This window comes from Leclercia sp. G3L, from assembly GCF_021117075.1.
Classification (GTDB): Bacteria; Pseudomonadota; Gammaproteobacteria; order Enterobacterales; family Enterobacteriaceae; genus Enterobacter; species Enterobacter adecarboxylatus_C.
Genome location: NZ_CP088265.1, coordinates 3044154 through 3155221 on the forward strand (window position 1 = coordinate 3044154; position 111068 = coordinate 3155221).

Here is a 111068-nt window from a genome sequence, read left to right on the forward strand (position 1 = left end):
CACCTCTACCGGGGTAGGCGCTTTCCAGGCGTCGATATGGCGGCGGCAGCGTTCAACCATGGCCGGGGAGTTGTCGACGGCGATTATGTTGCAGCCGTCGTGCTTGATGTTACGACGAACCGACAGCGTAGCCGCGCCCAGTGAGCATCCCAGATCGTAGACCTGCGTGTCGGGCTGAACAAAACGTTCCGCCAGCATGCCGATCATGGAGATGATATTGGAGTAGCCGGGGACCGAGCGCTGGATCATATCCGGGAAGACTTCAGCTACCCGTTCATCGAAGGTCCAGTCGCCCAGACTGGCGATAGGCGCAGAAAAAAGCGTGTCGCGATCTGACATAACGTAAAAATCCGGGAAAAATAAAGGGGCGTATTGTGCGCTAATGCAATGAGAAAACCAACTCCCACGGCATATACCACAGGTTAGCCAGCACCATTAGCACAAGCGAACACCAGGTGGCGCTCATGCCGGAGCGGCGCCAGCGGAACAGGCGCTGATGGAGGCCATAGTAATGCATCAGGCGCCCAAGGATCAGCAGCAGGCCGCAGACATGCACCATCCAGGTTTCGGCGCCGTTCATTTCCATAAACAACAGCAGGATCAGCGCCGCCGGGATGTACTCCACCGCATTGCCATGAATGCGGATCGCGGTTTGCAGCTCCGAAAACCCACCGTCGCCATAAGAGACGCGGTACAACATCCGCAGGCGCGCAACATCGAACGAAAACTTAATTAACAGTAACGCACCCAGCACTGCATACAGCGCGCAGACCATACAAACTCCCTGTTTTTTGGCAGATGGCACTTCTATGATAGGGGCTGGGATCAGAAAAGAGAAGATTGCTGCGGAATGGTGGGGGCGTCGCCAATGGACGGAGCCACGGCCTGCAAGGCTTGCCAGAGAGCATCGACCAGTTGCGGGGCCTGGGCGATATCGGGAGTATGTAAAAAAAGGTACGGTGTGGCGGTCTGTTCCCACTTCGCCAGTGTTTGTAGCCAGACGGCAAACAGCGCCTGGTTTTGCGGCATATTGTCGCTGCCGATAAAGCGCACCATCGGATTGCCGGCGGTCATCACCGCATGTACCGGCACCTTCGGCTTTTTGCGCTGGGCGTCGATGATAGCCTCGTTGTGCGGCACGGCAGCATGCACCGGACGGCTGTCGAGGATCGTTCGATTGACGCCGCGCTCGTGCAGACCGCGATTGAGCGCTTTCTCCGCGTCGCCCTTCATGAAGAACTCAGGGTGACGAACCTCCACGCCGTAGGTAAATTCCCGGGGCAGGGCGTCGAGGAACTGCCACAGCGCGGGCAAATCACGCGGGCCAAAGGTGGCGGGGAGCTGAACCCAGTACTGGCCGATGCGGCTGGCCAGCGGTGACATTCGGGTGAAAAACGCTTCGGTGAGATCGTCGCAGTTTCGCAGCGCGGCCTGATGGGAGATGGTGGCCGGGAATTTAAAGCAGAAGCGAAAGTCGTCGCTGGTCTGCTCCCGCCAGCGCGCCACCACCTCGGCCTTCGGCAGGGCGTACAGCGTGGTGTTACCCTCCACACAGTTAACATGTCGGGCATTCGTATTTAACTTACTGATTTCAATAATTCTCTGGTGCTGCTTTGCAGGCTTTGGGGCATCTGTGGGGCAAAACTCGCAAGCCTCTGATTCAGCATTGCGATCTGCTCACTGCTGCTGTCAGCCATCCACGCCCCGTACACATTGAAGACCATCTGGGCGCTCGCATGGCCCATCTGGCTGGCAATGAAGCTGGGGTTGGCGCCAGCTGACAGTGACCAGCACGCATACGTGTGACGCGACTGATAAGCTTTCCTGTGCCTTATCCCTGCTCGCTTCTCCGCTGCATCCCACAAATCACCTATCGAGTCGACTTTGTAGATGAACCCGACATGCTGACATCTTCTGACCAGTTGAGGGTTGAAGACAAATGTACAGTCGTGGCTCTCCGTTCTGCCGTACTCGCGCAGCTGCACATCAATGTGATGCTGCTTTCCAAGCCTGGTCATTTCCGCCTGATTCCTCAGGACGCTGATCGCGGGCTGGATAAGGTGTATGACCCTGTTTGTACTCGCCTCAGTTTTCGGTAGAGTGAATTCGCCCAGTTTTGTATAATTACGCCTGATTGTTATTGTTCCAGCTTCAAGATCGATATCCTCCCAAGCCAGGGAGGTCAGCTCCCCGTGACGTACCCCTGTGTAAACTGCAAGTGACCACAGGTTTTTCGTCTGCTGATGCCGGCATGCATCGATCAGGCGAATAAATTCGTCACGAGTTAGCGGATCTGGCTCTGCCCTGGCTTTTTTAAGAGGCTTGATCCCTTCGAAGGGGTTTGCCTCTACGTAGCCGTGATCTGCGGCAAACTGAAACATTCCGGCAATGGTTGTCATGTAATAATTCACGGTGACAACACTTCTTCCCTTCGCCGGGGCCTTCCCCTTCACTGGCGTCTGGTGACCGGTCAGTAAATCTTTCCTGATATACAGCAGTTCCTCTTTGGTCACCGCCGACACCAGCCGATTACCCCCGATCCTGGGCACCACATTCCTTGCGACTGACTCATAACGGTTGAGTGCGTTCGCGCAGATTTCCATCCTCTTCAGATCCAGCCACTTTTCTGCAAGTTCTAACACTGTAATTTCTTTTTTACCCACCCCAAAAGTCTTGAGGTTAGGGGAATCCGGAAACTGTGCCGCATACTCAAATGTGCCTGTGCGGATGGCAAAACATACCGACGTCCGCAGTTCCCCGGCGATCTTCCTGTTCTTAGCGGTGTCAGGGACACCGAGACTTTCCCTGACACGCTTACCTTTAAAATTAAACCAGATGCGCAATGTGCCACCGTGGTTTTCGACGCCTGTTGGATATGTAACTTTATCCATTGACTCCTCCAGACGCCCAAGAGCGATATGAGATTACCTTTTTCATGGCATCAAATCACCCTGGCTGTTTGTTTTTCATCGAGGCGACCCATGCATCAACCGCTTTCCGGTTATACATGCACTCGCTGGATGGCTTAGGAGTTCCGTCCGGAGAGACGTGAAGATATTCCCGCCCGACCATCCAGCACTCTTTTCTGGCCCGGAGGATGGTTCCGGGCTTTAGCCCGGTAACCGCGATAAGAACATTTTCACAAACCCAGTCATTCGGTACCAAAAGAACAACATCGCTCATACTCACCTCACATCACACTCAGACCACGGCGGTGGCACCAGACCTCAAACATCCGCCTGACTACCTCCCGACAGTAAAACCCTTCAATGTCGCGTGTCAGGTCATAGCGGTTTCCATACCGCTGGCGCATATGCATCTCAAATGCCTTGTTCAATGGCTGCCTCCATTTTTCCGTTTGCCTGACGAACGCAGCGTTCGAAAGAAGAAGGGGTGACTATGTTTTTCAATTCCTGAACGAGGTAATCGTTGCGCTGCTGGTGGAGCTGCAGCGTGCGCTCTTTCTCTTCCTGGCGAAGTATGGCCAGCCGCGCTGTGATAACGCGTCGCTTTGCTTTAACAACCCGCAGCGCGTTTTCAGCCTTTTTACGCCACGCGCTCCAGTCGCTGCTGCTTTTAGAGCTGGCCAGCTGATCCTCAATGCTGAGCTGTACTTCTTCAGCGCCGCGTTCTCCGAAGACAATGCTGAAGCAACAGCACGAGTTCCAAGAAGCTCCAGAACAGCTACTTGGACTGCATAAGCGAAGTTTGCTGAGGGGAAGTTACGTACAACTTCAGCATCACGTTGCATACGAACTGCAACGATCATCAATTCATCCAGCTGTTCGCCGGTCATTAATTTATTGGTTGTCATGATTCACTTCCTGCAGAAGTTTGTGCTGCTTAACGAAGTGGGCCACTGCCTTTGACTGGCTGGTAACGACACCGTTGAGGCTCACGTTCTTGCCGCGATAGATAGGGGCCGACCCGATCTCTTCGCCATCGAGTGAAACGTAAAGGATTTTCCCGCGCACCTCAGCGGAAGGGATTGGCTGAGACAGTCGGTATGTTTCACGCGCTTCAGCAATCGCTTTGTGTTCGTCGATAATGGATAGAGCTTCAGCCAGCGCAGCACCCTGGATGGTGAACACACCTTCGTCACTGATCTCCGCCTGGGCCATCAGTTCCACGAAACGCCGCGCATTCTTGATGCTGAGTTCTGGGGCGATAGCGCTGCGGGTAACCTTCGTTTTCCCTTGGGCAGCCGCAACAGCTTTATCGTGCTGCAGTACCTCGCCAGCTTTTTCGCCGTACTCTTTTACGCGATCAACAGCAACATCAACGGAGACAGCCCCGGATTTAACTTCCTGCTGAACGTCATAATTCGCGGTGCTGAGCGTCAGTAACTTTTCAACCGTACCGACTGACTTATTAACCAGCTTCGCAATCTCGCTGGTAGTCTGGTTAAACGCGTTGTGCAGCTCCTGAATAACCGCAGCCTGCTCAATATCGGAAAGGGGCAACTGGTTATTGCTGGTCATGATCCTCGCCAGGCGCTGCACATCGTTACCGTTAAACGGCATGATGTGAATGCGGTCAACCGGCTTACCAGCTGCACGGCAACGCTCATAGCAGCGGCGACGGCGGTGGCCTTCAACAACCCAAACACCACCCTCATCACGTGCGATAACTTCCAGTGGAGGAACAGAACCGCCGTTCATCAGGTAGGTAAACAGTTCGTCGTCTGCCTGGATAGTGCGTTCATCGTCGTCATGACGCTTGTTGAAACCTGCGCGAACGTGGATATCGTCGAGGCTGATGAACATCCCGGTATCAGTGCGCTTGATAGTCCCGTCGCGGGACATCTGCTTGAATGAGTTAGACATCAATGGTCACCTTCTGAATGAGCGTTAAGCATTTGATCCGTTGCTGTGCAACCCAATGACGAACATTCAGAACCACCACAGCACTTACACACTTGCTTAGGGCCAATTCGCAGGTTATATGCAAAGCTCTCAGCTTCATTTTCAGCCATTGCCAGGGCCTCACGGACTTCGCCATAACCAAAAATTTCTGGTGAAAGTTTGGCTCTATCCTCGCCAAATTTACGCGCCAACTCTTCAACGCCTGCGGCTTTAATTTCGAGTTCTACCTTATCGGTAGCTGGCGTAAGTTCGCGCAGCTCTCGCTGGGCTTCCAGCAGATGCATATTGGTGCGCTTCTTGGTGTGACGCTCGACAATGCGATCACACTCTTTAGCCCAGCAGGTAACATCATCACGAAGAATGGTGTTTTCGATGGCGAGAACTGATCGCTGCTGCATGGACTCACACAGCGCAACGCTGGTTACGTCGAGTCTGGTTGCCAACTCGTTCATCAGCTGAGCTGAAGCAACTGGGAGGTACTTAGCGGCAATGCGAGCGGCGTCTACCAACTGCTCTCTGGTCATGCGTGGTTGTAACTCGGTGACGGTCTGTGCGTTAGTCATGGTTAGTTTCTCCGTTATATAAGCGTCCTGCACGACGCTGAATTTTTGGCCTTACAACTTAAAAGAGGCCGCCTTGGTCTTTTGGGGAGATGCGTTTTCGTTTAGTGATTTCAGCTTTTGTTACCTGTTTGTCTGCCCAGGCTTTCGCATGCCGCATCACATCATCGAAAATTGCTCCTTTCTTGCTGGCTTGCGACATACGCTTATATAAATCAATCGCTTGCCATGCCCCCCCTGAGCCACCGAAGAGGAAAAGCCTTGTTTAATCAGCAGTTCCTTAACGTTTTTCTCAATAAATTCGAGGTGGTTCATCAGTCCTCCAGTGGAAATATCCGCTGAATTTTGGTTGCACGAATCCCGCGCCTTACGGCGAAAAATTATTTGGGTTCGCTTTAATAAGCACCCAGGGTAGGGCGCTTAATGAAGCGGGCGACTGCCATCGCCGGTTAGTTCTCCACACAGCTGGAAGCGCACTCCAACGTTTCACACCTGTCACCCATAACTGATGGATTAAGGAATGCGCTTTCAGCTGTGAAAATGGGCGGTCGGCATTAAGGACATTCACAACTACCGACCGCCAAGACTACACACAGCTTTCGTTACTACGGGTTACCACGCTGGCTACGTGATATTGGCGCAGCATGCAGGATTCGAACCTGCGACCCACGGCTTAGAAGGCCGTTGCTCTATCCAACTGAGCTAACGCCACAACAAAAAGAGCACTACCGCGTTCTGCCGTTCCATCCTGGCTTTTGGTACTGCAACGGCTGCGAGATGTTTTTTGCATGCCAGCGCTCTTTTGGTTATGGCCTCGTCTCTTCCGAGGTGTCACACCTAACCGCCACGCTGGTGAAACGTCTCTGACTGTCGTTCGTGCCTGGCTTGCACATTACGGCTACCCGGCATGGAAAGTAGCTTGAAGGAACCCTGCCGGACCGCTGCGACACATGTGCCATATGCCGCACTGCAAAAGTGCCTGTCTTTTCACCACATCAGGCTCGGTGGTTCTCGTGTACCCCTACAGCGAGAAATCGGTTAAAATCTTCTCACCCCTACAGAGAGTTATGGATTCCGCCGATGGACAACAAATGGTTGCAGGACTTACTGCCCTCGATCCTGCGTGACATAGACATTAGGCGTTTAATGCACATGCTAATTATCTTCGTCATTCTCACTATATTTTTGCCAGACTCTCTAAAGCAGTCTGTAGGCTCTCATAATCCAGAATTTCTTCCGGCGTTCAGTCTTTATTATCTGCTGATCCTATGCGTCAGCTTTTTTATTTCGTCGCTGACCTGCTTCACGACTAAATCGGCTTTTGGTGCACTTCACACGCTGGCTTTGCGTTTTAAAATCAAGATACTCTCAGTACCTGAGAAGCAGTGTTTGCTGGATTTCATAAAAACCGGCAACCATGTTGTGTATGCAAAAAACCATAATCCGGTCGTTGAGCAGTTGGTTCATAAAGGCATTCTTAGGAAGACCTATTCACTTAACTGCGGCCCTGACATGGAAGGTTACGTGATAGAAACCAAGTATCATTTCCACATACTGAGGCACTTATCTGCCAGCCTTTGACCAAAACGCTTAATCCTTAACGACATCTTTTTACCAGCAACATAAATCAGTTTTTCCATTCGCGTTCTATTGCGACGCTCTTTCCTGATCAGCTCATCGAACGTATCCGGTAGAACCGCAAAATCCGCAGGCAACTTTGTAAGGTCACAACCGCATCTAGGACACTCAGAGTAGAGTGGCTCAATCTTCACGCCTCTCGGCAGAGCGACCATCTTTCTGTTTGCGCTTGTGCTCATCACCACTCCAGTTAGGTGCCGTGCTGCATTTTTGTTTCGATGGCTAAAATCTAAAATAACTTAGAATGAAGGTCAAGCAGAAAACCTAAAATAATTTAGATTTTCTGTAAGGGAGGGGGGATCTACTTGCGGCGCATCATTCGGCGATGCTCAACAACCACACCAACGATATGAATTTTTTCCTTTGCAGAATTGCGAATGGCGTAATCGTCGTTCAAAGGAACGAGCTCGAATATCTCTTCGCCATATTCACTGATACCACGAGCGCGGTATTTCTTAAATGTCGCCTCATCACCACCATTTTTGGCGACAACGTAATCACCGGGACCTGGATGTAGCTCTGGATCTACAATGATGACATCACCCTCAACAAATTCAGGCTCCATAGATTTTCCTTTTACCTTCAAGGCAAAAGTTGAATGTGAGTGAAGCTCTGAAGTCAAAATATAGTCCACCGTTCCTTCAAGGTTTCTGGCGTCACATTCAGGTGTCCAGGCACCGGCTTGAACGTAGCTAATTATCGGAACCTGCTGCGCTGCAACTGGCGCAGCGCTCACGTTAGATTCGTCTTCTCTGCCGTACAAAAGGAAACCTTCACTAACCCCCAGGTATCGAGCCAGATTTGTTAGTGACTTCCCGCCAGGAACATTAAAATCTCTTTCCCAATAGCCAATGGTTACATCTGAAACCCCCACAGCCTTTCCTAGCTGGCCTTGAGTTAGCTTCCTCTGCTTCCTTAACTCCTTTAAACGCGTGCCAAGTGTTCCCACAGTTCAGATCCTTAGAAATTATAACCTAAGTAATCTTAGTTTTTATTGACCTAAAAAAGGTTAGGTAATACTATCTAAATATTCTTAGGAGGACATCATGACTACGACTGAACTTGAGCAGTATTTCGGCTCACCAAACAAAGCTGCAGAATTTTTTGGAGTTTCCCCAGAGGCTTTTTACCAGTGGCGCGCTCGCCCTGGTCAGTTAATCCCGAAAGGACGTGCAGCCGAGGCGGCGGCACGAACTAAGGGGAAGCTTAAGTTCGACGCATCGCTTTACCTAAAGCGTAACCAAAAAGCTGCATAGCAGTAACCACAGATAAAAGGGGTAAGCCGTGGGTATAGAACCTAAATGGAAAGTTGAAAAGCAGCCTGCATGGTTAGTTTCAGCGATCAGAAAGACGATCGCCGCATTGCCTGGTGGGTACGCTGAGGCCGCAGATATTCTTGATGAAACTCAGAATTCACTCTTTAACCGGCTTCGCGCTGGTGGGGATCAAATATTCCCAATGGGGTGGGCGATGGTTTTACAGAGCGCTGCTGGTGTGAGTTACATCGCTGACGCGTTTTCACGTGAAACCGATAACGGAATTCATGTTCCTGGTGCCGTGCCAGATGATGAAAACGAAGAGATTGGACTGAAACTGGCTGAGCTTGTGGGTCGACTTGGCGAGTTAGTCAATGCATACCGGCATTACATTGAAGACGGCGTAGTTGATAAAGGCGAATGGCAGAGCCTTAATGATATCGCATATCAATTCAGGGTCACTCTCATGACGTTCCTGAATCTTATTTCCCGTGTTTATTGCCTTCCAGAAATGGGTGAGGCCCGCGAGTGTGCAGCTCCGGGCCCCTTGGCGTGTCGTATCAGTGGAGAAACTAACGCATGAACAGTTTAACGGTAAATCACCGTCTGCCGCAACTACGTGGCGTTCCAGTGCATGGGGCCTCGTCGTTTCGGTATGAGCGCATGGTATCAGGCCGCTGGGTTCCGTGTAACCACAGTCGGGCAGTGGCAATCGTGGGGGTATGGCGTCGCAAAGCGGAGGTCTTATGCCAGAGCTTGATCGCAGGTTCAGGGACCACTACGGCGTCCCGGTTCGGGTTATCCGGTGGGAGCCAGAGAGTCGACGCGTTATATACCTGCGCGACGGGTACGATCATGAGTGCTTCAGCCCTCTTGAGCAATTCCAGCGCAAATTTACAGAGTTAAAGGACTGCCATGAGCCTGTTAATGCCATCCCGGCCAATAGTGATAAACCCTGACCTTGCGTACAGCATTGGCCTCAATGAGGCGATTGCGTTGCAGCAGGTGAACTACTGGCTGAAAGAGACAAACTCCGGCCTGGAGCGCGACGGCGTGCGCTGGATCTATAACACTAACGAGCAGTGGCTGGAGCAGTTCCCGTTCTGGTCAGAGTCCACTCTCAAGCGCACTTTCACCCGCCTGAAGACTCTCGGCGTACTCAAAATTGAGCAGCTGAACAAGTCCCAGCGCGACATGACGAACTACTACACGATCAACTACGAAAGCGAGCTTTTAGATGAGGTCAAAGTGACTAAATCGAAGAGTTCAAAATGCGCTCATCCATCAGGTCAAAATGAACCGATGGAACAGGTCAGTGTGAAACGCTCCATCGGGTCAAAACGAACCGCTGTCATCAGGTCAAAATGCACTGATGTTCTTACAGAGAATACAACAGAGAGTACTACAGAGAATAAAACCCCTTCTTGTCCGGTTGCGTCGCAACCCGACCGTGATGTGTTGATCACCGATCAGGCGAAAGAGGTTTTGGTTCACCTGAACCAGGTCACCAACTCCCGTTATCAGGTTTCAACCACCTCGCTGCAGAACATCCGTGCCCGTATTGGCGAAGGGTTCACCGTGGAAGAACTATCGCTGGTGGTGGACTACTGCAACGCCAAGTGGAGTGACGACCTGAAAATGTCCGACTACCTCCGTCCGCAGACGCTGTTTCAGCCGTCCAAGTTCCCAGGCTACCTGAAGTCAGCGAACAGCTGGGACAACGCTGGACGACCTCAGAGGATTAATGGCGAGTGGGCTCGCGAAGATGGAATCTTCAAGTCCAGCTTCAACAAAACCGACTACAGCCAGATTCCGCACGGCTTCAGGGGGTACAAGTCATGAGCCTGATGAAAACACTCGAAATGTTTATTGCCGATAACCCCGGCTTAACCAGTCGTGAGATTGCAGACGCTTTCGCAGATTACAGCATCGACTCTGTTCAACGCACTGTCTGCCGGCTGCATGATTTCAACTTCACCACCCGCGAACTGGTTGGTTCTCAGTACCGCTACTACGCAGTGAATGCTTCAGCTGGATGTGGTCAGCCAATTCAGCGCGTAGACACTGGGGCATCAGATTTGATGAAGAACGCCAAAGCTCTTCAGGAAAAGGGTCTGTATCGTCGGGCCGCCACTCTCTGGCTTGAGGCATTCCAGTGTTCAGACCTCATCGCCGAGCGCGAACGTTGCTTGAAAGAACGCCAGCGCTGCCTGCGTCAGGCGAAATCAACCTTAAAGCCAGAGGGCCAGTGGTTCCTGGCTGGTCAGTTCAATGGTGGCCACTGATGAAATATTCACTGATTTATGCCGATCCAGCCTGGGAATACGGGAACACCATCAGCAACGGCGCTGCCACGAACCACTACGGGACCATGAAGCTGATCGACATGAAGCGCCTGCCTGTCTGGGAGCTGGCTGCCGAGGATGCTGTTCTGGCTATGTGGTTCACCGGCACCCATACCCGCGAGGCCATCAAACTGGCTGAGGCGTGGGGATTTAAGGTCCGAACCATGAAGGGATTTACCTGGGTGAAGTTCAACCCTCTGGCAGAACAGCACATCAACAAAGCGCTGGCATCCGGCAATGTTGAGGACTTTTACGACTTCCTCGATCTGCTGAATGGTCAGACGAAGATGAACGGCGGCAACTACACCCGAGCCAACACCGAGGACCTGCTTATCGCCACCCGTGGTAAAGGGCTGGAACGGCTGAACGCGAGCGTGAAGCAGGTTATCTATAGCCCTCTGGGTGAGCATAGCGCGAAACCGGAGGAGGCCCGCTTCCGTCTGGAGAAGCTTTACGGTGACGTTCCACGCATTGAGCTGTTCAGCCGTTGCGGCGCACCTGGCTGGCACCACTGGGGAAATCAGGCCGAATCATCTGATGTTGAGCTTTTACCAGGCTGGGTGGCGTCGATCATCAAACCGGAGGAACGCGCAGTATGAAACTTTCAGCCGAGCAGGAGAATGCAGTCCGTGATGTTGCACGACGCCGCATCCGGGAGATAAGGGAAGCGCTGAAACAGAAGCCCAAACCAAGCTGGAACACTGCTGTTCCGCCGATCCTGAAGAAGTATCACGAGCTGGTGAAGCCGATGGGCGTAACCCTGGTGAAGTTTAACAGTGAAATTGGTCGCCTGAATGGGCGCTATGGAGTGGAGTCATGATCGGATTAACCCCACGTCAGAGTGAAGTTCTGGCTGCCATCAACCTCTACAAAGATCGTACAGGGTTCCCGCCAACGATATCAGAGCTTACCGGGCTGATAGGATGCTCATCTGGAAACACCGCTGCAGGCCATGTGAAATCACTTCAGAAGAAAGGCTACATCTCCGTTGCACCTGGCGCGGCGCGGGGAATAACCGTCCTCAAATCTGAATGCGATATGGATGCTGCTTCGATCATCAGGGCGCTTGTTAACGGTGAACAGGGTGCCAGAGAGAACGCCGTCGCCTGGCTGGAAGAACGCGGAGTGAAACCATGAAATTAACTCTGCCGTTCCCGCCGAGTGTGAACACGTACTGGCGCGCGCCGAACAGCGGCCCGCTTAAAGGTCGGCATCTTATCAGCGCAAAGGGCAGGGCATGCCAGAGCGCAGCATGTGCCGCCATCATTGAACAGCTTCGCCGCCTGCCAAAACCGTCAGCGGCAGCTGCAGCGGTAGAGATCGTCCTCTATCCGCCGGATGCTCGTCGCCGTGACATAGACAACTACAACAAGGCGCTGTTCGACGCTCTCACTCATGCTGGCATCTGGGAGGATGACTGTCAGGTAAGACGCATGCTGGTGGAGTGGGGGCCTCAGGTACCAGGTGGAAAGGTAGATATCACGATCACCAAACATGAACCATTGGCGGGTGCAGCCGCCTGATAAGTGGAGATACGTATGAACCAGACAAATGTATTCAACCTTTGCACTACACATCACGCGGCAGCCGCCAGCCAGATGATAACGATGTCCAGCCGGGACATAGCCGCGCTTGTCGGATCACGCCACCCTGATGTGTGCATTACGATTGAGCGACTGATGAACAAAGGAGTCATTGGGGGGTATACGGCATTGCCGTACACCCATCCGCAGAACGGCCAGGAGTATCACCACTACCAGGTGAATAAGCGTGACAGTTATGTGATTGTTGCGCAGCTCTGCCCAGAATTCACTGCCCGCCTGGTTGATCGCTGGCAGGAACTGGAAAGCGGACAACAGATGAGTGTTCCTCAGTCCTTGCCAGAGGCGCTGCGGCTTGCTGCTGATCTTGCCGAGCAGAAAGAGAGGTTGACGCTTGCACTCGCCGAAGCAGCACCAAAAGTCGAATTCGTAGATCGTTACTGTACCGCCAGCGGCTCACTCTCATTCCGCCAAGTGGCGAAACTGCTTAAAGCCAAAGAGACTGAATTTCGCCTTTTCCTGATCGAGAACGAAATCATGTACCGTCTTGGCGGAACGCTGACGCCGCGGCATCAGCACATCGACGCTGGACGATTTGAAGTTAAAACAGGAACATCAGTGGCTTCAAACCACGCATTCAGCCAGGCGCGATTTACCGCGAAGGGTGTGCGCTGGGTAGGTGGCCTCTGGGCGGAGCATATCGCTAAGGGGCAGATGGCGTGAGAGCTTTACTGACACCTGAGATTGCACCTATTGCCGGGGTTGTGCTCTTCCGGCCCGGAAGCGAGTTGATGTGGCTGTTCCGTCAGGGACGCGTTGTGATCGAAACTCCCGGCGAACAGCTGGCAGACATGCCTTCCGGAGCCTTACCACAATCCCATCAGCCGCTGGCTGAGGATGCCAGTTTGCAGCCTGTTTTTGAAAGCCCCAGGGTGATCCAGCGTGCTGGTGGCCTGTCTGTTCTTGATGCATGGCTGATGAAAAAACGTGAATGTCAGTGGCCTCATAACGACTGGCACGCGGACGACTTCACTATCATGCGGCACGAACCTGGCAGCATTCTCCTTTGCTGGGGATGTGATAACCAGTTGCGTGATCAATCCACTGAAAGGCTGGCAGGCATTGCCCGTAAAAACCTGGTATCCTGGCTGTTGAAGACCGTAAGCGGTCAACTTGGCTTCAGTGAGGACCACGTGCTTACACTGCCGGAGTTCTGCTGGTGGCTGGTGAAGAACGGCCTGGCAGATGTTATCCCGGAAAGCATGGCCAATAAGGCTCTGAGGCTACAGCCAGAACCCATGCAATCAGTAATGCGCGAAAGTGACATTACTCCGTCGTTACCAGCGGTGGAACTGCTGCAGGAGAAAGCAAAAAAGATAGTGGCGGTGAAGGTTGATCCAGATACCCCGGAATCCTTCATGCTGAAACCCAAGCGCCGCCGCTGGGAAAATGAGAAGTACACCCGTTGGGTGAAGTCGCAGCAGTGCATGTGCTGTAACAAACCGGCAGACGATCCCCACCACCTGATAGGTCACGGGCAGGGTGGAATGGGTACCAAAGCGCATGACCTGTTTGTGATACCTCTGTGCAGAGAGCATCACGACGAGTTGCACGCTGGCCCTGTGGCATTTGAAGCGAAATACGGCGACCAGTTAACGCTGCTGTTTCGGTTTTTAGATCGTGCGCTGGCTATCGGCGTACTGGCGTAGTGGAGACGCAAAATGATTAACCCTTCTGAAGTTGGCAAGGCGGGCGAAATGGTTCGCCTGCGCACTCTCGAAAGCATCTGGATTCAGGGAAAGCTCCGCATGTGGGGCCGCTGGTCTTATATCGGTGGCGGTTCTGGCGGCAACATGTTCAACCAGCTGCTGGCATCCGGAAAAATCACCAAGACGGCTATCAACGATGCGCTCCGCCGCATCAAGAAATCCGGCATCAGTAAACCTGAGCTTGAAGCGTACCTGCGTGAAATCCTCAAGAGCAAAAATAAAAGTGGCCTGGCGTTCTGCGCGGATGAAGAGGGCCTGTTAGTGGACAAGACCATTGCATCTGTACTTATGAACGATGAATACCGGGGACTATACGGTGTCATTGTTGACCGCCATAGACTACGCAAGAGCAAGTTCCAGATGGCAAATGAACTGCATGCCAAACACCCTGACTGGACCCTTATCACTTGCCGCCGCCGCATTGACACATGGTTAAGTCTTGCAGAATCGATCCTGTACGCTCCAGTTTGTGACGCGTTCGGCACAAATAGCGACAGATTCATGTTGCAGGGTGAGCAAAAAAGTGCTTAAATTGTGGTAGGCTCGGGACGTTAAAGCGAACTGAGCAGTAACACAATCAGAAACCCGCCATCAGTGCGGGTTTTTTCGTCTCCAGGGGCTGCCATATGGCGGCCTTTCTTGTATCTGCGCCTCGCTCGGCGCACATCAACCGCAGAGTCTTTCAGGGTGAGCCTTAGCAGTGGGCAGTGTGACTACATCTGCGGGCTGTTCCACTCTGAGCGTAAGGCTCACCACTAAAGGAAAGTCACTATGTTCGGTATCTTCAAAAAGAAAGCACGTAAAGCGATCGTCGAAGTGAAGAAGATGGAAAACCGCGATGCAGTAGAGGCGACCGTTTGGGGCTGTTACTCAGTCGCATATGCTGACGGCACCTGCGATGCATCAGAGATTGCAACGCTGGAAAAAACCATTCAGGCGAAACCGGCGTTCTCTGCCTTTGCAGGTGAGATCGCCAGCATGAGCAGCAATATCCGCGCCCAGTATGAAGCGTCACCACGTTCTGCCAATGCGCAGGCAATGCGTGAACTCGGTGATGTGGCGGGAACGCCAGATGCGGTGGATGTTCTCTGTCTGTGCCTTGATGTCGCCGACAACGACGGTATTGGTGAAGACGAAGAGAAGCAGCTGAAAAAGATTGCTCAGGCTCTCCAACTCCCTCTGGATCAGTATCTGTGATCGGTAATCTCCGCTGGGTCGCTGCCGGGGTTCTGTTGTTCCTGGTGGTGGCTATCGACTTTACCAGCAAAATGATGTCCATCCTTGCTGATGGTGTGCTGGTGATCGGGGTGATTGCGCTGCTCTGGCCGCTGATTAAATCCAGTAAATAACACTGTGCAAAAGGTCATTCCGATGGCCTTTGACAGAGTGTCTGCTATTGACGATAAGAGTGATTGCGACCTACATTATCGAAGTGGTGAATCTCCCTAAGCGGCGGGGCAATCCAGTTAACTGCTGAGTGCAGATATGCTTGCGGCTCGTATAACTGGTAACGAGTCACCGGGAGGCACCCGGCACCTGTATTTAAGTAGCCTGTATATTTGCGCTTATTTCACTCGCCTGCTTTTTTAGCAGGCTTTTTTTTACCGTTTCGAAATCAGTGCTATCTTTAAATCGTGAACCCAACCATTGTCACTTTCTGGATATCCTGACCGGGAAGTAACGCTGCTCGACACAGACGTTATACGGATGATGGCAAGGTAACACGACTACCTACTTAGATTGTCTACTCAGTTAGGCCTGCTGAATAAGCGGGCCTTTTTTTATTTCAGGCTCCCGGAACCTCCCATCAAGGTTTGTCGTTAATTCGTTCGGAGAGCCTGAACCCTGCCCACCAAGCACCCGCGCACAGCGAGGTGAGAGATATGTCCCGTATGAGCAAACTAGTCACCGGAGTCGCCCTCGGCACCTCAGGAGGAACCATCCTGAACGGCGTCCTCACAAAACTGAGCCCTGACGAATGGAGCGCCATCGGCGTACTGGCTGGTATTGCCGGGATCATCGTTACAGGACTTATCAACTGGTATTTCAAACGTAAGGTCGCCAATGCACAGGTAAAGGCGCTTGAGAAGTATGGCCCAGCAGTCAAAGTCGGAGATGAATAAATGCCAATGACCAGTAGCCTGCGTAACAAACTCATCGCCGCTGCTGGTGGCGGTGCAATGCTGATCGCCTCGCTGTTTCTCGGTGGACAGGATGGTGTAGAAGGGCGGAAGTATGAAGCTTATAAAGACGTCGCCGGGGTGTGGACTGTCTGCGACGGCCATACGGGCCGGGATATCGTGAGAGGGAAGAAGTATACCGATCGCGAATGTGACCAGTTGCTATGGAAAGACCTTCAGCCAGCAAAGCGTACGGTAGACAATCTGGTGAAGGTGCCGCTGGGGGAATATCAGCGCGCCGCACTTTACAGCTTTGTTTTTAACGTTGGTCCTGACGCGTTCTCAAAGTCCACGCTGCTGCGCAAGCTGAATAAAGGCGATCACGACGGAGCGTGCGAAGAGATGCGGCGCTGGGTTTACGCTGGTGGCATGAAGTGGAAAGGCCTCCAGAACCGACGAGAGATGGAGTGTTCGATGTGCCTGGCGGAGAGTAAAAATGACCTCTAAAGCCTGGCTGATAATCGGCATCGAGCTGATTTTATCCTTTCTGATTATTTATCTTCTGCTCGGTCAGGTACTTGATGAGAAGAAGCGTGCTGACGACGCAGAGCGAAACCTGAAACTGGCAAACGCCACCATCAACGATATGCAGGTGCGCCAGCGTGATGTCGCTGCGCTGGATGCCAAATACACCGGAGAACTGCAGGATGCAAAAGCCACTATTGATCAGCTTGAGCGCGATGTTGCTACTGGCAAGCGTCGGCTGCAGCTCAACGCCAGATACACCACGAACGGAGCGACCAGCACCACCAGCCTGGATGATGGCAGCACCCCCAGACTTACTGACTCCGCTGAACGGGATTATTTCACCCTCAGAGAGCGAATAGAAACCGTCACAAAGCAACTGACTGGCCTGCAGGAGTATATTAAAACTCAGTGCACAAATTGAAAGATGCAGATTTCACAGTGCTATCGTTCATCAAGTAATATTGGGTTTCTTTAATTTAAGGAGAGACTTATGGGCTGGAAAAGAAATCCGTGGGCACATCTTTATCAATGGATAAGGTTCTTGGATGAGCAAGGTTATAGTGAACAACAGATACTTGAAACTTTTGGGAAAAACTCAGCAACACGTGCTGTAAACTTCGATGATCCGCAGGATGTGGAGTTCTGCACAACGTTAGTGCGAGATGCCCTTGGGCTGCTGCCTTCAGGTGAAATTGACAAATTTATTGAACCATCAGCCGTGACTGGGTTTACTTTCGTGAAGGTTGCAGATGAAGGGTATCTGTATCTTGCTCATACCCCTGCGGAAGAAGAAGATTTTTTGTTTTTGGTTAACTTTGACGTTTTCCCAGAAGCTAAAGCCCAAGGTGACATCGATAAAATCCTCCTGTCTAAGCACCAAGAGGTCTGTGAGCTTCTACTGCGTAAATATCATACACAAAGACCTTATGGTATGAATGGAATGGATAAATTAGCTTCCGCACGCATTTTCAAAAGAGATCTTTGATAGATATTAAGATATTTGATGAAGCCCCGCTCTGCCGGGGCTTTTTTATAGCCATCACCATGGGCAGACCCATCGTAATGGCTATAGGGGATAAATTATAAATATACCCTATAGGGGATAAAGCACAGCCTCGCTCACGCGGGGTTTTTTTATGCGCCACGTACGCGCTTCAAAGAGAGTCTTTCAGCCGTGAGCTTGGGGACCCGCTTCTCTCGGGCGGCTGTCCCGTACGACAGGCTCACATCTAAAAGGAAACAATCATGGAAAATATAAAGTCGGAGCCTTTGGCGGGCTTATCGTTTGGCTATATCTTGCGTATGCAGGACGCTATCGCTGACCAGCTTGACCACTTCAAAAACACCTGGGAACAAAGTCTTGGTGCATCTTCAGAAGGTAAGTTGCCCGTTATCTTTCTGGGCAGTCGTTATACCGTGATTACTGGCGGGTATACGCCTGAAGAGATTAGAGAAGCAATCCAGCACATTCAGTCCAGTCGCAAAAAGAAAGCGGATAATAAGCTGGTGGGCGAAACTGTTCTCAATGATGCGCATGTTCAGCCTGGTACCATTCAAAGTGAGAGGCTGGGTAACGCAACCACCAGCAGCTGTTACAGCATCCGTGTAAATGACAGCGAGAGCGAGAAGCGACGTGTTGCCGGGATGATCTCAGTTAAGGGCAGTCTATTCCTGGCGCAGGCAGTTGCAACCAGGATTGAGCTCTCAGACGACATGCGTGAAGCGGTGGTGGACGCTGTGCGCAACAGCGATCTGTTTGTATCCCTCAGGACTGAGATGATCGGGCAGGCGGCATCAATCGACAGCATGAAATCGGCTGTTCATGATGCTATCCGCAACGCAACACAGCCCGGTGGCCTGCTCTATGGTAAGCGCTAATGCCCGCCGCAATCCCTCGCGCCTGTCGTAAGCGCGGGTGCTCTGGCACCACCACTGACCGTTCCGGCTACTGCGAAACCCACCGTAATGAAGGATGGCAGCAGCATCAGCGCGGCCTGAGCCGCCACCAGCGTGGCTACGGCAGTAAGTGGGACATTATCCGCGTCCGCATCCTCAAGCGTGATCGACACATCTGCCAGCAGTGCCTGCGCAACAGCAGACCTCGCCCAGCTGAAACGGTCGACCACATTATCCCGAAAGCTCACGGCGGCACAAATGACGACAGCAACCTCGAATCGCTGTGTTGGCCATGCCACAAGCGTAAGACCGCTACGGAGAGAACCCGATGAGCTATACGCGCTGCACCTACTGCGGCTCGACGCTGCACACCGTAGCGAATTGCCCTAAGACATGGGGAGGCTCAGCCCGCCGTGCGAACCTGCGCTGTGGTTACTGCGGTCAGTCAGGCCATAATTCCAGCGCCTGCCCGCACAATGCCAGCAGCGCGCGGCGCCGCAACCTCAGTGATGACTTCCATCTCGACTGATGAAACGCAAAATGATTTCAAATGCAATCATTTTGATGTGAATGATATCGGTTATCACTACCGGGGGAGGGCGGGTCAAAAGTTCAGGCTCCTGCCTGCTAAGGACCGCCGCCTAACCTTTTTTCACACCGCCGCAGGTTAGAAAACTTTTTTATGGGGATCCCCACCATCGATTAATAGGAGTTTTCGATTATGCCAGGACCACCGAAAACCCCGACACATCTGGCTTTGGTGAAGGGGAACCCATCAAAACGAGCTGTCAATAAAGAAGAGCCAAAACCCGCTTCTGGGGTACCCCCAGTTCCGAAGCATTTCGACAAGATGGGGAAGTACTGGTTTAAGCGAATTGGCGAAGAGCTTGATGCTGTCGGGGTGATGACGACCCTGGACGGTAAAGCACTTGAACTGCTGATCGAGGCTTACACAGAGTACCGGAATCACTGCGAGACGTTAGAGCGGGAAGGTTACACCTACGCCGTCTACAGCGAGGATGAGCCGGACGAAGGGAAAGAGCGGGAAATCAGGATGATTAAGCCGCACCCGGCGGCAGTGATGAAAGCCGATGCGTGGAAGCGCATCAGGGCAATGCTCGCTGAATTCGGCATGACCCCGGCCAGCCGGTCCAAGGTTGGCGCTAAAGGCCCGGCTGAGGCCGATCCACTGGATGAATTTCTTAAAAAGCGCAAATGATGAATGGCAACGGTTTCGGAAGGTATTCAGTACGCCGAGCGCGTGCTGTCTGGCGAGATTGTTGCTGGCGAACTGGTGCGCCTGGCGTGCCAGCGATTTCTTAATGATTTAGAGCATGGGCCTGGGCGCGGCATCTACTTCAGTGAGGAACGCGCCCAGCACATCCTCGATTTTTATAATTTCGTCCCACACGTTAAAGGGGCGCTGGCAGGCAAGCCGATCACGCTGATGGCCTGGCACGTTTTTATCCTGATCAACATTTTTGGTTTCGTCGTTCCGCTGATTGATGAGATGACAGGCCTGGCTGTGATCGATGATGACGGTGATACGGTCATGGTGCGCCGCTTCCGTACGGCTTATGACGAGGTGGCGCGTAAAAACGCCAAATCCACACTTTCGTCTGGCATTGGGTTGTACATGACCGGTGCCGACGGCGAGGGAGGCGCTGAGGTTTACTCAGCCGCCACGACCCGCGACCAGGCGCGGATTGTTTTTGATGATGCCAAGAACATGATCAAGAAAGCCCCCCGCACGCTGGGGCGTCTTTTTGGTCACGTAAAGCTCAACATTCACCAGGAGCGTTCGGCCTCTAAGTTTGAACCGCTCTCCAGCGATGCGAATAACCTCGACGGCCTGAATATACATTGCGGCATTGTCGACGAGCTGCACGCTCACCGTACCCGTGATGTCTGGGACGTTCTGGAAACAGCTACCGGTGCGCGCCTTCAGTCCCTGCTATTCGCAATAACGACGGCGGGTACCAATAAAGAGGGCATCTGTTACGAGCAGCGGGATTACGCCATCAAGGTGCTGCGCGGCGTGGTGGAGGATGACACCTATTTTGCCCTGATTTATACCCTCGACGAAGGCGACGATCCCTTTGACGAGTCCAACTGGCCGAAAGCTAACCCCGGCCTCGGTATCTGTAAGCGCTGGGACGACATGCGCCGCCTTGCCAAAAAGGCAAAGGAGCAGGTCGCGGCGCGGCCGAACTTCTTTACCAAGCACCTGAACATCTGGGTAACTGCCGAGAGCGCCTGGATGGACATGGACCGCTGGGCAAAAATGCCGGGTATTGCTTCGGAAGCTGAGCGTAAGGCGTGGCCACTGTGGGTGGGGGTCGACCTCGCCAACAAAATCGATATTTGTGCAGCGGTGAAAGCCTGGCGCGATCCTGCAGGTGAAACTCATATGCAGCCACGTTTCTGGATCCCGGAAGGGCGACTGGAAACAGCGCCAGCCCATATTGCAGAGCTTTACAGGAAGTGGTCCGACGCCGGATATCTTGAGCTGACTGACGGGGACGTTATCGATCACGGCATGATTAAAGCCGACATTGTGGAGTGGGTGAAGGGCGAGAACATCAAGGAGATTGCTTTCGATCCCTGGAGCGCAGTGCAGTTCAGTCTGTCACTTGCGGAGGAAGGCTTGCCGCTGGTGGAAGTCGCACAGACGGTCAAAAACCTTTCTGAGTCCATGAAATCAGTGCAGGCGGAGATTTACGGCAACAAGTTCCACCATGACGACAACCCCGTAATGCGGTGGATGATGTCAAACGTCACGGTTAAGCCCGACAAAAACGACAACATCTTCCCGAACAAGTCCACACCTGAAAACAAAATTGACGGACCGGTTGCACTGTTTACGGCTAAAAGCCGGATGCTGGTCAATGGTGGTAATGATGCTCAGGATCTGAGCGGCTTCTTTGAAAATCCAATCATGGTAGGTTTCTGATGAAGAAAAGTAAGCAGCCGGGCAAGGTAAAAAGTGCCTTGCTCAACTGGCTGGGCGTGCCCATCAGCCTGACTACCGGATCGTTCTGGCAGGAGTGGTACGGCACGAGCAGCAGCGGCAAGGTCGTCACGGCAGATCGGGCGATCCAGCTTTCGGCAGTCTGGGCCTGCGTCCGGCTTCTGAGCGAGTCGGTGTCCACGCTGCCGGTTAAGATTTACAGCCGGCAGGCTGATGGCTCGCGCAAGCTGGCGCAGAACCATCCGGTTTATCAGGTGCTTTGTCGCCGTCCCAATCTGGAAATGACGCCGTCCCGGTTCATGCTCATGGTGGTGGCCAGCATCTGTCTGCGCGGTAATGCATTTGTCGAGAAGCTGTTTATCGGCAATAAGCTGGTGTCGCTGGTGCCACTGCTGCCCCAGAATATGGTGGTGAAGCGGCTGGATACCGGGAGGCTGGAATACACCTACACCGAGGACGGCAAGAAACGCGTTATCTCCGAAAAGAACCTGATGCACATCCGGGGATTTGGCCTTGATGGTGTCTGCGGCATGATGCCAATGATGACGGGTCGTGACGTGATCGGCGCGGCGATGGCCGTCGAAGAGTCAGCTGCAAAGATTTTCGAAAATGGCCTGCAAAGCTCGGGCTTTCTTTCAGCTGACCAGGCGCTTGATAAGGATCAAAGAGAGCGACTTCGGGGCTATATGCAGGCTTTTACCGGGTCTAAAAACGCCGGAAAAATTATGGTTCTTGAGGGCGGGCTGAAATATCAGAACGTCACCATGAACCCGGAAGCGGCGCAGATGCTGGAAAGTCGCTCATTCAGCATTGAGGAAATCTGCCGCTGGTTCCGCGTGCCGCCGTTTATGGTCGGCCACACCTCGAAGCAAAGCAGTTGGGCGTCGAGCCTGGAGGGGATGAATCTTCAGTTCCTGACCCACACGCTGCGCCCGCTGCTGGTGAATATCGAGCAGGAGATCTCCCGCTGTCTGCTGAATGGGGAAGAGGACCTCTTTGCCGAGTTCTCGGTAGAGGGCCTGCTGCGCGCCGACAGTGCTGGCCGGGCGGCGTACTACACCAGCGCGCTGCAGAACGGCTGGATGTCCCGTAACGACGTGCGTCGCCTTGAGAACATGCCACCGATTGAGGGCGGCGATCTTTATACGGTGCAGCTCAACCTGACGCCGCTTGAAGACCTGAAGCAAAACAGCCAGGCAGCACAGGCTTTCGCGCTGCGACAGGTCCATAACCACGTATTCCCCGACATCCCCTTCGAACAGTCCCCGCTGAAACAGGCGGCTTAGGAGTATCCATGACGATTAAAAGCCTTCCGGCTGCGCCGGAGGGGCGACCTTTTGCGCGCGAAAAACCCGATCTGCCAGCTGCGGCAATGGAGCGCTGGAACGGTGGCATCCGTGCTGCCCGGGACGGTGACAACAGCATTTCTATCTTCGACGTGATCGGCGCTGATTTCTGGGGGGAGGGGGTGACAGCTAGCCGCATTGCTGGTGCGCTGCGCTCCCTTAATGGCGCTGACGTAACGGTCAACATCAACAGCCCCGGCGGCGACATGTTCGAGGGCCTTGCGATTTATAACCTGCTGCGCGAGTACGAAGGCAGGGTCACTGTGAAGGTGCTGGGCCTGGCAGCGTCGGCGGCGTCGGTCATCGCGATGGCCGGTGACGACGTGCAGATCGGGCGCGGTGCATTCCTGATGATCCACAACTGCTGGGTCTATGCGATGGGTAACCGTCACGACCTGGCGCAGATCGCCGCTGACATGGAGCCGTTTGATAAAGCGATGAGCGATATCTACCAGGCACGCAGCGGTCTTGATGCCGCCACCGTCGAAAAGATGATGGACGGCGAAACCTATATTGGCGGCAGTGACGCGGTGGCGAAAGGATTTGCTGACAGCCTCCTCTCCGCTGATGAAATTGCTGACGACGACGACAGCCCGGCGGCGGCGCTGCGCAAGCTTGATGCGCTGCTGGCCAAAACCGATACGCCGCGCTCTGAGCGTCGAAAACTTCTTAAAGCCTTATCCGGCAGCAAGCCAGGCGCTGCTGCCATCCCTGAAGGTACGCCGGGCGCTACCGAAGAAATCAACCCTGACAATATCAAACAACTTGAAGACGCCCTGGCGGCGTTCGGCCAATAAGGAAAGACCATGTCTGAAGTTAACGAATTACTGAAAAAAGTTTCTGCGAAGCTGGAAGAAGTTTCCGGCACTTTCAGCCAGAAAGCCGAGGACGCGCTGAAGGAGGCTAAAAGCTCTGGTCAGCTGTCCGCGCAAACCAAAGAGGCAGTGGATAAAATTGCCACTGAACACAATGCGCTGAACGATGCGCTTAAGTCGCTGAAATCTTCAGTAGGTGAAATTGAGCAGCAGGTAGCTCAGATGCCGCTGGCCAGCGCTACAAAAATTATCGAGACCGTCGGCCAGACCGTTATCAGCAGTGAAGCGCTAAAAGCTTTCGCGGCAAGCGTTGAAGGCGGCAAGCGCGTCAGTGTTCCGGTTAATGCTGCGCTGATCTCCACTGACGTGGCAACCGGCGTGGTCGAGCCGCAGCGCCTGCCGGGTATTGATACCGCGCCGAAGCAGCGCCTCTTCATCCGGGATCTGATTGCTCCGGGGCGCACCTCGGCGCCAGCCATCTTCTGGGTGCAGCAGACCGGATTCACCAATGCGGCGAAAGTCGTGCCGGAAGGCACCGCCAAGCCGTACAGCGATATCCAGTTCGCCACGCAGATCACTCCGGTGACCACCATCGCGCATATGTTCAAAGCGTCCAAACAGATCCTGGATGATTTTGCACAGCTGCAGTCCACTATCGACGCTGAAATGCGTTACGGCCTGAAATATGTCGAAGAGCAGGAGATTCTCTTCGGCGATGGTACCGGCGCGCACCTGAAAGGCATCGTCCCACAGGCATCTGCTTATGACGCTGCCTTTACCGTTGAGCAGCAGAACGGCATCGATGATCTCCGCCTCGCAATGCTGCAGGCGCAGCTGGCGCGCTTCCCGGCTTCCGGCCACGTCCTGCACTTCATCGACTGGGCGAAGATTGAGCTCACCAAAGACACGCTGGGTCGCTACATTCTGGCGAACCCGGCGGCGCTGACCGGCCCTACTCTCTGGGGCCTGCCGGTTGTGGCCACTGAGGCCGCAGCATTCCAGGGCAAGTTCCTGACTGGTGCGTTTAACGCCGCGGCGCAGCTGTTCGATCGTGAAGATGCCAACGTGGTTATCTCCACCGAGAACGCCGACGACTTCGAGAAGAACATGATCTCGATTCGTTGCGAAGAGCGCCTGGCGCTGGCGGTGAAACGGCCGGAAGCGTTTATTTACGGAGCCTTCACTGCGCCTGCTACAGGTGGCGGTGCGTAATCCTTAATGGCGGCCTGCGGGCCGCTTTTCTTTTTTCCTTTAAGGAGACAGCCATGAAGCTGATCGCCATCAAGCCCATTTACTTTGAAGGCAGCGTGCTCACTGAAGGCACCGAGTTTGAGACGCTGGAACAGCATGGTCGCGAGCTGGTGGCAAGCGGTTACGCTCAGGTGCCTGGCGAGAAAAAGCCGGAACCTGATAAAGACCTGAAGCCGAAAGGAAATGGCAAGGCAAAATAAGGAGCGGGCATGCTGACCAAAGAGCAGGTTAAAACACACTGCCGGATCGATACCGACAATAATGCGGAAGATGACTGGATTGAAATCAGCATCAAAGGTGCGGCGCGGTACGTTCAGAAGTGGACCCGTCGCCAGCTTTATGAAAAGGATGATGATCCGCGGTATCTGTCTGATCCTGACGCGCTGCTTTATGGCGAAGATATTGAGATCGCCATGCTGATGCTTATTGCGCACTGGTATTCAAACCGTGAAGCAGTAATTACCAGCGGCACCTCATCCACTGTTGATTTGGCTGTTGAATCGCTGCTTCAGCCATACCGTATTTATGGCCTATGAGCTGTTTACGTGCTGGCGAGCTGAATAAACGCATAATTTTAGGTGTTGTTGAAATACAGCGTGGGTTGTTGGGGGAGCCTCTCTCATCTGCTCAGGAAACTATTGCAACTGTCTGGGCGAAAGCTGAGAACGTTTCAAACCGAAAAATCCGCACTATAGACCAGCTGCAGGTGGTTGAAACCTGGCAGTTTACGATCCGATTCCGCCAAGACGTTCAGATCGACTGGAAAGTTTCATTAAATGGCGAAGTGTATACCGTACGTGCTGTTGACCGTAGCCAGTCGGATCGATGCGTCATTACTGCTGAGCGAGACATCCGACATGATAGAAATAGCAATTAAAACCTCGCTGGAGCGTCTGACTGGCATGCCGGTTTACCCACTTTTACTGCCAGACAGCGAACAAAACGGCGTAACTTTCCAGCGTATCTCTGACCCACAGGTCGGGGATGGCCTGGTGCGTACCGGGTTGAGTGATGTCCGCATGCAGATCAGCCTGTACCTAGTGGATGACTACACCCGCGCGCTGCAGCTGGATGCGGCGTTGTGGGCAGAGTGGCAAACGCTCGTTCATGGCCAGCTGGAAGGTCATCCCGTTCAGTACGTTGAACGCGGCGGCATTCAGCAGGATAAGGCAACGATCACCAGTGGTCGTGTGCAGTACCGCATTGTCCGCGATTTCATTTTCACCGTCCCGGAGTAACCCCATGGAGATGGAAATCAAATTCCCCAGCGGGAAGGATTTCGATCGCCTGCTGGAAACGATCGACAAAAAAGTCGGCGTGAAATTGCTGCGTGACGCCGGGCGTGCCGCGCTTGATGTTGTCCAGCAGGACATGTACCGGAACGCGGGTTTTGATGAGGAAAACGTCGGGGCGCACATGCGCGACAGCATCAAAATCCGCAGTACCAACGTCGCCGAAAAATCCCGCTACGCCACAATCGTTACGCTGCGCGTAGGCCCCAGCAAAGCCCATCACATGAAAGCCCTGGCGCAGGAGTTCGGTACCGTTAAACAGGTGGCCCAACCCTTTATCCGCCCGGCGCTGGATTACAACATCCAGAAGGTCCTGCAGGTCCTGGCGACAGAGATCCGCATCGGGCTGGAAGGCCAATAAACAGGAGTAAAAAATGACAGATCCAGTTATCAAATCGCCGTCGGAGTATGCATCCCTCCCGGCAGGTACGCGTGTTTCTTACGGCGCGGTGGGGGCAACGATCGCCACCGCAAAACTTCTGCAGTCTGCAACGGCGATCGGCGCCACCGGCAACAAAGGGACGTTTATTGACGTCACCCGCCTGATCGATACCCAGCCGAAATACATGGCAGATATGGGTGAAGGCGAGGACAAAACGCTGGTCTTTATCGACGACCCGGATGATGCCGAACAAATGGCGCTGCTGACCTCGGCAGACAACAAAGAAACGGTGGTCTTCTTTATGCAGTACCCGAACCGTCGCGTAGCCGAGCTGGAGCTCGTGCTGGCCGGCTGGAGCATGCAGACCGTCGATTCCCCGAAAGGCAAAGTGCTGCAGGTCGAGGTTTACGGCAAACAGAACAAGCTCAAGTGGACCACCGCAGCTGCGCCTGTGACCCCTTAAGAACTCAGCACCATAACGCCCTTTAACCCATTACCAGGATCACCGTCATGAATTACAAATCCCTGCTGAACCCTCTCAACACCACGACTGAGCAAACGCTCCTCGGCCAGAAGGTCTTTATCCGCCGCCTGACCAGCACTGAGCTGGATAACTATACCGAAACCCTCACTGCAGGAAGAGCAGCTGGACTCCCGGATCGTCAGCTGTCGGTCATGGGCGTTAACCTGTTCCTGGATGCGCTGGTTAACGAAGATGGTTCCCGCCCGAAGAAAACAGACCTGCCGACGGCGGACGAACTGCTGGATGCCCATGCCTCGGCGGATCTGCTGGAAGCCGTGACCCGCGTCCAGCGCCATTCGTACGGCACGCTTGAGGAAGCGGAAAAAAACTAACAACCTCGCCCCGGCTCAGGCTGCTGTTCATGCTGGCAGACCGCTGGGGCGAGCCTGACCCGCGTAAAATTGGCGACCTGCCGGCGAATATCCTGACCCACTGGGAGGCGTATTTTAACCTTCTCAAGGCAGATGCCGGCACGCCGCCATCCCCGCAACCTCCGCCTGCTGTTGAACCGTCTGAGGGCGATCAGCAGTTCGCTGATTGTCTGAGGATTTTAGGAAATGGGTGCTGATGTTGCATCGTTAGCCGTTGCGCTCCACCTCAACTCGGCCAGTTTCAAATCCCAGTTCGCGGATGCGATGAAGTCGGCTGAAAGTGGTTCGCAACAGTTCAACCAAAAGGCGCAGGCGGGCGCCAAACAAACCCGCCAGGCTTTCGAAGGCATCAGCGCCGGCATCACCGGGCTGGATGCCGATTTTGCCCGGGTCGGGCGTGCGGTCGATAAGCGGCTGACCGGTCTGGATGAGATGCGCAACCTGCTGGCGAACGTGGCCGCCGGCAGTGGGGCATCCGGTGGTTCAATCGCGACGGCGCTGGTCTCCGCTCTCAGCGAAGGGATGAGCACGGCGCTGGATAACAGCGTAAGTGGCCTGAAGAACCAGCGGCAGGCCCAGATTGAGTTTAACGAAGCGCAGATCAACGCCGCCCAGACCGTCATCGCTAACGCCAGGGGGCTGCGTGAAGAGGCTATCGCCAAGCAGAACATCGCTGTCAAGACGATGGAAGCGGCGAAAGCCGATCGCGAGCGGGCGATCGCGCTCGATGAGCATTTTGCTAAGCAGGCCGAGGTTAACAAGCAGTTTGGGCTGGCGGTCAGCTATCAGGACGAACACGTCAAAAATGCCCGGGCCATTCAGGAAGCGAACCTGGCTGAGGCCAAAGCGAAAGGCAGTCTGGCGGAAGCGACAAAAACCGTTCTGGCCACGGATCTTGCCGAATCCAATGCCAGGCAGCAGCTGACAACCTCGACCCGTAATCTGGCGGTGGCCAGCCGTGAGCTTTCGCTGGGACAACGTGCAGCTGCAGCTGGCGCCGGGCTGTTACGCGGCGCGCTGGCGATGATTGGCGGTCCTGTCGGGCTGGCAGTGATGTCGCTCGCCGGCATCGGCACGCTGGCGTACACCGCCTTTTCGAACAGTAAAGCGGAGGTTGATGGTTTCACGAAAGCGCTGCAGAAGTCCGGGCAGCAATCTCTGATGAATGTGGCGTACCTGCAGAACCTGGTATCCCGCCTCGGTGATACTGACGGTGCAGTGAAATCCGTTACCTCAGCGGTCGGCGCCGGGTTCGGCGGCGATATGCTGGATAAGGTGGCGGGCCTCGGCACGCGAATGGAGGAGATTGGCCAGAGTTCTGATGACCTTGTGGCGATGCTATCCAGTCTCAGCGGCGATCCACTACAGGCGCTGCAAAAGCTCACTGACCAGGGGATCATGCTGAACGGGAGCATGATCGATCAGGTCATCACGCTCACCCGCCAGGGTAAGGAGAGCGAGGCCACGGCGCTGCTGCAGAAGGAGGCAATGGACAGCGTTGCCAAAAAGGTCAAGGAGCAGGAAGAGCAGGTCGGTATGCTGGGTGACGCTTGGGCATCCCTGAAAGGGTTCGTTAACGACTATTTTAAATCCGTTGGCGATGCGCATATCGCTACCGCGAAAGTGATAGCCGCCGAAAAAGGTATCGACCCGACGACCTTCGGTGAGCAGGCTGCGGCTAAAGAGCGGGAAGAGGCTGAAAAGCGCTACCAGCAGCAGAAGAAAGAGCGCGAAGAGCTGGCCAAACGGCTTAAGAACGAAAACACCCTGGCTGGCTTCATGGAGGCGGGCGTATCACGCGAGAAAAAGCGCGCCGAGGCTGTTGCTTTGGTTAACGCCAGTTATGAAAAAGGGACAGCACAGTACGCGCAGGCGATGGCCGGCGTGAACAAGATGTACGCCGAGCAGAAGCAGAAGCGGGACAAAGCGTATTCCGATGATATGGCGACGCGCCGGCTGCAGGAGCTGAAACAGGAAGAAGCTGTCCTGCGCACGCAGAACGACCAGACGGAAGAGCTGACAGCCAGCGAACGTAAGCTGCTGCAGTTCAACCAGGAAGTGGCCGACCTGAAAGAGAAGCGTATTCTTACAGCTGGCCAGCGCAGTCTGCTGGCGCAGGAAACGGAGATTCGCAACCAGCTGCAGATCAACGCCAGCCTGGACCGCGCCAACGAGCAGCGGAAAATCGGCCTGCAGATGCAGGAACAGAACCAGGAGTTGTACCGATCCACACTGCAGCTGCAGGAGGAGTACAGCAACCGGGTTGCGCAGATGAGCATGAGCTCAGAAGCGTATGACCAGATGGTTGCGGAGCAACAGGTACGGCAGCGATTTGCGAAGGAGCGCGAAGAACTTGATACACGGCAAAGAGATAGGACATCGACTATCTACAAAGAACAATCTTCCATTCTGGATGAGGAAGAGAAGAAACAGCTTGAGATCGTCCGTATAGGAGCCCTGAAGAAAAAAGAGGTTGAGGGATCCTGGATTGATGGCATGAAAAATGGCCTGCGAGAATGGCGAGAAGATGCCGAGAACCAGTTCGGTATGACGCGCGATATCGCGATCAATGCGATGGACGGTATGGGCAATGCGCTATGGAACTTCGCCTCCAAAGGTAAAGGTGACTTTAAGTCCTTTGCGGTTTCGGTCATTGATGACATCGGCCAGATGATCACCAAGATGATGTTAATGAACGCCATTAAAACTGGCTCGACAGCCATGGGGATCGAGAGCTGGTTTGGCTGGGCGGACGGTGGCTATACCGGTGACGGTGGAAAGCATGACGTGGCCGGTGTCGTTCACAAAGGGGAATGGGTTGTCCCTCAAAGTGTTGTTCAGAAGCCCGGGATGCTGAGCTTCCTCAACCATTTAACATATGGGAAAGGCTACGCTGATGGGGGCCTGGTCGGTGGGAATGTTGCCCGACCGTCAGGCAACACGGAGAAATCAGGAGCTGCCAGCGGCATTAACCTGACGATCAGTATTCCTCTGCAGGTGATTAAGCAGGGTGGAACGTCAAGCCAGCCGGCCGGCCCCGGCAAAGGAAGTGATGAGGCGTTTACTCAGGAAGCTAAGGCGAAGATTCTGCAGTGCACGTATGAGGTGTTGGAGCGTGAACTGGGCAATAACGGCATGATCTCCAATGCATTTAAAGGAGTCTGATTATGGCGCTTGAAACCTTTTCGTGGTCGCCGTTGAACGGTCCCACGGCGGACATTCAAAACCGTACCCGCTCAGCGCAGTATGGCGATGGTTATGAGCAGGTTGTTGGTGATGGCATTAACACCGAATACCAGTCGTGGCCGCTGACCTTTACCGGAATGAAGTCAGAAATTCTGCCCATACTGGCGTTCGTCAGATCACACAGGGAGCTAAGGGCTTTCAAATGGGTTAACCCGCTGGGCGAGCTGGGCTTGTATCGCGCAACCCAGATAAAACCCACCGTGATCGATTTTGCCAGGATGTCGCTATCTGTTACGTTTGTGACGGCTTATCGGGCCGAATCAATATAGAGGGACTCATGAAACCGAAAAAAGGCGGGGTGATTATTCCCTTTCTTGCGATGGTTGTGGCATCAGGAGCCACCGCACGCGAACTATCGACAAGCGAGAAAGGTGTGATTACACAGGCGGCTAAGCAGCAGCTAAAGGATCCAGATAGCGCCAAGTTTTACTGGCAGGATTATAAAGGCGGTGATGTTTATTGCGCTCATGTGAATGCTAAAAACTCATACGGTGGGTTTGCAGGTAAGGCTCTGCTGCTGGTAGGTGTTAAAACTGACAGCAAGGGTAATATCACATCAGCTGACGTATCGATTCGAAGCGACAACATGATGGATAAAATTTGCACTAAGCGCGGCTATAGCGTTTAAACACCACTTCACACCCACCCAAACCCCGCTCTGCGGGGTTTTTTGTTTTTGGGATCATAGACCTATTCAGGAGAACCCATGGGTATCGCAGCTGACGATCAAAAACTGGAGCCCGGTAGTAAAGTCGTCCTGATTGAGGTCGACGGAACCGCGTTCGGCGCCGACGTCCTGTACTTTCACAACCACGCCACACCGTACACCGAGGCGGAAATTCTGGCCGCCGGCGACGACGCCAGCAAGCTGCCCGGGAAACCCATTTTCTGGCAGGGCGTTCGCTACGACGCGTGGCCATGCCTCATTGAAGATATGGAGTCCAACGGCGACGGCTCACCTGCCAGCCCGAAATTGTCCGTAGCCAATCTCGACGGCTCGATCTCCGCGCTGTGCGGCATGTTCCAGGACATGAAGCAGGCGAAGGTGACGATCCACCGCACCTATGCCCACTATCTTGATGCCGTGAATTTTCCGGGGGGCAACCCCAGCGCGGATCCGACAGCTGACAGCATTGATGTCTGGTACATCGACAGCAAAACGGCGGATAACGAAACCACCGTCCAGTTCAAACTGTCCTCGCCAGTGGATGTTACCGGGCAGAAGCTACCGGGGCGCCAGATGACCAGCCGCTGCGCCTGGTGTATGCAGGGGCAGTATCGCGGCGCCGACTGCGGCTACACCGGTACCAGATATTTCGACAAGTTTGGCAACCCGGTCGACAACCCGGCGCTGGATGAATGCCCGGGCACGGTAGCCGGCTGCAAACTCCGGCAGGGTGAAGCGGCAGAGCTCACGTTTGGTGGGTTCCCGTCCATTGCACTGATAAGGATGTGACCATGTTAAGCCAGCGACTTATAACCGCTATCCAGAAACATGCGGATGAGGTGTACCCGGCTGAGTGCTGCGGCCTGATCGTCCGGGCCGGGCGGCAGCGGCGATACATTGCCTGCGAAAACACCCACGACCAGCCCACCGAATTTTTCAGGATCAGCGGCGAAGCCTGGGCAGATGCCGAGGACGCCGGCGAGGTTCTGGCGGTGGTGCATTCGCACCCGGACGCGGGGCCGCATGCCTCTGCAGAAGACCTGAAAGGGTGCCATGAGTCCGGCCTGCCCTGGGTGATTATGTCGTGGCCAGAGGGCGATCACACCGTCACTACCCCGGCTGACAGACCGCCGCTGCTAAAGCGCCCGTTTATCCACGGCAGCTGGGACTGTTACGGGCTGGTTCGTGACTGGTACGCGCAGGAGCGCGGTATCGAACTTCCGGACTTTGAGCGTACCGACAACTGGTGGACGCGTGGCGAAAACCTGTATGTGCGCCATTACGCGGAAGCCGGATTCTATTCCCACGCCAGCGAGCTGCAGACCGGGGACGTGATCCTGATGCAGGTTAAAGCCGACGAGATCAACCATGCCGGCATCTACCTGGGCGACGGAAAACTGTTGCACCACATGTACGGCAAGCTGAGCGAAGTTGTCCCGTATGGCGGCATGTGGCGCGAGCGTACGCTGTTAACGTTGAGGTACCGCAATGAATCCCGTTGAGAAAATCGTACTGGTGCGGCTGTACGGCAAGCTCGGTGCCCACTTCGGGCGCGAGCATCGTCTGTCCGTATCATCCGTGCGCGAGGCCATCCGGGCGCTCTGCATCATGATCCCCGGCTTTGAGCTGATGCTGGAAACCAGCCAGGAACGCGGCATCACGTATGCCGTCTTTAATGGCAATAAAAATATCGACGAGCAGGCCCTGCAGCTGTCGGGCGTGCATGAGGTTATCCGTATCGCGCCGGTAATCATCGGCAGCAAGAAGGCTGGCATGTTCCAGACCATTTTTGGTGCCGTCCTTGTTGCAGCAGGGTTCATCGCCAGCTTTACGCCGGCAGCGGCAGCATCGCCATTTCTGTACAAAATGGGCGCAGCAATGATGCTCGGCGGCATAGCCCAGATGCTTGTGCCGTCCGGTACGCAGGGGATGACGAATACCGAATCAGAGACGCGAAAAAGCTACTCGTTTGGCTCGCCGGTGAACCAGGCAGCGGCAGGTAGCCCGGTGCCGCTTCTGTACGGCGAGCGTGAAATCGGCGGTGTCCTGATTAGCGGCGGCATCTACGCAGAGCAGCAACAATAAAACCTGAATTAACACCCTCCCGCTTCGGCGGGATTTTTTTGCCTGGAGCAAGCATGGATATGACGATCACTGGTGCTAAAGGTGGCGGCGGGAGCAGCGATAAAGGCGGAAACCGTGGGACTGAGATTTCATCCGTAGCCTATATGAAGCTGCTGCTTGCCCTCACGGAAGGCGAAGCAGCAGGCGGGTTCACAGGCAAAGAAATCTATCTCGACGGTACACCATTGCTCGATGACAACGGGGCTGAAAACTTCCCGGGCGTTACCTGGGAATGGCGCAGCGGGACAGCGGATCAGGCTTATATTCAGGGCTTTCCATCCGTTGAGAACGAGCTCAATGTCGGTACCGAGCTGAAGTACGGCACGCCGTGGGTGAAGTCGATCAACAATACCCAGCTTTCGGCTGTTCGCCTGCGCCTGAAATTTCCGAATGGCCTGTATGTGCTGCGCGACAGCGGCGGCAAAAGCGGGTACCAGGTGGAATATGCGGTCGATATCTCGACGGATGGCTCAACCTATGTCGAATACGGTCGGGATGAGGCGGACGGTATTGCCAACACAGGTTATGAGCGCAGCTACCGTATCAATCTGCCGCCGGCGACGTCGGGCTGGCAGATCCGGGTTCGGCGGCTAACCAGTAACAGTAACGATGGGCGCCATGCCGATACGACGCGCATTGAGTCGATGACCGAGATCGTCGACGCCAAATTGCGCTATCCGCACACAGCGCTGCTGTTCATCCAGTTTGACGCGAAGCTGTTCGACGGGCGCACCCCGACCGTTACGGTCAAAATGAAGGGCATAATTTGCCGGGTGCCGGCGAACTACGATCCGAACACCCGGACATACACCGGCAACTGGGACGGGACGTTTAAATGGGCCTGGACGAACAACCCCGCTTGGATTTTTTACGACATCATCACCCGGGCACGCTATGGCCTCGGCCAGCGAATCACGCAGAACCTGGTCGACAAGTGGACGCTGTACCAGATTGGCCAGTATTGTGATGTTCACGTTTCAGACGGCGCCGGCGGCAAAGAGGCCCGCCACCTGTGTGACCTCTACATTTCCCAGCGAACGGATGCCTGGACGGTACTGATGGACCTGGCGTCGATCTTCCGTGGGATGATCAGCTGGTCGAATAACCTGCTTTCTGTCGACGCAGATATGCCCCGCGAACTCGACCCGGATTTCGTGTTTAACAAATCGAATATCGTGGGCGCGTTCAACTTCTCCAGCACCTCAGAAAAGACGAACTACTCTGCGGCCATCGTGACCTACAGCAACCCGGCCAACGGTTACGCCGATGACCAGGCGTCCGCTCATGTGCAGAGAATCTCTGCCCGCTTCGGGTTTAACACCCTGGAAAAAACGGCGGTCGGTTGTACCCGTGCAAGCGAGGCGCAGCGTGCCGGCTTATGGGCGATCGAGACGAACGACGACGATAACGCCGTCGAGTTCAAGACCGGGATGGAAGGGCGAATCCCGCGCGTCGGTAAGATCATCGGCATCAACAACGCCCCACTGGCGGGGCGTAATAACGGCGGCCGCGTAGCAGCTGCCAGCGGAACCAAAATTACGCTCGACCGGATTGTTGCCGCTAAAGCCGGCGATGCCCTGATTATCAACCTGCCAACGGGCCGTGCGGAAAGTCGTAAAGTGGTATCCGTCAGCGGACGCGCTGTGACTGTTGACCGTGCTTACAGCACCACGCCGAATGCGGAATCAGGCTGGGTACTAGACCAGGCGGATCTGGCCATCCAGCTGTTTCGCGTGAAGCGCATCGCGATTAACTCAGACGACACTGTCACGATTAACGGACTGCCGTTCAATCCGACGAAGTTTGCGCGCATCGATGATGGTGCGATCGTGGAAGAGCGGCCTGTGACCGTGGTCCCACCTCGCGGTCAGGCAGCGCCGGCAAACGTCACCATCAGCAGCGCCTACCGTGTGGAGCAGGGGATTGGTATTACCACGCTGATTGCGACCTGGGATTCGATGGCCAGCGCAATCGCATACGAGGCGCAGTGGCGCCAGAATAATGGCGACTGGATTAACGTCCCGCGAACCGGCAACACGCGCTTTGAGGTCGATGGTATCTATACGGGGCGCTACGTTGTGCGCGTTCGCGCTATCAATGCGCTGGATATTGCCTCGGTGTGGTCCACGTCGACAGAAGTTCAGCTCACCGGGAAAGTGGGTCAGCCGCCGGCACCAATAAACTTCCGCACGACCCCACTGGTCTGGGGATGCCAGATTGACTGGGATTTTCCGGCAGGAACCGCCGATACCATGCAGACTGAGGTCCATTATGCCACGGATGCTGCTGGCTCCAGCCCGCTGCTGTTGAGCGATATCCCTTATCCGCAGCATTCGTATCAGCAGATGGGTTTACGAGCTGGAACGGAGTTCTGGTATCGGGCACGGTTGATTGACCGTATAGGCAATAAAAGTCCATGGACAGCCTGGATAATAGGTGGTTCCAGCTCGAGCGCGAGCGATTATTTGCCTGAACTCGACAACCAGATTAAGCAGACGGAGACGTATGAGAAGCTGACCTCAGAAATGGCCGATCTCAGCGATGATATTCAGTCTGCCCGCGATGACATCAGCAAAGTCTCAACAGAGTCGGCGGCGACCAAAGCAGGCCTGGCACAGGAGGTCACGGACCGTAAGAAAGCCATCACCGATGAGGCGACGGCCCGGGGCCAGGCGCTGTTGACCGAGAAGAACGAGCGCGTCGCGGATATCAGCAACGTCAACCAGACGATTCAGACCACCACCGAATCGCTGGCGCAGCAGATTGCGCAGGTGTCGGCGGGGACCGGTTCTCAGTTTGATCCGGCCAAAATCTGGTACTTCGATTCGACTGTAGAGGGCTGGTCCGGCAACGGCACGCCGACCATTGTTAACGGCTGGCTGCGTCCTGCCAACCACGCATCGGACCCGTACGTTACTTCTCCTGCGACGCTGGGCATAACAGCAGCTGCGTATCGCTTTCTGAAGCTACGCATCAGGAAAGTGGGATCGCCTGCATGGGCGGGGGAAATCCGCTGGCGCAATGCGGCCAGTTTCAACGAAACCAACCGCTTCGTGGTGGCCGAACCGGCGTATAACGCCGACGGCGTTGCCACGCTGGAATGCGACGATATCCCCTGGCTGGCCGAGACGACGATTAACCAGATTCGGCTGGACCTTTCCAGTAAACAGGACGCGACAAACTACTTCCTGATTGACTGGGTGGCGATCGGGCGGCCAACGCCGAGCGCCGGGATGGCGGCGCTGCAGCAGGAAACGACAGCCCGTGTTACCGGCGACCAGGCGGAAGCCACGGCGCGCGAGACGCTGGCGACGCAGATCCGGGGCGGTTATACCGGTGACGACCCGTCAAAACTGGCCTCGGGTCTGCTGTACGCCGAACGCCAGGCGCGCATCACGGCGCAGGAGGCGGAGGTGACAGAGCGTAAGAAGCTGGAATCGACCGTTAACGCTAACCAGGCTTCCGTTACTCAGGAGCTGGCGACGCTGACAACTGAGCAGGAGGCTCAGGCCACCACGCTTTCGGGCCTGCAGGTTACCGTCGGCAAAAACACCGCAGATATCACCACAGTCACCAAAACCGTCGCTGATAACAACAAGGCGCAGACCACCGCGCTGGCTGCGGTTAAGGCCACGACCGACCAGAACACTTCGGACATCAGCACGGAAACCACGGCCCGCACGAATGCTGACAGCGCGCTCGGCCGCCGCATCGATACGCTGAAAGTGGATGTGGACGGCAACACGGCCAGCCGGGACGCCGGTATTGTCGGCAACGTCACCAATGCGCTCGCCAGCTTCACCGCGTTCTCTGAACAGCGCGTGACGTATGCTGTTGGCGAAACGAAAACGATGGCTGAAATCATCGAAAGCCGGAAGACCGCCGCGGATGCCACGAGTGCCGTGGCGGAGCAGGTCACCACGCTTAAGGCGACGGTTGAGGAAAACGGTCAGACCAACGCCGCCGCCATTACGCGCATTGATAAAGCCGTTACGGATCTGGAAAGCGCCACAGCGACCAGCATTGAGCAGGTTACGGCTGCGATCGGCGATACCAATACCAGTGTCCAGACGACCAGTAAAGCTGTTGCTGATATCAACGGAAAGCTGAGCGCGCAGTGGGGCGTTAAAGTTCAGGTAGAGGCGAACGGTGTTAAACGCATCGCGGGTATTCAGCTGGGCATTGATGCCTCGGGCTCCTCAAACTTCCTGATCTCTGCCGATACGTTCGCGGTTTATAACCCGGCATCCAATGGGCAGGAGCTGGTGTTTGCCGCAACCGGTGGCCAGATGTTCCTGCGATCGGTGTTCATCCAGGATGGTTCTATGGATAACGCCAAGATCGGCAATTACATCCAGTCCAGTAACTGGGACGGGACCGGGAATGTCGGCTGGCATATCAATAAATCCGGGTATGCCACGCTTAACGGTGTGACGGTCAGGGGGACGATATACGCAACCAGTGGGGAATTCAGAGGGACAGTTTACGCGACGGATGGAGACTTCAAAGGCACAGTTTACGCGAACAAAATCGTAGGCGATGTCGTTAATATGTTCTCCTTCCCTGGTGGAAGGTTTCAGGGAGACCCGGGCAAACAAAAAGACTTCTTTCGACAGGTTACCTGGGCGGGAGGGGTCCCGTATGACGTCACTATCGCTGTTCCGACATTTGTCGTCTGGAATGAAAGTGAAGCTTATAATGGTGCTCTGGAAGCATATATCAATATTAACGGGAGAGATATTACAGTAGTGTCTCTTGGCTTTAAGCTATCGTATAACGACACCAATAGTGTCAGTCGTCAGGTTAACAGTTATGTACCCGTTACAGGTAGTCTGGATATTCCCGCAAACTCAGGCCCTGTGACTATACGTATTGGCCTTAGAGGGATTACCAGTGCGACTACTCATATGGATATGCAGCCATCAATGGCGTTAATTACCAAAAGAAATTCCCCTAACTTCTCCGGTTATTCAGGTAATTAATTCCGGCCAGGTGGATGCTGGCGATTTGGCTTAAACGGGCTGGGAATAAAAATCCGATATAAGTATTTCGGCTGCGCACACGTTGTTTCTTCTGAATTCAATAATCACACCCTTATAACCCAGCTCCGGCTGGGTTTTTCATTTTAAGGACATCACGAATGGCCACACTTGATGACGATTTAGCGAACGCCGTCACGGAAGGTTTTCGCCTGGCGCAAAGCAGTATTATCAACCAGGACCTGATTTTATCGGGCACTGGTGACGTCACCGTTACTCTGGCAAATGGTTCGAAAAAAACGGGCCCCAGCTGGTCGAAGCTGATCACCGCCGCGAACGCAGCAGGGACCAGCGCGACCGCTGCCAAAACCAGTGAGACGAATGCACTGGCTTCCAAAAACGCTGCGGCAACCAGCGCAACGAACGCGGCAACGTCAGAGGGGAATGCCCTCGCTTCGAAGAACGCTGCGAAGACCTCAGAAACCAATGCGAAAACATCTGAGACGAATGCCAGGACGTCAGAGAACAACGCAGGGGCCAGCGCCAGTAGTGCCGCAGCATCGCTGGCCGCTGCCCAGCAGCTGACGTCCGCACCCTATGAGGCGGCGCCATATCCTGATGTGTGGGCACCGCTTAACGACGACTTGCGCCTGCTGGCGGGTATTGCTCCATATGATAGAATCGCCATTTCTGGTCAGGTATTAGAACTAGCGTCAAAATCAGTGACATTCTCCCGTTCTACTACCGCCACCTACATTGACAAATCGGGTTTAATGGTAACTGCGGAGATTAATGAGCCTCGTTTTGAAAAGCAGGGTTTGTTACTCGAATCTAGTTCTACAAATCTATACATCTACTCGGAAACCATTGGGGCAGGTAGTGGCGTAACAGCCACGAGTAACGCAAGTACATCTCCGACAGGTGAAAACACTATGTCGCTTATTACTGAAAATACAGCAGGTGGTGAACACTACGCAGGAGATAGAAACATAGCTTTAACAGCAGGCACGAGTTATTGTTTCTCTACTTATGTAAAGGCGAGTCAAGGAAATCGTTGGTTGTACTTACGTACCGCATCAGGGACAACAAGTGGTACATTTTTTGATGTAACTAATGGTAAATGGGGTAGCGACAACTTCTCTGCCCCTATTACTGACAGAGGTTTTGAGAGTTTAGGTAATGGTATCTATCGTGTATGGATGGTTTTTACTGCTACAAACACTCAATCAACAGTGATTCGTCTTCAATTAAGTCAACCAGGCCAAGTTGCAACCTATACCGGAGATGGAGCATCAGGACTTTACTTGTGGGGTGCTCAGCTTGAAGAATCAACATTCCCGTCTTCATACATCAAAACAGTAGCTTCTACAGTTACTCGTTCCCCTGACTTATGGAGTATTGTTAACACCAATACTGGCTATCAAACTTTGGCGGATAAATTTAAACGTACCGTGGCGTTTGAATTCATGCCTAAGTATACAATAACCACGGGTTACGCCGATGTTGTGCGTGTACCAGGTGCGACGAACGACATTATCTGTAGAGTCATTGCAGCTAATAGAATTCAATCGTTCAGGGATGGTAGTGGAACACCATCAATACCAGTTACACCAGGTGTTTTAGCTATGGTTGTTCATGTGACGAGTGTGGATGATTGCACAATGTATTACGATGGTAATCCATCCTACAGAGCACAGCTTCCGTCAAACACCACTACAAAACCAACGAATATTTCAAACTCAGTAGGTTCTGCAAATGGTAAATTCGTATATTACATTCGTAATTTCCGTATATGGCATCGTGAACTAACTGTAAATCAAATCAAAGGACTTAGATAATGAGAGACTTATATCTGCGCTTTGCTGACGCCGATGAAATGCGCACGCAATTAACCGCGGCGGGGTTTGTGGATGATGAGGAGCAGGGCGGGTTATATCACCCGGATATCAGCCTGGATGTCATCGGGGTTATTACCATCGTCAGCGATATTGAAAATCCGGGGCAGGAAAACGAGTTAATAAAATATTCCGGGGAACCCGGTTATCACGCCAATATCCGGGTAATGAATGACGGGCTTGATTTATCACCGCTGGATGAATTCATCGTGACACCCAAAACGCCTGCTCGTGTCTGGGCATAAGGAAATTACATGGCAAACCGAATTGACAGCATTGAACTGACGCAGGCCAATGGTACATGGATATCATTAATCAACAGCGCATCAGTGCCAGGTAATAGCACGTCTACTTTAGGTGGTCAGATACGCTCTCAATTTAATATCGCAGGAGCCGAGGCCGCTTCTGCTTTGTTTGAAGCATTGTATTTTAAGGACGCTACCGGGGCTATTACCCGTCGGGGCCGTATCACTGTCAAAGGGGGAACCCCTCCGGCTGACGCCGATGTCGTAGAGATTGGGCAAAATGGGCAGATATTCTGTAACGGCGCAGTATTTAAGGGACAGACCGGAATATCACCCTCATTGCAACTGTTCGGGAATACTAACGCGGGCGTTTTCGTGAACAGTTATCCCTACAATAAAGCGGGTGAGCCCTATACGCGCAGGATTATGAGAATAGGTGCTTCAAGTTCCGCCAGTCAGGACATCGCGTCTATATCCGTGGCTGGCGGGTATACCTGTCGGGCCGGGACAGGTGGGGTTGATAATCATGATAACGCCTTCAATTTCAACTGGTTGAATAGCACGCTAATAGCCTACATTGACTCATCAAACGTAGGTACTATCCAGATGCAAAGTACCTGTGATGCCGAACTTAAAAAGAACAAAGTATACGTTACTGACAAAATGGCTGCGCTGACGGAGGTTTTGCAGTGGAAGCCGGCTACCTTTAAGTACAAAGCGCGTGGCATCCTGCCGGAGAGTGAAACTAAACTCAGCTTCATTGCAAACGACCTGGCTGAGACTTCACCAGAAACTGTCAAGGGTGAGGGCATCTCTCCTGGAGAGGATATTCATGACAATGCGGTATTTGCAAAAAGTTACATTCTGGATAAAGACGCCATGATCGCTAAGCTGACATTAGCGCTACAGGCGACAAACCAGAAGTTAGACAAGCTGCAGGCTGAGGTTCAGGCGCTGAAAGCGTAACGGCACCAGGATGTTCATCAGTAATTATCATCAGCAGCATTTCGATGTCTTTGAAGAAAAAAAAGCCCGCACGGGAGCGGGCACAACTCCCTTAGCTTTGTTATTAATCCTGCGTTCATGACGCAGGTAGTTAACATATCGGCGGCATTAGCCATTACTTTAGGTAGGAAGCATTAGCGCTTCGTTTAAAATCATCTAAATTTAATGAAGGTGAATCCCCCTATGCGGCGGGGCAATCCAGTTCTGTAGGTGTAAATATGCTTGCGGCTCGTATGACTGGTAACGAGTCACCGGGAGGCACCCGGCACCTGTATCAGAGTAAGCTGTTTGTTTGTGCTGGTTTCTTTTGCCTGCTTAATAGGCAGGCTTTTTTTTGCGATGTTGATAAGGAGTCTCGGATGGCGAGTGTTGCTTTGTTAGCCGTTTTGTTTGTGCTTATCGTGTCGGGGCTTATCGGCCTCTTAGGGACGTTATTAAATATTTGGTGCGATAAGGAGCAAGTTTAAATACCGCTTAAAATGATGCCTGGTCCGACCATGACTACCAGAACATTAAGGATTATTAAACTATCCTTTAGCTAACATGATGAGGTGTAGTGGATCAGCTAACAGCCTGGAGGCATCATACCTGCTATGAAATTCATTTGTCCTGTTTGCAAAAGTAATCGGTTCTTTTTCACCTCCTTCAATCCCGAGCAAAATCTGCCACACGGCGCGGTATGTTCCGTATGCGGAACCCGGCTTACTAAGCGCTCCATCCTTCCAACTCCGCGCAGAAGGCGATGGCCTAAACAGGTGGTTTAATCATTTGTGACACGAAGCGGCTTGCGATGATCGATGCAGTCCTTAGGGGTTTACATGACTTATTCCGAAACCAGCCACATATTGGCTTCTTCGAAAACTTCTCCCAGTATGCCCGGCATCGGCTTAACCTCTGTCTCTGAAAAATTTCTATGCACTCGCTTGGTTAATTCGGCAGTACAACCAGATGTTCAGCAGTAATTATCAATAGGCACAGCCTCCTTGCCCTGGCCCCCCTCTTAAAACTACTGTATAAACACACAGTAATAATAATTGAGAGGTCACCATGCCCCGCCGTTCCGACATTCACGCCGCATTTGTGGCTGCAGTACAACAAAACCCAAAAGGATCTTGGGTAATTTACGCCGCGTACTTGTTAATGCGCGGTGCTTTTTAAGTTAAATATTAAAACCGGAAGTATCGTTAATTTTCTTTTTTATAATCGACAATAAAAATATTGTGAATTGTTGAGTTGTCATTTCATTGTTTTTTATTTCTTTAAGGGAAATGACATTAGGCATATTTTTGAATGGTTTTTTGTCATCCATAGTAACCACATAAGCATTGGATCTGTTTGCGAATGCTAATATGTTTTTATCCGCAAAACCCTGAGGAAATGGTACATTCCTCTTAATTTCTTTATGTTCGGAACCTATGAATTCCATATCGCTTTCATCAGCCATGAAGCCTTGCCCAAAGCCAGAACTGGCTGGTTGATCTGCGAAACCAAAATGTGATGGGGAATAATAGTCCATTGCTTCTAATTGCTCATCTTTATATTTTTTTACTTCAGGTGGAGTATTAACGTGGTCATGCTCAACACCTACCACCTTAGGATATATTTTTTCGAAATGTTCGGAAAAATACGAACTGTGTAATTTTATATCCCATTTGCATAAAAGGTCCCATACGTTATTATCGAAAATGATCTTTATTTTAGGCAGGTGTTTATTCATATAAACCTCTTATGAAGTACATGTATCGATGAGGAGAGGGGAAGCCAACGCATTGCCATTCTTTACACCATGCAGAACTTGCTCATATAATTTTACCAAGAGAGAGGTACTGATACTACTGTAGCACCCTAAGAAATTTGTCAATGCTAAATATGCATTCCTTTCAAGACGTGAAGCGAACTAAAAAGATGACTGGATCTTTCCAGTACTTAATACGTCACTCTGAACTCATCCACATATCGGCTTCTTCAAACATCTCCTCCAGCATGCGGTTCAGCTTTTCCCGATCACTTTTGCTGGCATCGCTGTTCAAGCCGTTAGCCTGCATCGGCTTAACCTTCACTTCGGCATCAGGAAAGATCCGGTGCACGCGCTTAGTTAATTCCTCCAGGATAATTTCCCTGGCACCTGCGAGTCCCGCAACATTTCGTTTGTCATAAACCAGTTCGACGAACATACCGCCTCCAAAGCAACAATGATTTAGCACGCAATTTATACTGTTTTTTTATACAGTGTCAACGGAGGGTGCGCAGCTTTTTAAGGGGGGTTTTTGGGGCAGGGATGGGGCAAAGATGCCCGTTTTGGGGCATGGGTGGGACATTTTAACACATATGAACTTTACCGAGTTTCATATGATGGATGTTTTTAATGCATTGATTAGGCTAAAGAAAACACATGCTCTTGGGCGTTCTTTAGTGATTTAAAATATTACCGCGTCACGCAGTTAAAGTGGCGGGCGTACTCTTCAAGACCGTTGATACCCAGCCGCACCCATTTCGGGTGCGACCATTGGGGTAAACCCAGATAGATCATAGTGCGTTGATAATCTCGTCGGTGCTGCGCACGCGGCTGATGCGCGGGAAGATATGCGTCACGCTGGCCTGATGCTGCTCGGCGGTGGCCGTGCTGCACGCATCTTCGGCGATCACCAGATTAAAGCCCAGCTCCCAGGCGTTACGCGCGGTGGATTCCACGCCAATGTTGGTGGCGATCCCACACAGAATAATAGTCTCAATGCCGCGACGGCGCAGCTGCAGCTCCAGGTCGGTGCCGTAGAAGGCACCCCACTGGCGTTTGGTCACTTCGATATCGCTGTCGCGTTTACCGAGTGACGCGGGATAGGTCCACCAGTTGTCCGGCAGGGCATGGGCCGCGCCCTGAGCGTCGACAGGCTGCTTCAGCGCCTCGGCAAAGTCCGCAGACCAGCCCACGCGCACCATCACCACCGGCGAGCCGCTGGCGCGGCATTTTTCTGCCAGACGTGCGCTGCGGCTGACCACCTCATCCGCCGTGTGTGGGCCACCGGCAAAGGGCAGGATCCCTTCCTGTAAATCAATGACCACGAGGGCGGTACGGGCAGCGTCGAGTGTAAGCATGGTTGTTCCTGTTAAAAAGTTAGCGTCCGGAATACCTTACGCGTCCAGGCATGTTGTGGGTCTGATATTTTTGTTAATTTTTGTGAGAATATGCAAGATGCGAGCAGCAATCGTGCGTCTGGCGTGCTTCTCTCTTATCGTCTGGCGGAATTTCCAGTATAATAGCCGCCTTTTTTCATCCAGTTTGACATACAGAAAGCTGCGACCTTGTAGCCTGCGGCTAAGTTAAGGGATATCTCATGCGTACAGAATATTGCGGGCAGCTGCGTCAGTCCCACGTCGGACAGCAGGTGACCCTGTGTGGTTGGGTCAACCGTCGTCGTGATCTTGGCAGCCTTATCTTTATCGATATGCGCGACCGTGAAGGCATCGTGCAGGTATTTTTCGATCCGGATCGTGCCGATGCGTTAAAGCTGGCGTCTGAGCTGCGTAATGAGTTCTGCATCCAGGTGACCGGCACCGTGCGTGCGCGTGACGAAAAGAACATCAACAGCGACATGGCGACCGGCGAAATCGAAGTGCTGGCAACCGATCTGACCATCATTAACCGTTCAGAATCACTGCCGCTGGACTTCAACCACGTCAATACCGAAGAAGCGCGTCTGAAATATCGCTATCTCGACCTGCGTCGCCCGGAAATGGCCGATCGCCTGAAAACCCGTGCGAAAATCACCAGCCTGGTGCGCCGCTTTATGGACGATCACGGTTTCCTCGATATCGAAACCCCGATGCTGACCAAAGCGACCCCGGAAGGCGCACGTGACTACCTCGTGCCATCCCGTGTACATAAAGGCAAATTCTACGCGCTGCCGCAGTCTCCTCAGCTGTTCAAACAGCTGCTGATGATGTCCGGCTTTGACCGTTACTACCAGATCGTTAAATGCTTCCGCGACGAAGATCTGCGTGCTGACCGCCAGCCTGAATTTACCCAGATCGACGTCGAGACCTCCTTCATGACCGCCGAGCAGGTGCGTGAAGTGATGGAAGCACTGGTGCGCAGCCTGTGGCTGGACGTGAAGGGTGTGGATCTGGGCGACTTCCCGATCATGACCTTCGCCGAAGCCGAGCGTCGCTACGGATCCGACAAACCAGACCTGCGTAACCCGATGGAGCTGGTGGACGTTGCTGACCTGGTGAAAGACGTTGAATTCGCCGTCTTCTCCGGCCCGGCGAACGATCCGAAAGGCCGCGTGGCTGCCCTGCGCGTGCCGGGTGGTGCGAGCCTGAGCCGCAAGCAGATCGACGACTACGGCAACTTCATTAAGATCTATGGCGCGAAAGGCCTGGCTTACATCAAAGTCACCGAGCGTGCGAAAGGCATTGAAGGCATCACCAGCCCGGTCGCCAAATTCCTCAACGCTGAGATCGTCGAATCCATTCTGGCGCGCACTGAAGCCCAGGACGGGGACATGATCTTCTTCGGCGCGGACAACAAGAAAGTGGTTGCCGATTCAATGGGCGCACTGCGCCTGAAACTGGGTAAAGACCTGAACCTGACCGACGAAGCCAAATGGGCGCCGCTGTGGGTGATCGACTTCCCGATGTTCGAAGACGACGGCGAAGGCGGTCTGACCGCAATGCACCACCCGTTCACCTCGGCAAAAGAGATGAGCGCGGCAGAACTGAAAGCGGCACCGGAAGACGCGGTCGCTAACGCCTATGATATGGTCATCAACGGCTACGAAGTGGGCGGCGGTTCCGTGCGTATTCACAGCATGGAAATGCAGCAGACGGTGTTCGGTATTCTGGGTATCAACGAACAGGAACAGCGCGAGAAGTTCGGCTTCCTGCTGGATGCCCTGAAGTACGGTACGCCTCCGCACGCAGGCCTGGCCTTTGGTCTGGATCGCCTGACCATGCTGCTGACCGGTACCGACAACATTCGTGACGTTATCGCTTTCCCGAAAACCACCGCCGCTGCCTGTCTGATGACCGAAGCGCCAAGCTTTGCTAACCCAACCTCACTGAGCGAGCTGGGTATCGAAGTGGTGAAAAAGGAAGAGAAAAACTGATATGACATATAAGCTTCCCGTTTCTGTCTTAGTTGTCATTTATGCCCAGGACACGAAGCGGGTGCTGATGTTGCAGCGGCGCGACGATCCCGCGTTCTGGCAGTCGGTTACCGGCAGCCTGGAAGAGGGTGAAACCGCGCTGCAGGCCGCCGCGCGCGAAGTAAAGGAAGAGGTCGCCATTGACGTTGCTCGCGAGCAACTGACCCTGAAGGACTGTCAGCGCACGGTGGATTTTGAAATTTTTAGCCATTTACGTCATCGCTACGCGCCGGGGACTGAACGCAATACGGAATCCTGGTTCTGCCTTGCGCTTCCTCACGAGCGGGAGATCGTGTTCACCGAACACCTGACCTACCGCTGGGTTAACGCGGCCGAGGCCGCGTCGTTAACCAAGTCGTGGAGCAACCGGCAGGCGATTGAAGAATTTGTAATTAACGCCGCCTGAGAGGGCGCGCTTTTTGGAGAACTTTTTATGGCAGGTCATAGTAAGTGGGCCAACACTAAACACCGCAAAGCGGCACAGGATGCCAAACGCGGTAAGATCTTTACCAAAATCATTCGTGAACTGGTTACCGCGGCCCGTCTGGGCGGCGGCGATGCCGGCTCCAACCCACGTCTGCGCGCAGCGATCGATAAAGCGCTGAGCAACAACATGACGCGTGACACCCTGAACCGTGCTATCGCCCGTGGCGTAGGCGGCGACGATGACACCAACATGGAAACCATCATCTATGAAGGTTACGGTCCAGGCGGCACGGCGGTGATGATTGAGTGTCTGTCCGACAACCGTAACCGTACCGTTGCGGAAGTGCGTCACGCCTTCACCAAAACCGGTGGCAACCTGGGTACCGACGGTTCCGTGGCCTACCTGTTCAGCAAAAAAGGGGTGATCTCCTTCGAGAAAGGCGACGAAGACGTGATCATGGAAGCGGCGCTGGAAGCCGGTGCCGAAGATGTTGTGACCTATGACGACGGCGCGATTGACGTCTATACCGCATGGGAAGAGATGGGTGCGGTGCGTGATGCGCTGGAAGCGGCAGGTCTGAAAGCCGACGCCGCTGAAGTCACCATGATCCCGTCCACCAAAGCGGACATGGATGCGGAAACCGCACCAAAACTGCTGCGTCTGATCGACATGCTCGAAGACTGCGACGATGTGCAGGAAGTTTACCACAACGGTGAAATCTCCGACGAGGTTGCGGCTACGCTGTAATGGCCCAACGTAAACCGACAACCGGAGAGGCGTGATGGCGATTATTCTCGGTATTGACCCGGGCTCACGCATCACCGGTTATGGCGTAATCCGCCAGGTCGGGCGTCAGTTGACCTACCTTGGCAGCGGTTGTATCCGTACCAAAGTGGACGATCTGCCGTCGCGTCTGAAGCTCATCTACGCGGGCGTGACGGAGATCATTACCCAGTTCCAGCCGGACTATTTCGCCATCGAACAGGTGTTTATGGCGAAGAACGCCGACTCGGCGCTGAAGCTCGGTCAGGCACGCGGCGTGGCGATTGTCGCGGCGGTAAATCAGGATCTGCCGGTGTTTGAATACGCCGCGCGGCAGGTCAAGCAAACCGTGGTGGGGAACGGTGGAGCAGACAAAAGCCAGGTGCAGCACATGGTGCGAACCTTGTTAAAACTGCCCGCCAATCCGCAGGCGGATGCCGCCGATGCCCTGGCGATCGCCATTACCCACTGCCACGTCAGCCAGAACGCGATGCAGATAAGCGAGTCGCGGCTCAATCTGGCGCGCGGTCGATTGTGCTAAATATGAAATCAGGCTGGATGTTTATCCAGCCTTTTTTTATTATGGCAGCGGTAACTTTTAGCCCTTAACGCAGGAGCGTCACGTGATAGGCAGACTCAGAGGCATCATCTTAGAAAAACAACCCCCGATAGTGCTGCTTGAGGCCGGAGGCGTGGGCTACGAAGTGCATATGCCGATGACCTGCTTCTATGAATTGCCGGACGCGGGCAAAGAGGCGATTGTCTTCACCCACTTTGTCGTGCGTGAAGATGCCCAGCTGCTGTTTGGCTTTAACAATAAGCAGGAACGCACCCTGTTTAAAGAGCTGATCAAAACTAACGGCGTAGGGCCAAAGCTGGCGCTGGCGATCCTCTCCGGGATGTCGGCTCCACAGTTTGTTAACGCCGTTGAGCGCGAAGACCCCGCCGCACTGATTAAACTTCCCGGCATCGGCAAGAAAACGGCCGAGCGCCTGATTGTTGAGATGAAAGATCGCTTTAAAGGTCTGCACGGCGATCTGTTTACCCCTGCTGCTGACCTGGTGCTGACGTCACCTGCCGGCCCGACAGCAGACGATGCGGAACAGGAAGCGGTTGCCGCGCTGGTGGCGCTGGGCTATAAACCTCAGGAAGCGAGCCGGATGGTCAGCAAGATTGCTAAACCGGACGCGACCAGTGAAACCCTGATTCGTGAAGCGCTGCGCGCTGCATTGTGAGGTAAAGGATGATTGAAGCAGACCGACTGGTCTCGGCAGGCAGCGTTCAGACAGAAGATCTGGTGGACCGTGCGATCCGCCCGAAGCTGCTGGATGAGTATATTGGCCAGCCGCAGGTGCGCTCGCAGATGGAAATCTTTATCCAGGCGGCGAAACTTCGTGGCGACGCCCTCGACCACCTGCTGATTTTTGGCCCGCCAGGGCTCGGGAAAACCACGCTTGCCAACATTGTCGCCAACGAGATGGGCGTCAATCTGCGCACCACCTCCGGCCCGGTGCTGGAGAAAGCGGGCGATCTGGCAGCAATGCTGACCAACCTCGAACCTCACGATGTGCTGTTTATCGATGAGATCCACCGCCTGTCACCGGTGGTGGAAGAGGTGCTCTATCCGGCGATGGAAGATTACCAGCTGGATATCATGATTGGCGAAGGTCCGGCGGCGCGCTCGATTAAGATCGATCTCCCGCCCTTCACCCTGATTGGCGCCACCACCCGCGCGGGCTCGTTAACCTCGCCGCTGCGCGACCGTTTCGGTATCGTGCAGCGCCTCGAGTTTTATCAGGTGCCCGACCTCCAGCATATCGTCAGCCGCAGCGCGCGCTACATGGGGCTGGAGATGAGCGAAGAGGGGGCTTTTGAAGTGGCGAAGCGCTCCCGCGGTACGCCGCGTATTGCGAACCGACTGCTGCGCAGGGTGCGTGATTTCGCCGAGGTGAAGCACGACGGCTCCATTTCGCATGAGATCGCCGCTCAGGCGCTGGATATGCTGAACGTGGATGCCGAAGGGTTTGACTATATGGACCGCAAGCTGCTGCTGGCGGTGCTGGACAAATTCTTTGGCGGGCCGGTCGGGCTGGATAACCTGGCGGCAGCGATTGGTGAAGAGCGGGAAACCATTGAAGATGTGCTGGAGCCGTACCTGATCCAGCAGGGCTTTTTGCAGCGTACGCCACGCGGGCGCATGGCGACGGTGCGTGCCTGGGATCACTTTGGCATTACGCCGCCGGAGATGCCTTAACCTCTGCGGAAATTGCCGGAGGCCGGCTGCGCCTTATCCGGCCTGGATAAGCGCGATCCTGTAGGCCCGGTAAGCATAGCGCCACCGGGCAATTAATTACCTCAGCTGGCCGGTTTCTTCATCATGCTGAAGATAAACAGCGCTGCCGCGCACAGCACCACCGACGGTCCGGCAGGGGTGTCGTAAAACGCTGAGAAGGTTAACCCTCCGGTCACGGCAATCATCCCGACACCCACGGCTACGCTGGCCATCTGCTCCGGCGTGCGGGCAAAACGACGCGCGGTGGCGGCGGGAATGATCAGCAGCGACGTAATGATTAACGCCCCGACAAACTTCATCGCCACGCCAATGGTCAGGGCGGTCACCAGCATCAGCAGCAGCTTGACGCGTTGCAGCTTCACGCCATCAACAAAGGCTAAATCCGGGCTGATGGTCATCGCCAGCAGGTTACGCCACTGCCACAGCAGGATAGCCAGCACGATTACCACCCCGATGGCGATAGCAATCAGATCGTCCGGCGTCACCGCCAGCAGGTCGCCGAAGAGATAGGCCATCAGATCCACGCGAATGTTGGACATCAGGCTGACCACCACCAGACCCAGCGACAGGGCGCTGTGCGCCATGATCCCGAGCAGCGTATCCACCGCCAGGTGCGGGCGCTTCTCCAGCCACACCAGACCGGCGGCCAGCAGCAGCGTCACCGCAATCACTGCATAGAACGGATTAACATCCAGCAGTAAGCCAAACGCCACGCCCAGCAGGGAGGCGTGGGCGAGGGTATCGCCAAAGTAAGACATCCGACGCCAGACGACAAACGAGCCCAGTGGACCCGCCGCGCAGGCGAGCATCATCCCGGCCAGCCAGCCGGGCAATAATAATTCAATCATGAGTTACCGTTTCCCCGGCGCAGGACAATGCGTCCCTGCAAATCATGGCGGTGGTTGTGATGGTGGCGATAAATGCCCAGCTGCTCGGCGCCGCGTGGGCCAAACATCGAGATAAACTCAGGGTGCATGGAGACCACTTCCGGTGTGCCAGAACAGCAGATGTGATGGTTCAGACAGAGCACTTCGTCCGTTTTTGCCATCACCAGATGCAGATCGTGTGACACCATCAGCACGGCGCAGTCCAGCTCTTTGCGCAGCTGATCGATCAGGTCATACAGCGCCACCTGACCGTTGACGTCCACCCCCTGGGTAGGCTCGTCGAGCACCAGCAGCTGCGGCTTGTTGAGCAGGGCGCGGGCCAGCAGCACGCGCTGGGTCTCGCCCCCGGAGAGCTTTTGCAGGGGCGCGTCGATCAGATGCCCGGCCTGTACCCGCTTGAGCGCCGGAAGTATGTCCTCTTTGCGCGTATCGGGACGCAGACGCAGAAAACGGCTGACCGTCAGCGGCAGGGTGGCGTCCAGGTGCAGCTTCTGCGGTACATAGCCGATGCGCAGCTGCCGGTCACGCTTGATAAGGCCGCTGTCGGGTGCTACCAGGCCCAGCACCACGCGCACCAGCGTCGATTTACCCGCGCCATTGGGGCCAAGCAGCGTCAAAATTTTACCGGGTTTCAAATCCAGCGAAACGTCAGAGAGGACGCGGCGCTGACCGAATGAAACCGAAATGTTTTCGAGAGTTACCAGATTCGTCATGTCAATTTTATGCTTGCAGAAGTCATAGAATGTTATAATATCACATTCCACCCACTCATTACGATGAATAGTCGCATTATGTTACAGAAAAATACGCTTCTTTTCGCAGCATTATCCGCTGCCCTTTGGGGTTCAACAGCACAAGATGTTAACGCCGCCGTTGTCGCTTCGCTTAAGCCGCTCGGTTTTATCGCTTCCGCTATTGCAGATGGCGTGACGGAAACCCAGGTGTTACTGCCTGATGGTGCCTCTGAACACGACTATTCCCTGCGCCCTTCGGATGTAAAACGCTTACAAAACGCAGACTTAGTGGTCTGGATTGGGCCAGAGATGGAAGCCTTCATGCAGAAGTCTGCAAGCCAGCTGCCGGATGCTAAACAGGTTAACATTTCTAATCTTACGGGTGTGAAACCGCTGCTCATGAAAGGGGCTGATGATGACGATCATGACCACGATCACGGGAGTGCTGAAGGGGAAAAAGGTGACGAGCATCACCATCACGGTGAGTACAATATGCACCTTTGGCTTTCCCCAGAGATAGCACGCCTTTCGGCGGTTGCAATCCATGAAAAATTAGTGGAACTTATGCCGCAAAGTCGAGCCAAACTTGACGCCAACCTGAAGGATTTTGAGGCACAACTTGCCGCAACCGACAAGCAGGTGGGTACCGAGCTCGCACCACTGAAAGGTAAAGGATATTTCGTTTTTCATGATGCCTATGGCTACTATGAAAAACATTACGGTCTCACGCCGCTTGGCCATTTCACCGTCAATCCAGAAATTCAACCCGGTGCGCAGCGTTTACATGAAATCAGAACACAGTTGGTTGAGCAGAAAGCGTCCTGCGTTTTTGCTGAGCCACAGTTCAGGCCAGCGGTCGTTGAAGCCGTGGCAAGGGGTACGTCCGTGCGTATGGGCACCCTTGACCCACTTGGAACCTCTATCCAGTTGAGCAAAGCGAGCTATTCGCAGTTCCTCAGCCAACTGGCGAACCAGTATGCGAGCTGCCTGAAAGGAGATTAACGAGGAAGTGAATACGTGCAACAGATAGCCCGCTCTGTCGCCCTGGCATTTAATAATCTGCCCCGGCCCCACCGCGTCATGCTGGGGTCGCTTACTGTTCTCACTTTAGCGGTCGCCGTCTGGCGGCCCTATATTTACCACCCAAATTCCACGCCAGTTATCAAGACCATCGAACTGGAAAGAAACGAAATCCGCTCACTGTTGCCCGAAGCCAGTGAACCTATCGACCAGGCCCCGCAGGAAGAAGAAGCTATTCCGCAGGATGAACTGGATGACAAAATCGCCCCTGAAAGCGGCGTCCATGAATATGTGGTTTCAACTGGCGATACCTTAAGCAGCGTGCTTAACCAGTACGGTATCGATATGGGCGAAATCAGCCGGCTTGCTGCCGCGGATAAAGATCTGCGTAACCTGAAAATTGGTCAGCAGCTTTCATGGACCCTGACCGACAGCGGCGATTTACAGCGCCTGACCTGGGAAGTCTCCCGTCGTGAAACCCGCACCTACGATCGTGCTGAAAACGGTTTCAAGATGAGCAGCGAAATGCAGCAGGGCGACTGGGTTAACAGCCCTATCAAAGGCACCTTAGGCGGCGGCAGTTTCGTTGCCAGCGCGCGTGAAGCGGGTCTGACCAGCGGTGAAATCAGTTCAGTGATCAAAGCCATGCAGTGGCAGATGGACTTTCGTAAGCTGAGAAAAGGCGATGCCTGGTCGGTGCTGATGTCTCGCGAAATGCTGGACGGCAAGCGCGAGCAGAGCCAGCTGCTCGGGGTTCGTTTACGCTCTGACGGGAAAGATTATTATGCGATCCGCGCCGAAGACGGCAAATTCTACGATCGCAACGGGACCGGTCTGGCGAAAGGCTTCTTGCGCTTCCCGACCTCGAAACAGTTCCGCGTCTCCTCGAACTTTAACCCGCGTCGTCTGAACCCAGTTACCGGCCGCGTGGCCCCGCACCGCGGTGTGGACTTTGCTATGCCGCAGGGGACACCTGTTCTGGCAGTCGGTGATGGCGAAGTGGTGATGGCAAAACGCAGCGGTGCCGCCGGCTATTACGTTGCCGTGCGTCATGGACGTACCTACACCACCCGCTATATGCACCTGCGTAAGCTGCTGGTGAAGCCGGGGCAGAAGGTGAAGCGTGGCGATCGCATCGCGCTATCGGGCAATACCGGGCGTTCTACCGGCCCGCACCTGCACTATGAAGTGTGGATCAACCAGCAGGCGGTCAACCCGTTAACGGCGAAACTGCCGCGTACTGAAGGGTTGACCGGTAAGGACCGTAGCGATTATCTGGCGCAGGTCAAAGAGGTTATGCCGCAGCTCAGTATTAATTAATACTGCAGCGATAAAAGCCGGTGCGTTACTGCACCGGCTTTTTCTTTTGTGCCTTGCGCACTGCCTCGCTAAACTAACGCATTACTCTTTTAAGCATCACCCGCCCTGGAAAAAGCATGGAAACCCAAAAAAACAACAGTGAATACATTCCTGAATTTGAGAAATCCTTTCGTCATCCGCGCTTCTGGGGCGCCTGGCTGGGTGTTTATGCCTTTGCCGGTATTGCAATGCTTCCGGCATCCGTGCGCGACCCACTGCTTGGTAAAGTGGGACGTCTGGCGGGCAAGCTGGGTAAAAGCGCCCGCCGCCGCGCGCAGATAAACCTCTTCTACTGCTTCCCGGAGAAGAGTGAGGCGGAGCGCGAAGCGATCATTGACGAGATGTTCACCACCGCGCCACAGGCGATGGCGATGATGGGCGAGCTGGCGTTACGTGGGCCGGAAAAGGTCGCCGGCCGCGTTGACTGGAAAGGTCTGGAAATCATCGAGGAGATGCGTCGCAACGACGAAAAGGTGATCTTCCTGGTGCCGCACGGCTGGGGCGTGGATATTCCGGCGATGCTGATGGCGTCGCAGGGACAAAAAATGGCGGCGATGTTCCACAACCAGGGGAACAAGGTTTTCGATTATGTATGGAATACGGTGCGTCGTCGCTTTGGCGGCCGCCTGCATGCCCGCAACGACGGCATCAAACCCTTTATCAAATCCGTGCGCCAGGGCTACTGGGGCTATTATCTGCCGGACCAGGATCACGGGCCGGAACATAGCGAGTTTGTCGATTTCTTTGCCACCTATAAGGCCACGCTACCGGCGATTGGCCGGTTGATGAAGGTATGCCAGGCGCGGGTGATCCCGCTCTTCCCGATTTACGATGGCAAAACCCATCGCCTGACGATTGAAGTCCGCCCGCCGATGGACGATCTGCTCACCGCCGACGACAACACCATTGCGCGTCGGATGAACGAAGAGGTGGAGATTCTGGTGGGACCGCATGTAGAGCAGTACACCTGGATCCTGAAACTGCTGAAGACGCGCAAGCCGGGCGAGAAAGAGCCTTACAAGCGCAAAGAGCTGTATCCCAAGAAATAAAAAATCCCCCATCTCGGGGGATTTTTTTTGCCCGGCGGCGCTTCGCTTGCACGGGCCTACGAACCTGTAGGCCGGGTAAGCGCAGCGCCACCCGGCAAAACCGCCGTATTATTCGACGGTCATCACGCGGGTGGTGTTAGTTGAGCCAATGGTGCTCATCACATCGCCCTGGGTCACGATGACGATATCCCCGGAAACCAGATAGCCTTTGTCGCGCAGCAGATTCACGGCATCGTTCGCCGCCGCCACGCCGTCGCTGTTGCTGTCGAAGAACACCGGCGTCACGCCGCGGTACAGCGCGGTCAGATTCAGGGTGCGCTCATGACGGGACATAGCGAAAATCGGCAGGCCGGAGCTGATACGCGAGGTCATCAGCGCGGTACGGCCGGATTCGGTCATGGTGATGATCGCGGTTACGCCCTTCAGGTGGTTAGCCGCGTACATCGCTGACATCGCAATGGCTTCTTCCACGTTGTCGAACTGAATGTCCAGACGGTGCTTGGAGACGTTGATGCTTGGGATCTTCTCTGCCCCCAGGCAGACGCGCGCCATCGCGGCCACGGTTTCCGCCGGATACTGGCCGGCAGCGGTTTCGGCTGACAGCATCACCGCATCGGTACCGTCGAGCACGGCGTTCGCCACGTCCATGACTTCCGCACGGGTCGGCATTGGGTTGGTGATCATCGACTCCATCATCTGGGTGGCGGTGATCACGGAGCGGTTCAGCTGACGGGCACGGCGGATCAGCGCCTTCTGGATCCCGACCAGTTCCGGGTCGCCAATCTCAACGCCCAGGTCACCACGGGCCACCATCACCACGTCAGAGGCGAGGATAATGTCATCCATCGCGTCCTGGCTGCAGACCGCTTCCGCACGTTCCACTTTGGCGACGATTTTGGCATCGCAACCTGCGTCGCGCGCCAGACGGCGGGCGTAGTTCAGATCTTCGCCACAGCGCGGGAAGGAGACGGCGAGGTAGTCAACGCCAATCTCAGCCGCGGTGAGGATGTCGGCTTTGTCTTTTTCGGTCAGAGCTTCAGCAGAGAGACCGCCGCCCAGTTTGTTGATGCCTTTATTGTTGGAGAGCGGGCCGCCAACGGTTACTTCGGTGAACACCTTCATGCCCTGAACTTCCAGCACTTTCAGCTGAACGCGACCGTCGTCGAGCAGCAGGATATCGCCCGGCACCACGTCAGCAGGCAGGCCTTTATAGTCGATCCCCACTTTCTCTTTGTCGCCTTCGCCTTTGCTCAGGTTGGCGTCGAGGAGGAACTTGTCACCGATATTGAGGAAAACTTTGCCTTCTTTGAAGGTCGATACGCGGATTTTGGGACCCTGAAGGTCACCGAGGATAGCTACATGACGTCCCAGTTTTGCCGCGATCTCACGGACCTTATCTGCACGTAATTTATGATCTTCCGGTGTCCCGTGAGAAAAGTTCATACGTACCACGTTGGCACCTGCAGCGATGATTTTCTCGAGGTTATTATCGCGGTCAGTAGCCGGGCCTAAGGTGGTAACGATCTTGGTTCTGCGAAGCCTTCTGGACATGTAATACTCCGTTGTCTGAAACAACCTGGTGTTGCGTGAACGATGATTCGGCACGTTGTCCGCCGTAATACCAACAGGAAACTTACCGAATGCCGAAAAAAGTAACAACTTTATAATTGACGATCAGGGAACTTCACCCTTGATGAACAATTCTTTATCAAAACGCGATTCCTTGAGCGCTTCTTTGACGCGCTTCAAGTTATCTCTGAATTTCGCCCCGCGGCGCAGGGTAAAGCCGGTAGCCAGCACGTCGATGACGGTTAACTGCGCCAGACGCGACACCATCGGCATGTAGATGTCGGTGTCTTCCGGCACGTCGAGAGTGATCGCCAGCGTCGCTTCATGCGCCAGCGGCGTACCGGTGGTGGTGAGAGCAATTACCATGGCATCGTTTTCACGCGCCAGCTGGGCCAGCTCAACCAGACTTTTGGTACGACCAGTATGCGATATCAGCACCACCACGTCATCTTCGTTACAATTCATACAGCTCATGCGTTGCAGCACGATGTCGTCGGAATAGATAACCGGGACATTAAAGCGAAAAAATTTGTTCATTGCATCGTGAGCGACGGCTGCTGACGACCCGAGACCAAAGAAGGCAATTTTCTTCGCCTGAGTCAGTAGATCGACGGCCCGGTTAACCGACCCCATATCCAGCGACTGGCGGACCTGGTCCAGCGTCGCCATTGCCGATTCAAAAATTTTGCCGGTATAGGCCTCCACGCTGTCGTCTTCATCGACATTGCGGTTTACATAGGGGGTACCGTTAGCCAGACTCTGCGCCAGATGCAGTTTAAAATCAGGAAAGCCACGCGTCTCCATACTGCGGCAGAAGCGGTTGACGGTCGGTTCGCTGACCCCCGACTCCTGGGCCAGAGTGGCGATGCTGGAATGAATGGCCTGAGCGGGGGCGGCGAGAATTACTTCAGCCACTTTTCGCTCGGATTTGCTAAGGTGTTCCAGTTGAAACTGGATTTTTTCCAGCATGTTCATTATTAACACGGCGCTCATCGGTGGAAACGATTTCATTAAGGGGTGAAATCGCGATTCGAATTAGCAAGAATATACGCCTGTGATTTGCCGAAAAGGGCAAACCCCGAAAAAAATGTTGTTGTTTTTTTTCATTACTTGATCGCTGTCGGATTTTAGCAACGGCCTGACAGAACAAAGTTTCGCCCGTTTCACCGTTATTACCCCGCGCGGCGCGATCCCCTGACGAAATATCGCCGTATCGCACGCGAGGATAAGTGCAAATGGTTTCGGGAATGACATAAAAGCAGTAGAGTGCATGTAATAAAATTACAACGATATTCTGGCAAAAGCACCAGGATATCCAACTGAGGAGAATGACATGGCGGTAACGCAAACAGCCCAGGCATGTGACCTGGTCATTTTCGGCGCGAAAGGCGATCTTGCACGCCGGAAATTGCTGCCTTCCCTGTATCAACTGGAAAAAGCGGGTCAGATCCACCCGGAGACGCGCATCCTGGGCGTGGGCCGTGCCGACTGGGATAAAGACGCGTATACCAAAGTGGTGCGCGAAGCGCTGGAAACTTTCATGAAGGAGAAGATCGATGAAAGTTTGTGGGATACGCTGAGTGGACGTCTCGATTTCTGCAACCTCGACGTGAACGACACGTCGGCCTTTGCCGATCTGGGCGCGATGCTCGATCAAAAAAATCGCGTCACCATCAACTATTTCGCCATGCCGCCAAGCACCTTCGGCGCCATCTGCAAAGGGCTCGGCGAAGCAAAACTGAACGCCAAGCCGGCACGCGTGGTCATGGAAAAACCGCTGGGTACCTCGCTGGCGACCTCCCGTGAAATTAACGACCAGGTCGGGGAATACTTTGAAGAGTGCCAGGTTTATCGTATCGACCACTACCTCGGTAAAGAGACGGTGCTCAACCTGCTGGCGCTGCGTTTTGCCAACTCCCTGTTTGTGAATAACTGGGATAACCGCACTATCGACCACGTGGAGATCACCGTGGCGGAAGAGGTGGGGATTGAAGGGCGCTGGGGTTACTTTGACCAGGCCGGTCAGATGCGCGACATGATCCAGAACCACCTGCTGCAAATCCTCTGCATGATCGCCATGGCACCGCCGTCAGATCTCTCTGCAGACAGCATTCGCGATGAGAAGGTGAAAGTGCTGAAGTCCCTGCGACGCATCGATCGCTCCAACGTGCGTGAGAAAACCGTCCGCGGTCAGTACACCGCCGGTTTCGCCCAGGGTAAAAAAGTGCCGGGCTATCTGGAAGAAGAGGGCGCGAATAAAACCAGCAGCACCGAAACTTTCGTCGCCATCCGCGTGGATATCGACAACTGGCGTTGGGCGGGAGTGCCTTTCTACCTGCGCACCGGTAAACGTCTGCCGGCCAAATGCTCTGAAGTGGTTGTCTACTTCAAAAATCCGGAACTGAACCTGTTCAAAGAGTCCTGGCAGGAGCTGCCGCAGAACAAACTGACCATCCGTCTGCAGCCGGACGAGGGCGTGGATATTCAGGTGCTGAACAAGGTGCCGGGCCTGGATCACAAACACAACCTGCAGACCACCAAGCTGGATCTGAGCTACTCCGAAACCTTCAACCAGAACCATCTGGCGGATGCGTACGAACGTCTGCTTCTGGAAACCATGCGTGGGATCCAGGCCCTGTTTGTGCGTCGTGACGAAGTGGAAGAGGCGTGGAAATGGGTCGACTCCATCACCGAAGCCTGGGCTGCGGATCAGGATGCACCGAAACCTTATCAGGCGGGTACCTGGGGACCGGTTGCCTCTGTGGCGATGATCACCCGTGACGGCCGCTCCTGGAACGAGTTTGAGTAAATTAACCGCTAATCCTTAGGGGTTATTTTACCGGTAACATGATCTGGCTCAGGCCAGCGCACAATAAATAACCATTTAAGCTCCGTGTGGATTTCCACCCGGAGCTTTTTTTATTACACTGCCGGAAGCGATTTTGCCCCAGAGCTCCGGCAATCAAGCGTTTCAGCGATGTTATAGCCTGCTAAACACTTTGTTAATTCCAGAGCGCGGACAGATAAATGACAGGAGCTTCTATGAATTCGACTTTGTTACGGGTAACACAGCGCATTGTTGAGCGCTCGAAAAAGACCCGTTCAGCCTACCTCGCGCGCATTCAGCAGGCGAAGACCGATACGGTCCATCGTTCGCAGCTGGCCTGCGGTAACCTGGCGCATGGTTTTGCCGCCTGCCAGCCAGAAGATAAAGCCTCGCTGAAAAGCATGCTGCGTAACAATATCGGCATCATCACCTCCTACAACGACATGCTCTCGGCGCATCAGCCGTATGAGACCTACCCGGACATCATTCGGAAAGCGCTGCACCAGGCCAATGCCGTGGGCCAGGTCGCGGGCGGGGTGCCTGCGATGTGCGACGGCGTGACCCAGGGTCAGGACGGGATGGAACTCTCGCTGCTGAGCCGGGAAGTGATCGCCATGTCCGCCGCGGTCGGCCTGTCGCATAACATGTTTGATGGCGCGCTGTACCTCGGCGTGTGCGACAAGATTGTTCCGGGGCTGGCGATGGCGGCCCTGTCGTTTGGTCATCTTCCTGCGCTGTTCGTGCCGTCAGGCCCGATGGCCAGCGGTCTGGCTAATAAAGAGAAAGTGCGCATTCGCCAGCTGTATGCCGAAGGCAAAGTGGATCGCATGGCGCTGCTGGAGTCGGAAGCGGCGTCCTATCACGCGCCGGGCACCTGTACGTTTTACGGTACCGCCAACACCAACCAGATGGTGGTGGAATTTATGGGAATGCAGCTGCCGGGCTCGTCGTTTGTCCACCCGGATGCACCGCTGCGTGAAGCCCTGACCGCCGCAGCGGCGCGGCAGGTGACCCGCCTGACCGGTAACGGCAACGAGTGGATGCCGCTCGGTAAAATGGTTGATGAAAAAGTGGTGGTCAACGGTATCGTGGCTCTGCTGGCGACCGGCGGCTCCACCAACCACACCATGCACATGGTGGCGATGGCCCGTGCTGCGGGCATTCTCATCAACTGGGACGATTTCTCCGATCTGTCTGAAGCGGTGCCGCTGATGACCCGTCTCTACCCGAACGGCCCGGCAGACATTAACCACTTCCAGGCGGCGGGCGGCGTACCGGTGCTGATGCGCGAGCTGATGAAGGGCGGTCTGCTGCATGAAGACGTCAACACGGTGGCCGGTTTTGGCCTGCAGCGTTACACCCTGGAGCCGTGGCTGAACGATGGCGAGCTGGACTGGCGTGAAGGGGCTCAGGCTTCGCTGGATGAGAGCGTGATCGCCACCTTCGACAAGCCATTCTCTCACCACGGCGGCACCAAAGTGCTGAACGGCAACCTGGGTCGGGCGGTAATGAAGACCTCTGCGGTGCCGGTGGAAAACCAGGTTATTGAGGCCCCGGCGATTGTGTTCGAGAGTCAGCATGACGTGCTGCCGGCATTTGAAGCCGGTCTGCTGGACAAAGATTGCGTGGTTGTGGTCCGTCATCAGGGACCAAAAGCGAACGGCATGCCAGAATTACATAAACTAATGCCGCCACTTGGTGTATTATTGGACCGCTGTTTCAAAATTGCGTTAGTAACCGATGGACGCCTCTCCGGCGCATCAGGTAAAGTGCCTTCTGCCATCCATGTCACCCCGGAAGCTTACGACGGTGGATTGCTGGCAAAAGTGTACGATGGCGACATCATCCGCGTTAACGGTCAGACCGGCGAGTTGACCTTACTGGTGGATGAGGCGGTACTTGCCGCACGTAAGCCACATATTCCTGACCTGAGCGCATCGCGCGTGGGCACGGGGCGCGAAATGTTCAGTGCGCTGCGCGAGAACCTCTCGGGCGCAGAGCAGGGCGCGACCTGTATTACGTTTTAAGACGACAAGAATTATCGATCTGGCGAGAGAAAAACTCTGATGAAAAACTGGAATACAAGTGCAGAAGCAATCCTGAAAACTGGCCCGGTAGTGCCGGTGATCGTGGTTAACAAGCTGGAACACGCTGTGCCGATGGCGAAAGCGCTGGTTGCCGGTGGCGTTCGCGTCCTGGAAGTGACCCTGCGTACCGCCTGTGCAATGGATGCGATTCGCGCCATCGCCAAAGAAGTGCCGGAAGCCATCATCGGCGCAGGTACCGTACTGAACCCTCAGCAGCTGGCTGAAGTCACCGAAGCCGGTGCGCAGTTCGCCATCAGCCCGGGTCTGACCGAGCCGCTGCTGAAAGCGGCAACCGAAGGCTCCATTCCACTGATCCCGGGTATCAGCACCGTATCTGAGCTGATGCTGGGTCTGGACTACGGCCTGAAAGAGTTCAAATTCTTCCCGGCGGAAGCCAACGGCGGCACCAAAGCGCTGCAGGCTATCGCAGGTCCGTTCGCCAACGTGCGTTTCTGCCCGACTGGCGGCATCTCCCCGGCGAACTACCGTGACTATCTGGCGCTGAAAAGCGTGCTGTGCATCGGTGGCTCCTGGCTGGTTCCAGCGGATGCGCTGGAAGCGGGCGACTGGGATCGCATCACTAAGCTGGCGCGCGAAGCGGTTGAAGGCGCGCAGCAGTAAGCTTTAGGTATTGTGCGCGTTTTTTGCCGGGAGGCGCTGCGCTTACCCGGCCTACGATAAACGTCAAATGTCTAAAAAAAACGGGCCTAGTGGCCCGTTTTTTTATCCTGCTACCTGCACGCTGGCGGCGGCCTGTTTCGCCCGCTCTATTGCGGTTTCCACATCTTCGCCCGTTGCCAGCGCCACGCCTAAGCGACGCGAACCTTCGATTTCTGGCTTACCGAACAGACGCAGCTGCAGGCCCGCGCCCACTGCCGCATCAACGTTATCAAAGGTGACGTTCTGGCTGGTCAGCTGGGGCAGGATCACCGCCGATGCCGCGGGACCATACTGACGCACGCCACCTACCGGCAGGCCGAGGAAGGCACGGACGTGCAGGGCAAACTCGGAGAGGTCCTGCGAGATCAGGGTCACCATGCCGGTATCGTGCGGACGTGGGGAGACTTCGCTGAAAATTACCTCGTCGCCACAGACGAACAGCTCGACGCCAAACAGCCCGTGGCCGCCCAGGGCCAGCACCACTTTGCGGGAGATCTCCTCGGCGCGCGCCCGGGCCAGCGGGCTCATCCGCTGCGGCTGCCAGGATTCACGGTAGTCGCCATCTTCCTGACGATGGCCAATCGGATCGCAGAAGTGCACCCCATCGACGGCGCTGACGGTCAGGAGGGTAATCTCAAAATCAAACTGCACCACCCCCTCAACGATGACCCGGCCGGCACCGGCGCGGCCCCCCTGTTGGGCGTAATCCCAGGCCTGATCCAGCTGGTCGGCGCTGCGCACAAAGCTCTGTCCTTTGCCGGAGGAGCTCATCACCGGCTTAATGATGCACGGGTAGCCAATGTCGTTCACCGCCTGCAGAAAATCGCTCTTGCTATCGGCAAAACGGTAGCGGGAGGTAGGCAAAGCCAGCTCTTCCGCGGCCAGGCGGCGAATACCTTCCCGGTTCATGGTCAGCTTCGCGGCGCGGGCACAGGGCACCACGTGCTGGCCTTCGGCTTCCAGCGCCAGCAGGGTATCGGTGGCGATGGCTTCGATTTCCGGCACCACGAAGTGCGGTTTTTCTGCGGCAATCACCGCGCGCAGGGCGTCGCCATCGAGCATATTAATGACGTGCGAGCGATGGGCAACGTGCATGGCCGGGGCATCGGCATAGCGATCGACGGCGATCACTTCAATCCCTAAGCGCTGGCACTCGATGGCCACTTCTTTGCCCAGTTCACCGGATCCGAGCAACATTACGCGCGTCGCTGCCGGGCGCAGCGCAGTTCCTAAACGAGTCATAATCATCCCCCTGAAAAAGTTGCGCGCAGTATAAACGAAAACGTTTGCGTCTGTCTTGTTTCGCGAAAATCCGCCGTGCCGACAGGCGGTTATTTGCATCGTCATATTTTTCGACCATGCTTTTGGGGAGCCAATACAGGAGATCGTGATGAACAAAACAGGGGTCGTGATGGCGCTGGCGCTGCTGGGTGCCAGCCTGACGGCGCAGGCCGCCGATGAGAAAACCGTGAAGTTTCCGACCTGTGAAGGTCAGGATGCCGAGGGGATTGCCGCCAGCGTGAAGCGGGACTATCTGCAAAACCGCATCGTGCGCTGGGCGGACGATCAAAAGACGCTGGGGATGGCCGACCCGGTAGCGTGGATCAACCCGAAGGAGGTGAAGGGTGAAAAAGATCGCTGGACCGTGCCGCTGACGGTGCGGGGCAAAAACACCGATATCCATTATCAGGTGAAGGTGGACTGTAACGCGGGCAGCGCGCAGTACCTGTCAGCGAAAAAGTGAATTTTCGCTTCTTTTGTCGCCGCAGACATTTCCTGACATCCCCTCGCTTAGGCTGTGAGATTCATGCACCGTTAAGTGAGGGAAATCATGTCAAACTGGTTGAATCAATTACAGTCGCTGCTGGGGCAGAAAGCGGGGTCATCCTCGGGAGAAGGGCTGAGCAAAATGCTGGCGCCAGGGGCGCTTGGCGGCCTTGCCGGACTGCTGGTGGCGAATAAATCTTCGCGTAAGCTGCTGGCGAAATACGGCACCGGTGCCCTGCTGGCGGGCGGCGGGGCCATTGCCGGCACCGTGCTATGGAATAAGTACAAGGACAAGGTGCGTTCTGCCCATCAGGATGAACCGCAGTTTGGTCAGCAGGCCTCTGCACTGGATGTGCGCAGCGAAAGGCTGATCCTGGCCCTGGTCTTTGCGGCGAAGAGCGACGGGCACATTGACGATCGAGAGCGCGCCGCCATTGAGCAGCAGCTGCGGGAAGCGGGCGTGGAGGAGCAGGGCAGGGCGCTGGTGGCCCAGGCCATCGAGCAGCCGCTGGATCCGCAACGACTGGCGCAGGGGATAAAAAATGAAGAGGAAGCGTTGGAGCTCTATTTCCTGAGCTGCGCGGCGATCGATATCGATCACTTTATGGAACGCAGCTATCTCAATGCGCTGGGCGATGCGCTGAAAATCCCGACCGAGGTCCGGGAAGGCATTGAGCAGGATATTCGTCAGCAAAAACAGGCGCTCCCCGGCTAACTTTTTACCCCCGGGTATCCCGTTTCGCTTGCATCGTGCGCATGTTTTGCCAACCTTATAGGGTGTTAAACGTAAAAGAATCATACTGACATGCCACCTAAAGCCCAACGCATACCGCACGCTCTCACCGCGCACGGTGACACGCGTATCGACAACTATTACTGGTTGCGCGACGATACCCGCTCACAGGCGGAGGTGCTGGATTACCTCCACGATGAAAATGACTATGGCCGCAGGGTCATGTCGACGCAGCAGGCGCTGCAGGACCGTCTGCTTAACGAAATGGTAGAGCGCGTTCCGCAGCGTGACGTCTCGGCGCCCTGGAGTCGCAACGGCTATCGATACCGACACGTCTATGAGCCCGGTAACGAATACGCCATCTATCAGCGGCAGTCGGTGCTCTGCGCCGAGTGGGAGGAGTGGGAAACGCTGCTGGATGCCAACCAGCGGGCGTCGCACAGCGAGTTTTATACCCTGGGCGGCATGGCGGTGTCGCCGGATAACGCCATTATGGCCCTGACCGAAGACTACCTCTCCCGACGGCAGTACGGCTTACGGTTCCGCAATCTGGAGTCCGGGAACTGGTATCCCGAGATGCTCGACAACGTCTCCCCCGATTTTATCTGGGCCAACGACTCGGAGACCGTCTATTACATCAAAAAGCATGCCACCACGCTGCACCCTTTTCAGGTCTGGCGGCATACGGTAGGCACCGCGTCCACCAGCGACGAGCTGGTTTATGAGGAGAAAGACGAAACCTTTTACGTCAGCCTGCACAAGACCACGTCGAAACACTACGTGATTATCTTCCTCGCCAGCGCCACCACTACCGAGGTGCTGCTGCTGGATGCCGAACTGCCGGACGCCCAGCCGCTGTGCTTTATGCCGCGCCGCAAGGATCACGAGTACAGTCTCGACCACTTCCAGCACACCTTCTATCTGCGCTCCAACCGGGAGGGCAAAAACTTTGGCCTTTACAAAACCAAAGTGCGCGACGAACGCAAATGGGAAGTGCTGATCCCGCCGCGCGAGCAGGTGATGCTTGAAGGCTTTACCCTCTTTACCGACTGGCTGGTGGTGGAAGAGCGCCAGCGCGGGCTGACCAGCCTGCGGCAGATAAACCGCAAAACCCGGGAGGTGATCGGTATCGCCTTCGACGATCCCGCCTACGTAACCTGGATTGGCTATAACCCGGAGCCGGAAACGTCGCGCCTGCGCTACGGTTACTCCTCCATGACCACTCCCGATACCCTGTTCGAGCTGGATATGGACACCGGGCAGCGCAAGGTGCTGAAGCAGGCCGAGGTCAAAGGCTTTAATGCTGAACTCTACCGCAGCGAGCACGTCTGGATTGTAGCTCGCGACGGCACCGAAGTGCCGGTTTCGCTGGTCTACCATAAGCACCATTTCCGCAAGGGCAAAAACCCGATCCTCATCTACGGCTACGGTTCTTATGGTTCCAGCATCGACGCCGATTTCAGCAGCAGCCGCTTAAGCCTGCTCGACCGGGGCTTCGTCTTTGCTATCGCCCATATTCGCGGCGGCGGCGAGCTGGGGCAGAAGTGGTATGAGGACGGCAAATTCCTGAAAAAGAAAAACACCTTCAACGACTATCTCGATGTCTGCGATGGGCTGCTGGAGCTGGGGTATGGCGACAGGAAACAGTGCTTCGCGATGGGGGGCAGCGCGGGCGGCATGCTGATGGGTACCGTGATCAACGAACGCCCGGGGCTGTTTAAAGGCGTGGTGGCGCAGGTGCCCTTTGTCGATGTGCTGACCACCATGCTCGACGAGTCCATCCCGTTGACCATTGGAGAGTATGAGGAGTGGGGCAACCCGCAGGATCCGACCTACTACCGCTACATGAAAGCCTACAGCCCTTATGACAATGTGGAGGCGAAGGCCTATCCGCACATGCTGGTCACCACCGGCCTGCATGACTCCCAGGTGCAGTACTGGGAGCCCGCGAAGTGGGTGGCGAAACTGCGTGAGATGAAGACCGACGATAATTTATTGCTGCTCTGTACCGACATGGATGCCGGACACGGCGGGAAATCCGGGCGCTTTAAATCCTATGAAGGGGTGGCGCTGGAGTATGCGTTTATCGTCGGCCTGGCGCAGGAGACACTGACCGCCCGGTCTGGAGAGGCGGATCAGGATCCGCCCAGATAGTGCTTCAGGGTGAGGCGCAGCTCGGGGCTCATTCTGTCGAGGTTGTTATACAGCCAGCGCAGATAGCCCGGATCTTTGTCTGCCACCTCCGCTACCGCTTTCCCGCGATATTTACCGAAGGTAAAGGTGGTCAACAGCGCCGGCCGTCCGGTGATGTCGGCCATCTCATCCGGGGTCCAGCCGGTGGTGTTCATGATATCAATCAGCAACGCGGCGGTAATATAGCAGTCGTACAGGGCGCGGTGATGATGCAGCCCTTCCGGCGTCCTGACGCTGAGTTTGCGCGACTTATAGAGCGCCATATTGCTGTATTTGATCCCCGGCCATACGCGCCGGGCCAGCTTCATGGTACAGATCCATTCTCCCGGCATCTCGGGCAGAACGCGGCGATCGAAGCTGGCGTTATGCGCCACATACCACTGGCTGCCGTGATAGTGCGGGATCACCTCTTCAATCCAGGGTTTGTCGGCCACCATCGCCTCGGTGATGCGGTGAATCGCCATCGCCTGCGGGCTGATGGGGCGATCCGGACGCACCAGATGGCTGCATGGGTTAACGATCTGCCCGTTCACAACATCGACAGACGCCACTTCCACAATCCCTCCCTGCAGATCGCAGGTTTCGGTGTCGATGACACGTAGCATGGCTCTCTCCTGGCCGTAAAAGGTTTAGCGTAATGGAATGATCTCACCTTGCCAACTCTGCTCTACATAGCGACCCGTTAATAACAGCTCGCCGGGATCGGCGCGAAGGATTAACTGCCCGCGCGCATCCCACAGGGCGCTACCGCCGTCGTGATTGGCCACCAGCACCGCAATCCCGTAGCGATGGGCAAAACGCTGCCACTGTGCAAAGGAGGCGGGCCTTTCAGCTTCACTCACCGCCATGCCGCGGGTAAACAGCGTGGCGTTGGGGGTGATATTGGGCGGCTCGGCGTGAGCATCGACTAGAGACAGGCCGCTGCTGTGTCGACTCTCCAGACAGGCACCTGCGCCATGCGGGTAGAGAATGGCCTGGGGCCGTTCCGGGCTAAACCACGCCAGCCCACGCTGACGCTGGCCGTTATCGTCCACCGTGATCCCGGCAATAACCGAGAGGTTACACGCCTGAACGGCCTCATGCAGCGGCGCGAGCTGCTGGCGAGCAGGTGGGGCAGGGAGTTGGCTGTCTGGTAAGACCGGGCCGGTTAACGAGAGTTCCGGAAAGAGCAGCAAATTGCACTGCTGGCGTGCGGCGGCGGTGATAAAACGCAGATGGTGTGATACGTGGTCGTCCACGCAGTGATGGGTCGGCTGGTACTGAGCAGCCGCAATAGTCCAGTGAGACATCGTGATTTCCTTATGCACGGAGTCGCAGAGATTCATAAAGCCCCTAAATGAATCAGGGCTTTTTATCCTGGCATAATCTGTGTAAGGAACTGTAACAGCGGGTAAGGTTACTTAACTTTCGGCTCCCACGGCAGGCGCGAGAGGTTAACAGAGGTTAATCGATGCGCAATCAGTCGCTCGCGAAACCAGTCGCGCAGGTGCGCCGGTTGTTCCCGCTCTACCACCTCAGCGATAACCGGCATGTTATAGCGCTCTTTAAAAGCTACGCCCGCAGCGGCCAAATCTACATTCACTTTGTCCATCTCCTCCTGGGGGAGGGTGGCGAGATTAGTCTTCATAAGGGTCTCCTTCAATTGCGGGCCAACGTTACCCAAACGGCGGCGCATTGACAAGCCCGGGCAGGATGATCCTCGACTGGATCATTATACAGAGTTATCCTCTGACAATCAGGCATAACAAAAAGGAATGTATGTGATGGCGATACCCCTTTCCCGTGCTCTCTGCACGCTGACTCTGTTATTGACTACGTTGACGACGCCGGTTGTCTTTGCTCATGCCCATTTGCAGCATCAATACCCCGCGGCTGATGCCGCCGTTGACGCGGCGCCCCAGGCATTAACGCTCAACTTCTCCGAGGGGATCGAGCCGCGGTTTAGCGGGGTTTCCGTCACGGATGATAAACAGCAGCCCGCTGAAACCGGTGCGGTAAAACGCAATGAGAAGGACCCGACCCAGCTGATCGTGCCATTAAACTCTCCGCTGACGGCAGGCACCTACCGGGTGGACTGGCATGTGGTCTCCGTGGATGGTCATAAAACCCAGGGTAGCTACCGTTTTAGCGTGAAGTAAAATGCTGGCGTTCTGCTACGTTACGCTGCGTTTTGTCCATTTTTCCGCCCTGATGGTGCTTTTCGGCAACGCCCTTTACGGCGCCTGGCTGGCACCTGTCTCGCTGCGGCGTCTGCTGGCGCGCCGTTTTCGTCGCCAGCAAAAAGCGATCGCTTCTGTTGCCCTGCTCTCAGCAGTGATGATGCTGGCGCTACAGGGCGGGATGATGGGCGATGGCTGGCAGGATGTTATTAGCGCGCCAACCTGGCTTGCAGTACTCACCACCCAGTTTGGCCGGATCTGGCTATGGCAGATTATCCTGGCCCTGATGACCTTCTTGATTGCCTGGCTGGAACCGCGAAAAGCCGTTCCGCTGATCCTGCTGTTTACCGCCGCGCAGTTTATCCTGCTGGCGGGCGTCGGGCATGCGGCGATGCATGAGGGCATTCTGGGGAGAGTGCAGCGCAGCAATCATGGCCTGCATCTGCTGTGTGCGGCCGTCTGGCTGGGTGGCTTATTGCCGCTGCTCTTTTGCCTGCGCCTGTCGCGCGGACGCTGGCGGGAGGCCGCCATCTATACCATGATGCGCTTCTCGCGCTATGGTCATCTGGCCGTCGCCGGGGTGGTACTCACCGGGGCGATCAATACCCTGCTGATCCAGGGCTGGGTTGCGCCGTGGCAGTCGGCATGGGGGCGGCTGCTGTTGTTGAAATGTGCGCTGGTGGCAATGATGGTGGTAATTGCGCTGGTGAATCGGTATGTTCTGGTGCCGCGATTTCGTTCTGGCGACGGACGTGAGCAACGTTATTTTATCAGGATGACGCAGACTGAGGTTGTGCTGGGGGCGCTGGTTCTGGCGGCAGTCAGCCTGTTCGCGACCTGGGAACCCTTCTGACGAGGTGGAACACAATGAAAAAAACAGTACTTTCTCTCTTATTGCTGGCCTGTTCCGGCACGGCGCTGGCGGCACCGCAGGTGATCACCGTTAGCCGGTTTGAAATGGGTAAAGATAAATGGGCGTTTAACCGGGAAGAGGTGATGCTGACCTGCCGTCCAGGCCATGCGCTGTATGCCATCAACCCAAGCACGCTGGTGCAGTATCCCCTGAACGACGTGGCACAGCAGCAGGTCGACAGCGGTAAGAGCAACGGCCAGCCGATTTCCATAATCCAGGTTGATGACCCGGCTAACCCAGGGCAGAAGATGAGTCTGGCGCCGTTTATTGAGCGCGCCAATACGCTCTGCTAGCTTCCCGCTTCCAATAAAAAAACCGCAGGCTTCTCTTCGGAAGCATTGCGGTTTTTGTGTTTAAGGACAGGCTAACGCTTTTTTTCAGGCCACTTTTGCTGCGGACTGGAAAACCTGGCGTCGTCATCTATTCTTAAAGTGCAAGGCGACTTAGCCTGCATTAATGCCAACTTTTAGCGCACGGCTCTCTCCCAAGAGCCATTTCCCTGGACCGAATACAGGAATCGTATTCGGTCTCTTTTTATCTGTTGAAAGTAAACGCATTTTCCTGTTGCGGACTTTAACAGTTGGGCAACATCCTCTGTTATTCCTTAAACCATACCACACTACGCCCGGCGGAAGTCCAGCGCTTTTTAGCGCTTGTGTTAAATTTTTGCCTGTCACCGATGAAAGCAGATATTAGCGGCAAAACCGGACGCGGATGGCCTGCTCAATCTCATCCAGCAGCTGAAAACGACGACGGTATTCGGCGCGTTTTTTACTGGCAATGCTCTCCAGTGATTTGCGTTCCATGCCGGCTGGCAGGGCCCAGCGGAAGGCATTGTCCTGCTTACCGCCCAGTGACGCCCAGAATTCATCGTAGCTGGCGTGCAGATGGCGCCCTTTGCTCAGACGGTAACGCAGGGCGCGAAAAACATGGCCCTCATCGCTGACGCCGTAAATGGCGCTGATATCTGACTGCTTCGCCAGGTTGAAGACGGCTTCCAGCAGAATACGTTTCGGAAACAGGCCATAACAGGCCCGTGTGGCGTTTTTAATCGTCTCCCGGCCGACATCCCGGCGTGGCCCCTGCAGGCCGCCAATCACCAGCGCGCTGCGCCCGTTCTCTCCGACGACGCTGAAGGTCAGACTCGCCAGCAGGGTATTATCCCCGGCGCGTAACCAGAGAGTGGTTTCGCCCTCGCGCTCGGCCTTCACCGCGGAAGTGGCGTAGATCGTATAGCAGGCGTCCTCTTTGGTGGCGAACTGCAGCAGCGGAAGCGGCGACGGGCTGGTAAAAAGATGCGCCAGGCTACTATCCGGTAGCGCATCAATCCAGGCGTAGTGGTGCAGGATCGCCGCCGCGCGCTCACCGGCCGTCAGCCCGCGGGTGAGGTACTGGCGCTGGGTTTTCACCGGCAGCGTTGGCTGTGCCTTCAGCAAGGTTGAGAAATCATCGCGACGGGCGATCGTCTCCAGCATGCGGGTGGTCGAAGACCAGAACAGCAGGGTGCGCAGGAAAAATTTCAGCCGGTAATCGCGTTTTTGCCACAGCGGCCCGGGCGTAAGATCGCCTTTCGTCAGGGCGAGAATCACGGAAGAACGGTGCGCGTATGGCACCTCAGCAGGCAGGATAGTATTTGACACGATGAAGACCTCTTTATAATTCTGCAATTATCTTAAAGGTCATCGGATAATCATTTAACCGTTGCTAAACCTTTATTTCCGCTTCGTTTAATAACGATTGAGGTTATTAAACAGGGTGCCTTCCTCTCCTCACCAGTGCTCCATTCCGCAGGGGCTATACTGATCCTGAGGAGGCGCTATGTATCTAAAACTTGATGGTCACAACTGGCGACACGTCTGGGTGGTAAGCGATCTTCACGGCTGTTATCAACTGCTTATGGATGAAATAAAGCAGCGGCATTTTAATCCGTATGAGGATTTACTTATTTGCGTCGGCGATCTTATCGACCGCGGGCCGGACAGCGTCAAATGCCTGCAGTTATTAAATGAAAACTGGTTTTATGCGGTGCGCGGCAATCATGAGCAGATGGCGCTGGATGCCCTGCATAATAAGAGCTTCGGGCTGTGGTTGATGAACGGCGGCGTCTGGTTTGCCGAATTAAAGGGCGACCAGCAGCAGGCTCTCGACCTGTTCAGGCGCTGCGAAACGCTGCCGTGGATTATCGAAATCACCTGCGCCAACGGCGTGAACGTGATTGCCCATGCCGATTACCCGTCATCGCAGTATGAATGGGATAAACCGGTCGCGAAGCAGCGCATTCTGTGGGACAGGGATCGCCTGCGGGCTCTAATGAACGGTCATGAGGAGGGGATCGCCGGGGCCGATCACTTCTGGTTTGGCCATACGCCGCTAAGTCAGCGGTTTGATTGCCAGAACCTGCACTATATCGATACCGGGGCGGTGTTTGGCGGGTCGTTGACTCTGGCGCAGCTACAGTGATTAGAGGTCGGCATACTCCTGAGCCGGACGCCAGAAGCCGTCGATAAAGTCTTCGACCGGATAGCAGCCGCCGTGACGGATCCGCTGATCGTCCATCGAAGCCTCGCACTGCAGTTCGGTGCGATAAACGTCCACGACCAGGTCTTCGCAACCCGCGTCCAGATAACAGATAAACAGAACCAGTGCGTACATCATGCCCCTTAGCATTCACTATCGTATTAATATTGTAGGGGATGATTCAGGGAAGGGGAAAATACGCTGACAAATAACCCGCCTGCGGGCGGGTTCTCTCCAAATCATGCAAGGCGCATGATCCAGGCATCGGAACCTTGATCGTAATGCTCACGGTATAGTACGGAGTGTTCGCCATCGAGGAGTGCCGGGACGCTGGTATCTGCATCCCAGGCATCGAGCTGCATGCACAGGTCAGGGTCAGACTTGCAGGGGATGGTTAACGTTCGTTCGCCCTGCGTATCGCCGTTTAACTCGGCATCATCGATTTCGAATGCGCCAATGCGCACATTGGTTTTCGTCATAATGCTCTCCAGAATCTCGCTGTGGTCTGGTACGACCAGTATAGTCGCCCACTTTTCAGCCTGGTCAATGGAGAGCAAAAGCGCCAGTAAAAAAGTGCCTTTTTTTAGCCCGCGTCACCGTTACCGGTAAACAAACGACCATCGCGAACCAGCTCGCGCGGGTAGCTATTCTTCAGACGTGAGCCCACTTTTTTCGCCAGTCCAATGGGGAAACCCTGGTATGTCACTACCGCATCATCTCCGGTAGGGGTCGCCTGCGGCCAGACATCGCGGCCGCGATACCACTCTTCCGCTTCCTGCTGGGTTAAGGCAAAGGCGTTGTCCTGGCCGGCCAGCGCAATTACCGCTTCATGCTGCCAGCGGTAACCTTTGTTGTGGGTTTCTGCCAGCCGTATGCCGAGACGGGAGAAACGCACTTTACCGATCAGCGGCTCAATCTCCGTCGGGAATAACCACACCTCTTTGTCGCGCTGCCACAGTCGCAGGTTATCGCCCCAGTGCAGACCCGCCAGATGTGCAGCTGCGGTAATCTGCGCGGCTTCGCGGGTTTTAAGCGGCGTAAACGGGAAATTGCCCACCTTGAATTTAGGGGCTGGCAGCGGGGCGATGGCGGCCGTTTTGCGCAGCCGCGCCACGAAGAAGCCTTCGCAGTCGTAGATGTGCGGGAAGACGTGCAGGAAGCCTTCCGGCGTGACGCATTCACTGGCGCTGGCGAACAGGTCGTTCAGCGGCAGAAACTCCACGGCGTCGGGATACAGCTCTTTTAACCACAGGCAGACCGTCTCGTTCTCGTCGCGGTTGAGGGTGCAGGTGGAGTACACAAGGGTGCCGCCGGGACGCAGGGCATGGAAGGCGCTGTCGATCAGCTCGCGCTGGGTGGCGGCGATCTCCAGATTGCTGGCCACGGACCAGTTCTTCAGCGCATCGGGATCTTTGCGCACCACCCCTTCGCCGGAGCAGGGGGCGTCCAGCAGGATCGCATCAAAGGCTTCCGGTAGCGCAGCGCCAAACACGCGGCCATCAAAATGGGTTAACGCCACGTTGCTGATCCCGCAGCGGCTAATATTGGCATGCAGCACCTTAACGCGGCTGGCGGAAAACTCATTGGCGAGGATCGCCCCCTGATTATTCATCCGCGCGGCGATTTGGGTAGTTTTGGAGCCCGGGGCTGCCGCCACGTCCATCACGCGGGATGGCGTATTGTCGTCAGCAAAGAGTGCGGCAACCGGCAGCATGGAGCTGGCTTCCTGAATGTAAAACAGCCCGCTCAGATGCTCGGCGGTACTGCCCAACGGCAGGGCTTCCTCGTCGTCACGTTCGATCCAGAATCCCTCTTCGCACCACGGAACCGGCGTCAGTTGCCAGCCGTACGGTGCGACCAGGGTGAGGAAATCCGCCACGCTGATTTTCAGGGTATTGACGCGCAGGCTGCGGCGCAGCGGGCGCTGGCAGGCGGCGATAAACGCATCGAGAGCGAGAGAGTCAGGCAGAGCCTGGCGCATTTGCGCCAGAAATTCATCTGGCAGATAGACGGGACGTTGAGACACGAGCGCACCACAGGGAGTAAAAAGAGGCGCGCAGTGTACCACAAAGGCTCCGGTGGGTTGACACCGGAGCGCAGGCATTAACGTGGCAGGGCGGTTCCCCAGGTGCGCCACTCTTTCGGCTCGCTCTCCTGCAACAGGAAGTGCTTGCCGGGCTGAGATTTCGGTGCCAGCGGCGTGCCCGGTGGCGTCGCGAAGGCGATCCCCCCACGGATAAACTGGTTGAAGGTCCCGGTTTTCACTACCCCGCCGGTCAGGCCGAAATCGAGCGAGTAGCCGGAGGCCAGCCAGAAGACCGAGTTGTTCCGCACCAGATGCTGATAACGATCGCTGATGCGCAGGGCCACCATCACCCTGTCGGAAAGCGTCCCCAACGTCAGGCCAGTGACCGTGCCCACTTCCATTCCGCGGAACAGCACCGGCGTACCGATATCGAGCGATGCCGCATCCGGCACTTCCACCACAATGCTCAGGCCATCGAGATAGCGTGAGTCGGTGATGGTCGCTTCCTGCAACTCAAAATCGCGGCGCGGTTTGCCCTGTCCGGGCTCGACGTTGATATAGGGCTGGAGGATAGTATCCAGATGCTCGACCCCCGCGGCGGAAATCTGCGGGGTGATCACCGAGAAACGCGTTCCGGCGCGGGCGAAGTTATCGACATATTCCGGATACAGCACCGCCGTGGCCTGCACTTCATTGCGGGCGGTAATCAGCTTCAGGCTCTGGACCTGACCAATATCAATCCCCAGATAGCGCACCGGCATCCCTTCCGCGAGCTTGCCGGCATCAAAGGCGTGCAGGGTGATCTGACCGCCCACCGCGCGGGCGGCAGTTTCAGACGGATAGAGGATCCGCTTGTCACCCTTACGCTGGCTGGCGCTGGCGCCGCTAAGGTTGTCAAAGCTGATGGCGCCACGCAGGGCACGGGAGAGTGGGGAGGCCTGCACCGTCAGACCGCTGCCGTTAAGCTGCACTTTGGCCCCGCCTTCGGCCCAGAACACGCTGTTGCTGGTCAGCAGCTTGCGGTACTCCGGTTTGATATGCAGTTCGATATCAAAGGCATTTGCGCGCGGGCGCACGAGGATCACCTCACCCACTTCGAATTTGCGATACAGCACCACCGAGCCCGCCTGCACGTCCGGCAGGGTGTCGGCTACCAGCGTGAGGGTGGTGGTCGGCAGATCGCTCAGGCTGTTTTCGAGGGCTTTGTCCAGGTTGGCATACAGCGGGTAGCTGTCGCGCATGGCGCCTTTCTCACCCGGCAGGATACGGATCCCGCCGCTGATCCACTCGCTGGCGCTGGCCGCCAGGAACTCGACCCCGTCGAGCCCGACTTTGACATCCACCCGGCTGTTGACCACGAATTTGCTGTCGCCATGCACCAGCTCGCGGTACTGCGGATCGATCGCCACCTCAAAGGTAACCCCTTTGCTGGTTAACGACCGCTCAAGCACCTGACCAATCTGCACGCCGTGCAGAATCAGCGGCTGACCGGCGTCGATACCGTAGCTTTCCGGCGCGCTAAGGCTTACGGTCAGGACACCTGGTTTTTGTAACAGCGCCTTATCGGCAGGGGCGATAGTAAACTGGTTGACCGGTTCGCCGCCGCCGGGGATCAGCTCAAAGGTACTGCCGGTGAGCAGGCTGCTGACGCTGGGGTTGCTGAGGGACAGCTTAGGGCTACGCATTTCGATACGCGTTTTTTCCCGCAGCAGATCGACCACGCTGGGATCAACGGTCATCTCACCGGTCACCAGGCCGCCAGGATTCAGCGTCATTTTGGTGAGCTGACCTACCTGTAGCCCCTGATACATCAGCGGCGTGGAGTCGGCCTTGAGGCCATCCGCAGAGGGGAGGGTGAGCTTGACGATCACGCCGCGCTGGCTGTGGGCCAGATCTTTGTACAGACCGAAATCATCTTCCTGTGTGGCAGGCTCGGAGCCTTCCGGCGAATCGAAGGCGATGGCTCCATTCACCAGCGCCGCGAGGCTTTCCAGCTTCACTTTGGCCCCGCTCAGGCTCAGGTCGGCATCGACGCCAGAGACGTTCCAGAAGCGGCTGCCTTTTTTCACCAGCGAGGTGAAGCGTCGTTCAATCAGCACGTCGATGGTCACCCCCTGCTTATTGGGGGTGATGGCGTAGTCGTAGACGCGGCCCACGGGGATCTTGCGGAAATAGACCAGCGACCCGCTGTTCAGTGAGCCCAGATCCGGGGCGTGGAGATGGATCATCAGATCGCCGTTGTTGAGCCGGTACTTCGGCTGCGTATCCAGGGCGGTAAAGTGATCCTTTGGCTCACCTTTGCCCGGCATCATGCCGATGTAGTTGCCGCCGACCAGCGCATCCAGCCCGGAAACGCCCGCCAGCGAGGCTTTTGGCGTCACAAGCCAGAACTGCGTCTCTTCCCGCAGGGCGTCTTTCATATCGGACTTGATGCTGGCGCGAACCTCAATTTTATTCAGGTTCTTGTCCAGAGAAATATCCTGGACGGTGCCCACCTCCACCCCCTGGAAACGCACGGGCGTACGGCCCGCAACGATACCGTCGGCGCTCTGGAAATCAATGGTAATGGTATTGCCGCGATCTTCGTAACTGGTCCAGATTAACCAGCCGGCGATCATCAGAGCGATAACCGGCAGTAACCAGAAAGGCGAAATACGACGTTTTGTTTTAACTCGCGCTTCAGTCGGCGAAGCTGGCGTTTCCTGACTCATGTGCATCCCAAAGTAAGCGGCTATCCAGCCATTCCACTGCAAGAATAGTCAATATCACCGCAGTACCGAAATAGAGCGCCGCGGGTCCCATAGTAAAAGCAAGGAGCTGATCGCGATTGATCAGCGACATCATCAACGAAATAACAAACAGATCCAGCATTGACCAGCGGCCAATCCAGGTAACGAAACGCAACAGCAATATGCGGGTTCTTAGCCCCTGTTCACATTTAAAATGAATGCTGACGAGCAGGGTAAACATCACCACGACTTTGGTAAAGGGCACAAGAATACTGGCGATGAACACCACGGCCGCGACGGCGATGTTGCTCTGCGCCAGCGAGACGATGCCCGACATAATGGTATCTTCCTGGCGTGCACCGTTGACGTAAATCACCGAGATGGGCAGCAGGTTAGCCGGTAACAGCAGTATTAGCGAGGCGATCAGCGCCGCCCAGCATTTTTGCAGACTGTTATGGCGGCGCAGGCGCAGCGGAATATGGCAGCGCGGGCAGCGACCGCGCGCGTCGGGTAGCCCGGTATAGTGACAGCCCAGACAGACCCGCAAATCGGTGTTGTAGCGGGTGGCAGGGCGCTGGGGGTAAAACCGCTCCCAGAGCTGCTCCACGTTCAGGTGGATCATTGTGAGAATGCTGAGGATCACCAGCGCGATAAAGGCGAACAGACCACTGCCGGGCTGCAGCCAGGCGTAATCCTGCACCTTGATTGACGCCACGACGATCCCCACCAGGTAGATATCCAGCATCAGCCACTCCTTAAGCCTCTCGAGCATCAGAAGCACCGGGCGCAGGTTCATCCCCAGAATATTGCCAAACCACAGGTAGGCGATGGCGGCCACCAGCACTACCGGCGCGCCGACGGTGCAGAACAGTACCATCGAGGCGGTGAGGGGATCGCCCTGGCGGGTCATCTGCCAGATCCCCTCCAGCAGGTTGGCGTCAATACGCACACCCAGCAGGTGCAAACTGAGCAGCGGTTCGCTCCAGGCAAAGGGCATCAGCAGCATCATGGTGACGGCCATCGCGGCCAGTCGCGTCAGGGACCAGTCGCGGCCATCGCGGATTTTTGCGTTGCAGCGCGGGCAGAAAGCACTTTGGTATGATTTCATCTTTGGCAACGTAAAAAGCGTATCGCATTGCGGACAACGCTGATAATGTGCACGGGGCAGCGCATCGCCAACCGCATGCACAGTAATCTTTTTCGCCGGTGTTATTTTCGGTGTTTTAAGAGCCATCGGTCGCGCTAAAAAAGGATAGTTAATAGTTATCTTAACTCATGAATGGATTCATCTTGAGCATGAACGTAAATAATGCGTATTTTAATAGGCTATGCTGTAATTTTGTAAGACAACCAAGTGATTGAATAATGAACAAAACAGAATTCTACGCGGATTTGAACCGTGACTTTCAGGCATTGATGGCAGGTGAAACCAGTTTTTTAGCCACGCTGGCGAATACCAGCGCGTTGCTTTTCGAACGTCTGTCTGATGTGAACTGGGCCGGTTTCTATCTGCTGGAAGGCGAGACGCTGGTGCTGGGACCCTTCCAGGGCAAGCTGGCCTGCGTACGTATTCCGGTCGGGCGCGGCGTGTGTGGTACCGCGGTGGCGCAGGACCAGGTGCAGCGTGTTGATGATGTCCACGCGTTCGACGGGCATATCGCCTGCGACAGCGCCAGCAATGCTGAAATCGTACTTCCTCTGAAAGTGAATAATCAGATTATTGGTGTACTGGATATCGACAGCACGGTCTTCAACCGCTTTACCCACGAGGATGAGCAGAGGCTGCGCGAGCTGGTGGCGAACCTTGAAAACGTCCTCGCCGCGACCGATTATCATAAATTCTTTGCGAGCGTCGCAGGATAATCAACGGATAACGTAGCATTTACCGATGGCGTCATTATAATGACGCCTGTTCATGCCTGCGGCTTGTCGGCAACGTCCGTTGTAATCAGGAAATTTCATGGAAAATCAACCTAAGTTGAATAGCAGTAAAGAAGTTATCGCGTTTTTGGCCGAACGTTTTCCTCAATGTTTTAGTGCCGAAGGCGAAGCTCGTCCCCTGAAAATTGGTATTTTTCAGGATCTGGTAGAGCGTGTTGAAGGTGAGATGAACCTCAGCAAAACCCAACTCCGCTCCGCCTTACGTCTTTATACTTCGAGCTGGCGTTACCTGTACGGTATCAAAGCGGGCGCAACGCGTGTGGATCTCGACGGCAACCCTTGCGGTGTGCTGGATGAGCAGCACGTTGAGCACGCCCGTAAGCAGCTCGAAGAAGCCAAAGCGCGAGTTCAGGCTCAGCGTGCTGAACAGCAGGCGAAGAAGCGCGAAGCTGCCGCGGCCAATGGCCAGGAAGAAGCCCCTCGCCGTGAACGCAAGCCACGTCCTGCACCGCGTCGCAAAGAGAACACCGAGCGTAAGCCACGTGCTGAGCAACCGGCGGCAAAAGCCCCGCGTGCGCCTCGTGAAGAGCCGCGCCACACTCCGGTTTCTGACATTAGCGTCCTGAGCGTTGGTCAGTCTCTGAAGGTGAAAGCGGGTAACAATGCTATGGATGCCACCGTACTGGAAATCACCAAAGATGGCGTTCGTGTACAGCTGACTTCTGGTCTGTCAATGATTGTACGCGCAGAACACTTGTTGTTCTAAAACGGAGGCCAAGCCCGGCATGAACACATTTTTTAAGCTCACCGCGCTGGCTGGCCTGTTTGCGATAACAGGCCACGCCTTCGCTGTGGACGAGATTACGCGTGTCGATCAAATTCCGATTTTGAAGGAAGAGACCCAGCACGCAACGGTCAGTGAGCGCGTTACCTCGCGCTTCACCCGTTCGCACTATCGTCAGTTCGACCTTGACCAGGCCTTTTCGACAAAAATTTTCGACCGCTATCTGAACCTGCTGGACTACAGTCACAACGTCCTGCTGGCCAGCGATGTCGAACAGTTTGCCAAAAAGCAGTCTGAGGTGGGTGACGAGTTACGCAGCGGCAAGCTGGACCTGTTCTACGATCTGTATAACCTGTCGCAGAAACGCCGTTTCGAGCGCTATCAGTACGCGCTTAAGGTGCTTGAACGTCCGATGGACTTCACGGGTAACGACACCTTTAATCTTGACCGCAGTAAGTCGCCGTGGCCGAAAGATGAAGCCGAGCTGAATGCCCTGTGGGACAGCAAAGTGAAGTACGACGAGCTGAGCCTCAAACTCACCGGTAAAGATGAGAAAGAGATCCGCGAAACGCTGACCCGCCGCTACAAATTTGCCATTCGTCGCCTGGCGCAGACCAACAGTGAAGATGTGTTCTCGCTGGCGATGACCGCCTTCGCGCACGAAATCGATCCACACACCAACTATCTCTCTCCGCGCAACACCGAGCAGTTCAACACCGAAATGAGCCTCTCCCTTGAAGGGATCGGTGCGGTGCTGCAGATGGACGACGATTACACCGTCATCAACTCCATGGTTGCCGGGGGCCCGGCTGCCAAAAGCAAGGCGATTAGCGTAGGCGATCGCATTGTGGGTGTCGGCCAGGTTGGCCAGAACATGGTCGATGTGATCGGCTGGCGTCTGGATGATGTCGTTGCTCTGATCAAAGGGCCAAAAGGCAGCAAGGTCCGTCTGGAAATCCTGCCTGCCGGTAAAGGCACCAAGACCCGTATCGTTACCCTGACCCGCGAGCGTATCCGTCTGGAAGATCGCGCGGTGAAGATGTCGGTGAAAACCGTGGGTAAAGACAAAGTCGGCGTGCTGGATATTCCTGGCTTCTATGTGGGCCTGACGGACGACGTCAAGGTTCAGCTGCAGAAGCTTGAAAAACAAAACGTTAAGAGCGTAATTATCGATCTGCGTACCAACGGCGGCGGCGCCCTGACCGAGGCGGTTTCGCTTTCGGGTCTGTTTATCCCGTCCGGCCCGGTGGTACAGGTACGCGACAACAACGGTAAAGTGCGTGAAGATGCCGATACCGATGGCGTTGTTTACTATAAAGGCCCGCTGGTGGTGCTGGTCGATCGCTTCAGTGCGTCGGCATCGGAGATCTTTGCTGCGGCAATGCAGGACTACAGCCGCGCACTGATTGTTGGCGAACCGACCTTCGGGAAAGGCACGGTGCAGCAGTATCGTTCCCTGAACCGCATTTACGATCAGATGCTGCGTCCGGAATGGCCGGCGCTGGGCTCGGTACAGTACACCATTCAGAAGTTCTATCGCGTGAATGGCGGCAGTACCCAGCGTAAAGGCGTGACCCCGGATATCATCATGCCGACTGGCACTGAAGAGACGGAAACCGGCGAGAAGTTCGAAGATAACGCGCTGCCGTGGGATAGCGTTAACGCTGCTACCTACGTGAAGTCGGGAGATATGACTCAGTTTGGTCCGGCGCTGTTGAAGCAGCACGACGATCGCATCGCCAAAGATCCTGAGTTCCAGTACATCGTGAAGGATATTGCCCGTTTCAATGCCCTGAAAGCGAAACGCAATATCGTCTCTCTGAACTACGCTCAGCGTCTGAAAGAGAACGAAGAGGATGATGCAACACGTCTGGCGCGTATCAATGACCGCTTTAAACGTGAAGGCAAGCCTCTCCTCAAAAAACTGGACGACCTGCCGAAGGATTACCAGGAGCCCGATCCGTATCTTGATGAGACGGTGAAGATCGCCATTGACCTGGCGCAACTGGAAAAAGATCATCCTGCCGGGAATCCCGCCCCGGCGAAATAATCTTCCCTGACAGGCACAAGAAATTGTGCCTGTTTTTTTGTTAACCGCATCCAGCCGTCAGGCAGTCATTTCATTGTGTAAAGTTGTGTCTTTCTGGTGACTTACGCCGCTGCAATCCTTGAAAATATGCGGAATACCCATACGATGTGGGTAATCGCATAGTGCGTTTTGTTAAACTGAGGTTAAAAGAATATTATGATGCGAATCGCGCTCTTCCTGCTCACCAACCTTGCGGTCATGGTGGTCTTCGGGCTGGTGCTCAGCCTGACAGGAATTCAGTCGAGTAGCGTTCAGGGCTTGTTAATCATGGCGCTGCTGTTTGGTTTTGGTGGCTCCTTTGTCTCGCTGCTGATGTCCAAGTGGATGGCGCTCAAGTCCGTGGGCGGCGAGGTTATTGAGCAACCGCGTAACGACATGGAACAGTGGTTGATGACCACCGTTGCCAACCAGGCCCGCCAGGCGGGTATTGCTATGCCGCAGGTCGCGATCTATCACGCGCCGGACATCAACGCCTTCGCCACCGGCGCGCGTCGCGACGCGTCTCTGGTTGCGGTCAGTACCGGCCTGTTGCAGAACATGAGCCGTGACGAAGCCGAGGCGGTTATCGCCCATGAGATCAGCCACATTGCCAACGGCGATATGGTGACCATGACCCTGGTTCAGGGTGTGGTGAACACCTTCGTTATCTTTATCTCGCGTATTATCGCGCAGATTGCCGCAGGCTTTATGGGCGGCGATCGGGAGGAAGGCGAGGCGAGTAACGGCAACCCGCTGATTTATTTTGCGGTCTCAATGGTGCTGGAACTGGTGTTTGGTATCCTGGCGAGCATTATCACCATGTGGTTCTCCCGTCACCGTGAGTTCCATGCGGATGCCGGCTCAGCCAAACTGGTAGGTCGCGAGAAGATGATTGCCGCGCTGCAGCGTCTGAAGACCAGCTACGAGCCGCAGGAAGCTTCCAGCATGATGGCGTTTTGCATCAACGGTAAATCGAAATCGCTGAGCGAACTGTTCATGTCCCACCCGCCGCTGGACAAGCGTATCGAAGCGCTGCGTAGCGGCGAGTACCTGAAATAACGATTTCGGGTCGGAAATAAAAAAGCGCGTCCCCGGACGCGCTTTTTTTATGCCTGCGAACGTGGCTGCGTCACCCTTAGCCCGCTGATAATGGCCGCGACGGTGGCGAGCGTGCCGGCGGTCAGCAGCGCCAGATGGGTCCCGCTTTGCCCGGCCAGGTTAAACATCAAGGCCACCAGCGCCGCCCCGGTACTTTGTCCCAGCAGGCGGGCGGTACCCAGCATGCCGCTGGCGCCGCCGCTGCGATGGCGAGGGGCGGCGGTAATAATGGTATGGTTATTTGGCGACTGGAACAGACCAAAGCCCGCCCCGCACAGCATCATCCGCCAGATAATATCCAGATCGTGCGGTGCCGCCGGCAGCAGGGCGAGGGCGAAAAGACCGACCGCCATTATCACCAGCCCCAGCGCCCCCAGTAAGCCCGCATGCACCCGTTCAATCAGATAGCCTGCCAGCGGCGCCATCACCATGGTCGCCAGCGGCCAGGGGGTTAACAGCAGACCCGTTTCCACTTCCGAGCGACCAATCACGCTCTGCAGGAAGAAGGGCAGAGAAACCAGGGCCAGCATCTGCGCGCAGAAGGAGCATATTGACGTACCGATAGAGAGCGAAAAGAGCGGAATACGCAGCAGATCCACCGGCAGTAATGGTACCGGCAGGGCCAGCTGACGCCGCACGAAGAAGAAGCCGACTACCAGCAGCGCCACAACTTCGCCGGCAATTAACGTCAGCGACTGTCCCTGGGCGAAACCGCTGAGGGCGGTGATCAGCAGGCCAAAGGTGAGGGCGTTCATCACCGCGCTCGGCAGATCGAATTTAGGCATACTGCTTTTCGGGCCGTTGGCGGGCAAGTAGCGCAGGGCGAACAGCAGCGCCACGATCCCCAGCGGAACATTGATCAGGAACAGCCACTGCCAGGAGGCTACCGAGAGGATCGCCGCCGCAATTGTCGGGCCTGCCGCCGAGGAGACGGCGACAATAAAGGAGTTAATGCCCATCCCTCGTCCCAGATGCCGCTGCGGGTAGATAAGACGAATCAGCGCGGTATTGACGCTCATCAGCGCCGCGCCGCCAAACCCCTGAACGATGCGCGCCAGCGTCAGGGTGTGCAATGTGTCTGAAAGGGCGCAGAACAGGGAGGTCAGGGTAAAAACCACCAGTCCGCACTGATAGACCCGGCGGTAGCCAAACATGTCTCCGAGGAAAGAGAACGAGAGTAGCGAGATGACAATCGCTATCTGGTAGGCGTTGACGATCCAGATCGAACTGGCAGGCGAGGCATTCAGGTCGCTGGCGATGGTCGGCAGGGCAACGTTGGCGATGGCACCATCCAGCACTGCCATGGAAATACCGATAATAATGGTCGCAATGGCACCATAGCGCTGCGGTAACGGCAGGCCATCTGTGAGGGTTTTTGTCATGAGAATGAATGAGCAATACAGGTTATTATTAACAGGGTAACGATATTATCACTGTTATTTCGGTTATATGTCGCAGATTTGTAACCAGGTTAGCCAGGATTGATTGCAGCAATGCGGTCGCGAATTTATAATAAAAACCGGTTCTAAATTTTATAAAACACTTGCGTTGAGGTGATTAATGGCAATCGCGGATTTGGATAAACAGCCAGATTCTGTTTCTTCTGTGTTAAAGGTGTTCGGCATCCTGCAGGCGCTTGGCGAAGAGCGCGAAATTGGTATTACTGAGCTGTCCCAGCGTGTGATGATGTCAAAAAGCACCGTTTACCGCTTTTTGCAGACCATGAAATCACTGGGTTATGTTGCACAGGAAGGCGAGTCTGAAAAGTACTCCCTGACTCTGAAGTTATTCGAACTGGGCGCACGCGCGCTGCAGAACGTCGATCTGATCCGTAGCGCGGATATTCAGATGCGTGAACTCTCTCGTCTGACGAAAGAGACGGTGCACCTGGGTGCGCTGGATGAAGACAGCATTGTCTACATCCATAAGATCGACTCCATGTATAACCTGCGCATGTATTCACGCATTGGCCGCCGCAACCCGCTGTACAGTACCGCCATCGGTAAAGTCCTGCTGGCATGGCGCGACCGTGAAGAAGTGAAGCAGATCCTCGAGAACGTCGAGTACAAACGCAGCACTGAACGTACCATCACCACCACCGATGAACTGTTAGCGGTGCTGGATAAGGTGCGTGAGCAGGGTTATGGCGAAGATAACCAGGAGCAGGAAGAGGGCTTGCGCTGCATCGGCGTACCGGTATTTGACCGCTTCGGCGTGGTGATTGCAGGCCTGAGTATCTCCTTCCCGACGCTGCGTTTCTCTGAAGAGCATCTGCACGAATACGTGGAAATGCTGCACACGGCGGCGCGGAAGATCTCTGAGCAGATGGGTTATAACGACTATCCGTTCTGAGTTGTTCCTGCATAAAAAAACGCTGCCTGATAGCAGCGTTTTTTATGGATGGGATCAGCCGTTATCGACTACTGTCTCGCTCTTTCGCAGCAGCGGGCAGCGGGAGAGTCCAATAATTCCGCTGTCAGAATGAATATACTGCGCCGTGCTGAAGCCGCGTGCGGTGAGGTACTGACACTGAATACCCAGTCCGCCAGCGTTCTCTTTACTGCCCGTCAGCACGCCGTAGCCTGCGAGCAGTAAACCTGTCCAGATCAGGGCTATAACAATCAGTGTGCGAATAAAAAAGCGCATTATTGCCTCATTTTTTTTAATGACTGCCGTCTAGCGTAACCGATAAAGTCGCGTAAACAAGCCTATGATTCCGAAAGGCTCGTCTTCACGTTACAGTTAGGCATGGTTTAAGTTGCGCATGATAACCTGGCATCAGGCAGTTATGGGACGGAGAGTGGAGTGAAAAAAATACGCTGGGTAATTCTGGTGCTGGTTCTGGTGGCCTGTGTGTTGCTCTGGACGCAGACCATCAATGTGATGTGTGACCAGGATGTACAGTTTTTTAGCGGTATTTGTTCTATCAATAAGTTTATCCCCTGGTAACAGGCATTTTTATCGCAAATGATTTCCTTCCGTAACGCGAGTGCTAGAATGAGCGTTTTTATTGGGGGGTGAAATGGGTGAGTTAGTGAATTCCGGGATGCTTAGTGTGGCATCTCTGGCGATTTCGGGAATATTGCTGATCGTGGGTCTGGTGCTGTGGTTTTTCGTCAACCGTGCAAGCTCCCGTACCAATGAGCAAATCGAGCTGCTGGAAACATTAGTTGATTTGCAAAAACGTCAGAACGCGCTGCTGCGCCGCCTGTGCGAAGCCAATGAACCGGAAGAGAAAGTAGCACCAAAAGCGGCAGAAGATACGGCTAACAGCCAGGACGATGACTTTATTCGTCTGGTAGCCGAACGCTAACCAGTCAGGGGAGGTGAGTATGGCCTGGAGCAATCCCTGGTATAACGCCTCCCTCGCGCATCATACCCCGCAGGGTTTTCGCAACACCGATGGAGCTGAGCACCAACCCGGCGATGTCGAACGCTGGCAGAAAGAACGAAAGGCCGCCGGTCTGCCGAAACCGCCCGAACAGGGCTACGACCAGTTTATCCGCCAGTGGTGGCAACCTGTCACACTCAATACCCTTGAAGAAGACGGCGTCTGGTGGCTGGGACATGCCAGCCTGCTGCTGCGCCTGAACGGGAAATACATTCTCACCGATCCGGCGTTTTCCCGTCGCGCCTCCCCGGTACCCTTTGCCGGGCCGATCAGAAAAACGCCCCCGGTGATGAGCGTCGCGGCGCTTCCACCCCTTGATGCGCTGGTCATTTCCCATAACCACTTTGATCATCTGGATTCCGCCACCTTCCGCCAGCTTCTGCGGCGTTTTCCGCAGCTGACCATTTTCGTGCCTTTAGGCCTGGGGGAGTGGTGCCGCCGGCGTGGGGCAAAGCAGGTCGTCGAGCTGGACTGGTGGCAAAGCTATACCTTCGAAGGGTTGGGGTTCACCGCCGTCCCGGCGCAGCACTGGAGTATGCGCACCCTGTGGGATCGCAACCGCTCGCTCTGGTGTGGCTGGGTCTTTGAGGGGCAAAACAAGCGCTTCTGGTTCAGCGGCGATACCGGTTTTACGCCGGAGTTACTGACCATCCCGCAGCGGCTGGGAAAACTGGATACCATTGCGATACCCGTTGGCGCGTATGCACCACGTTGGTTCATGTCTGTTCATCATATGGATCCGCAGGCGGCGGTAGCGCTCTGGCAACAACTGGGAATGCCGACGGCGATCCCGATCCACTGGGGGGTGTTTGAGCTGGCGGATGAATCGCTGGATGAGCCTGTAAAAGAACTCTCTTTGGCCCTGAATGATTTATTGCTGCCGGTGGCTAACTTTCAGCCTCTACGCATTGGTCAATATTTATCCATATAAACTATTCTCTGTTCAGTTAGCACTTATTCCGTATTAAACCGACGCATGTCATATTTTATTTTAATCGAAACGTTTTGATTGCCTTTTTTTGATGCAGGTTCATAAAAATATCATTATTTTGGTGCATGGCAACAATCAGCGTTGCGGTGTATATAAGTTAAACAAGCGAAGCGACCCGAAGTGTTTTTTTTCAAGGAAACAAATGCCTGCCGTTACGATTAAATCAGCATAACTTCTTACCAATTGTTCTAAAGGAAATAACCGCCGCACGAAATCGGCCACGCTTGCTGGACGATATGAAGTTCTTGGTCTAAGTTAAAAAAGTCTTTGATAACAGCGTCTACCCTGACGGTTACTGATCGAGCAACAGACGGGCTATGTATACACGTAAGTGCATTACTGTGCAGATTGTGGCAAATCAGTCCCTGAATTTGTGCGGCTGATCGAGACACGTTTAAAAATGGCTTGCCATTATTTAAGTTGTGTGTGATAACACGGTTTGGGTCAAACGAGGTACAGTTCTGTTTATGTGTGGCATTTTCAGTAAAGAAGTCCTGAGTAAACACGTTGTCGTTGAATACCGCTTCTCTGCCGAACCTTATATTAGTGCCTCATGCAGTAATGTCTCAGTTTTATCTCAGTGAATGCCCGCGGGCTAAGAAAATATTCTAAGGAATTTTGCAAATGGCAAAGATTAAAGGTCAAGTTAAGTGGTTCAACGAGTCTAAAGGTTTTGGTTTCATTACTCCTGCTGACGGCAGCAAAGATGTGTTCGTACACTTCTCTGCAATCCAGGGTAACGGCTTCAAAACTCTGGCTGAAGGCCAGAACGTTGAGTTCGAAATTCAGGACGGCCAGAAAGGTCCGGCTGCTGTTAACGTAACCGCTATCTGATCGAACCCCTGCCTAATCTGAAGCGTTCCGACGTTTCAGTTGCAGAGATAAAGCCTCGCGTATGCGGGGCTTTTTAATGCATTTTTTTCAAAGTGTTACCACCTGCGTCTCTGTTTGCAGTTTGTTGCAAAGCTGCGAGAGTATTAGCATTGTTTTCCCCCTCAGGGTGCAAATTTGCCGTTAAATCAGGGCGTTGTTAATCAGCCCTGGAGCCCTGGTGAAAAAGAAACCCGTCAATCCCGCAGCAAACTTCACCCCGTTACGTTTTGCCCTTCTCTGCCTGGCCATTCTTGGCAGCCTGGTTTTCCTGCTGGGGCGCGTCGCCTGGCTGCAGATTGTAAAACCGGATCCGCTGGTCAAGCAGGAGGATATGCGCTCGCTGCGTGAGGTGGCTATTAACGCCCCGCGAGGGATGATCGTCGACAGGGAAGGGCGGCCGCTGGCGGTGAGCGTGCCGGTGCAGGCGGTGTGGGCCGATCCGAAAACGGTGCTGGCGAAAGGCGGTGTCGGGTTTGACGATCGCTGGCAGGCGTTAGCCAGCGCCCTGCATCTGTCGCTCACCAACCTTGCCGCGCGGATCAACAGTAATCCGCAGGGGCGTTTTATCTATCTGGCCCGCCAGGTCGATCCCGCTCAGGCCCAGTGGATCGACAAACTCCATCTACCGGGTATCAGCCTGCGGGATGAGTCACGACGTTTTTACCCGGCCGGACACGTGGCGGCTAACCTGATTGGCTTTACCAATATTGACGGGCAGGGCATCGAAGGGATCGAGAAAAGCTTTAATGCGCAGCTCACCGGCAAACCCGGCCTGCGCCGAGTGCGCGAAGATCGCTACGGGCATGTGATTGAGAATATTACCGAGGTCCCGCCAGTGCCGGCGCACAATATCCAGCTGAGCATTGATGAGCGGCTACAGACTATTACGGAAGATGCGCTGGACAACGCTGTGGCATGGAACAAAGCGGAGTCGGGGGCCGCGGTGCTGATCAACATTCAGACCGGCGAGATTCTGGCGATGGCCAGCTTCCCGGACTTCAATCCCAATAACCGTGACGGCGCCACGCTGAATGATTTTCGTAATCGTGCCATCAGCGATACCTTTGAGCCGGGCTCTACCGTCAAGCCGCTGGTGTTGATGACCGCGCTGCAGCAAGGGCTGGTGCAGCCGGACAGCGTCATCGACACCCATCCCTACACCCTGGCCGGGCACCGCATTCGCGACGTCGGTTACTACCCGGAGCTGACGCTGACCGGCATCCTGCAAAAATCGAGCGATACCGGCGTGTCCCGCCTCTCGCTGGCGATGCCGATCCAGCGACTGCTGGATACCTATCACGGGTTTGGCTTTGGCCGCTCCACCGGCCTCGGGTTAACCGGGGAGAGCAGCGGCCTGCTGCCCGAGCGTAAATTCTGGAGCCAGCTCGATCGCGCTACCTTTGCGTTTGGCTATGGCCTGATGGTCACTCCGCTCCAGCTGGCGCACGTTTACGCCACCATTGGCAGCTATGGTCTGGAGCGTCCGCTCTCTATCACCCGCATTGACCCGCCGGTCATCGGCACCCAGGTAATGCCCGTTCCGATTGTGCAGGAGGTAGAGCATATGATGGAGAGCGTGGCGCTGCCCGGCGGCGGCGGGGTCAAAGCGGCGGTACGTGATTACCGGGTGGCAGTGAAAACCGGCACCGCGAAGAAAATCGATGACGGCGGCAACTATGTTGATAAATATGTGGCCTATACCGCCGGCGTCGCGCCGGCCAGCCGTCCGGTATTTGCCCTCGCGGTGGTGATCAACGATCCGCAAAATGGAGCCTACTACGGCGGGGCGGTCTCGGCACCGGTGTTCAGCCAGATTATGGGTGACGTGCTGCGTATCGAAAACATCAAGCCGGATGGCTTACCGGCCGATTCCAGCCATCTCATCGTAATGCGTTAAGGCCGTTTTATAGCGGGGCGATTAGCGGTACACTTTCGCCCTTTATGATTGCCCGGAGTTACCATGACATTCTGCTGTCCTCTTTGCCACGCGCCTCTGGCGCACACGGATAAAAGTTACGCCTGCCCGCAGGGGCATCGGTACGATATGGCGAAAGAGGGCTATGTTAATCTGCTCCCGGTGCAGCATAAGCGTTCCCGGGATCCGGGCGACAGTGCGGAGATGATGCAGGCCCGCAGAGCCTTTCTCGATGCCGGCCATTATCAGCCCCTGCGCGACGAGGTCGCCGGTAAGCTGGCAGCGTTATTGCCTGAAGGGGCGACATCGATCCTCGATATCGGCTGTGGAGAAGGATATTACACCGCCGCCTTTGCCGATACTGCCCAGAAAAAGGGCGCCGCAACCTTTGGGCTGGATGTCTCTAAATCCGCCATCCGTGCCGCAGCCAAACGCTATTCGCAGGTGACCTTTTGCGTGGCGTCCAGCCACCGTCTGCCGTTTGAAGAGAGCAGCATGGATGCGGTGATCCGCATCTACGCTCCCTGCAAAGGCGAAGAGCTGGCCCGGGTGGTGAAAGAGGGAGGCTGGGTTATCACCGTCACGCCAGGTCCGCGTCACCTGATGGAGCTGAAGGGGCTGATTTACAGCGAGGTTCTGCTGCATGCCCCGCATTCGGAGCAGCTGGCAGGCTTTGCGCTCCGGGAGGAGCAGTCCCTGGCCTATAATATGTCCCTGAGCGGAACAGAAGCGGTGGCGCTGTTGCAGATGACGCCTTTTGCGTGGCGGGCAAAACCGGAGGTGTGGGAGACGCTGGCAAAACAGGCACTATTCAGCTGCCAGACAGATTTTAGCATCCACTGCTGGCAGCGCATCGCTTAACCGGCGAAGTGGCTCCACATAATTTGAGCGCCGATACCGATTAATACAATACCGCCGAGGATCTCGGCGCGTTTCCCTAACAGCGGGCCGATAAACCGGCCGATCATCATCCCCAGGGTGGACATGATTAAGGTCGCGCAGCCAATCGCCAGCGCGGTAGCGATAATGTTCACCTGCAGGAACGCCAGCCCCACGCCGACGGCCATCGCATCAAGGCTGGTGGCGATCGCCGTGGTCACCAGCAGCCAGAAGCCGTGGCGGTGAACGGGCTCATCTTCATCAACGTCATTACGAATGCCTTCAATAACCATACGTCCGCCGAGGAAGGTCAGCAGGATAAAGGCGATCCAGTGATTCCACTCCAGCACGAACTGGCTGGCGAGCATCCCCAGACCCCAGCCAATTAGCGGCGTCAGGGTTTCGATAGCACCAAAGATCAGACCGGTACGCAGGGCTTCAGAGAATTTAGGTTTGTGGAGCGTGGCGCCTTTTCCCATGGAAGCAGCAAATGCATCCATAGACATACCAAAGGCCAGAAGAAGTGTTGCAGAGAGGTTCATCAGCGCGTCCAGACCGGGATATCCATATGACACATCACTGCCCCCAGTAAACAGCAGTTGATGCGTCTATGGTCTCGCCTGATTGGTCTGCCTGACGCAGAAACAATCCGTACGTGCCACGTTTTGCAACGAGTATGTTGACACGTACATTTCCGGCATACCGGAAATCGGCTACTCCCCAACGACGGGCGCAACCTTAACATATTTTGAGAAGTTAAAACAACAACCGGAAAGTATTATTCTCCCGGCTGGTTGATAACGATTTTCATTTAGATTTTGATGTGAAAATAACGTTAATAATATGGCGTGTATTCACCCAGAAAATATAGCTTTGGCTATATGACAGGATAATTTTTTTGTCAAAATATAGCCAGTGCTATTATTTTATCTTACTGAGTTTTAACGAGTAATTTGTATATCTTCTCCAGGTCGTCAATATTCTTCACCCGGATAAGCAGGCGTCGCTGTTCCAGTTGCATCACCAATACGCCGTCTTCCGATAAATTCATCTCTTTAATACGGTTATATTCTATCCAGACATTGGCGAAAAAGAATCCACTGGATTTGAAGATTATTTTTGGCACCCGCATCCAGAACAGATAAAACGCCATTAATGCCAGGGCACATAATAACCATGTGGTTAATAACGCACCCTGGCTCATGACGTTGTTATAAATCAGGATCATCAGCAGGCCGGCGAAGATCACGGCATCGACGCGACCGCGACGCAGCAGGGGGATAGTGAGCAAGGTAGGGCCGTTGCGGCGCGGCATGATCAATTCGTCGTAGATGGCATACGCCAGAAGGGCAACAATAAAGACAACCAGTACGATGTCCGTGACCGTCATTCATCCTCCGGATAAAAAAACGGGGGCATACATGCCCCCGGTGTATTCAGTGAAAACTTACAGACCCAGCAGACCGATAGCGTAACCCACGATACCGATAACGAAGAAGCCGACGATAATCCACAGCGCATTCACTTTCTTACGCAGCAGCCACATACAGGCGAAGGTCAACAGCAGCGGCACCAGGCCCGGCATCAGCTGGTCAAGGATGGTTTGCACGGTGGTTACGCGAGTCTGACCATCCTGGCCGGTGATGGTTGACACCACCAGCGGGATGTTGACGTGCGTCCACTTGTTTACCAGCGCCCCCATCACAAACAGGCCGAGGATTGACGCCCCCTCAGTCAGTTTCTGCAGGAAGCCGCCGCCCATATCCTGAACGATATCCACGCCCTTACGGTAGCCGTAAGCGACGCCGTAGTAACGGGTCGCCAGACGCACCACGTTAAACAGGATAAAGAACAGCAGAGGACCGAGCAGGCTGCCGCTCATGGCGATACCTGCACCCAGCGCCGCGAAGACCGGACGCACGGTACCCCAGAAGATCGGGTCACCGACACCTGCCAGCGGTCCCATCAGACCGACTTTGATACCGTTAATAGCGCCATCGTCGATTTCGGCACCGTTCGCACGCTGCTCCTCCATCGCCAGCGTAACGCCCAGTACCGGGGCCGCAACGTAAGGGTGGGTGTTGAAGAATTCCAGGTGACGCTTAATCGCCTGGCGACGCGCTTCGTTATTTTCCGGGTACAGACGTTTGATCGCCGGTACCATTGAGAAGCAGAAGCCCAGCGCCTGCATACGTTCGAAGTTCCATGAACCCTGGAACAGGTTTGAACGGATGAACACGCCACGAATATCCCCTGGGGTCAGTTTTTTCTGAGGGGTAGTTTTAGTCATATCAACCATGTCGCTCACCTGCTAGTCCAGTTCGTTATCGAGATCGTTATTACCAGCAACCTGTGCACCACCGGCTACGCGGTTATATTTCGGGCTCAGCTGGATGTAGAGGATAGCCATGACCGCACCAATCACGCCCAGTGCTACCAGGTTGAAGTTGGTAAATGCCGCGGTAACAAAGCCGAGGTAGAAGAACGGCATCAGGTAGCCTGCGCGCATCATGTTAATGACCATCGCATAACCAACCACCACGATCATGCCGCCGGCGATGTTCAGACCACCGGTAACGACCTCTGGAATGGCGTTCAGCATGCTCTGGACTTCGCTGGTGCCGACAGAAATTGCCACGATAACCGCCGGGATAGCAATACGCATCGCCTGCAGGAACAGGGACGAGACGTGGAGCCACGAGAGCGCCGTCAGGTTGCCATTCTCCGCCGCCTTATCAGCCGCATGCTGGAAGGCAACGGTAATGGTACGCACGATAATGGTCAGAACCTGGCCCGCAGCCGCCAGCGGGATAGCCAGCGCGATACCGGCACCGATATTTTGATGGCCGGCGATAACCAGCACGGTAGAGATAATGGAGGCGAGCGCCGCATCCGGTGCAACCGCAGCACCGATGTTCATCCAGCCGAGGGCGATCATTTCCAGGGTACCACCGATGATGATACCGGTTTTCATATCCCCGAGAACGGCGCCGATTAACGTACAGGCAACCAGCGGACGGTGAAACTGAAATTCATCAAGTACGGATTCCATACCCGCTATACAAGCGACGATGAACACCAGCACAATCTGAAGAGTGGTAATCTCCATTGTACTTCTCCTATGACATAAGCTTTATGTGAAAAATCAGCGCGGGGTTATTTCCCGACTTTGCCGATCAAATCCATCATTTTCAGTTTCTGGTCGGTGGAAACCTTACGGGCCTCCAGTTCAATGCCGCGTGCATTCAGCTTGTTAAAGGCTTCAATATCCTTCTCATCGACTGAAATCGCGTTGTTCACCTGAGTTTTACCCTGGCGGAACGCCATACCCCCAATGTTGACGGACTTGATGTTCACGCCGCCTTCGACAACGCGTTCCACGTCTGTCGGATTGGTAAACAGCAGCATGATGCGTTCACCCGCATATTTCGGGTTGTTATAAACGCGGATCATTTTGGCGACGTCTACCACGTGGGCGGTTACGCCCGGTGGGGCCACCTGGGTAAGGAGGGTTTTACGGACCGTATCGGCGGCCACTTCATCGCTGACCACGATGATGCGCTGGACGTTGGTCTCTTTGGTCCAGCGCGTCGCGACCTGACCGTGGATCAGACGGTCGTCGATACGGGCAAGGCCAATCTGCATGTAATCGTTCGGGCCCATTGGCTTAAGCGGGGCGGCGGGTTTAGCAGCGGCTGCGGCAACCGGCGCGGGTTTCGCGACTTCGACCGGTTTCGCTTTCAGCGCTTTCACGCCTTCGCGACCGGTTTCAACCGCCAACGCAACCAGTTCGTCAAAGCTCGGGTTGTCGTCGCGTGCCATCAGGGTTTCAACCAGCATCGGAATATTGACCCCGGCGACCACCTCATACTGCTCTTTATCGACCACAATGCGGCTGGCGGCGTTAAACGGGCTGCCACCCCATGTGTCAACAAGGAACAATACGCCGCTGCGGGTGTCCAGTCTGGACAGTTGAGCCGTGTATTTCTCTATCAGTGTCTCGGCGTTTTCACCGGGAACGAAATCGATCCAGCCGACGTTTTCCTGTTCGCCTAAAAGCATTTCTGCGGTTTTAAGTAACTGCTCTGCAGCCCAACCATGTGTGCCTATAACAATAGCAATAGTCACTTGCTACCTCCTTTTATTATCGTTAATGCCCAAAACGCGTCAGGACATTAGTGATCTTCTTCGAAAGAACGAATCGATTCAGATAAGGGTTAGAGTTCAACTCACTCAGTCTTACGCGATTTATTTTAGACAGTGAAAAAATAATTTATGTGATGAAGATCCGTAATTTAGCCTAAGCCAATGAGATATTTCTGTGATCAAAAAAAGCGCTGAAACATCTGTTTGCAAAGGAAAGTAAATCTTTGCCATAAAGCCCATGTCTCTGATATGTTTAGCGTCCGTTTACTTGTCAGGAGTATTGGGCAGCAGCCCACTGTATGGACCGTCACCGACGCCAGTCACACACCCGGCCAATTCTGGCCAGCCTTACCGGCGATTCGCGCCACTCACTGTTTACGCCTTTTACCGCTTCGCCCGTATCTATCGCGGCGCCGTTTTGCCATTCCTTTAGCAGGAGCTTGTCATGGAATTCTTAATGGACCCGCAGATCTGGGTGGGATTGCTCACACTGGTGGTGCTTGAGATCGTACTCGGCATCGATAACCTGGTGTTTATTGCCATCCTTGCGGACAAACTTCCGCCTAAACAACGGGATAAAGCACGCTTAATCGGTCTGTCACTGGCGCTGATCATGCGTCTTGCGCTGCTGTCGGTCATCTCCTGGATGGTGACGCTGACGCAACCGCTGTTCACCACATTCGATTTCACCTTCTCAGGGCGTGACCTGATCATGCTGCTGGGGGGTATATTCCTGCTCTTCAAGGCCACAACCGAACTCCATGAACGGCTGGAAAATCGCCAGCATGACGACGGACACGGTAAAGGCTACGCCAGCTTCTGGGTGGTGGTTCTGCAAATTGTAGTGCTGGACGCCGTCTTCTCCCTCGACGCGGTGATTACCGCTGTCGGCATGGTGAACCATCTGCCGGTGATGATGGCCGCCGTGGTCATTGCGATGGCGGTGATGTTGCTCGCCTCGAAGCCGTTGACACGATTCGTCAACCAGCATCCGACCGTGGTGGTGCTCTGTCTGAGCTTCCTGCTGATGATTGGTCTGAGCCTGGTGGCAGAAGGTTTCGGCTTCCATATTCCGAAAGGCTATCTGTACGCTGCAATTGGTTTCTCGATCATTATAGAGATGTTTAACCAGATTGCCCGCCGCAACTTTATTCGCCAGCAGTCGAACCAGCCGCTACGTGCCCGTACTGCTGATGCGATTCTGCGTCTGATGGGCGGCCGTCGTGAAGCCAAAGCGCAGCAGGACAGCGACAACCATGCTCCGGTGCCGGTACCCGAAGGTGCCTTTGTGGAAGAAGAGCGTTATATGATCAACGGCGTGCTGTCGCTGGCCTCGCGCTCCCTGCGCGGGATCATGACCCCGCGCGGCGAGATCAGCTGGGTCGATGCCAGCCTGAGTGTGGAAGAAATCCGCCAGCAGCTGCTCTCCTCCCCGCACAGTCTGTTCCCGGTCTGTCGCGGTGAGCTGGATGAGATCATCGGCATTGTGCGTGCCAAAGAGATGCTGGTGGCGCTGGAAGAGGGTGCCAATGTGGAAGCTATCGCTGCTGCGTCGCCTGCCATCGTGGTGCCGGAAACCCTCGACCCGATCAACCTGCTTGGCGTGCTGCGCCGTGCCCGGGGTAGCTTTGTTATCGTGACCAACGAGTTTGGCGTGGTGCAGGGCCTGGTGACGCCGCTGGACGTACTGGAAGCCATTGCCGGTGAGTTCCCGGATGCCGACGAAACGCCGGAAATCATCAATGATGGTGACGGCTGGCTGGTAAAAGGCACCACCGACCTGCATGCGCTGCAACATACGCTCGGTCTGGAACATCTGACCAATCACGACGATGATATCGCGACGGTAGCCGGTCTGGTGATCGCCGTTAACGGTCAGATCCCGCGTAGCGGTGATGTGCTTGAATTACCGCCGCTGAAGATCACGATCGTGACCGCCAATGATTACCGCGTTGACCTGGTGCGCATTGTTAAAGAGCAGTCTGCCCACGACGAAGAAGAGTAATCAGGGTAGTGACGGCATCATGTTCCCGCTGTGAGGGGGTGGCGGAGGTGAACTCTCCGCCAGCCACTGCGGGAAATCCCGCAGCGGCATGGGCCGCGCATACAGGAACCCCTGCAGAATTTCGACACCGTGCAGGCGAAGATGCTTCGCCTGGTCGCAGGTTTCCACCCCTTCGGCCACCAGCTCAATGTTCAGACGCTGGGCCAGGGCAATAATAATATCCGTCACCGTCGAGTTAACGGCATCGGTGCCAATCGCGGCGGTGAAGGATTTATCAATTTTCAACACTTCTGGATTGAGTTTCTCCAGCCACGACAGCGAGCTGTTGCCGGTGCCGAAATCATCGATCGCCAGCTTGACCCCTTTCTGATGCAGTGCCTCCACGATGTTGTAATCCATCTCCAGCAGGGTATCGCGCTCGGTGAGCTCTATCACCAGCTGCTGCGGGGGGGCGGCGCTGAACCAGACGTGATTCAGATCGTGGAGAAGCACCCCGTCGCGAAAATGTTTGGCCGCCACGTTGATGCCAATATGAAATCCCGGCGCGGGCGGAAATATTGCCAGCTGGCTGACGGTTTCGATCAGCACGTAGCGGGTCAGGGGGACAATCAGGTTATGCTCCTCCGCCAGCGGGATAAAAATATCCGGGGCGATCCATCCCTGCCGCGGATTATTCCAGCGCAGAAGGATCTCAACCCCGACGCAATCCTGTTTTTTGGCATCGATCAGCGGCTGGCAAAACAGCTCAAACTCCCCGGCAGCAAGCCCGTAATTAATCTCCCGGGTGAAGCTCATGCGACTGGCGGTGGCAAGCCAGGCGATATAGCCCACCAGCATGGTGAATATCACCGCCAGCGGCAGCTGCGACGGGAGGTTTTTCAGCGCCAGATCCGTCGGGCCAGGGCCGTTAACGGTAATGGTGAACGGGAAATTGCCGGAGGCCTGCTGATACACCGTTTCGTCACTGTCAAATACCAGCGCGTCTGAGAGCTGGCGCTCATGGTTCAGATGTTTACCGCCCACGCTGAGATTGACGTCGTTGATGATCGGCAGCTGGGGCTCCAGAAGTAGCCTGGCAATAAGATCGATATTCACAATCTCCATCACCCCGTCGTCGCTCTGGCCGGGCACCGGATACCACTGGATAAGCACCGGGCTGCCTTTCAGCAGGGCGTGGTCGGAGGTGAGAAGCAATAAAGGCTGAGACGCGGGCAGCCGGGGCTGGAGCTGGCTGATGGGAATGTCGCGGTTACCGAACATGCTGGAGCAGTAGAGGATACCGTCCTTAATCAGGCCAATCGAGCGTACGGTTTGCAGGGAAGCGGCCTGTTTGCGCAATAAGAAATTGACCTCCACGCAGGGCAGGCCGATCAGCGGCTGTACCACGTCGCGCCCGGTCTCCAGCGGCTGGAGGATCTTATCCAGCGTCTCGACAGCATGCGATACGAAGGCGGCGGTAGACTGCTGATTTAAATTGCGCTGCGAAATAAAGCCGATAGTTAGCGTGCAAACAAGGGTGGAAAGTGACAGCACCAGGCAGACGATGATCCGTTTGCGGCGATAATTTTTAATTATCCTGTGAGCTGTTTGCATGCCACGGCCACCCGAAGAGCCACGCGGATGCCCGTGGCAACTCAGGTAGTGTAGTGGGCATTATTTCAGGTAACGAGAAAAGTGCATAAAATTCGCCCATCCGTATCAGATGGGCGAAGGAGGTATGAAAGACAAAAGTCGCAGTGGCGCCGTCAGAGGATTAGTCGCACTGCACCTTGATGGCCAGGCCGCCGCGGGAGGTCTCACGGTATTTGGCGTTCATGTCTTTGCCGGTTTCATACATGGTTTCGATCACCTTATCCAGCGAAACGCGCGGTTCGCTGGTGCGGCGCATCGCCATCCGCGAGGCGTTGATCGCTTTCACCGAAGCAATGGCGTTACGTTCGATACAAGGTACCTGTACCTGACCTGCAACCGGGTCGCAGGTCAGACCGAGGTTATGCTCCATGCCAATCTCAGCAGCCACGCACACCTGTTCCGGGCTGGCGCCCAGCAGCTCTGCCAGACCGGCCGCCGCCATTGAGCAGGCCACGCCCACTTCACCCTGACATCCCACTTCTGCACCGGAGATGGAGGCGTTCATCTTATAGAGCGCGCCCACCGCGCCCGCGGCGAGGAAGTAGCGAATATAGATATCCGGGCTCACCGATTCGATAAAGTGATCGTAGTAGGCCAGTACCGCCGGAACGATACCGCAGGCACCGTTGGTGGGAGCCGTTACCACGCGGCCACCGGCGGCGTTCTCTTCGTTTACCGCCAGGGCAAACATGTTCACCCAGTCGATGACGTTCATCGGATCGTTGGAATATTTGTCGGTGGTGACCAGCATCCGGCGCAGGGCAGAGGCGCGACGCGGTACGCGCAGCGGGCCCGGCAACACGCCTTCGGTATTGATACCGCGATCGATACAGGCGCGCATGGTCTGCCAGACGTTAGCAAAATAGTCTTCAATCTCTTTCTTGCTGTGCAGCGCCAGTTCGTTCTGCATCACCATGCCGGAGAGGGACAGGCCGGTCTCGTGGCAGTAATCCAGCATCTCTTTCGCTGACTTGAACGGGTAAGGCACGTTTACGTCGCCCGTCGCGTCCTGGCCGAAATGCTCTTCGTCGACAATAAAGCCGCCGCCGATGGAGTAATAGGTTTTGCTGTAGACCACTTTGTCGCCGCTGAAGGCGTGGATCTGCATCCCGTTTTCATGCAACGAGAGGTTGTCGCTGCGAAAACGCATGCCGTCATCCTGTGGGAAGTCCACTTCCTGCCGGCCATTCGCCAGCAGCAGACGACCGCGCGTTTCCACGTCGCGGATAAACGCCGGAATGGCGTCAATATCTACGGTGTCCGGCATATTTCCGGCCAGACCCATAATAATGGCGATATCGGTGTGGTGGCCTTTACCCGTTAACGACAGTGAACCGTAAACGTCCACGGCCACGCGGGTAATGCTGTCCAGTAATCCTTTTTCGACCAGGTCATCGACGAACTGTTTACCGGCCTTCATCGGCCCTACAGTGTGGGAAGAAGAGGGACCAATCCCCACTTTGAACATGTCGAATATACTAATCACTTTAACACTCCTGACAGGGTTACCGGGTTTCCAGTAACGATGTAATAACTTCGCATAGTGTAAGAGGGAAGCCCGCCGTCAGCTCAACTATTCACATGAATTAAACTAATGCCTGAGGCGGGATAAACTAATAGCGGGAGGCGGATCGCAAAGGTACAAAAAAAGGGCGAATGTAAAGTATAGTCAAGGTTTCAGGCCGATCTGCAGCGCCAGCTCACGAATAATTCCTGCCGTCATGCCCCAGACAAAATAATGCTCATACCAGGATAACCACACCCGATGATCGTGGCCACGACGATGAATATCGAGCGGATGATAACGGCCCAGACGCAGGGCTTCCGCCAGCGGCATTTCGAACACCGACTCCACTTCGTCTTCGCTGGCGTGATAGTGCAGATCCGGCGGGATAATGCCCACTACCGGGGTCACCTGAAAACCGGTCACGCTGTCTACCGGCGGCAGGACGCCAATCACCTCGACCTTGTGCGGCGGAATAGCCACCTCTTCCTCGGCTTCACGCAGGGCGGCGGCAATTAACGAGGCGTCGGTGCTGTCCACCGCGCCGCCGGGAAAGGCCACCTGACCGGCATGCTTGCGCAGCTTCGCCGAGCGCCGGGTCAACAGCAGGCCCGGCTGCTCCCGGCGCACCACCGGGATCAATACCGCCGCCTGACGCTGGTTCAGCGACGTGCTGTTCACCTGCGGGCGCAGAAGCTGAAAACGCGATAAAAAATTGTCGAGGGTCAGGTCGTGGGTATTCACCAGTTAGCGCTCCAGTTGTTGCAGAATACGATTCACTTTATCAAAGGTTTCCTGATATTCCGCCGCGGCCTGGCTGTCAGCCACGATCCCGCCGCCTGCGGAACAGTAGATCTGCCCGGCCACCGCCGTCAGGGTGCGAATAGTGATGCTGGTGTCCATGCCGCCGCACAGGCTGAGATAGCCGATGCTGCCGCACCAGGCGTTACGACGATGGGGCTCCAGCTCGTCGATGATCTCCATTGCCCGCACTTTTGGCGCGCCGGTGATCGAGCCGCCCGGGAAGGCGGCGCGCAGCAGATCGCACGCGGTCTGCGCTGGCGGCAGCCGGGCGGTAATGGTGCTCACCAGGTGATGCACGGCCGGGAAGGGCTCAACCACGAACAGCTCCGGCACCCGCACGCTCCCCGGCTCCGCTACCCGGCCAATGTCGTTGCGCATCAGATCGACAATCATCAGGTTTTCGGCTCTGTCTTTCGGCGAGGCGGCGAGCTTCTCCGCCTGCTGGCGATCGGCATCCGCATCCGCGAGGCGTGGCAGGGTGCCTTTGATCGGGCGGGTCTGGATAGTGCCATCCGCCAGATGGATAAAACGCTCCGGCGACAGGCTGAGGATCGCCCCCTCGTCGAGGCGCAAAAAGGCGCTGAACGGAGCGCGGTTGCTCGCATTCAGTCGGGTAAAGGCCTGCCATTCGTCCCCTTCATAGCGGGCCTGGAAACGCTGGGCCAGATTGACCTGATAGCAGTCGCCGCTGTGCAGAAACGCCTGCACACGATCGAATTTTTCATGATACTCCGCCGCGGTCATATTGGCCTGCCAGCCGGAGGTCAGCCGGAACGCGGGCACATTCGCGGGCGCGCGTTGCGATTCAAGCCACGCCAGGCGGGCTTCAGCATCGCCATGACAGACCAGCGACACCTGCTGGCGGTGATGATCGACCAGGATCGCCCAGTCGTAAAGACCCACGGCCATGTCCGCCAGGGTGATATCGCGCCCGGCCCGTTCCGGCAGCTGCTCAAAGCGGCGGCCGAGGTCGTAGCCGAACAACCCCAGCGCGCCGCCCTGGAAGGGCAGGTCCGGGTCCGGCGTGCAGGGCAGGCCCATCTCATCAATGGCCTGCTGAAGCAGACTCAGCGGGCAGGCGTCAGAGTGAACCCCGTCGATCAGCGTATCCGCCCCGTGGGTCACCAGCGTGGTGCGCGGGTCGGCCACCAGAATGTCAAAGCGGCTGTAGGGATGATCCGCATGACCGGAGTGCAGCAGCATCGCCCACGGCAGATGACTTATTGGCGCAAACCAGAATTCTGCGGCGTCAGGACGCCAGGGTAATGTCAAAACAGTGGGGGATAACGGGTTCATGGGTGGTAGACTACCGGGCAGCGTGAAATAATTAGCGCTGATAATTTAGCAGGAGTTGACGATGTTTGCAGGTTTACCTTCACTGAGCCACGACCAGCAGCAAAAGGCCGTCGAGCGTATTCAGGAGCTGATGTCCCAGGGGATGAGCAGCGGACAGGCTATTTCCCAGGTGGCAGAAGAGCTGCGCGCCACCCATACCGGCGAGCGGATCGTGGCGCGTTTTGAAGATGAGGATGAAGAAGAGTAACGCCCTTACACCGCGGCGATAATCTTAATTTCAACCTTATACTGCGGTTTCATCAGCGCCGCCTGTACCGTGCAGCGTACAGGCGCGTGACCTGCCACCACCCACTCATCCCAGGCTTTGTTCATCGCCGCAAAATCGTCTTTATTGGCCAGGAAGATAGTCGCATCCAGAATGCGGGACTTATCGCTGCCCTGTTTTTCCAGCACCGCGTCGATCTGCGCCAGGGTATTGGCGGTCTGCTCATACGCGTCGGCGTCGAGATTCGCCGGTACGCCGGTGTAGTACAGGGTCTGGTTGTGGATCACTACATCTGACCAGCGGGCTTCGGCATCAATGCGCACAATTGTCATATACGTTTCCTCGTGAGTGTCTGTTTCAGCAGGCAAGACTGCCATATTGTTTTGCCTGCGTCACTCTCGACTGGCGCCAGGGCGAGCGGCCTGACATAATCCCCTGTGCAAAAATACAGGGGGCAGAGTGGCAGACGATTTCGCAGCAGACGGACAGTTAGCAAAGGCAATTCCCGGCTTTAAGCCGCGCGAGCCGCAGCGTCAGATGGCGCACGCGGTGGCCGATGCGATCGACAGCGCCCAGCCGCTGGTGGTGGAAGCGGGCACCGGCACCGGTAAAACCTATGCCTACCTCGCGCCCGCGCTGCGCGCCAAAAAGAAAGTGATCATCTCCACCGGCTCAAAGGCGTTGCAGGATCAGCTCTACAGCCGCGATCTGCCCACCGTAGCTAAGGCCCTGAAATATAAAGGCCGTCTGGCCCTGCTGAAAGGGCGCTCCAACTACCTCTGTATTGAACGTCTCGAACAGCAGGTGCTGGCGGGGGGCGATCTGCCGGTACAGACCCTCAGCGACGTGATCATCCTGCGCAGCTGGGCCAACCAGACCCTCGACGGGGATATCAGCACCTGCGCCAGCGTGGCCGAAGACTCCGCCGCCTGGCCGCTGGTCACCAGCACTAACGACAACTGCCTCGGCAGCGACTGCCCGCTGTACAAAGACTGTTTCGTGGTCAAAGCGCGTAAAACGGCGATGGATGCCGACGTAGTGGTGGTCAACCACCACCTGTTCCTGGCGGATATGGTGGTGAAAGAGAGCGGCTTTGGCGAGCTGATCCCCGAGGCCGACGTCCTGATCTTCGATGAAGCCCATCAGCTCCCGGATATCGCCAGCCAGTACTTCGGCCAGTCCCTCTCCAGCCGTCAGCTGCTGGACCTGGCGAAAGATTTTACCATCGCTTACCGCACTGAACTGAAAGATACCCAGCAGCTGCAGAAGTGCGCCGACCGACTGGCGCAAAGCACGCAGGATTTCCGCATGCAGCTCGGGGAGCCAGGCTATCGCGGCAATCTGCGCGAACTGCTTGCCGATCAGCATATCCAGCGCGCGCTGCTGCTGCTCGATGATGCCCTTGAGCTCTGCTACGACGTGGCGAAGCTCTCCCTGGGGCGCTCGGCGCTGCTGGATGCCGCCTTCGAGCGCGCCACCCTGTACCGCGCCCGCCTGAAACGGCTGAAGGCGTTTAACCAGCCGGGCTACAGCTACTGGTACGAATGCAACTCGCGCCATTTTACCCTCGCGCTGACGCCGCTCACCGTGGCCGATAAGTTCCAGGAAGTGATGGCGCAGAAGCCGGGCAGCTGGATTTTTACCTCCGCCACGCTGTCGGTAAACGACGATCTGCACCACTTCACCGAACGTCTTGGTATCGCAGAGGCCAAATCCCTGCTGTTGCCGAGCCCGTTTGATTATGCCACCCAGGCGCTGCTCTGCGTCCCGCGCAATCTGCCGCTGCCTAATCAGCCCGGCGCCGCCCGTCATCTGGCGGCCATGCTCAAGCCGATGATCGAGGCCAACAACGGCCGCTGCTTTATGCTCTGCACCTCCCACGCCATGATGCGCGATCTGGCGGAGCAGTTCCGCGCCACCATGACCCTGCCGGTGCTGTTGCAGGGTGAAACCAGCAAAGGCCAGCTGCTGCAGCAGTTTGTCACCGCGGGGAATGCCCTGCTGGTGGCGACCAGCAGCTTCTGGGAAGGGGTGGACGTGCGCGGCGACGCTCTGTCGCTGGTGATCATCGACAAGCTGCCCTTCACTTCGCCGGACGATCCGCTGCTGAAGGCGCGGATGGAAGATTGCCGCCTGCGCGGTGGGGATCCCTTCGACGAGGTGCAGCTCCCGGACGCGGTCATCACCCTCAAACAGGGCGTGGGCCGTCTGATCCGCGACGTGGACGATCGCGGGGTGCTGGTGATCTGCGATAACCGTCTGGTGATGCGTCCTTACGGGGCCACCTTCATCGCCAGCCTGCCGCCGGCACCGCGCACCCGGGATATCGATCGCGCGGTGCGCTTCCTGGCGGCGTCTCAGTCGGAGTAATTTGCTGACGGGTGTGTTAAAATGCGCGCCTTTTTGTGACTGACCCTTGCGAGAGCGCGACAACACATGCGAATTCTGGCTATTGATACCGCCACAGAGGCCTGCTCTGTTGCCCTGTGGAACGACGGTAAACTCTGTGCTCATTTCGAAGAGTGCCCCCGGGAACATACCCAACGTATCCTGCCTTTGGTGAAGATGATCCTCACCGAGGGCAACACCTCCCTGAATAACCTCGATGCTCTGGCTTATGGCCGCGGCCCCGGCAGCTTTACCGGCGTGCGCATCGGTATTGGCATTGCTCAGGGGCTGGCGCTGGGCGCCGAACTGCCGATGATTGGCGTTTCGACCCTCGCCACCATGGCTGAGGGTGCCTGGCGCAACACCGGTGCCACCCGCGTGCTGGCCGCCATTGACGCCCGGATGGGCGAAGTCTACTGGGCGGAGTACACCCGCGATGAGCAGGGCGTCTGGCACGGTGAAGAGAGCGAAGCCGTGCTCACGCCGGAAGCGGCAGGCGAGCGCATGAAGCAGCTTTCCGGTGAGTGGGCGACCGTCGGGACCGGCTGGCCGGCGTGGCCAGCGATGGCAAACGACAGCGGTCTGACCCTGGTGGACGGCAAGGTGCTACTGCCTGCCGCCGAAGATATGCTGCCTATCGCACGTCAGCTGCTGGCCGCAGGAAACACCGTGGCGGTCGAGAAGGCCGAGCCGGTTTATTTGCGAAACACCGTAGCGTGGAAGAAACTTCCGGGCCGGGAGTGAATCTCAGTATCAGAGCCTGAGAAAAAGGAGTCGCATCATGGCGGTTCAAAAATATGTCGTTCGTCTGCTGACCGTCGGGGCGCTGGCCCTGGCATTAACAGGATGTGTCTCTGTCCCTGATGCGATCAAGGGCAGCAGCCCGACGCCGCAGCAGGATCTGGTCCGGGTGATGAACGCCCCGGAACTGTACGTCGGCCAGGAAGCACGCTTTGGCGGCAAAGTGGTGGAGGTGATGAACCAGCAGGGGAAAACCCGTCTGGAAATTGCCACCGTTCCGCTGGACAGCGGCGCGCGGCCGATGTTGGGTGAAGCCTCACGCGGGCGCATCTATGCCGATGTGAACGGTTTCCTCGACCCGGTAGACTTCCGTGGCCAGCTGGTCACCGTCGTCGGCACCATCACCGGCGCGGAGCAGGGCAAAATTGGTAATACGCCGTATAAATTTATGACCCTGCAGGCCAACGGCTATAAACGCTGGCGGGTAGTGCAGCAGGTAGTGATGCCGCCGCAGCCTATCGATCCCTGGTACTGGGGCCCGCATCCGTGGCGCTATGGATATGGCTACGGCTATGGCGGCTGGCCAGGTTATGGTCCCGGACCGGCTCAGGTTCGGACGGTGGTAACAGAGTAAATATCTGTTATGACTGAAGAAGAAACAGCGGCCCTGCCGCTGTTTCGTTTTTTTTATCGCTATAACAAAAATAAATAGTGACGCGCTTCGCAACCTTAAATCCGGACAATTAATAAACTGGTACGCTGAGTTAATATTATGTTAACGACTTGTTTATTAACCGGGGCTGTGATGACGACGAACACGCATTTCAGAGGTGATGTAGTGAAGAAGGTTTGGCTTAACCGTTATCCTGCGGATGTGCCTGCAGAGATCAATCCTGACCGTTATCAATCCCTGGTTGAACTGTTTGAAAACTCCGTGACGCGCTACGCCGATCAGCCTGCGTTTGTGAACATGGGTGAGGTGATGACCTTCCGTAAGCTGGAAGAGCGCAGCCGGGCGTTTGCGGCCTACCTGCAACAGGGTTTAGGTCTGAAAAAAGGTGACCGGGTCGCGCTGATGATGCCGAACCTGCTGCAATATCCGGTGGCGCTGTTTGGCATTCTGCGCGCCGGGATGATCGTGGTTAACGTTAACCCGCTGTATACCCCGCGCGAGCTGGAGCATCAGCTGAACGACAGCGGCGCAGCGGCAATTGTGATTGTCTCGAACTTCGCGCACACCCTCGAGAAAGTGGTCGACAAAACCCAAGTGAAACACGTCATTCTGACGCGGATGGGCGATCAGCTCTCCACCGCCAAAGGGACGCTGGTGAACTTCGTCGTCAAGTATGTCAAACGTCTGGTGCCTAAATATCATCTGCCGGACGCCATCTCCTTCCGCCGGGCGCTGCACAACGGCTACCGCATGCAGTACGTGAAACCGGAACTGGTGCCACAGGATCTGGCCTTCCTGCAGTACACCGGGGGGACCACCGGGGTGGCGAAAGGGGCGATGCTGACCCACCGCAACATGCTGGCGAACCTCGAACAGGTGAACGCCACCTACGGGCCGCTGCTGCATCGTGGCAAAGAGCTGGTGATCACCGCGCTGCCGCTCTATCACATCTTCGCCCTGACCATGAACTGCCTGCTGTTTATCGAGCTTGGCGGGCAGAATGTGCTGATCACCAACCCGCGCGATATTCCGGGGCTGGTCAAAGAGCTGGCGAAATATCCTTTCACCGCCATGACCGGGGTGAACACCCTGTTTAACGCGCTGTTGAATAACAAAGAATTCCAACAGCTCGACTTCTCCACCCTGCATCTGTCGGCGGGCGGTGGGATGCCGGTGCAGCAGGCGGTGGCCGAGCGTTGGGTCAAACTTACCGGGCAGTATCTGCTGGAGGGCTATGGCCTGACCGAGTGCGCCCCGCTGGTGAGCGTGAACCCGCACGATATCGACTACCACAGCGGCAGCATCGGCCTGCCGGTGCCCTCCACCGAAGCCAAACTGGTGGATGATGAAGATAACGAAGTGGCGCATGGTGAACCGGGTGAACTGTGCGTGAAAGGGCCGCAGGTGATGCTGGGCTACTGGCAGCGTCCGGATGCTACCGATGAAATCATCAAGGACGGCTGGCTGCACACCGGGGATATCGCGGTGATGGATGACGAAGGTTTCCTGCGCATCGTCGATCGCAAGAAAGACATGATCCTGGTCTCCGGGTTCAACGTCTATCCGAACGAGATCGAAGACGTGGTGATGCAGCACAACGGCGTGCTGGAAGTGGCTGCGGTAGGTGTTCCGGCGGGCAGCAGCGGTGAAACGGTTAAAATCTTTGTGGTGAAAAAAGATCCGTCCCTGAGTGAAGAGGCGCTGATCACCTTCTGCCGTCGCCAGCTGACCGGCTACAAAGTGCCGAAACTGGTGGAGTTTCGCGACGAACTGCCCAAATCGAACGTCGGGAAGATATTACGACGAGAATTACGTGACGAAGCGCGCGGCAAAGTAGACAATAAAGCCTGAGCTTCGTGTTAGTCACCCAAAGACGCTGGCCATGCCGGCGTTTTTTTATGGGCGCAAACCAAAGAGAATATGATTTGAATTACCAGATGATCACCACCAACGACGAGCTGGCTTCGCTGTGCGATGTCACCCGTGACGCACCCGCCATTGCGCTGGATACCGAGTTTGTGCGGACCCGCACCTATTACCCGCAGCTGGGTCTGATCCAGATGTATGACGGAAAAAATGTGTCGCTTATCGACCCGCTGGGGATCACCGACTGGGCGCCGATGCGCGAGTTGCTGCTGAATACCGCCATCACCAAATATCTGCATGCCGGCAGTGAAGATCTGGAAGTTTTCCTCAATACCTTCGGCATCATGCCGGAGCCGCTGATCGACACCCAGATCCTCGCCGCCTTTGCCGGTCGTCCGCTGTCCTGGGGCTTTGCCGCCATGGTTGAAGAGTACACCGGGCTGGCGATCGACAAGAGCGAGTCCCGCACCGACTGGCTGGCTCGCCCGCTGACGGAACGCCAGCTCGACTACGCGGCGGCGGATGTGTTCTACCTGCTGCCGATCGCCGGTCAGCTGATGAAAGAGGCCGAAGCCTCCGGCTGGCTGCCTGCCGCCCTGAATGAGTGCCGGATGACGCAGCTGCGTCGTCAGGAGATCACCGATCCGAAAGAGGCGTGGCGCGACATCAGCAACGCCTGGCAGCTGCGCACCCGCCAGCTGGCCTGTCTGCAGCTGCTGGCCGACTGGCGTCTGCGTAAGGCGCGCGAGCGCGATCTGGCGGTGAATTTTGTGGTGCGTGAAGAGCATCTGTGGGCCGTGGCGCGTTACATGCCGGGTAGCCTGGGCGAGCTGGACAGCATCGGGCTTTCCGGTTCGGAGATCCGCTTCCACGGTAAAACCCTGCTGGCGCTGGTGGCCAAAGCGCAGGCGTTGCCGGAAGAGGCATTGCCGCAGCCGCTGTTAAACCTGATGGATATGCCGGGTTATCGTAAAGCGTTTAAGGCGATCAAAGCCCTGGTGCAGGAAGTGGCGGCAGAAAGTAAAGTCAGCGCCGAGCTGCTGGCCTCACGTCGTCAGATCAACCAGCTGCTGAATGCGCACTGGAAGCTGAAACCGCAGAACGGTACGCCGGAACTGATGGCAGGCTGGCGCGGAGAACTGATGGCCGATCGCCTGAATGCGTTGCTGGAAGAATATCCGCAGTAACTGGGCTCTTTAACCCCCGGCGGCGCGATGCTTGCCGGGGCTACAAATCCGTAGGCCGGGCAAACACCGTGCCGCCCGGCAATCTCCCCGACGGCGCAATGCTTGCCAGGGCTACGGTTAAGAACGCGACTCTTCCGCTTCCGGCAGGGTCACGTTGAGCTCCAGAATCGAGATATCCCCGTCCTTTTGCTCCAGCTGTACGGTCACCATTTCCGGGTCAATCTGCACATACTTACAGATCACTTCCAGAATGTCTTTACGCAGCTGCGGCAGGTAGTGCGGTTCCGCGTCGCTGCGGCGGCGTTCTGCCACGATGATCTGCAGACGCTCTTTTGCGATGTTAGCGGTGCTTTTTTTCCGCGAGAGAAAAAAGTCCAGTAATGCCATAACTTATCCTCCGAACAGGCGTTTGAGGAAACCTTTCTTCTCTTCTTCTATGAAGCGGAAAGGACGTTCTTCTCCGAGCAGACGATCTACCGTGTCCGCATACGCTTTACCGGCGTCTGCGTTAGCGTCGAGGATAACCGGTTCACCCTGGTTAGACGCGCGCAGCACGGATTGATCTTCCGGGATGACGCCAACCAGTTTGATGCGCAGGATCTCCAGCACGTCTTCCATACTCAGCATATCACCTTTATTGACACGACCCGGATTATAACGGGTCAGCAACAGGTGCTCTTTAATCGGTTCTTCGCCATTTTCCGCACGGCGGGATTTCGAGGCGAGGATCCCTAAAATACGGTCGGAGTCGCGCACGGACGACACTTCCGGGTTGGTGGTGATAATGGCTTCATCGGCGAAGTAGAGCGCCATCAGCGCGCCGGTTTCGATACCCGCAGGTGAATCGCAGACCACGAAATCGAAATCCATTTTTTTCAGCTCATCGAGCACTTTTTCCACACCTTCACGGGTCAGCGCATCCTTGTCGCGCGTCTGTGAGGCGGGAAGAATATAAAGGTTGTCGGTACGTTTATCTTTAATCATTGCCTGATTCAGCGTGGCGTCACCCTGAATCACGTTCACAAAATCGTACACCACGCGACGTTCACAACCCATGATCAGGTCAAGGTTACGCAGGCCGATATCGAAATCGATAACGACGGTTTTCTTTCCCTTCTGGGCCAAACCAGTAGCGATGGCCGCGCTGGAGGTGGTCTTGCCAACGCCTCCTTTACCCGAAGTAACAACAATAATGC

The 111068-nt window shown here is 55.5% G+C and carries 121 protein-coding genes, 1 tRNA gene, 2 pseudogenes and 1 riboswitch (2 of these 125 cut by a window edge); of the genes and pseudogenes, 81 read left to right on the top strand and 43 right to left on the bottom strand.

The genetic code is table 11. The annotated features are described in order from the left end of the window. From cmoA to LRS40_RS15970, 10 genes are all read right to left on the bottom strand, one after another. Positions 1 to 339 carry the 5' portion of a carboxy-S-adenosyl-L-methionine synthase CmoA gene (gene cmoA, locus LRS40_RS15925; RefSeq protein ID WP_231312020.1) on the bottom strand. The gene continues 402 nt to the left of window position 1, outside the view, so only the first 339 of its 741 coding nucleotides appear in the window; it begins with the start codon at positions 337 to 339; the stop codon falls past the left edge of the window. Between the two features lie 40 nt (positions 340 to 379). Beyond that, positions 380 to 775, bottom strand: a complete 396-nt coding sequence (locus LRS40_RS15930) for an MAPEG family protein (RefSeq protein WP_138369354.1) — start codon at positions 773 to 775, stop codon at positions 380 to 382. Positions 776 to 825: 50 nt separating this feature from the next. Beyond that, positions 826 to 1599 (bottom strand): DUF72 domain-containing protein, encoded by a 774-nt coding sequence (locus LRS40_RS15935; protein WP_231313902.1) that lies wholly within the window; start codon positions 1597 to 1599, stop codon positions 826 to 828. Beyond that, the gene (locus LRS40_RS15940; protein ID WP_231312021.1) at positions 1578 to 2891 is read right to left on the bottom strand and encodes a site-specific integrase; all 1314 of its coding nucleotides are present in this window, start codon (positions 2889 to 2891) and stop codon (positions 1578 to 1580) included. Before LRS40_RS15940 ends, LRS40_RS15935 begins: the two co-directional genes overlap by 22 nt. A gap of 55 nt (positions 2892 to 2946) precedes the next feature. Beyond that, positions 2947 to 3183, bottom strand: coding sequence for an excisionase family protein (locus LRS40_RS15945; protein ID WP_231312022.1), 237 nt, complete (start codon positions 3181 to 3183; stop codon positions 2947 to 2949). A 223-nt stretch (positions 3184 to 3406) separates the two neighbouring features. Beyond that, entirely contained in the window at positions 3407 to 3814 is a 408-nt protein-coding gene (locus tag LRS40_RS15950; protein ID WP_231312023.1) for a hypothetical protein, read from the bottom strand. Beyond that, complete coding sequence (locus LRS40_RS15955; RefSeq protein WP_231312024.1) at positions 3801 to 4826, bottom strand: chromosome partitioning protein ParB; 1026 nt, start codon at positions 4824 to 4826, stop codon at positions 3801 to 3803. The genes LRS40_RS15950 and LRS40_RS15955 overlap by 14 nt, the downstream gene beginning before the upstream one ends. Continuing rightward, the gene (locus tag LRS40_RS15960) at positions 4826 to 5428 is read right to left on the bottom strand and encodes a hypothetical protein (protein WP_231312026.1); all 603 of its coding nucleotides are present in this window, start codon (positions 5426 to 5428) and stop codon (positions 4826 to 4828) included. The genes LRS40_RS15955 and LRS40_RS15960 overlap by 1 nt, the downstream gene beginning before the upstream one ends. Before the next feature lie 156 nt (positions 5429 to 5584). Then, positions 5585 to 5740 (bottom strand): hypothetical protein, encoded by a 156-nt coding sequence (locus tag LRS40_RS15965; protein ID WP_231312027.1) that lies wholly within the window; start codon positions 5738 to 5740, stop codon positions 5585 to 5587. Positions 5741 to 6060: 320 nt separating this feature from the next. Then, positions 6061 to 6137: transfer RNA gene (locus LRS40_RS15970), tRNA-Arg, on the bottom strand. Positions 6138 to 6505: 368 nt separating this feature from the next. Between LRS40_RS15970 and LRS40_RS15975 the strand changes: the two genes are divergently transcribed. Beyond that, positions 6506 to 7006 (top strand): super-infection exclusion protein B, encoded by a 501-nt coding sequence (locus tag LRS40_RS15975; protein ID WP_231312028.1) that lies wholly within the window; start codon positions 6506 to 6508, stop codon positions 7004 to 7006. Positions 7007 to 7364: 358 nt separating this feature from the next. Here LRS40_RS15975 and LRS40_RS15980 read toward each other — a convergent pair whose 3' ends face one another. Further along, positions 7365 to 8012 (bottom strand): LexA family transcriptional regulator, encoded by a 648-nt coding sequence (locus LRS40_RS15980; protein ID WP_231312029.1) that lies wholly within the window; start codon positions 8010 to 8012, stop codon positions 7365 to 7367. Between the two features lie 97 nt (positions 8013 to 8109). Between LRS40_RS15980 and LRS40_RS15985 the strand changes: the two genes are divergently transcribed. The 42 genes from LRS40_RS15985 (at position 8110) to LRS40_RS16190 (ending at position 41591) form a co-directional block, all read left to right on the top strand. After that, complete coding sequence (locus LRS40_RS15985; RefSeq protein ID WP_231312031.1) at positions 8110 to 8319, top strand: Cro/CI family transcriptional regulator; 210 nt, start codon at positions 8110 to 8112, stop codon at positions 8317 to 8319. A gap of 28 nt (positions 8320 to 8347) precedes the next feature. Then, complete coding sequence (locus LRS40_RS15990; RefSeq protein ID WP_231312033.1) at positions 8348 to 8902, top strand: YmfL family putative regulatory protein; 555 nt, start codon at positions 8348 to 8350, stop codon at positions 8900 to 8902. A gap of 163 nt (positions 8903 to 9065) precedes the next feature. Then, the gene (locus tag LRS40_RS15995; protein ID WP_231312035.1) at positions 9066 to 9278 is read left to right on the top strand and encodes a DUF4222 domain-containing protein; all 213 of its coding nucleotides are present in this window, start codon (positions 9066 to 9068) and stop codon (positions 9276 to 9278) included. Continuing rightward, a complete protein-coding gene (locus LRS40_RS16000; RefSeq protein ID WP_231312036.1) occupies positions 9235 to 10161 on the top strand; it encodes a conserved phage C-terminal domain-containing protein in 927 nt (308 codons plus the stop codon). Before LRS40_RS15995 ends, LRS40_RS16000 begins: the two co-directional genes overlap by 44 nt. Continuing rightward, positions 10158 to 10604 carry a PerC family transcriptional regulator gene (locus LRS40_RS16005; protein ID WP_231312037.1) on the top strand — a complete coding sequence of 149 codons (447 nt, stop codon included), beginning with the start codon at positions 10158 to 10160 and terminating at the stop codon, positions 10602 to 10604. Before LRS40_RS16000 ends, LRS40_RS16005 begins: the two co-directional genes overlap by 4 nt. Beyond that, positions 10604 to 11263, top strand: coding sequence for an MT-A70 family methyltransferase (locus LRS40_RS16010; protein WP_231312038.1), 660 nt, complete (start codon positions 10604 to 10606; stop codon positions 11261 to 11263). Before LRS40_RS16005 ends, LRS40_RS16010 begins: the two co-directional genes overlap by 1 nt. Beyond that, positions 11260 to 11484: a hypothetical protein gene (locus tag LRS40_RS16015; RefSeq protein ID WP_231312039.1), complete on the top strand. Its 225-nt coding sequence runs from the start codon at positions 11260 to 11262 to the stop codon at positions 11482 to 11484. Before LRS40_RS16010 ends, LRS40_RS16015 begins: the two co-directional genes overlap by 4 nt. Next, positions 11481 to 11801, top strand: coding sequence for a LexA family transcriptional regulator (locus LRS40_RS16020; RefSeq protein ID WP_231312040.1), 321 nt, complete (start codon positions 11481 to 11483; stop codon positions 11799 to 11801). The genes LRS40_RS16015 and LRS40_RS16020 overlap by 4 nt, the downstream gene beginning before the upstream one ends. Continuing rightward, positions 11798 to 12187, top strand: a complete 390-nt coding sequence (locus LRS40_RS16025; protein WP_231312041.1) for a RusA family crossover junction endodeoxyribonuclease — start codon at positions 11798 to 11800, stop codon at positions 12185 to 12187. Before LRS40_RS16020 ends, LRS40_RS16025 begins: the two co-directional genes overlap by 4 nt. A gap of 15 nt (positions 12188 to 12202) precedes the next feature. Next, positions 12203 to 12928 (top strand): phage antirepressor KilAC domain-containing protein, encoded by a 726-nt coding sequence (locus tag LRS40_RS16030; RefSeq protein ID WP_231312042.1) that lies wholly within the window; start codon positions 12203 to 12205, stop codon positions 12926 to 12928. Beyond that, positions 12925 to 13914, top strand: coding sequence for a DUF968 domain-containing protein (locus tag LRS40_RS16035; RefSeq protein WP_231312043.1), 990 nt, complete (start codon positions 12925 to 12927; stop codon positions 13912 to 13914). The genes LRS40_RS16030 and LRS40_RS16035 overlap by 4 nt, the downstream gene beginning before the upstream one ends. A gap of 12 nt (positions 13915 to 13926) precedes the next feature. Next, a complete protein-coding gene (locus LRS40_RS16040) occupies positions 13927 to 14505 on the top strand; it encodes a DUF1133 family protein (RefSeq protein WP_231312045.1) in 579 nt (192 codons plus the stop codon). Positions 14506 to 14745: 240 nt separating this feature from the next. Continuing rightward, positions 14746 to 15171, top strand: coding sequence for a tellurite resistance TerB family protein (locus tag LRS40_RS16045; RefSeq protein ID WP_231312046.1), 426 nt, complete (start codon positions 14746 to 14748; stop codon positions 15169 to 15171). Beyond that, positions 15168 to 15323 (top strand): DUF3927 family protein, encoded by a 156-nt coding sequence (locus tag LRS40_RS16050; protein WP_231312047.1) that lies wholly within the window; start codon positions 15168 to 15170, stop codon positions 15321 to 15323. Before LRS40_RS16045 ends, LRS40_RS16050 begins: the two co-directional genes overlap by 4 nt. Positions 15324 to 15857: 534 nt before the next feature. After that, positions 15858 to 16097, top strand: a complete 240-nt coding sequence (locus tag LRS40_RS16055; RefSeq protein ID WP_117385354.1) for a class II holin family protein — start codon at positions 15858 to 15860, stop codon at positions 16095 to 16097. Next, on the top strand, positions 16098 to 16601 hold the full coding sequence (locus tag LRS40_RS16060) for a lysozyme (protein WP_304608186.1): 504 nt from the start codon (positions 16098 to 16100) through the stop codon (positions 16599 to 16601). Further along, positions 16591 to 17043 carry a lysis protein gene (locus LRS40_RS16065; protein WP_231312048.1) on the top strand — a complete coding sequence of 151 codons (453 nt, stop codon included), beginning with the start codon at positions 16591 to 16593 and terminating at the stop codon, positions 17041 to 17043. Before LRS40_RS16060 ends, LRS40_RS16065 begins: the two co-directional genes overlap by 11 nt. Before the next feature lie 69 nt (positions 17044 to 17112). Then, entirely contained in the window at positions 17113 to 17607 is a 495-nt protein-coding gene (locus tag LRS40_RS16070; RefSeq protein WP_231312049.1) for a hypothetical protein, read from the top strand. A gap of 260 nt (positions 17608 to 17867) precedes the next feature. Then, positions 17868 to 18500, top strand: coding sequence for a hypothetical protein (locus tag LRS40_RS16075; protein ID WP_231312050.1), 633 nt, complete (start codon positions 17868 to 17870; stop codon positions 18498 to 18500). Continuing rightward, complete coding sequence (locus LRS40_RS16080; protein WP_231312051.1) at positions 18500 to 18850, top strand: HNH endonuclease; 351 nt, start codon at positions 18500 to 18502, stop codon at positions 18848 to 18850. Before LRS40_RS16075 ends, LRS40_RS16080 begins: the two co-directional genes overlap by 1 nt. A 389-nt stretch (positions 18851 to 19239) precedes the next feature. Then, the gene (locus LRS40_RS16085; protein ID WP_180210535.1) at positions 19240 to 19737 is read left to right on the top strand and encodes a phage terminase small subunit P27 family; all 498 of its coding nucleotides are present in this window, start codon (positions 19240 to 19242) and stop codon (positions 19735 to 19737) included. Between the two features lie 3 nt (positions 19738 to 19740). After that, positions 19741 to 21471, top strand: coding sequence for a terminase large subunit (locus tag LRS40_RS16090; RefSeq protein ID WP_230431396.1), 1731 nt, complete (start codon positions 19741 to 19743; stop codon positions 21469 to 21471). Continuing rightward, on the top strand, positions 21471 to 22775 hold the full coding sequence (locus LRS40_RS16095; protein ID WP_180210534.1) for a phage portal protein: 1305 nt from the start codon (positions 21471 to 21473) through the stop codon (positions 22773 to 22775). Before LRS40_RS16090 ends, LRS40_RS16095 begins: the two co-directional genes overlap by 1 nt. 8 nt (positions 22776 to 22783) lie before the next feature. Further along, positions 22784 to 23632: a head maturation protease, ClpP-related gene (locus LRS40_RS16100; RefSeq protein WP_113456683.1), complete on the top strand. Its 849-nt coding sequence runs from the start codon at positions 22784 to 22786 to the stop codon at positions 23630 to 23632. A gap of 9 nt (positions 23633 to 23641) precedes the next feature. After that, positions 23642 to 24862, top strand: a complete 1221-nt coding sequence (locus LRS40_RS16105; RefSeq protein WP_231312052.1) for a phage major capsid protein — start codon at positions 23642 to 23644, stop codon at positions 24860 to 24862. A 53-nt stretch (positions 24863 to 24915) separates the two neighbouring features. Next, positions 24916 to 25101 carry a hypothetical protein gene (locus LRS40_RS16110; RefSeq protein WP_231312053.1) on the top strand — a complete coding sequence of 62 codons (186 nt, stop codon included), beginning with the start codon at positions 24916 to 24918 and terminating at the stop codon, positions 25099 to 25101. A 9-nt stretch (positions 25102 to 25110) separates the two neighbouring features. After that, positions 25111 to 25437: a head-tail connector protein gene (locus LRS40_RS16115; protein ID WP_231312054.1), complete on the top strand. Its 327-nt coding sequence runs from the start codon at positions 25111 to 25113 to the stop codon at positions 25435 to 25437. Further along, positions 25434 to 25778 (top strand): phage head closure protein, encoded by a 345-nt coding sequence (locus LRS40_RS16120; protein WP_231312055.1) that lies wholly within the window; start codon positions 25434 to 25436, stop codon positions 25776 to 25778. The genes LRS40_RS16115 and LRS40_RS16120 overlap by 4 nt, the downstream gene beginning before the upstream one ends. Beyond that, positions 25759 to 26139 (top strand): hypothetical protein, encoded by a 381-nt coding sequence (locus tag LRS40_RS16125; RefSeq protein ID WP_231312057.1) that lies wholly within the window; start codon positions 25759 to 25761, stop codon positions 26137 to 26139. The genes LRS40_RS16120 and LRS40_RS16125 overlap by 20 nt, the downstream gene beginning before the upstream one ends. Positions 26140 to 26143: 4 nt before the next feature. Then, positions 26144 to 26554 (top strand): HK97-gp10 family putative phage morphogenesis protein, encoded by a 411-nt coding sequence (locus LRS40_RS16130; protein ID WP_231312059.1) that lies wholly within the window; start codon positions 26144 to 26146, stop codon positions 26552 to 26554. 13 nt (positions 26555 to 26567) lie between these two features. Further along, positions 26568 to 27038, top strand: a complete 471-nt coding sequence (locus LRS40_RS16135; protein WP_231312060.1) for a phage tail protein — start codon at positions 26568 to 26570, stop codon at positions 27036 to 27038. Between the two features lie 47 nt (positions 27039 to 27085). Beyond that, complete coding sequence (locus tag LRS40_RS16140; protein WP_231312061.1) at positions 27086 to 27430, top strand: phage tail protein; 345 nt, start codon at positions 27086 to 27088, stop codon at positions 27428 to 27430. A 225-nt stretch (positions 27431 to 27655) separates the two neighbouring features. Continuing rightward, complete coding sequence (locus LRS40_RS16145; protein ID WP_231312063.1) at positions 27656 to 30634, top strand: phage tail tape measure protein; 2979 nt, start codon at positions 27656 to 27658, stop codon at positions 30632 to 30634. Between the two features lie 2 nt (positions 30635 to 30636). Beyond that, on the top strand, positions 30637 to 30984 hold the full coding sequence (locus LRS40_RS16150) for a phage tail protein (RefSeq protein WP_231312065.1): 348 nt from the start codon (positions 30637 to 30639) through the stop codon (positions 30982 to 30984). Between the two features lie 8 nt (positions 30985 to 30992). Further along, positions 30993 to 31343 carry a hypothetical protein gene (locus tag LRS40_RS16155; protein ID WP_231312066.1) on the top strand — a complete coding sequence of 117 codons (351 nt, stop codon included), beginning with the start codon at positions 30993 to 30995 and terminating at the stop codon, positions 31341 to 31343. Positions 31344 to 31421: 78 nt separating this feature from the next. Beyond that, entirely contained in the window at positions 31422 to 32171 is a 750-nt protein-coding gene (locus LRS40_RS16160; RefSeq protein ID WP_231312067.1) for a phage minor tail protein L, read from the top strand. Between the two features lie 2 nt (positions 32172 to 32173). Next, positions 32174 to 32884 carry a C40 family peptidase gene (locus tag LRS40_RS16165; RefSeq protein WP_231312068.1) on the top strand — a complete coding sequence of 237 codons (711 nt, stop codon included), beginning with the start codon at positions 32174 to 32176 and terminating at the stop codon, positions 32882 to 32884. Then, positions 32871 to 33467 (top strand): tail assembly protein, encoded by a 597-nt coding sequence (locus tag LRS40_RS16170; protein ID WP_231312069.1) that lies wholly within the window; start codon positions 32871 to 32873, stop codon positions 33465 to 33467. Before LRS40_RS16165 ends, LRS40_RS16170 begins: the two co-directional genes overlap by 14 nt. A gap of 53 nt (positions 33468 to 33520) precedes the next feature. Further along, entirely contained in the window at positions 33521 to 38488 is a 4968-nt protein-coding gene (locus LRS40_RS16175; protein ID WP_231312071.1) for a DUF1983 domain-containing protein, read from the top strand. Positions 38489 to 38646: 158 nt separating this feature from the next. Further along, positions 38647 to 40323 (top strand): hypothetical protein, encoded by a 1677-nt coding sequence (locus tag LRS40_RS16180; RefSeq protein ID WP_231312073.1) that lies wholly within the window; start codon positions 38647 to 38649, stop codon positions 40321 to 40323. Continuing rightward, entirely contained in the window at positions 40323 to 40625 is a 303-nt protein-coding gene (locus LRS40_RS16185) for a hypothetical protein (protein ID WP_231312075.1), read from the top strand. The genes LRS40_RS16180 and LRS40_RS16185 overlap by 1 nt, the downstream gene beginning before the upstream one ends. A gap of 9 nt (positions 40626 to 40634) precedes the next feature. Beyond that, a complete protein-coding gene (locus tag LRS40_RS16190) occupies positions 40635 to 41591 on the top strand; it encodes a tail fiber domain-containing protein (protein ID WP_231312077.1) in 957 nt (318 codons plus the stop codon). 1198 nt (positions 41592 to 42789) lie between these two features. On the opposite strand, the gene LRS40_RS16195 is transcribed toward LRS40_RS16190, so the two are convergent. From LRS40_RS16195 to LRS40_RS16210, 4 genes and pseudogenes are all read right to left on the bottom strand, one after another. Next, positions 42790 to 43347, bottom strand: a complete 558-nt coding sequence (locus LRS40_RS16195) for a hypothetical protein (RefSeq protein WP_231312079.1) — start codon at positions 43345 to 43347, stop codon at positions 42790 to 42792. A 217-nt stretch (positions 43348 to 43564) separates the two neighbouring features. Further along, positions 43565 to 43804 carry a DinI family protein gene (locus LRS40_RS16200; protein WP_231312080.1) on the bottom strand — a complete coding sequence of 80 codons (240 nt, stop codon included), beginning with the start codon at positions 43802 to 43804 and terminating at the stop codon, positions 43565 to 43567. 260 nt (positions 43805 to 44064) lie between these two features. Next, positions 44065 to 44160: pseudogene (locus LRS40_RS16205) on the bottom strand (hypothetical protein); the annotation flags it as partial. Beyond that, positions 44157 to 44723, bottom strand: a complete 567-nt coding sequence (locus LRS40_RS16210; protein WP_142489977.1) for a hydrolase — start codon at positions 44721 to 44723, stop codon at positions 44157 to 44159. The gene LRS40_RS16210 and the pseudogene LRS40_RS16205, both read right to left, overlap by 4 nt. Before the next feature lie 239 nt (positions 44724 to 44962). Here LRS40_RS16210 and aspS point away from each other — a divergent pair, with 239 nt between their 5' ends. The 6 genes from aspS to ruvB all read left to right on the top strand — a co-directional run bounded on the left by aspS (position 44963) and on the right by ruvB (position 50217). Then, a complete protein-coding gene (gene aspS / locus LRS40_RS16215; RefSeq protein WP_231312081.1) occupies positions 44963 to 46735 on the top strand; it encodes an aspartate--tRNA ligase in 1773 nt (590 codons plus the stop codon). A 1-nt stretch (position 46736) separates the two neighbouring features. Further along, positions 46737 to 47180 (top strand): dihydroneopterin triphosphate diphosphatase, encoded by a 444-nt coding sequence (gene nudB, locus LRS40_RS16220; RefSeq protein ID WP_231312082.1) that lies wholly within the window; start codon positions 46737 to 46739, stop codon positions 47178 to 47180. 27 nt (positions 47181 to 47207) lie between these two features. Continuing rightward, on the top strand, positions 47208 to 47948 hold the full coding sequence (locus LRS40_RS16225) for a YebC/PmpR family DNA-binding transcriptional regulator (RefSeq protein WP_032611949.1): 741 nt from the start codon (positions 47208 to 47210) through the stop codon (positions 47946 to 47948). Between the two features lie 34 nt (positions 47949 to 47982). Next, a complete protein-coding gene (gene ruvC, locus LRS40_RS16230; protein ID WP_231312083.1) occupies positions 47983 to 48504 on the top strand; it encodes a crossover junction endodeoxyribonuclease RuvC in 522 nt (173 codons plus the stop codon). A gap of 82 nt (positions 48505 to 48586) precedes the next feature. After that, positions 48587 to 49198 carry a Holliday junction branch migration protein RuvA gene (ruvA, locus tag LRS40_RS16235; protein ID WP_142489973.1) on the top strand — a complete coding sequence of 204 codons (612 nt, stop codon included), beginning with the start codon at positions 48587 to 48589 and terminating at the stop codon, positions 49196 to 49198. Between the two features lie 8 nt (positions 49199 to 49206). Then, positions 49207 to 50217 carry a Holliday junction branch migration DNA helicase RuvB gene (gene ruvB / locus LRS40_RS16240; protein WP_142489972.1) on the top strand — a complete coding sequence of 337 codons (1011 nt, stop codon included), beginning with the start codon at positions 49207 to 49209 and terminating at the stop codon, positions 50215 to 50217. Positions 50218 to 50318: 101 nt separating this feature from the next. Here ruvB and znuB read toward each other — a convergent pair whose 3' ends face one another. Together znuB and znuC are read right to left on the bottom strand one after the other, a co-directional pair. Then, on the bottom strand, positions 50319 to 51104 hold the full coding sequence (gene znuB, locus LRS40_RS16245) for a zinc ABC transporter permease subunit ZnuB (protein WP_142489971.1): 786 nt from the start codon (positions 51102 to 51104) through the stop codon (positions 50319 to 50321). Beyond that, entirely contained in the window at positions 51101 to 51856 is a 756-nt protein-coding gene (znuC, locus tag LRS40_RS16250) for a zinc ABC transporter ATP-binding protein ZnuC (RefSeq protein ID WP_142489970.1), read from the bottom strand. The genes znuB and znuC overlap by 4 nt, the downstream gene beginning before the upstream one ends. Positions 51857 to 51934: 78 nt before the next feature. Here znuC and znuA point away from each other — a divergent pair, with 78 nt between their 5' ends. The 3 genes from znuA (at position 51935) to lpxM (ending at position 55305) form a co-directional block, all read left to right on the top strand. Continuing rightward, on the top strand, positions 51935 to 52879 hold the full coding sequence (gene znuA / locus LRS40_RS16255) for a zinc ABC transporter substrate-binding protein ZnuA (protein ID WP_231312084.1): 945 nt from the start codon (positions 51935 to 51937) through the stop codon (positions 52877 to 52879). A 15-nt stretch (positions 52880 to 52894) separates the two neighbouring features. Continuing rightward, positions 52895 to 54217, top strand: coding sequence for a murein DD-endopeptidase MepM (gene mepM / locus LRS40_RS16260; RefSeq protein WP_231312085.1), 1323 nt, complete (start codon positions 52895 to 52897; stop codon positions 54215 to 54217). A gap of 116 nt (positions 54218 to 54333) precedes the next feature. Then, positions 54334 to 55305, top strand: a complete 972-nt coding sequence (gene lpxM / locus LRS40_RS16265) for a lauroyl-Kdo(2)-lipid IV(A) myristoyltransferase (RefSeq protein ID WP_231312086.1) — start codon at positions 54334 to 54336, stop codon at positions 55303 to 55305. Between the two features lie 108 nt (positions 55306 to 55413). On the opposite strand, the gene pyk is transcribed toward lpxM, so the two are convergent. Then, positions 55414 to 56856, bottom strand: coding sequence for a pyruvate kinase (gene pyk, locus LRS40_RS16270; protein WP_106993322.1), 1443 nt, complete (start codon positions 56854 to 56856; stop codon positions 55414 to 55416). Positions 56857 to 56979: 123 nt separating this feature from the next. Then, entirely contained in the window at positions 56980 to 57885 is a 906-nt protein-coding gene (locus tag LRS40_RS16275) for a MurR/RpiR family transcriptional regulator (protein WP_231312087.1), read from the bottom strand. A gap of 322 nt (positions 57886 to 58207) precedes the next feature. On the opposite strand from LRS40_RS16275, the gene zwf reads away from it, so the two are divergent. The 3 genes from zwf to LRS40_RS16290 all read left to right on the top strand — a co-directional run bounded on the left by zwf (position 58208) and on the right by LRS40_RS16290 (position 62409). Beyond that, on the top strand, positions 58208 to 59683 hold the full coding sequence (zwf, locus tag LRS40_RS16280; protein ID WP_142489966.1) for a glucose-6-phosphate dehydrogenase: 1476 nt from the start codon (positions 58208 to 58210) through the stop codon (positions 59681 to 59683). 233 nt (positions 59684 to 59916) lie between these two features. Next, complete coding sequence (edd, locus tag LRS40_RS16285; RefSeq protein ID WP_156264053.1) at positions 59917 to 61728, top strand: phosphogluconate dehydratase; 1812 nt, start codon at positions 59917 to 59919, stop codon at positions 61726 to 61728. Between the two features lie 39 nt (positions 61729 to 61767). Then, on the top strand, positions 61768 to 62409 hold the full coding sequence (locus tag LRS40_RS16290; protein WP_059307637.1) for a bifunctional 4-hydroxy-2-oxoglutarate aldolase/2-dehydro-3-deoxy-phosphogluconate aldolase: 642 nt from the start codon (positions 61768 to 61770) through the stop codon (positions 62407 to 62409). 102 nt (positions 62410 to 62511) lie between these two features. On the opposite strand, the gene purT is transcribed toward LRS40_RS16290, so the two are convergent. Beyond that, positions 62512 to 63690 carry a formate-dependent phosphoribosylglycinamide formyltransferase gene (gene purT, locus LRS40_RS16295; protein ID WP_231312088.1) on the bottom strand — a complete coding sequence of 393 codons (1179 nt, stop codon included), beginning with the start codon at positions 63688 to 63690 and terminating at the stop codon, positions 62512 to 62514. A gap of 148 nt (positions 63691 to 63838) precedes the next feature. On the opposite strand from purT, the gene yebF reads away from it, so the two are divergent. The 3 genes from yebF to ptrB all read left to right on the top strand — a co-directional run bounded on the left by yebF (position 63839) and on the right by ptrB (position 67102). Next, positions 63839 to 64192, top strand: coding sequence for a protein YebF (yebF, locus tag LRS40_RS16300; protein WP_231312089.1), 354 nt, complete (start codon positions 63839 to 63841; stop codon positions 64190 to 64192). A gap of 87 nt (positions 64193 to 64279) precedes the next feature. After that, positions 64280 to 64930 (top strand): tellurite resistance TerB family protein, encoded by a 651-nt coding sequence (locus tag LRS40_RS16305; protein ID WP_156264049.1) that lies wholly within the window; start codon positions 64280 to 64282, stop codon positions 64928 to 64930. Positions 64931 to 65020: 90 nt separating this feature from the next. Beyond that, entirely contained in the window at positions 65021 to 67102 is a 2082-nt protein-coding gene (ptrB, locus tag LRS40_RS16310; RefSeq protein ID WP_231312090.1) for an oligopeptidase B, read from the top strand. Here ptrB and exoX read toward each other — a convergent pair. The 3 genes from exoX to LRS40_RS16325 form a co-directional block, all read right to left on the bottom strand. Next, entirely contained in the window at positions 67084 to 67746 is a 663-nt protein-coding gene (gene exoX / locus LRS40_RS16315) for an exodeoxyribonuclease X (RefSeq protein WP_142489960.1), read from the bottom strand. The two genes, ptrB and exoX, sit on opposite strands and share 19 nt — an antisense overlap. Positions 67747 to 67770: 24 nt before the next feature. Next, positions 67771 to 68430 (bottom strand): carbon-nitrogen hydrolase family protein, encoded by a 660-nt coding sequence (locus LRS40_RS16320; protein ID WP_231312091.1) that lies wholly within the window; start codon positions 68428 to 68430, stop codon positions 67771 to 67773. Positions 68431 to 68537: 107 nt separating this feature from the next. Further along, the gene (locus LRS40_RS16325) at positions 68538 to 68768 is read right to left on the bottom strand and encodes a DNA polymerase III subunit theta (RefSeq protein WP_142489958.1); all 231 of its coding nucleotides are present in this window, start codon (positions 68766 to 68768) and stop codon (positions 68538 to 68540) included. 136 nt (positions 68769 to 68904) lie between these two features. On the opposite strand from LRS40_RS16325, the gene yobA reads away from it, so the two are divergent. From yobA to LRS40_RS16340, 3 genes are read left to right on the top strand one after another with little or no spacing between them, the layout of a single operon-like run. Further along, positions 68905 to 69279, top strand: a complete 375-nt coding sequence (yobA, locus tag LRS40_RS16330; protein WP_142489957.1) for a CopC domain-containing protein YobA — start codon at positions 68905 to 68907, stop codon at positions 69277 to 69279. 1 nt (position 69280) lies between these two features. Continuing rightward, positions 69281 to 70153 (top strand): copper homeostasis membrane protein CopD, encoded by an 873-nt coding sequence (gene copD, locus LRS40_RS16335; RefSeq protein ID WP_231312092.1) that lies wholly within the window; start codon positions 69281 to 69283, stop codon positions 70151 to 70153. A 14-nt stretch (positions 70154 to 70167) separates the two neighbouring features. Further along, complete coding sequence (locus tag LRS40_RS16340; protein ID WP_231312093.1) at positions 70168 to 70506, top strand: YebY family protein; 339 nt, start codon at positions 70168 to 70170, stop codon at positions 70504 to 70506. 399 nt (positions 70507 to 70905) lie between these two features. Here LRS40_RS16340 and LRS40_RS16345 read toward each other — a convergent pair whose 3' ends face one another. Then, a complete protein-coding gene (locus LRS40_RS16345) occupies positions 70906 to 71853 on the bottom strand; it encodes a VirK/YbjX family protein (RefSeq protein ID WP_231312094.1) in 948 nt (315 codons plus the stop codon). A gap of 178 nt (positions 71854 to 72031) precedes the next feature. On the opposite strand from LRS40_RS16345, the gene pphA reads away from it, so the two are divergent. Further along, entirely contained in the window at positions 72032 to 72673 is a 642-nt protein-coding gene (pphA, locus tag LRS40_RS16350) for a protein-serine/threonine phosphatase (protein WP_156264043.1), read from the top strand. On the opposite strand, the gene LRS40_RS16355 is transcribed toward pphA, so the two are convergent. The 5 genes from LRS40_RS16355 to yebS form a co-directional block, all read right to left on the bottom strand. Further along, a complete protein-coding gene (locus LRS40_RS16355) occupies positions 72674 to 72865 on the bottom strand; it encodes a YebW family protein (protein ID WP_142489952.1) in 192 nt (63 codons plus the stop codon). 104 nt (positions 72866 to 72969) lie between these two features. Further along, positions 72970 to 73209 (bottom strand): YebV family protein, encoded by a 240-nt coding sequence (locus LRS40_RS16360; RefSeq protein WP_032611546.1) that lies wholly within the window; start codon positions 73207 to 73209, stop codon positions 72970 to 72972. Between the two features lie 104 nt (positions 73210 to 73313). Next, the gene (gene rsmF / locus LRS40_RS16365) at positions 73314 to 74756 is read right to left on the bottom strand and encodes a 16S rRNA (cytosine(1407)-C(5))-methyltransferase RsmF (protein WP_231312095.1); all 1443 of its coding nucleotides are present in this window, start codon (positions 74754 to 74756) and stop codon (positions 73314 to 73316) included. A gap of 77 nt (positions 74757 to 74833) precedes the next feature. Next, complete coding sequence (locus tag LRS40_RS16370) at positions 74834 to 77467, bottom strand: PqiB family protein (protein WP_142489950.1); 2634 nt, start codon at positions 77465 to 77467, stop codon at positions 74834 to 74836. Beyond that, the gene (yebS, locus tag LRS40_RS16375) at positions 77436 to 78719 is read right to left on the bottom strand and encodes a membrane integrity lipid transport subunit YebS (protein ID WP_231312096.1); all 1284 of its coding nucleotides are present in this window, start codon (positions 78717 to 78719) and stop codon (positions 77436 to 77438) included. The genes LRS40_RS16370 and yebS overlap by 32 nt, the downstream gene beginning before the upstream one ends. Positions 78720 to 78850: 131 nt before the next feature. On the opposite strand from yebS, the gene LRS40_RS16380 reads away from it, so the two are divergent. The 4 genes from LRS40_RS16380 (at position 78851) to htpX (ending at position 83277) form a co-directional block, all read left to right on the top strand. Further along, positions 78851 to 79348: a GAF domain-containing protein gene (locus LRS40_RS16380; RefSeq protein ID WP_231312097.1), complete on the top strand. Its 498-nt coding sequence runs from the start codon at positions 78851 to 78853 to the stop codon at positions 79346 to 79348. A 97-nt stretch (positions 79349 to 79445) separates the two neighbouring features. After that, complete coding sequence (proQ, locus tag LRS40_RS16385) at positions 79446 to 80132, top strand: RNA chaperone ProQ (RefSeq protein ID WP_142489947.1); 687 nt, start codon at positions 79446 to 79448, stop codon at positions 80130 to 80132. Between the two features lie 19 nt (positions 80133 to 80151). Further along, a complete protein-coding gene (gene prc / locus LRS40_RS16390) occupies positions 80152 to 82200 on the top strand; it encodes a carboxy terminal-processing peptidase (RefSeq protein ID WP_142489946.1) in 2049 nt (682 codons plus the stop codon). A 195-nt stretch (positions 82201 to 82395) separates the two neighbouring features. Continuing rightward, positions 82396 to 83277: a protease HtpX gene (gene htpX / locus LRS40_RS16395; RefSeq protein WP_142489945.1), complete on the top strand. Its 882-nt coding sequence runs from the start codon at positions 82396 to 82398 to the stop codon at positions 83275 to 83277. A gap of 47 nt (positions 83278 to 83324) precedes the next feature. Here the strand turns inward: htpX and LRS40_RS16400 are convergent, their stop codons facing one another. After that, positions 83325 to 84698 carry an MFS transporter gene (locus tag LRS40_RS16400; protein ID WP_156264039.1) on the bottom strand — a complete coding sequence of 458 codons (1374 nt, stop codon included), beginning with the start codon at positions 84696 to 84698 and terminating at the stop codon, positions 83325 to 83327. Positions 84699 to 84876: 178 nt separating this feature from the next. Between LRS40_RS16400 and kdgR the strand changes: the two genes are divergently transcribed. Further along, positions 84877 to 85668: a DNA-binding transcriptional regulator KdgR gene (gene kdgR / locus LRS40_RS16405; protein ID WP_106993296.1), complete on the top strand. Its 792-nt coding sequence runs from the start codon at positions 84877 to 84879 to the stop codon at positions 85666 to 85668. Positions 85669 to 85722: 54 nt separating this feature from the next. Here the strand turns inward: kdgR and LRS40_RS16410 are convergent, their stop codons facing one another. Further along, entirely contained in the window at positions 85723 to 85962 is a 240-nt protein-coding gene (locus LRS40_RS16410; RefSeq protein ID WP_231312098.1) for a YobH family protein, read from the bottom strand. A gap of 159 nt (positions 85963 to 86121) precedes the next feature. On the opposite strand from LRS40_RS16410, the gene mgrB reads away from it, so the two are divergent. From mgrB to rlmA, 7 genes and pseudogenes are all read left to right on the top strand, one after another. Further along, positions 86122 to 86265 carry a PhoP/PhoQ regulator MgrB gene (gene mgrB / locus LRS40_RS16415; protein ID WP_103180034.1) on the top strand — a complete coding sequence of 48 codons (144 nt, stop codon included), beginning with the start codon at positions 86122 to 86124 and terminating at the stop codon, positions 86263 to 86265. Between the two features lie 73 nt (positions 86266 to 86338). Next, the gene (locus tag LRS40_RS16420) at positions 86339 to 86629 is read left to right on the top strand and encodes a YebO family protein (RefSeq protein WP_231312099.1); all 291 of its coding nucleotides are present in this window, start codon (positions 86339 to 86341) and stop codon (positions 86627 to 86629) included. A 19-nt stretch (positions 86630 to 86648) separates the two neighbouring features. Beyond that, the gene (locus LRS40_RS16425) at positions 86649 to 87638 is read left to right on the top strand and encodes an MBL fold metallo-hydrolase (RefSeq protein ID WP_231312100.1); all 990 of its coding nucleotides are present in this window, start codon (positions 86649 to 86651) and stop codon (positions 87636 to 87638) included. Between the two features lie 527 nt (positions 87639 to 88165). After that, positions 88166 to 88310 (top strand): annotated as a pseudogene (locus tag LRS40_RS16430) (DUF2627 domain-containing protein). 12 nt (positions 88311 to 88322) lie between these two features. Beyond that, the gene (gene cspE, locus LRS40_RS16435; protein WP_001062678.1) at positions 88323 to 88532 is read left to right on the top strand and encodes a transcription antiterminator/RNA stability regulator CspE; all 210 of its coding nucleotides are present in this window, start codon (positions 88323 to 88325) and stop codon (positions 88530 to 88532) included. A 217-nt stretch (positions 88533 to 88749) separates the two neighbouring features. Beyond that, positions 88750 to 90468 (top strand): peptidoglycan glycosyltransferase FtsI, encoded by a 1719-nt coding sequence (ftsI, locus tag LRS40_RS16440; protein ID WP_231312101.1) that lies wholly within the window; start codon positions 88750 to 88752, stop codon positions 90466 to 90468. Positions 90469 to 90531: 63 nt separating this feature from the next. Next, positions 90532 to 91347 (top strand): 23S rRNA (guanine(745)-N(1))-methyltransferase, encoded by an 816-nt coding sequence (gene rlmA / locus LRS40_RS16445; protein ID WP_231312102.1) that lies wholly within the window; start codon positions 90532 to 90534, stop codon positions 91345 to 91347. Here the strand turns inward: rlmA and mntP are convergent. The 5 genes from mntP to manX all read right to left on the bottom strand — a co-directional run bounded on the left by mntP (position 91344) and on the right by manX (position 95493). Next, positions 91344 to 91907 (bottom strand): manganese efflux pump MntP, encoded by a 564-nt coding sequence (mntP, locus tag LRS40_RS16450; protein ID WP_142490115.1) that lies wholly within the window; start codon positions 91905 to 91907, stop codon positions 91344 to 91346. The two genes, rlmA and mntP, sit on opposite strands and share 4 nt — an antisense overlap. Before the next feature lies 1 nt (position 91908). Then, positions 91909 to 92099, bottom strand: a riboswitch (yybP-ykoY riboswitch). A 197-nt stretch (positions 92100 to 92296) separates the two neighbouring features. Beyond that, positions 92297 to 92755, bottom strand: a complete 459-nt coding sequence (locus LRS40_RS16455; RefSeq protein ID WP_156264034.1) for a DUF986 family protein — start codon at positions 92753 to 92755, stop codon at positions 92297 to 92299. Between the two features lie 57 nt (positions 92756 to 92812). Next, positions 92813 to 93664 carry a PTS mannose transporter subunit IID gene (locus LRS40_RS16460; RefSeq protein ID WP_039030789.1) on the bottom strand — a complete coding sequence of 284 codons (852 nt, stop codon included), beginning with the start codon at positions 93662 to 93664 and terminating at the stop codon, positions 92813 to 92815. Positions 93665 to 93676: 12 nt separating this feature from the next. Beyond that, on the bottom strand, positions 93677 to 94474 hold the full coding sequence (locus LRS40_RS16465; protein WP_142489937.1) for a PTS mannose/fructose/sorbose transporter subunit IIC: 798 nt from the start codon (positions 94472 to 94474) through the stop codon (positions 93677 to 93679). 47 nt (positions 94475 to 94521) lie between these two features. After that, positions 94522 to 95493: a PTS mannose transporter subunit IIAB gene (gene manX, locus LRS40_RS16470; RefSeq protein WP_231312103.1), complete on the bottom strand. Its 972-nt coding sequence runs from the start codon at positions 95491 to 95493 to the stop codon at positions 94522 to 94524. Between the two features lie 463 nt (positions 95494 to 95956). On the opposite strand from manX, the gene yoaE reads away from it, so the two are divergent. Then, complete coding sequence (gene yoaE / locus LRS40_RS16475) at positions 95957 to 97516, top strand: TerC family protein (protein ID WP_231312104.1); 1560 nt, start codon at positions 95957 to 95959, stop codon at positions 97514 to 97516. Here yoaE and LRS40_RS16480 read toward each other — a convergent pair whose 3' ends face one another. The 4 genes from LRS40_RS16480 to pabB all read right to left on the bottom strand — a co-directional run bounded on the left by LRS40_RS16480 (position 97517) and on the right by pabB (position 102752). Continuing rightward, the gene (locus LRS40_RS16480) at positions 97517 to 99109 is read right to left on the bottom strand and encodes an EAL domain-containing protein (RefSeq protein ID WP_231312105.1); all 1593 of its coding nucleotides are present in this window, start codon (positions 99107 to 99109) and stop codon (positions 97517 to 97519) included. A gap of 160 nt (positions 99110 to 99269) precedes the next feature. Further along, the gene (sdaA, locus tag LRS40_RS16485; protein ID WP_142489933.1) at positions 99270 to 100634 is read right to left on the bottom strand and encodes an L-serine ammonia-lyase; all 1365 of its coding nucleotides are present in this window, start codon (positions 100632 to 100634) and stop codon (positions 99270 to 99272) included. A gap of 183 nt (positions 100635 to 100817) precedes the next feature. Further along, complete coding sequence (locus tag LRS40_RS16490) at positions 100818 to 101396, bottom strand: CoA pyrophosphatase (RefSeq protein WP_142489932.1); 579 nt, start codon at positions 101394 to 101396, stop codon at positions 100818 to 100820. Between the two features lie 3 nt (positions 101397 to 101399). Continuing rightward, positions 101400 to 102752, bottom strand: coding sequence for an aminodeoxychorismate synthase component 1 (pabB, locus tag LRS40_RS16495; RefSeq protein ID WP_231312106.1), 1353 nt, complete (start codon positions 102750 to 102752; stop codon positions 101400 to 101402). Positions 102753 to 102813: 61 nt separating this feature from the next. On the opposite strand from pabB, the gene LRS40_RS16500 reads away from it, so the two are divergent. Continuing rightward, entirely contained in the window at positions 102814 to 102999 is a 186-nt protein-coding gene (locus LRS40_RS16500; RefSeq protein ID WP_142489930.1) for a YoaH family protein, read from the top strand. A gap of 5 nt (positions 103000 to 103004) precedes the next feature. Here the strand turns inward: LRS40_RS16500 and LRS40_RS16505 are convergent, their stop codons facing one another. Continuing rightward, positions 103005 to 103349, bottom strand: coding sequence for a RidA family protein (locus LRS40_RS16505; protein WP_142489929.1), 345 nt, complete (start codon positions 103347 to 103349; stop codon positions 103005 to 103007). A 127-nt stretch (positions 103350 to 103476) separates the two neighbouring features. On the opposite strand from LRS40_RS16505, the gene LRS40_RS16510 reads away from it, so the two are divergent. The 5 genes from LRS40_RS16510 (at position 103477) to rnd (ending at position 109872) form a co-directional block, all read left to right on the top strand. Further along, positions 103477 to 105387, top strand: coding sequence for an ATP-dependent DNA helicase (locus LRS40_RS16510; protein WP_156264031.1), 1911 nt, complete (start codon positions 103477 to 103479; stop codon positions 105385 to 105387). A 66-nt stretch (positions 105388 to 105453) separates the two neighbouring features. Beyond that, positions 105454 to 106149, top strand: a complete 696-nt coding sequence (tsaB, locus tag LRS40_RS16515) for a tRNA (adenosine(37)-N6)-threonylcarbamoyltransferase complex dimerization subunit type 1 TsaB (protein WP_142489927.1) — start codon at positions 105454 to 105456, stop codon at positions 106147 to 106149. A 37-nt stretch (positions 106150 to 106186) separates the two neighbouring features. Further along, positions 106187 to 106780 carry a Slp family lipoprotein gene (locus tag LRS40_RS16520; protein ID WP_142489926.1) on the top strand — a complete coding sequence of 198 codons (594 nt, stop codon included), beginning with the start codon at positions 106187 to 106189 and terminating at the stop codon, positions 106778 to 106780. Positions 106781 to 106984: 204 nt separating this feature from the next. Next, positions 106985 to 108670 carry a long-chain-fatty-acid--CoA ligase FadD gene (gene fadD, locus LRS40_RS16525; RefSeq protein ID WP_231312107.1) on the top strand — a complete coding sequence of 562 codons (1686 nt, stop codon included), beginning with the start codon at positions 106985 to 106987 and terminating at the stop codon, positions 108668 to 108670. Between the two features lie 74 nt (positions 108671 to 108744). Beyond that, the gene (gene rnd, locus LRS40_RS16530; RefSeq protein WP_231313904.1) at positions 108745 to 109872 is read left to right on the top strand and encodes a ribonuclease D; all 1128 of its coding nucleotides are present in this window, start codon (positions 108745 to 108747) and stop codon (positions 109870 to 109872) included. Between the two features lie 117 nt (positions 109873 to 109989). Here rnd and minE read toward each other — a convergent pair whose 3' ends face one another. After that, a complete protein-coding gene (gene minE / locus LRS40_RS16535) occupies positions 109990 to 110259 on the bottom strand; it encodes a cell division topological specificity factor MinE (protein WP_032611475.1) in 270 nt (89 codons plus the stop codon). A gap of 3 nt (positions 110260 to 110262) precedes the next feature. After that, positions 110263 to 111068, bottom strand: partial view of a septum site-determining protein MinD gene (gene minD, locus LRS40_RS16540; protein ID WP_032611473.1) — the 3' portion only. Its footprint extends 7 nt past the window's final position; the window shows 806 of its 813 coding nt (coding positions 8-813); its start codon lies off the right edge, out of view; it ends in the stop codon at positions 110263 to 110265.

What these genes read in the sequence shown, in the direction of transcription:
- LRS40_RS15930 (WP_138369354.1), bottom strand. Translation starts at nt 775, where the DNA reads ATGGTCTGCGCGCTGTATGCAGTGCTGGGTGCGTTACTGTTAATTAAG.
- LRS40_RS15940 (WP_231312021.1), bottom strand. Translation starts at nt 2,891, where the DNA reads ATGGATAAAGTTACATATCCAACAGGCGTCGAAAACCACGGTGGCACA.
- LRS40_RS15945 (WP_231312022.1), bottom strand. Translation starts at nt 3,183, where the DNA reads ATGAGCGATGTTGTTCTTTTGGTACCGAATGACTGGGTTTGTGAAAAT.
- LRS40_RS15950 (WP_231312023.1), bottom strand. Translation starts at nt 3,814, where the DNA reads ATGACAACCAATAAATTAATGACCGGCGAACAGCTGGATGAATTGATG.
- LRS40_RS15955 (WP_231312024.1), bottom strand. Translation starts at nt 4,826, where the DNA reads ATGTCTAACTCATTCAAGCAGATGTCCCGCGACGGGACTATCAAGCGC.
- LRS40_RS15960 (WP_231312026.1), bottom strand. Translation starts at nt 5,428, where the DNA reads ATGACTAACGCACAGACCGTCACCGAGTTACAACCACGCATGACCAGA.
- LRS40_RS15965 (WP_231312027.1), bottom strand. Translation starts at nt 5,740, where the DNA reads ATGAACCACCTCGAATTTATTGAGAAAAACGTTAAGGAACTGCTGATT.
- LRS40_RS15975 (WP_231312028.1), top strand. Translation starts at nt 6,506, where the DNA reads ATGGACAACAAATGGTTGCAGGACTTACTGCCCTCGATCCTGCGTGAC.
- LRS40_RS15985 (WP_231312031.1), top strand. Translation starts at nt 8,110, where the DNA reads ATGACTACGACTGAACTTGAGCAGTATTTCGGCTCACCAAACAAAGCT.
- LRS40_RS15995 (WP_231312035.1), top strand. Translation starts at nt 9,066, where the DNA reads ATGCCAGAGCTTGATCGCAGGTTCAGGGACCACTACGGCGTCCCGGTT.
- LRS40_RS16000 (WP_231312036.1), top strand. Translation starts at nt 9,235, where the DNA reads ATGAGCCTGTTAATGCCATCCCGGCCAATAGTGATAAACCCTGACCTT.
- LRS40_RS16005 (WP_231312037.1), top strand. Translation starts at nt 10,158, where the DNA reads ATGAGCCTGATGAAAACACTCGAAATGTTTATTGCCGATAACCCCGGC.
- LRS40_RS16010 (WP_231312038.1), top strand. Translation starts at nt 10,604, where the DNA reads ATGAAATATTCACTGATTTATGCCGATCCAGCCTGGGAATACGGGAAC.
- LRS40_RS16015 (WP_231312039.1), top strand. Translation starts at nt 11,260, where the DNA reads ATGAAACTTTCAGCCGAGCAGGAGAATGCAGTCCGTGATGTTGCACGA.
- LRS40_RS16020 (WP_231312040.1), top strand. Translation starts at nt 11,481, where the DNA reads ATGATCGGATTAACCCCACGTCAGAGTGAAGTTCTGGCTGCCATCAAC.
- LRS40_RS16025 (WP_231312041.1), top strand. Translation starts at nt 11,798, where the DNA reads ATGAAATTAACTCTGCCGTTCCCGCCGAGTGTGAACACGTACTGGCGC.
- LRS40_RS16030 (WP_231312042.1), top strand. Translation starts at nt 12,203, where the DNA reads ATGAACCAGACAAATGTATTCAACCTTTGCACTACACATCACGCGGCA.
- LRS40_RS16040 (WP_231312045.1), top strand. Translation starts at nt 13,927, where the DNA reads ATGATTAACCCTTCTGAAGTTGGCAAGGCGGGCGAAATGGTTCGCCTG.
- LRS40_RS16045 (WP_231312046.1), top strand. Translation starts at nt 14,746, where the DNA reads ATGTTCGGTATCTTCAAAAAGAAAGCACGTAAAGCGATCGTCGAAGTG.
- LRS40_RS16055 (WP_117385354.1), top strand. Translation starts at nt 15,858, where the DNA reads ATGTCCCGTATGAGCAAACTAGTCACCGGAGTCGCCCTCGGCACCTCA.
- LRS40_RS16060 (WP_304608186.1), top strand. Translation starts at nt 16,098, where the DNA reads ATGCCAATGACCAGTAGCCTGCGTAACAAACTCATCGCCGCTGCTGGT.
- LRS40_RS16065 (WP_231312048.1), top strand. Translation starts at nt 16,591, where the DNA reads ATGACCTCTAAAGCCTGGCTGATAATCGGCATCGAGCTGATTTTATCC.
- LRS40_RS16070 (WP_231312049.1), top strand. Translation starts at nt 17,113, where the DNA reads ATGGGCTGGAAAAGAAATCCGTGGGCACATCTTTATCAATGGATAAGG.
- LRS40_RS16075 (WP_231312050.1), top strand. Translation starts at nt 17,868, where the DNA reads ATGGAAAATATAAAGTCGGAGCCTTTGGCGGGCTTATCGTTTGGCTAT.
- LRS40_RS16080 (WP_231312051.1), top strand. Translation starts at nt 18,500, where the DNA reads ATGCCCGCCGCAATCCCTCGCGCCTGTCGTAAGCGCGGGTGCTCTGGC.
- LRS40_RS16085 (WP_180210535.1), top strand. Translation starts at nt 19,240, where the DNA reads ATGCCAGGACCACCGAAAACCCCGACACATCTGGCTTTGGTGAAGGGG.
- LRS40_RS16090 (WP_230431396.1), top strand. Translation starts at nt 19,741, where the DNA reads ATGGCAACGGTTTCGGAAGGTATTCAGTACGCCGAGCGCGTGCTGTCT.
- LRS40_RS16095 (WP_180210534.1), top strand. Translation starts at nt 21,471, where the DNA reads ATGAAGAAAAGTAAGCAGCCGGGCAAGGTAAAAAGTGCCTTGCTCAAC.
- LRS40_RS16100 (WP_113456683.1), top strand. Translation starts at nt 22,784, where the DNA reads ATGACGATTAAAAGCCTTCCGGCTGCGCCGGAGGGGCGACCTTTTGCG.
- LRS40_RS16105 (WP_231312052.1), top strand. Translation starts at nt 23,642, where the DNA reads ATGTCTGAAGTTAACGAATTACTGAAAAAAGTTTCTGCGAAGCTGGAA.
- LRS40_RS16110 (WP_231312053.1), top strand. Translation starts at nt 24,916, where the DNA reads ATGAAGCTGATCGCCATCAAGCCCATTTACTTTGAAGGCAGCGTGCTC.
- LRS40_RS16115 (WP_231312054.1), top strand. Translation starts at nt 25,111, where the DNA reads ATGCTGACCAAAGAGCAGGTTAAAACACACTGCCGGATCGATACCGAC.
- LRS40_RS16120 (WP_231312055.1), top strand. Translation starts at nt 25,434, where the DNA reads ATGAGCTGTTTACGTGCTGGCGAGCTGAATAAACGCATAATTTTAGGT.
- LRS40_RS16125 (WP_231312057.1), top strand. Translation starts at nt 25,759, where the DNA reads ATGATAGAAATAGCAATTAAAACCTCGCTGGAGCGTCTGACTGGCATG.
- LRS40_RS16130 (WP_231312059.1), top strand. Translation starts at nt 26,144, where the DNA reads ATGGAGATGGAAATCAAATTCCCCAGCGGGAAGGATTTCGATCGCCTG.
- LRS40_RS16135 (WP_231312060.1), top strand. Translation starts at nt 26,568, where the DNA reads ATGACAGATCCAGTTATCAAATCGCCGTCGGAGTATGCATCCCTCCCG.
- LRS40_RS16140 (WP_231312061.1), top strand. Translation starts at nt 27,086, where the DNA reads ATGAATTACAAATCCCTGCTGAACCCTCTCAACACCACGACTGAGCAA.
- LRS40_RS16145 (WP_231312063.1), top strand. Translation starts at nt 27,656, where the DNA reads ATGGGTGCTGATGTTGCATCGTTAGCCGTTGCGCTCCACCTCAACTCG.
- LRS40_RS16150 (WP_231312065.1), top strand. Translation starts at nt 30,637, where the DNA reads ATGGCGCTTGAAACCTTTTCGTGGTCGCCGTTGAACGGTCCCACGGCG.
- LRS40_RS16155 (WP_231312066.1), top strand. Translation starts at nt 30,993, where the DNA reads ATGAAACCGAAAAAAGGCGGGGTGATTATTCCCTTTCTTGCGATGGTT.
- LRS40_RS16160 (WP_231312067.1), top strand. Translation starts at nt 31,422, where the DNA reads ATGGGTATCGCAGCTGACGATCAAAAACTGGAGCCCGGTAGTAAAGTC.
- LRS40_RS16165 (WP_231312068.1), top strand. Translation starts at nt 32,174, where the DNA reads ATGTTAAGCCAGCGACTTATAACCGCTATCCAGAAACATGCGGATGAG.
- LRS40_RS16170 (WP_231312069.1), top strand. Translation starts at nt 32,871, where the DNA reads ATGAATCCCGTTGAGAAAATCGTACTGGTGCGGCTGTACGGCAAGCTC.
- LRS40_RS16175 (WP_231312071.1), top strand. Translation starts at nt 33,521, where the DNA reads ATGGATATGACGATCACTGGTGCTAAAGGTGGCGGCGGGAGCAGCGAT.
- LRS40_RS16180 (WP_231312073.1), top strand. Translation starts at nt 38,647, where the DNA reads ATGGCCACACTTGATGACGATTTAGCGAACGCCGTCACGGAAGGTTTT.
- LRS40_RS16185 (WP_231312075.1), top strand. Translation starts at nt 40,323, where the DNA reads ATGAGAGACTTATATCTGCGCTTTGCTGACGCCGATGAAATGCGCACG.
- LRS40_RS16190 (WP_231312077.1), top strand. Translation starts at nt 40,635, where the DNA reads ATGGCAAACCGAATTGACAGCATTGAACTGACGCAGGCCAATGGTACA.
- LRS40_RS16195 (WP_231312079.1), bottom strand. Translation starts at nt 43,347, where the DNA reads ATGAATAAACACCTGCCTAAAATAAAGATCATTTTCGATAATAACGTA.
- LRS40_RS16200 (WP_231312080.1), bottom strand. Translation starts at nt 43,804, where the DNA reads ATGTTCGTCGAACTGGTTTATGACAAACGAAATGTTGCGGGACTCGCA.
- LRS40_RS16210 (WP_142489977.1), bottom strand. Translation starts at nt 44,723, where the DNA reads ATGCTTACACTCGACGCTGCCCGTACCGCCCTCGTGGTCATTGATTTA.
- aspS (WP_231312081.1), top strand. Translation starts at nt 44,963, where the DNA reads ATGCGTACAGAATATTGCGGGCAGCTGCGTCAGTCCCACGTCGGACAG.
- nudB (WP_231312082.1), top strand. Translation starts at nt 46,737, where the DNA reads ATGACATATAAGCTTCCCGTTTCTGTCTTAGTTGTCATTTATGCCCAG.
- LRS40_RS16225 (WP_032611949.1), top strand. Translation starts at nt 47,208, where the DNA reads ATGGCAGGTCATAGTAAGTGGGCCAACACTAAACACCGCAAAGCGGCA.
- ruvC (WP_231312083.1), top strand. Translation starts at nt 47,983, where the DNA reads ATGGCGATTATTCTCGGTATTGACCCGGGCTCACGCATCACCGGTTAT.
- ruvB (WP_142489972.1), top strand. Translation starts at nt 49,207, where the DNA reads ATGATTGAAGCAGACCGACTGGTCTCGGCAGGCAGCGTTCAGACAGAA.
- znuB (WP_142489971.1), bottom strand. Translation starts at nt 51,104, where the DNA reads ATGATTGAATTATTATTGCCCGGCTGGCTGGCCGGGATGATGCTCGCC.
- znuC (WP_142489970.1), bottom strand. Translation starts at nt 51,856, where the DNA reads ATGACGAATCTGGTAACTCTCGAAAACATTTCGGTTTCATTCGGTCAG.
- znuA (WP_231312084.1), top strand. Translation starts at nt 51,935, where the DNA reads ATGTTACAGAAAAATACGCTTCTTTTCGCAGCATTATCCGCTGCCCTT.
- lpxM (WP_231312086.1), top strand. Translation starts at nt 54,334, where the DNA reads ATGGAAACCCAAAAAAACAACAGTGAATACATTCCTGAATTTGAGAAA.
- pyk (WP_106993322.1), bottom strand. Translation starts at nt 56,856, where the DNA reads ATGTCCAGAAGGCTTCGCAGAACCAAGATCGTTACCACCTTAGGCCCG.
- LRS40_RS16275 (WP_231312087.1), bottom strand. Translation starts at nt 57,885, where the DNA reads ATGAAATCGTTTCCACCGATGAGCGCCGTGTTAATAATGAACATGCTG.
- zwf (WP_142489966.1), top strand. Translation starts at nt 58,208, where the DNA reads ATGGCGGTAACGCAAACAGCCCAGGCATGTGACCTGGTCATTTTCGGC.
- edd (WP_156264053.1), top strand. Translation starts at nt 59,917, where the DNA reads ATGAATTCGACTTTGTTACGGGTAACACAGCGCATTGTTGAGCGCTCG.
- LRS40_RS16290 (WP_059307637.1), top strand. Translation starts at nt 61,768, where the DNA reads ATGAAAAACTGGAATACAAGTGCAGAAGCAATCCTGAAAACTGGCCCG.
- purT (WP_231312088.1), bottom strand. Translation starts at nt 63,690, where the DNA reads ATGACTCGTTTAGGAACTGCGCTGCGCCCGGCAGCGACGCGCGTAATG.
- yebF (WP_231312089.1), top strand. Translation starts at nt 63,839, where the DNA reads ATGAACAAAACAGGGGTCGTGATGGCGCTGGCGCTGCTGGGTGCCAGC.
- LRS40_RS16305 (WP_156264049.1), top strand. Translation starts at nt 64,280, where the DNA reads ATGTCAAACTGGTTGAATCAATTACAGTCGCTGCTGGGGCAGAAAGCG.
- ptrB (WP_231312090.1), top strand. Translation starts at nt 65,021, where the DNA reads ATGCCACCTAAAGCCCAACGCATACCGCACGCTCTCACCGCGCACGGT.
- exoX (WP_142489960.1), bottom strand. Translation starts at nt 67,746, where the DNA reads ATGCTACGTGTCATCGACACCGAAACCTGCGATCTGCAGGGAGGGATT.
- LRS40_RS16320 (WP_231312091.1), bottom strand. Translation starts at nt 68,430, where the DNA reads ATGTCTCACTGGACTATTGCGGCTGCTCAGTACCAGCCGACCCATCAC.
- LRS40_RS16325 (WP_142489958.1), bottom strand. Translation starts at nt 68,768, where the DNA reads ATGAAGACTAATCTCGCCACCCTCCCCCAGGAGGAGATGGACAAAGTG.
- yobA (WP_142489957.1), top strand. Translation starts at nt 68,905, where the DNA reads ATGGCGATACCCCTTTCCCGTGCTCTCTGCACGCTGACTCTGTTATTG.
- copD (WP_231312092.1), top strand. Translation starts at nt 69,281, where the DNA reads ATGCTGGCGTTCTGCTACGTTACGCTGCGTTTTGTCCATTTTTCCGCC.
- LRS40_RS16340 (WP_231312093.1), top strand. Translation starts at nt 70,168, where the DNA reads ATGAAAAAAACAGTACTTTCTCTCTTATTGCTGGCCTGTTCCGGCACG.
- pphA (WP_156264043.1), top strand. Translation starts at nt 72,032, where the DNA reads ATGTATCTAAAACTTGATGGTCACAACTGGCGACACGTCTGGGTGGTA.
- LRS40_RS16355 (WP_142489952.1), bottom strand. Translation starts at nt 72,865, where the DNA reads ATGTACGCACTGGTTCTGTTTATCTGTTATCTGGACGCGGGTTGCGAA.
- LRS40_RS16360 (WP_032611546.1), bottom strand. Translation starts at nt 73,209, where the DNA reads ATGACGAAAACCAATGTGCGCATTGGCGCATTCGAAATCGATGATGCC.
- LRS40_RS16370 (WP_142489950.1), bottom strand. Translation starts at nt 77,467, where the DNA reads ATGAGTCAGGAAACGCCAGCTTCGCCGACTGAAGCGCGAGTTAAAACA.
- yebS (WP_231312096.1), bottom strand. Translation starts at nt 78,719, where the DNA reads ATGGCTCTTAAAACACCGAAAATAACACCGGCGAAAAAGATTACTGTG.
- LRS40_RS16380 (WP_231312097.1), top strand. Translation starts at nt 78,851, where the DNA reads ATGAACAAAACAGAATTCTACGCGGATTTGAACCGTGACTTTCAGGCA.
- proQ (WP_142489947.1), top strand. Translation starts at nt 79,446, where the DNA reads ATGGAAAATCAACCTAAGTTGAATAGCAGTAAAGAAGTTATCGCGTTT.
- prc (WP_142489946.1), top strand. Translation starts at nt 80,152, where the DNA reads ATGAACACATTTTTTAAGCTCACCGCGCTGGCTGGCCTGTTTGCGATA.
- htpX (WP_142489945.1), top strand. Translation starts at nt 82,396, where the DNA reads ATGATGCGAATCGCGCTCTTCCTGCTCACCAACCTTGCGGTCATGGTG.
- LRS40_RS16400 (WP_156264039.1), bottom strand. Translation starts at nt 84,698, where the DNA reads ATGACAAAAACCCTCACAGATGGCCTGCCGTTACCGCAGCGCTATGGT.
- kdgR (WP_106993296.1), top strand. Translation starts at nt 84,877, where the DNA reads ATGGCAATCGCGGATTTGGATAAACAGCCAGATTCTGTTTCTTCTGTG.
- LRS40_RS16410 (WP_231312098.1), bottom strand. Translation starts at nt 85,962, where the DNA reads ATGCGCTTTTTTATTCGCACACTGATTGTTATAGCCCTGATCTGGACA.
- LRS40_RS16420 (WP_231312099.1), top strand. Translation starts at nt 86,339, where the DNA reads ATGGGTGAGTTAGTGAATTCCGGGATGCTTAGTGTGGCATCTCTGGCG.
- LRS40_RS16425 (WP_231312100.1), top strand. Translation starts at nt 86,649, where the DNA reads ATGGCCTGGAGCAATCCCTGGTATAACGCCTCCCTCGCGCATCATACC.
- cspE (WP_001062678.1), top strand. Translation starts at nt 88,323, where the DNA reads ATGGCAAAGATTAAAGGTCAAGTTAAGTGGTTCAACGAGTCTAAAGGT.
- rlmA (WP_231312102.1), top strand. Translation starts at nt 90,532, where the DNA reads ATGACATTCTGCTGTCCTCTTTGCCACGCGCCTCTGGCGCACACGGAT.
- mntP (WP_142490115.1), bottom strand. Translation starts at nt 91,907, where the DNA reads ATGAACCTCTCTGCAACACTTCTTCTGGCCTTTGGTATGTCTATGGAT.
- LRS40_RS16455 (WP_156264034.1), bottom strand. Translation starts at nt 92,755, where the DNA reads ATGACGGTCACGGACATCGTACTGGTTGTCTTTATTGTTGCCCTTCTG.
- LRS40_RS16460 (WP_039030789.1), bottom strand. Translation starts at nt 93,664, where the DNA reads ATGGTTGATATGACTAAAACTACCCCTCAGAAAAAACTGACCCCAGGG.
- LRS40_RS16465 (WP_142489937.1), bottom strand. Translation starts at nt 94,474, where the DNA reads ATGGAGATTACCACTCTTCAGATTGTGCTGGTGTTCATCGTCGCTTGT.
- yoaE (WP_231312104.1), top strand. Translation starts at nt 95,957, where the DNA reads ATGGAATTCTTAATGGACCCGCAGATCTGGGTGGGATTGCTCACACTG.
- LRS40_RS16480 (WP_231312105.1), bottom strand. Translation starts at nt 99,109, where the DNA reads ATGCAAACAGCTCACAGGATAATTAAAAATTATCGCCGCAAACGGATC.
- pabB (WP_231312106.1), bottom strand. Translation starts at nt 102,752, where the DNA reads ATGAACCCGTTATCCCCCACTGTTTTGACATTACCCTGGCGTCCTGAC.
- LRS40_RS16500 (WP_142489930.1), top strand. Translation starts at nt 102,814, where the DNA reads ATGTTTGCAGGTTTACCTTCACTGAGCCACGACCAGCAGCAAAAGGCC.
- LRS40_RS16505 (WP_142489929.1), bottom strand. Translation starts at nt 103,349, where the DNA reads ATGACAATTGTGCGCATTGATGCCGAAGCCCGCTGGTCAGATGTAGTG.
- tsaB (WP_142489927.1), top strand. Translation starts at nt 105,454, where the DNA reads ATGCGAATTCTGGCTATTGATACCGCCACAGAGGCCTGCTCTGTTGCC.
- LRS40_RS16520 (WP_142489926.1), top strand. Translation starts at nt 106,187, where the DNA reads ATGGCGGTTCAAAAATATGTCGTTCGTCTGCTGACCGTCGGGGCGCTG.
- minE (WP_032611475.1), bottom strand. Translation starts at nt 110,259, where the DNA reads ATGGCATTACTGGACTTTTTTCTCTCGCGGAAAAAAAGCACCGCTAAC.